At 66.6% G+C, this 115,343-nt stretch carries 101 protein-coding genes, 5 tRNA genes and 2 pseudogenes (1 of these 108 running past the window's edge); 76 read left to right on the top strand and 32 right to left on the bottom strand.

Annotated features, from left to right (window positions below; translation table 11 throughout):
* The 3 genes from IEW22_RS09400 to msrA all read left to right on the top strand — a co-directional run.
* Positions 1-778, top strand: the 3' portion of a protein-coding gene (locus IEW22_RS09400; RefSeq protein WP_188586345.1) for a D-2-hydroxyacid dehydrogenase. Its footprint begins 236 nt before the window's first position; only the last 778 of its 1,014 coding nucleotides appear in the window; the start codon falls outside the window, past its left edge; its stop codon occupies positions 776-778.
* A 149-nt stretch (positions 779-927) separates the two neighbouring features.
* On the top strand, positions 928-1,440 hold the full coding sequence (gene msrB / locus IEW22_RS09395; RefSeq protein ID WP_188586344.1) for a peptide-methionine (R)-S-oxide reductase MsrB: 513 nt from the start codon (positions 928-930) through the stop codon (positions 1,438-1,440).
* Between the two features lie 66 nt (positions 1,441-1,506).
* A complete protein-coding gene (msrA, locus tag IEW22_RS09390) occupies positions 1,507-2,061 on the top strand; it encodes a peptide-methionine (S)-S-oxide reductase MsrA (protein ID WP_188586343.1) in 555 nt (184 codons plus the stop codon).
* An 81-nt stretch (positions 2,062-2,142) separates the two neighbouring features.
* On the opposite strand, the gene IEW22_RS09385 is transcribed toward msrA, so the two are convergent.
* Positions 2,143-2,215, bottom strand: a tRNA-Lys gene (locus tag IEW22_RS09385).
* A 180-nt stretch (positions 2,216-2,395) separates the two neighbouring features.
* Between IEW22_RS09385 and IEW22_RS09380 the strand changes: the two genes are divergently transcribed.
* Positions 2,396-3,538, top strand: a complete 1,143-nt coding sequence (locus IEW22_RS09380; RefSeq protein ID WP_188586342.1) for an acyl-CoA dehydrogenase family protein — start codon at positions 2,396-2,398, stop codon at positions 3,536-3,538.
* 108 nt (positions 3,539-3,646) lie between these two features.
* Here the strand turns inward: IEW22_RS09380 and IEW22_RS09375 are convergent, their stop codons facing one another.
* The 3 genes from IEW22_RS09375 to orn all read right to left on the bottom strand — a co-directional run bounded on the left by IEW22_RS09375 (position 3,647) and on the right by orn (position 5,323).
* A complete protein-coding gene (locus IEW22_RS09375) occupies positions 3,647-3,940 on the bottom strand; it encodes a hypothetical protein (RefSeq protein WP_188586341.1) in 294 nt (97 codons plus the stop codon).
* 592 nt (positions 3,941-4,532) lie between these two features.
* Positions 4,533-4,605 (bottom strand) — tRNA-His (locus tag IEW22_RS09370).
* A 118-nt stretch (positions 4,606-4,723) separates the two neighbouring features.
* A complete protein-coding gene (orn, locus tag IEW22_RS09365) occupies positions 4,724-5,323 on the bottom strand; it encodes an oligoribonuclease (RefSeq protein ID WP_188586340.1) in 600 nt (199 codons plus the stop codon).
* 132 nt (positions 5,324-5,455) lie between these two features.
* Between orn and IEW22_RS09360 the strand changes: the two genes are divergently transcribed.
* Positions 5,456-7,036 carry a helicase HerA-like domain-containing protein gene (locus IEW22_RS09360; RefSeq protein ID WP_229742346.1) on the top strand — a complete coding sequence of 527 codons (1,581 nt, stop codon included), beginning with the start codon at positions 5,456-5,458 and terminating at the stop codon, positions 7,034-7,036.
* 36 nt (positions 7,037-7,072) lie between these two features.
* Here the strand turns inward: IEW22_RS09360 and cmrA are convergent, their stop codons facing one another.
* From cmrA to IEW22_RS09320, 8 genes are all read right to left on the bottom strand, one after another.
* Positions 7,073-7,879 (bottom strand): mycolate reductase, encoded by an 807-nt coding sequence (gene cmrA / locus IEW22_RS09355; protein ID WP_188586338.1) that lies wholly within the window; start codon positions 7,877-7,879, stop codon positions 7,073-7,075.
* A 44-nt stretch (positions 7,880-7,923) separates the two neighbouring features.
* Positions 7,924-9,954 (bottom strand): NADPH-dependent 2,4-dienoyl-CoA reductase, encoded by a 2,031-nt coding sequence (locus IEW22_RS09350; protein WP_188586337.1) that lies wholly within the window; start codon positions 9,952-9,954, stop codon positions 7,924-7,926.
* Complete coding sequence (locus IEW22_RS09345) at positions 9,954-10,589, bottom strand: PadR family transcriptional regulator (protein ID WP_188586336.1); 636 nt, start codon at positions 10,587-10,589, stop codon at positions 9,954-9,956. The genes IEW22_RS09350 and IEW22_RS09345 overlap by 1 nt, the downstream gene beginning before the upstream one ends.
* A 190-nt stretch (positions 10,590-10,779) precedes the next feature.
* Positions 10,780-11,529, bottom strand: a complete 750-nt coding sequence (locus tag IEW22_RS09340; protein ID WP_188586335.1) for a DUF1684 domain-containing protein — start codon at positions 11,527-11,529, stop codon at positions 10,780-10,782.
* A 69-nt stretch (positions 11,530-11,598) separates the two neighbouring features.
* On the bottom strand, positions 11,599-12,675 hold the full coding sequence (locus tag IEW22_RS09335) for an LLM class flavin-dependent oxidoreductase (RefSeq protein ID WP_188586334.1): 1,077 nt from the start codon (positions 12,673-12,675) through the stop codon (positions 11,599-11,601).
* Positions 12,672-13,862, bottom strand: a complete 1,191-nt coding sequence (locus tag IEW22_RS09330; protein WP_188586333.1) for an acyl-CoA dehydrogenase family protein — start codon at positions 13,860-13,862, stop codon at positions 12,672-12,674. Before IEW22_RS09330 ends, IEW22_RS09335 begins: the two co-directional genes overlap by 4 nt.
* A complete protein-coding gene (locus tag IEW22_RS09325) occupies positions 13,859-15,100 on the bottom strand; it encodes an LLM class flavin-dependent oxidoreductase (protein ID WP_188586332.1) in 1,242 nt (413 codons plus the stop codon). The genes IEW22_RS09330 and IEW22_RS09325 overlap by 4 nt, the downstream gene beginning before the upstream one ends.
* 114 nt (positions 15,101-15,214) lie before the next feature.
* Complete coding sequence (locus tag IEW22_RS09320) at positions 15,215-15,823, bottom strand: CGNR zinc finger domain-containing protein (RefSeq protein WP_188586331.1); 609 nt, start codon at positions 15,821-15,823, stop codon at positions 15,215-15,217.
* A gap of 301 nt (positions 15,824-16,124) precedes the next feature.
* Between IEW22_RS09320 and IEW22_RS09315 the strand changes: the two genes are divergently transcribed.
* The 6 genes from IEW22_RS09315 (at position 16,125) to IEW22_RS09295 (ending at position 22,367) form a co-directional block, all read left to right on the top strand.
* A complete protein-coding gene (locus IEW22_RS09315) occupies positions 16,125-17,009 on the top strand; it encodes an ABC transporter permease (RefSeq protein ID WP_188586330.1) in 885 nt (294 codons plus the stop codon).
* Positions 17,010-17,011: 2 nt separating this feature from the next.
* Positions 17,012-17,779 carry an ABC transporter ATP-binding protein gene (locus IEW22_RS09310; protein WP_188586329.1) on the top strand — a complete coding sequence of 256 codons (768 nt, stop codon included), beginning with the start codon at positions 17,012-17,014 and terminating at the stop codon, positions 17,777-17,779.
* An 81-nt stretch (positions 17,780-17,860) separates the two neighbouring features.
* Entirely contained in the window at positions 17,861-18,976 is a 1,116-nt protein-coding gene (locus IEW22_RS09305; protein WP_229742345.1) for an ABC transporter substrate-binding protein, read from the top strand.
* A gap of 24 nt (positions 18,977-19,000) precedes the next feature.
* Positions 19,001-20,077: a ketopantoate reductase family protein gene (locus IEW22_RS20050; protein ID WP_229742343.1), complete on the top strand. Its 1,077-nt coding sequence runs from the start codon at positions 19,001-19,003 to the stop codon at positions 20,075-20,077.
* Positions 20,078-20,128: 51 nt separating this feature from the next.
* Positions 20,129-20,980 carry a sulfurtransferase gene (locus IEW22_RS20045; RefSeq protein WP_229742341.1) on the top strand — a complete coding sequence of 284 codons (852 nt, stop codon included), beginning with the start codon at positions 20,129-20,131 and terminating at the stop codon, positions 20,978-20,980.
* Between the two features lie 118 nt (positions 20,981-21,098).
* The gene (locus IEW22_RS09295) at positions 21,099-22,367 is read left to right on the top strand and encodes a uracil-xanthine permease family protein (RefSeq protein ID WP_188586328.1); all 1,269 of its coding nucleotides are present in this window, start codon (positions 21,099-21,101) and stop codon (positions 22,365-22,367) included.
* Positions 22,368-22,542: 175 nt separating this feature from the next.
* Here the strand turns inward: IEW22_RS09295 and IEW22_RS09290 are convergent.
* Positions 22,543-22,616: transfer RNA gene (locus IEW22_RS09290), tRNA-Arg, on the bottom strand.
* 256 nt (positions 22,617-22,872) lie between these two features.
* Here IEW22_RS09290 and ssb point away from each other — a divergent pair.
* The 5 genes from ssb (at position 22,873) to IEW22_RS09265 (ending at position 31,601) form a co-directional block, all read left to right on the top strand.
* Entirely contained in the window at positions 22,873-23,331 is a 459-nt protein-coding gene (ssb, locus tag IEW22_RS09285) for a single-stranded DNA-binding protein (protein WP_188586327.1), read from the top strand.
* A gap of 177 nt (positions 23,332-23,508) precedes the next feature.
* Positions 23,509-25,182, top strand: coding sequence for an energy-dependent translational throttle protein EttA (gene ettA / locus IEW22_RS09280; RefSeq protein ID WP_188586326.1), 1,674 nt, complete (start codon positions 23,509-23,511; stop codon positions 25,180-25,182).
* 92 nt (positions 25,183-25,274) lie between these two features.
* The gene (locus tag IEW22_RS09275) at positions 25,275-30,206 is read left to right on the top strand and encodes an NAD-glutamate dehydrogenase (RefSeq protein WP_188586325.1); all 4,932 of its coding nucleotides are present in this window, start codon (positions 25,275-25,277) and stop codon (positions 30,204-30,206) included.
* Between the two features lie 188 nt (positions 30,207-30,394).
* Positions 30,395-30,847 carry an acyl-CoA thioesterase gene (locus IEW22_RS09270; protein ID WP_229742364.1) on the top strand — a complete coding sequence of 151 codons (453 nt, stop codon included), beginning with the start codon at positions 30,395-30,397 and terminating at the stop codon, positions 30,845-30,847.
* A gap of 34 nt (positions 30,848-30,881) precedes the next feature.
* Complete coding sequence (locus IEW22_RS09265) at positions 30,882-31,601, top strand: hypothetical protein (protein WP_229742339.1); 720 nt, start codon at positions 30,882-30,884, stop codon at positions 31,599-31,601.
* A 78-nt stretch (positions 31,602-31,679) separates the two neighbouring features.
* On the opposite strand, the gene IEW22_RS09260 is transcribed toward IEW22_RS09265, so the two are convergent.
* The 3 genes from IEW22_RS09260 to IEW22_RS09250 form a co-directional block, all read right to left on the bottom strand.
* Complete coding sequence (locus IEW22_RS09260) at positions 31,680-33,464, bottom strand: glycoside hydrolase family 13 protein (RefSeq protein ID WP_373284159.1); 1,785 nt, start codon at positions 33,462-33,464, stop codon at positions 31,680-31,682.
* A complete protein-coding gene (locus tag IEW22_RS09255; RefSeq protein ID WP_188586375.1) occupies positions 33,427-34,458 on the bottom strand; it encodes a zinc-binding alcohol dehydrogenase family protein in 1,032 nt (343 codons plus the stop codon). Before IEW22_RS09255 ends, IEW22_RS09260 begins: the two co-directional genes overlap by 38 nt.
* A 138-nt stretch (positions 34,459-34,596) precedes the next feature.
* Entirely contained in the window at positions 34,597-35,040 is a 444-nt protein-coding gene (locus tag IEW22_RS09250; protein ID WP_188586322.1) for a globin, read from the bottom strand.
* Between the two features lie 283 nt (positions 35,041-35,323).
* Here IEW22_RS09250 and IEW22_RS09245 point away from each other — a divergent pair, with 283 nt between their 5' ends.
* From IEW22_RS09245 to IEW22_RS09235, 3 genes are all read left to right on the top strand, one after another.
* The gene (locus IEW22_RS09245) at positions 35,324-35,947 is read left to right on the top strand and encodes an HNH endonuclease (RefSeq protein ID WP_188586374.1); all 624 of its coding nucleotides are present in this window, start codon (positions 35,324-35,326) and stop codon (positions 35,945-35,947) included.
* Positions 35,948-36,043: 96 nt separating this feature from the next.
* Complete coding sequence (ctaJ, locus tag IEW22_RS09240) at positions 36,044-36,289, top strand: aa3-type cytochrome oxidase subunit CtaJ (protein WP_188586321.1); 246 nt, start codon at positions 36,044-36,046, stop codon at positions 36,287-36,289.
* Entirely contained in the window at positions 36,276-36,749 is a 474-nt protein-coding gene (locus IEW22_RS09235; RefSeq protein WP_229742338.1) for a DUF5130 family protein, read from the top strand. The genes ctaJ and IEW22_RS09235 overlap by 14 nt, the downstream gene beginning before the upstream one ends.
* 93 nt (positions 36,750-36,842) lie before the next feature.
* On the opposite strand, the gene pepN is transcribed toward IEW22_RS09235, so the two are convergent.
* The gene (pepN, locus tag IEW22_RS09230) at positions 36,843-39,428 is read right to left on the bottom strand and encodes an aminopeptidase N (protein ID WP_188586319.1); all 2,586 of its coding nucleotides are present in this window, start codon (positions 39,426-39,428) and stop codon (positions 36,843-36,845) included.
* A 225-nt stretch (positions 39,429-39,653) separates the two neighbouring features.
* Between pepN and IEW22_RS09225 the strand changes: the two genes are divergently transcribed.
* The gene (locus IEW22_RS09225) at positions 39,654-40,301 is read left to right on the top strand and encodes a mycothiol-dependent nitroreductase Rv2466c family protein (protein ID WP_229742336.1); all 648 of its coding nucleotides are present in this window, start codon (positions 39,654-39,656) and stop codon (positions 40,299-40,301) included.
* A gap of 67 nt (positions 40,302-40,368) precedes the next feature.
* On the opposite strand, the gene IEW22_RS09220 is transcribed toward IEW22_RS09225, so the two are convergent.
* Complete coding sequence (locus tag IEW22_RS09220; RefSeq protein ID WP_188586372.1) at positions 40,369-41,313, bottom strand: M48 family metallopeptidase; 945 nt, start codon at positions 41,311-41,313, stop codon at positions 40,369-40,371.
* A gap of 118 nt (positions 41,314-41,431) precedes the next feature.
* Here IEW22_RS09220 and IEW22_RS09215 point away from each other — a divergent pair, with 118 nt between their 5' ends.
* Positions 41,432-41,905, top strand: a complete 474-nt coding sequence (locus IEW22_RS09215; RefSeq protein WP_188586318.1) for a ribose-5-phosphate isomerase — start codon at positions 41,432-41,434, stop codon at positions 41,903-41,905.
* A gap of 80 nt (positions 41,906-41,985) precedes the next feature.
* On the opposite strand, the gene mftR is transcribed toward IEW22_RS09215, so the two are convergent.
* On the bottom strand, positions 41,986-42,594 hold the full coding sequence (gene mftR, locus IEW22_RS09210) for a mycofactocin system transcriptional regulator (protein ID WP_188586317.1): 609 nt from the start codon (positions 42,592-42,594) through the stop codon (positions 41,986-41,988).
* Positions 42,595-42,754: 160 nt separating this feature from the next.
* Here mftR and IEW22_RS09205 point away from each other — a divergent pair, with 160 nt between their 5' ends.
* Positions 42,755-43,648, top strand: a complete 894-nt coding sequence (locus IEW22_RS09205; protein WP_188586316.1) for a PE-PPE domain-containing protein — start codon at positions 42,755-42,757, stop codon at positions 43,646-43,648.
* A gap of 217 nt (positions 43,649-43,865) precedes the next feature.
* Positions 43,866-45,303 (top strand): annotated as a pseudogene (sthA, locus tag IEW22_RS09200) (Si-specific NAD(P)(+) transhydrogenase).
* Positions 45,304-45,473: 170 nt separating this feature from the next.
* On the opposite strand, the gene IEW22_RS09195 reads toward sthA, so the two are convergent.
* The 4 genes from IEW22_RS09195 to IEW22_RS09180 form a co-directional block, all read right to left on the bottom strand.
* Positions 45,474-46,205 carry a L,D-transpeptidase gene (locus IEW22_RS09195; RefSeq protein ID WP_188586315.1) on the bottom strand — a complete coding sequence of 244 codons (732 nt, stop codon included), beginning with the start codon at positions 46,203-46,205 and terminating at the stop codon, positions 45,474-45,476.
* Between the two features lie 243 nt (positions 46,206-46,448).
* Positions 46,449-47,114 (bottom strand): LutC/YkgG family protein, encoded by a 666-nt coding sequence (locus IEW22_RS09190; protein ID WP_188586314.1) that lies wholly within the window; start codon positions 47,112-47,114, stop codon positions 46,449-46,451.
* Positions 47,107-48,603, bottom strand: coding sequence for a LutB/LldF family L-lactate oxidation iron-sulfur protein (locus IEW22_RS09185; RefSeq protein WP_188586313.1), 1,497 nt, complete (start codon positions 48,601-48,603; stop codon positions 47,107-47,109). Before IEW22_RS09185 ends, IEW22_RS09190 begins: the two co-directional genes overlap by 8 nt.
* Positions 48,600-49,478 carry a (Fe-S)-binding protein gene (locus IEW22_RS09180; protein WP_188586312.1) on the bottom strand — a complete coding sequence of 293 codons (879 nt, stop codon included), beginning with the start codon at positions 49,476-49,478 and terminating at the stop codon, positions 48,600-48,602. The genes IEW22_RS09185 and IEW22_RS09180 overlap by 4 nt, the downstream gene beginning before the upstream one ends.
* Before the next feature lie 401 nt (positions 49,479-49,879).
* Between IEW22_RS09180 and IEW22_RS09175 the strand changes: the two genes are divergently transcribed.
* Positions 49,880-50,518 (top strand): cutinase family protein, encoded by a 639-nt coding sequence (locus IEW22_RS09175; RefSeq protein ID WP_188586311.1) that lies wholly within the window; start codon positions 49,880-49,882, stop codon positions 50,516-50,518.
* Positions 50,519-50,601: 83 nt separating this feature from the next.
* Here the strand turns inward: IEW22_RS09175 and IEW22_RS09170 are convergent.
* Positions 50,602-50,675, bottom strand: a tRNA-Gly gene (locus IEW22_RS09170).
* Positions 50,676-50,886: 211 nt separating this feature from the next.
* Between IEW22_RS09170 and IEW22_RS09165 the strand changes: the two genes are divergently transcribed.
* From IEW22_RS09165 to IEW22_RS09140, 6 genes are all read left to right on the top strand, one after another.
* A tRNA-Pro gene (locus IEW22_RS09165) sits at positions 50,887-50,960 on the top strand.
* 134 nt (positions 50,961-51,094) lie between these two features.
* Positions 51,095-52,480, top strand: a complete 1,386-nt coding sequence (gene tig / locus IEW22_RS09160) for a trigger factor (protein ID WP_188586310.1) — start codon at positions 51,095-51,097, stop codon at positions 52,478-52,480.
* Between the two features lie 192 nt (positions 52,481-52,672).
* Positions 52,673-53,215, top strand: a complete 543-nt coding sequence (locus tag IEW22_RS09155; protein ID WP_188586371.1) for an ATP-dependent Clp protease proteolytic subunit — start codon at positions 52,673-52,675, stop codon at positions 53,213-53,215.
* Positions 53,216-53,307: 92 nt separating this feature from the next.
* Positions 53,308-53,973 carry an ATP-dependent Clp protease proteolytic subunit gene (locus tag IEW22_RS09150; protein ID WP_229742358.1) on the top strand — a complete coding sequence of 222 codons (666 nt, stop codon included), beginning with the start codon at positions 53,308-53,310 and terminating at the stop codon, positions 53,971-53,973.
* A gap of 377 nt (positions 53,974-54,350) precedes the next feature.
* Complete coding sequence (gene clpX, locus IEW22_RS09145) at positions 54,351-55,631, top strand: ATP-dependent Clp protease ATP-binding subunit ClpX (protein WP_188586309.1); 1,281 nt, start codon at positions 54,351-54,353, stop codon at positions 55,629-55,631.
* Entirely contained in the window at positions 55,632-56,429 is a 798-nt protein-coding gene (locus IEW22_RS09140; RefSeq protein ID WP_188586308.1) for an Fpg/Nei family DNA glycosylase, read from the top strand. It begins immediately after the preceding gene.
* A gap of 12 nt (positions 56,430-56,441) precedes the next feature.
* Here the strand turns inward: IEW22_RS09140 and fdhD are convergent, their stop codons facing one another.
* Positions 56,442-57,290: a formate dehydrogenase accessory sulfurtransferase FdhD gene (gene fdhD, locus IEW22_RS09135; protein WP_188586307.1), complete on the bottom strand. Its 849-nt coding sequence runs from the start codon at positions 57,288-57,290 to the stop codon at positions 56,442-56,444.
* 205 nt (positions 57,291-57,495) lie between these two features.
* Between fdhD and mobA the strand changes: the two genes are divergently transcribed.
* The 11 genes from mobA to IEW22_RS09080 all read left to right on the top strand — a co-directional run bounded on the left by mobA (position 57,496) and on the right by IEW22_RS09080 (position 72,747).
* Positions 57,496-58,107, top strand: a complete 612-nt coding sequence (gene mobA / locus IEW22_RS09130) for a molybdenum cofactor guanylyltransferase (RefSeq protein WP_188586306.1) — start codon at positions 57,496-57,498, stop codon at positions 58,105-58,107.
* A 56-nt stretch (positions 58,108-58,163) separates the two neighbouring features.
* Positions 58,164-60,818, top strand: coding sequence for a valine--tRNA ligase (locus tag IEW22_RS09125; protein WP_373284158.1), 2,655 nt, complete (start codon positions 58,164-58,166; stop codon positions 60,816-60,818).
* Positions 60,815-62,251, top strand: a complete 1,437-nt coding sequence (gene folC / locus IEW22_RS09120) for a bifunctional tetrahydrofolate synthase/dihydrofolate synthase (protein ID WP_188586304.1) — start codon at positions 60,815-60,817, stop codon at positions 62,249-62,251. The genes IEW22_RS09125 and folC overlap by 4 nt, the downstream gene beginning before the upstream one ends.
* Before the next feature lie 176 nt (positions 62,252-62,427).
* On the top strand, positions 62,428-62,766 hold the full coding sequence (locus IEW22_RS09115) for a DUF4233 domain-containing protein (RefSeq protein WP_229742356.1): 339 nt from the start codon (positions 62,428-62,430) through the stop codon (positions 62,764-62,766).
* 27 nt (positions 62,767-62,793) lie between these two features.
* Positions 62,794-63,210, top strand: a complete 417-nt coding sequence (ndk, locus tag IEW22_RS09110; protein ID WP_188586303.1) for a nucleoside-diphosphate kinase — start codon at positions 62,794-62,796, stop codon at positions 63,208-63,210.
* Between the two features lie 562 nt (positions 63,211-63,772).
* Positions 63,773-67,615: a translation initiation factor IF-2 N-terminal domain-containing protein gene (locus IEW22_RS09105; protein ID WP_407066592.1), complete on the top strand. Its 3,843-nt coding sequence runs from the start codon at positions 63,773-63,775 to the stop codon at positions 67,613-67,615.
* A gap of 241 nt (positions 67,616-67,856) precedes the next feature.
* Entirely contained in the window at positions 67,857-68,168 is a 312-nt protein-coding gene (gene rplU, locus IEW22_RS09100) for a 50S ribosomal protein L21 (protein ID WP_188586302.1), read from the top strand.
* 28 nt (positions 68,169-68,196) lie between these two features.
* Positions 68,197-68,460 carry a 50S ribosomal protein L27 gene (gene rpmA, locus IEW22_RS09095; RefSeq protein WP_188586301.1) on the top strand — a complete coding sequence of 88 codons (264 nt, stop codon included), beginning with the start codon at positions 68,197-68,199 and terminating at the stop codon, positions 68,458-68,460.
* Positions 68,461-68,657: 197 nt separating this feature from the next.
* A complete protein-coding gene (obgE, locus tag IEW22_RS09090; protein WP_188586300.1) occupies positions 68,658-70,130 on the top strand; it encodes a GTPase ObgE in 1,473 nt (490 codons plus the stop codon).
* Positions 70,123-71,223: a glutamate 5-kinase gene (gene proB / locus IEW22_RS09085; RefSeq protein WP_188586299.1), complete on the top strand. Its 1,101-nt coding sequence runs from the start codon at positions 70,123-70,125 to the stop codon at positions 71,221-71,223. Before obgE ends, proB begins: the two co-directional genes overlap by 8 nt.
* A 147-nt stretch (positions 71,224-71,370) precedes the next feature.
* Positions 71,371-72,747 carry an amidohydrolase family protein gene (locus tag IEW22_RS09080; protein ID WP_188586298.1) on the top strand — a complete coding sequence of 459 codons (1,377 nt, stop codon included), beginning with the start codon at positions 71,371-71,373 and terminating at the stop codon, positions 72,745-72,747.
* On the opposite strand, the gene IEW22_RS09075 is transcribed toward IEW22_RS09080, so the two are convergent.
* The 5 genes from IEW22_RS09075 to ectA form a co-directional block, all read right to left on the bottom strand.
* Positions 72,699-73,628 carry a Sir2 family NAD-dependent protein deacetylase gene (locus IEW22_RS09075; RefSeq protein ID WP_188586297.1) on the bottom strand — a complete coding sequence of 310 codons (930 nt, stop codon included), beginning with the start codon at positions 73,626-73,628 and terminating at the stop codon, positions 72,699-72,701. The genes IEW22_RS09080 and IEW22_RS09075 overlap by 49 nt on opposite strands.
* Before the next feature lie 14 nt (positions 73,629-73,642).
* Positions 73,643-74,551 (bottom strand): D-isomer specific 2-hydroxyacid dehydrogenase family protein, encoded by a 909-nt coding sequence (locus IEW22_RS09070; protein WP_188586296.1) that lies wholly within the window; start codon positions 74,549-74,551, stop codon positions 73,643-73,645.
* 135 nt (positions 74,552-74,686) lie between these two features.
* Positions 74,687-75,082, bottom strand: coding sequence for an ectoine synthase (locus IEW22_RS09065; protein ID WP_188586295.1), 396 nt, complete (start codon positions 75,080-75,082; stop codon positions 74,687-74,689).
* 109 nt (positions 75,083-75,191) lie between these two features.
* The gene (gene ectB, locus IEW22_RS09060; RefSeq protein WP_188586294.1) at positions 75,192-76,562 is read right to left on the bottom strand and encodes a diaminobutyrate--2-oxoglutarate transaminase; all 1,371 of its coding nucleotides are present in this window, start codon (positions 76,560-76,562) and stop codon (positions 75,192-75,194) included.
* A gap of 214 nt (positions 76,563-76,776) precedes the next feature.
* Positions 76,777-77,379, bottom strand: coding sequence for a diaminobutyrate acetyltransferase (ectA, locus tag IEW22_RS09055; RefSeq protein ID WP_188586293.1), 603 nt, complete (start codon positions 77,377-77,379; stop codon positions 76,777-76,779).
* 167 nt (positions 77,380-77,546) lie between these two features.
* Between ectA and IEW22_RS09050 the strand changes: the two genes are divergently transcribed.
* The 29 genes and pseudogenes from IEW22_RS09050 to IEW22_RS08910 all read left to right on the top strand — a co-directional run bounded on the left by IEW22_RS09050 (position 77,547) and on the right by IEW22_RS08910 (position 107,928).
* On the top strand, positions 77,547-78,269 hold the full coding sequence (locus tag IEW22_RS09050) for an RsmD family RNA methyltransferase (RefSeq protein WP_188586292.1): 723 nt from the start codon (positions 77,547-77,549) through the stop codon (positions 78,267-78,269).
* Positions 78,270-78,284: 15 nt separating this feature from the next.
* On the top strand, positions 78,285-78,773 hold the full coding sequence (gene coaD, locus IEW22_RS09045; RefSeq protein WP_188586291.1) for a pantetheine-phosphate adenylyltransferase: 489 nt from the start codon (positions 78,285-78,287) through the stop codon (positions 78,771-78,773).
* Positions 78,774-78,885: 112 nt separating this feature from the next.
* Positions 78,886-79,683 (top strand): DivIVA domain-containing protein, encoded by a 798-nt coding sequence (locus IEW22_RS09040; RefSeq protein WP_188586290.1) that lies wholly within the window; start codon positions 78,886-78,888, stop codon positions 79,681-79,683.
* Between the two features lie 71 nt (positions 79,684-79,754).
* On the top strand, positions 79,755-80,438 hold the full coding sequence (locus tag IEW22_RS09035) for a YceD family protein (protein ID WP_229742334.1): 684 nt from the start codon (positions 79,755-79,757) through the stop codon (positions 80,436-80,438).
* Positions 80,435-81,232, top strand: coding sequence for a ribonuclease III (gene rnc, locus IEW22_RS09030; protein WP_188586289.1), 798 nt, complete (start codon positions 80,435-80,437; stop codon positions 81,230-81,232). Before IEW22_RS09035 ends, rnc begins: the two co-directional genes overlap by 4 nt.
* 111 nt (positions 81,233-81,343) lie before the next feature.
* Positions 81,344-82,339, top strand: coding sequence for a bifunctional DNA-formamidopyrimidine glycosylase/DNA-(apurinic or apyrimidinic site) lyase (mutM, locus tag IEW22_RS09025; protein ID WP_188586288.1), 996 nt, complete (start codon positions 81,344-81,346; stop codon positions 82,337-82,339).
* 79 nt (positions 82,340-82,418) lie between these two features.
* Positions 82,419-82,865: an OsmC family protein gene (locus tag IEW22_RS09020; protein WP_188586287.1), complete on the top strand. Its 447-nt coding sequence runs from the start codon at positions 82,419-82,421 to the stop codon at positions 82,863-82,865.
* The gene (locus IEW22_RS09015; protein WP_188586286.1) at positions 82,862-83,185 is read left to right on the top strand and encodes an acylphosphatase; all 324 of its coding nucleotides are present in this window, start codon (positions 82,862-82,864) and stop codon (positions 83,183-83,185) included. Before IEW22_RS09020 ends, IEW22_RS09015 begins: the two co-directional genes overlap by 4 nt.
* A 40-nt stretch (positions 83,186-83,225) precedes the next feature.
* Positions 83,226-86,924, top strand: coding sequence for a chromosome segregation protein SMC (gene smc / locus IEW22_RS09010; protein ID WP_188586285.1), 3,699 nt, complete (start codon positions 83,226-83,228; stop codon positions 86,922-86,924).
* Between the two features lie 50 nt (positions 86,925-86,974).
* Positions 86,975-88,747 (top strand): signal recognition particle-docking protein FtsY, encoded by a 1,773-nt coding sequence (gene ftsY, locus IEW22_RS09005; protein ID WP_188586284.1) that lies wholly within the window; start codon positions 86,975-86,977, stop codon positions 88,745-88,747.
* 319 nt (positions 88,748-89,066) lie between these two features.
* Positions 89,067-90,452 carry an ammonium transporter gene (locus IEW22_RS09000; protein ID WP_188586366.1) on the top strand — a complete coding sequence of 462 codons (1,386 nt, stop codon included), beginning with the start codon at positions 89,067-89,069 and terminating at the stop codon, positions 90,450-90,452.
* Positions 90,453-90,457: 5 nt separating this feature from the next.
* Positions 90,458-90,796: a P-II family nitrogen regulator gene (locus IEW22_RS08995; protein ID WP_188586283.1), complete on the top strand. Its 339-nt coding sequence runs from the start codon at positions 90,458-90,460 to the stop codon at positions 90,794-90,796.
* Positions 90,797-90,809: 13 nt separating this feature from the next.
* On the top strand, positions 90,810-93,377 hold the full coding sequence (locus IEW22_RS08990; protein WP_188586282.1) for a [protein-PII] uridylyltransferase: 2,568 nt from the start codon (positions 90,810-90,812) through the stop codon (positions 93,375-93,377).
* 4 nt (positions 93,378-93,381) lie between these two features.
* Positions 93,382-94,932 carry a signal recognition particle protein gene (ffh, locus tag IEW22_RS08985; protein WP_188586281.1) on the top strand — a complete coding sequence of 517 codons (1,551 nt, stop codon included), beginning with the start codon at positions 93,382-93,384 and terminating at the stop codon, positions 94,930-94,932.
* A 47-nt stretch (positions 94,933-94,979) separates the two neighbouring features.
* Positions 94,980-96,054 (top strand): annotated as a pseudogene (locus IEW22_RS08980) (amidohydrolase family protein).
* Between the two features lie 754 nt (positions 96,055-96,808).
* On the top strand, positions 96,809-97,264 hold the full coding sequence (gene rpsP / locus IEW22_RS08975; protein ID WP_188586280.1) for a 30S ribosomal protein S16: 456 nt from the start codon (positions 96,809-96,811) through the stop codon (positions 97,262-97,264).
* On the top strand, positions 97,261-97,503 hold the full coding sequence (locus tag IEW22_RS08970) for an RNA-binding protein (RefSeq protein WP_188586279.1): 243 nt from the start codon (positions 97,261-97,263) through the stop codon (positions 97,501-97,503). The genes rpsP and IEW22_RS08970 overlap by 4 nt, the downstream gene beginning before the upstream one ends.
* A gap of 17 nt (positions 97,504-97,520) precedes the next feature.
* Positions 97,521-98,030: a ribosome maturation factor RimM gene (rimM, locus tag IEW22_RS08965; RefSeq protein WP_188586278.1), complete on the top strand. Its 510-nt coding sequence runs from the start codon at positions 97,521-97,523 to the stop codon at positions 98,028-98,030.
* Between the two features lie 37 nt (positions 98,031-98,067).
* The gene (trmD, locus tag IEW22_RS08960; RefSeq protein WP_188586365.1) at positions 98,068-98,814 is read left to right on the top strand and encodes a tRNA (guanosine(37)-N1)-methyltransferase TrmD; all 747 of its coding nucleotides are present in this window, start codon (positions 98,068-98,070) and stop codon (positions 98,812-98,814) included.
* 238 nt (positions 98,815-99,052) lie between these two features.
* A complete protein-coding gene (gene rplS / locus IEW22_RS08955; protein WP_188586277.1) occupies positions 99,053-99,394 on the top strand; it encodes a 50S ribosomal protein L19 in 342 nt (113 codons plus the stop codon).
* A gap of 159 nt (positions 99,395-99,553) precedes the next feature.
* Positions 99,554-100,516 carry a signal peptidase I gene (lepB, locus tag IEW22_RS08950; protein WP_188586276.1) on the top strand — a complete coding sequence of 321 codons (963 nt, stop codon included), beginning with the start codon at positions 99,554-99,556 and terminating at the stop codon, positions 100,514-100,516.
* Between the two features lies 1 nt (position 100,517).
* Complete coding sequence (locus IEW22_RS08945; RefSeq protein WP_229742332.1) at positions 100,518-101,243, top strand: ribonuclease HII; 726 nt, start codon at positions 100,518-100,520, stop codon at positions 101,241-101,243.
* Positions 101,240-101,551 carry a DUF2469 domain-containing protein gene (locus tag IEW22_RS08940; protein ID WP_188586275.1) on the top strand — a complete coding sequence of 104 codons (312 nt, stop codon included), beginning with the start codon at positions 101,240-101,242 and terminating at the stop codon, positions 101,549-101,551. The genes IEW22_RS08945 and IEW22_RS08940 overlap by 4 nt, the downstream gene beginning before the upstream one ends.
* Positions 101,552-101,602: 51 nt before the next feature.
* On the top strand, positions 101,603-102,610 hold the full coding sequence (locus IEW22_RS08935) for an alpha/beta hydrolase (protein WP_188586363.1): 1,008 nt from the start codon (positions 101,603-101,605) through the stop codon (positions 102,608-102,610).
* A gap of 239 nt (positions 102,611-102,849) precedes the next feature.
* Positions 102,850-103,221, top strand: a complete 372-nt coding sequence (locus IEW22_RS08930; protein ID WP_188586362.1) for a YraN family protein — start codon at positions 102,850-102,852, stop codon at positions 103,219-103,221.
* Positions 103,221-104,735, top strand: a complete 1,515-nt coding sequence (locus tag IEW22_RS08925; protein WP_188586274.1) for a YifB family Mg chelatase-like AAA ATPase — start codon at positions 103,221-103,223, stop codon at positions 104,733-104,735. The genes IEW22_RS08930 and IEW22_RS08925 overlap by 1 nt, the downstream gene beginning before the upstream one ends.
* Entirely contained in the window at positions 104,736-105,896 is a 1,161-nt protein-coding gene (gene dprA, locus IEW22_RS08920; RefSeq protein ID WP_188586273.1) for a DNA-processing protein DprA, read from the top strand.
* 83 nt (positions 105,897-105,979) lie between these two features.
* Positions 105,980-106,828 carry a siderophore-interacting protein gene (locus tag IEW22_RS08915; RefSeq protein ID WP_188586272.1) on the top strand — a complete coding sequence of 283 codons (849 nt, stop codon included), beginning with the start codon at positions 105,980-105,982 and terminating at the stop codon, positions 106,826-106,828.
* 113 nt (positions 106,829-106,941) lie between these two features.
* Positions 106,942-107,928 (top strand): tyrosine recombinase XerC, encoded by a 987-nt coding sequence (locus tag IEW22_RS08910; protein WP_188586271.1) that lies wholly within the window; start codon positions 106,942-106,944, stop codon positions 107,926-107,928.
* 71 nt (positions 107,929-107,999) lie between these two features.
* Here IEW22_RS08910 and IEW22_RS08905 read toward each other — a convergent pair whose 3' ends face one another.
* Positions 108,000-108,575, bottom strand: coding sequence for a M23 family metallopeptidase (locus IEW22_RS08905; protein WP_373284160.1), 576 nt, complete (start codon positions 108,573-108,575; stop codon positions 108,000-108,002).
* Between the two features lie 383 nt (positions 108,576-108,958).
* On the opposite strand from IEW22_RS08905, the gene rpsB reads away from it, so the two are divergent.
* The 5 genes from rpsB to IEW22_RS08880 all read left to right on the top strand — a co-directional run bounded on the left by rpsB (position 108,959) and on the right by IEW22_RS08880 (position 113,470).
* Positions 108,959-109,798 (top strand): 30S ribosomal protein S2, encoded by an 840-nt coding sequence (gene rpsB / locus IEW22_RS08900; RefSeq protein ID WP_188586270.1) that lies wholly within the window; start codon positions 108,959-108,961, stop codon positions 109,796-109,798.
* A 97-nt stretch (positions 109,799-109,895) separates the two neighbouring features.
* Entirely contained in the window at positions 109,896-110,720 is an 825-nt protein-coding gene (gene tsf, locus IEW22_RS08895; protein ID WP_188586269.1) for a translation elongation factor Ts, read from the top strand.
* Positions 110,721-110,942: 222 nt separating this feature from the next.
* A complete protein-coding gene (gene pyrH / locus IEW22_RS08890) occupies positions 110,943-111,767 on the top strand; it encodes a UMP kinase (RefSeq protein WP_188586268.1) in 825 nt (274 codons plus the stop codon).
* A gap of 138 nt (positions 111,768-111,905) precedes the next feature.
* On the top strand, positions 111,906-112,463 hold the full coding sequence (gene frr / locus IEW22_RS08885; RefSeq protein ID WP_188586267.1) for a ribosome recycling factor: 558 nt from the start codon (positions 111,906-111,908) through the stop codon (positions 112,461-112,463).
* Positions 112,464-112,618: 155 nt separating this feature from the next.
* Positions 112,619-113,470: a phosphatidate cytidylyltransferase gene (locus IEW22_RS08880; protein ID WP_229742330.1), complete on the top strand. Its 852-nt coding sequence runs from the start codon at positions 112,619-112,621 to the stop codon at positions 113,468-113,470.
* 72 nt (positions 113,471-113,542) lie between these two features.
* On the opposite strand, the gene IEW22_RS08875 is transcribed toward IEW22_RS08880, so the two are convergent.
* Positions 113,543-113,998 carry a lipopolysaccharide assembly protein LapA domain-containing protein gene (locus tag IEW22_RS08875; RefSeq protein ID WP_188586265.1) on the bottom strand — a complete coding sequence of 152 codons (456 nt, stop codon included), beginning with the start codon at positions 113,996-113,998 and terminating at the stop codon, positions 113,543-113,545.
* Between the two features lie 111 nt (positions 113,999-114,109).
* On the opposite strand from IEW22_RS08875, the gene rlmN reads away from it, so the two are divergent.
* A complete protein-coding gene (gene rlmN, locus IEW22_RS08870; RefSeq protein ID WP_188586264.1) occupies positions 114,110-115,243 on the top strand; it encodes a 23S rRNA (adenine(2503)-C(2))-methyltransferase RlmN in 1,134 nt (377 codons plus the stop codon).
* Positions 115,244-115,343: the final 100 nt, after the last annotated feature.

The raw sequence follows: 115,343 nt of genomic DNA, 5'->3' as shown, positions 1-115,343 counted from the left end.
GGTGGACTCGTTGCTGTTCGACGGTCTGCGGCAGTCGCGTGTGGTGCTGACCAATGCTGCGGGTGTCTTCGACCGGCCCATCGCCGAATTCGTCCTCGCCTCGATCCTGGCCCACGACAAACGGATTCACGAGTCCAAGAGTTTCCAGCGTGAACACCTGTGGCGCCATCGGGAGACGCTGCGCACCTGCGACAACAACGTGCTCGTGATCGGTACCGGCGGGATCGGGCGCGCGATAGCCCGGCTGCTCTCGGCAGTGGGAATGGCGGTGTCGGGAGCCGGACGCACGGCGCGTACCGAGGACCCCGACTTCGGCGTGGTGTATCCCAGCGACGATCTGGCGGCCTACGTGGGGGATGCCGATGTGGTGATCGCCGTGGCACCGCTGACGCCGCAGACCGAGCAGATGATCGACGCCGAGGTGTTGGCCGCGATGCGGCCGTCGGCACACTTCATCAACGTGGGACGCGGACAACTCGTCGACGAGCAGGCGCTGGTCGATGCGCTGTCCTCGAGCAGCATCGGGGCGGCGTCACTGGATGTCTTCGCCACCGAGCCGCTGCCTGTCGATCATCCGCTCTGGGAGATGTCCAATGTCTGCATCTCGCCCCATATGAGCGGTGATGCGGTGGGGTGGCGTGAGGAGCTGGCCGACCGATTCCTCGAGAATCTGCGGAGATATGTCGCCGCCGGAGGTGCCGATGCCACACCCGCTGAGCTCACAGGGGCGCTGGTCACCGTGGTCGACAAGCTCAAGGGATACTCCGCGCGCTCCTGAACATGCCAGAAAGTCCATGCCAGAAAATCCATGCCAGAAAATCCATGCCAGAGAATCTCAGGCGACTCACAGATGCGCGGGACCAAATCACGGGCGTGCGCTGTTGAACCCGTCGACACCGCAGCCAGCGGTGGACACGAGGAGGAGAAATGGGCAACGAGTACCGCAAGACGTCCGAGTACCGCAAGACGCCCGAGGGGCTGAGCAAGCTCACCGCTGACCAGTATCGTGTGACTCAGAAGGGCGGCACCGAACCCGCCTTTGGCAACGCCTACTGGGACAACCACCGGCCGGGTATCTACGTGGATGTGGTGAGTGGCGAACCGCTGTTCGCCTCGACGGACAAATTCGACAGTGGGACGGGGTGGCCGAGTTTCACCAGGCCCATCGCCGCAGACGCGGTGTCCACGAGGACGGATCGCTCGCTGTGGATGTCGCGCACGGAGGTGAGGTCCGCCCACGCCGACAGTCACCTGGGACATGTGTTCGCCGACGGGCCCCGCGCCCAGGGAGGCCTGCGCTACTGCATGAACTCCGCAGCGTTGCGCTTCGTCCCCGTCGAGGAGCTCGAGGAGCAGGGCTACGGCGAATTCCGGAATCTGTTCGACGACGCCGATGCGACCAGCGACGACGACAACAAGGCCATCAACGACAACGCATGAACGACAGCGCCATCAACGACAACGCATGAACAACAACGCCATCAACGACAACGAGGAGAAGGCGTCATGACCAGTGGACCAGCAGACGACGGGCACATCACCCAGCGATCGGGCACCGAGACGGCGGTGCTTGCCGGCGGATGTTTCTGGGGTGTCGAGGATCTCATCCGCCGCCAGCCGGGGGTTCTGCAGACCCGGGTCGGGTACACCGGCGGAAGTAACGACCATCCCAGCTATCGCAACCATCCCGGTCATGCCGAGGCCGTGGAGATCGTGTTCGATCCGTCGGTGACGAGTTACCGGGACATCCTTGCGTTCTTCTACCAGATTCACGATCCGTCGACGAAGGACCGTCAGGGCAATGACATCGGCAGCAGCTACCGGTCGGCGATCTTTCCGCTCGACGAAGAGCAGGAGCGCGTGGCGCGCGACACGATCGCCGACGTCGATGCGTCGGGATTGTGGCCGGGAAAGGTGGTCACCACGATCGAACCCGCGGGCCCGTTCTGGGAGGCCGAACCCGAGCATCAGGACTATCTGGTCCGCTATCCGAACGGCTACACCTGCCACTTCCCGCGACCGGGGTGGGTACTGCCGCGCCGCACAGAGACCGCCAACTGATCCGGATCGGCTCCACCTGCAGCTCGCGGAGTGCTGAATGACAACGAGCCCGTCACCGCTATCGGTGACGGGCTCTGTCTGTGCGCCATCAGGGACTCGAACCCCGAACCCGCTGATTAAGAGTCAGCTGCTCTGCCAATTGAGCTAATGGCGCTTGCTGCGCGCCGAATGACTTTAACAGCCCGATGCCGCAGACAAGAAATCGGCTGGTCAGGGGGTCCTGGCCGATGCTGCCCAGGAATCGAGTCGCTGTGATGCAGTGCGGATTCTCGCCAACAGTGACAACGGTCACTGTTACGATTCAGCCATACCGAACTCAGGAGGAGAATTCCGCATGCCCAGTACTTCGCCGTGGGACGGCCCCGACCTCGACCCGGTGCGCGACCTCGCACGCTCCTTCTTCGCCAAGGAGGTCGAGCCCAATGTCGGGAAGTACATCGACGCCCATCACGTGGACCGCGATCTGTGGAACAAGGCTGGTGACGTGGGGCTGCTGTGCATGTCGATCCCCGAGGAGTACGAGGGTGGGGGAGGGACCTTCGCCCATGAGGCGGTGCTCATCGAGGAGCAGGCGCGCATCGGTGACACGTCGTGGGGTGTGAGCCTGCACAACGGCATCATCGCGCCCTACATCACGGTGTACGGGACCGAAGAACAGAAGCGGAAGTGGTTGCCCGCCATGGCCTCTGGCGAGATGGTCGGCGCGATCGCGATGACCGAACCAGGAACGGGATCCGATCTGCAGGCGGTTGCCACTCGCGCTGTACGTGAGGGCGACGAGTACGTGATCAACGGATCCAAGACCTTCATCACCAACGGCGGGCAGGCCGATCTGATCATCGTCGTGGCCAAGACCGACCCGGCGCAGGGCGCCAAGGGCATCTCGCTGATCGTCGTGGAGGCCGACCGTGAGGGCTTCCGGCGCGGGCGGTTGCTCGACAAGGTGGGCCAGCGAGGACAGGACACATCCGAACTGTTCTTCGACAACGTCCGCGTTCCGGTGTCGAACCTGCTCGGTGAGTCCGAGGGGATGGGGTTCATCCAGCTGATGCAGCAGTTGCCACAGGAACGGCTGATCATCGCGGTCGCTGCCGTCGCGGGAATGGAGGTCGCACTCGAGCGCACCATCAGCTACACCAAGGAACGCGAGGCCTTCGGGCGACCGGTCTTCGGCTTCCAGAACACCAAATTCTCACTCGCCGAGGCGGCGACCACGGCGCGGATCGCCCGGGTGTTCGTCGACGACTGCATCAGCAAACACCTGCGGGGCGAACTCGACATTCCCACGGTCGCGATGGCGAAGTGGTGGACCACCGAACAGTCCATGGACGTGCTCGACACCTGCATGCAACTGCACGGCGGCTACGGCTACATGAACGAGTACGTGGTGGGCCGGATGTGGGCCGACGCGCGAGTGCAGAAAGTGTACGGCGGCACCAACGAGATCATGAAGGACATCATCTCGCGGACATTGTGAGTCGCGAACGGGTGAATCCCGGACCTCACGTTCGCGGATCAGGAGAGCATTGCGGCTCGGCGCCTGGTGAGCGCCGAGCCGCGGATCGTGGTCTGGACAGACGTCGTGTCAGCCGGCCGCGCGGACCGTGGCATCACGGTGTGCGGCGAGCATGACGCAGAGCGCGCCGGACTCGACCAGCGCCTGGAGAGCGGGAAGCGACTCGACGGCGAGTTCGCTGGAATCGCCAGCGGCGCCCGGACCGGTGACACGGATGACCGAACAGGGGCTCGCTCCGGTCTCCGACGCGGTCGATAGTTCGATCGTGGTGCCGTCGAGCGCCACGATCCGTGTGTCGAAGCCGTGTTGACGACGCTCTCTGAACGCAGCGACCTCGTCGATCGGCAAATCTGTGGACGGCATATCCGCCGAAGAATCCAGGCGCATGGTGTTGCCCTCTCGTGCAAACCGGTACCGGTGGTCTCGTCGAAACCGACGCGGTCACTGTCACCCCCCACACGGATCCGACCTGTCGCTGAGTGCCAGCCCGTGTACCGACAACCAAACCACAATTTCGAGCGGTTTGGGGCATCTATGTCGGACTTTTCGGTTCGGCAGTGCTGGTGAGTTGCGAAAATCACGTGATCGTACGACCCGTTTTGGTCTGGTTACCTGTCGGTAACCTCGCGGATCGTTCAGGTGGCCGATAAGACGGCACGTCGATGCTGGTCATGTGATTGTGGCTGCGGGTAATTGGATTGGGGTAATTGGATTGGTCCGTGAGGTTTCGGTGGTGGCTTCGCGACGCGCACACACGATCGGTCCGCTGCCGCAACGCCGATAATGGTCTGCGTACGGTCTGCTCACTGGGCGGTCGGTGTTCACTACGCGGTTGGTGTTGGCCGTGTGGCTGGTGCCGGAGAGCAGTTGGGCGGGCCGGAGAGGGTCGACGGGGGAGTCTGGAATCGCAAAAAACGCCGCCCCTTCCGCGTTGCGGACGGGGCGGCGTCAACGGGGTGAGTGACGGGACTCGAACCCGCGACAGCCAGGATCACAACCTGGTGCTCTACCAACTGAACTACACTCACCATCGACCGGAAAACCGGCCGGGACATACTCTAGCGAATACCGACACGATAAGACCAATCGCATCGCTGACCTGCGTGTTCCGGACAGCTCGACAGGCGGGTGGCCGAGGGCTGACTCTCAGGCCTCGCCGAGGTCGGTGACCACCTTCTCGATGGTCTCGACCTCCGGGCCGGGCTCGGGCACGAACGCAGTGGCCCGGTAGTAGCGCAGTTCCCTGATGGACTCACGGATGTCGGCCAGCGCGCGATGCGCGAGCCCCTTCGGCGGCTGATTGAAATAGATCCTGGGGTACCACCGGCGGCAGAGTTCCTTGATCGAGCTGACGTCGATCATCCGATAATGCAGAAAGGTGTCGAGTTCGGGCATATCGCGTGCGATGAACCCGCGATCGGTGGAGATGGAATTACCCGCGAGCGGCGCGGTACCCGCAGTCGGGATGTACTCGCGCAGGTATGCCAGGACCTGTGCCTGTGCCTCCTCGATGGTCACCGTCGATTTCCGTACCTCCTCGGTGAGGCCTGAGGTGGCATGCATCTTCTTCACCACGTCGGGCATCGAGTCCAGGTCGGCGTCGTCGGCGTGGATCACGAGGTCGACCCCGTCACCGAGGATGTTCAGTTCACTGTCGGTCACCAGTGCCGCTATCTCGATCAACTTGTCCGATTCCAAGCGAAGCCCGGTCATCTCACAGTCGATCCATACGAGTTTGTCCTCCACGGCTCAACCTTAACCAGACGCCTCACCGGCGCCGACGGCAATCGGGGCGGAGCGTGCGGGTGTGTGGCAACCTGCTCGCAAGGACTGTGTACTGCGACCGAGGTGCCGGTGGCACCGGAAAGAGCAGCAATCGTGAGTGACGGACAGCCCGCCGACGTCTCGCCGGCGCAACAGATCGCGGCCGGATACGCGACCTCGGGAGCCGCGATCGAGTTGGGTGCGGTGTCGGTGGACGGCGTGGTCGACGCGTCGGCCACGGTACGGATCGCATTGTCGATGATGAATCGGCATGGCCTGATCGCAGGTGCCACCGGAACGGGTAAGACCAAGACACTACAGGTGATCGCCGAGCAACTCTCGGCCAACGGCGTGCCGGTGGTGATGGCCGACGTCAAAGGTGACCTGTCGGGATTGGCCGTGCCGGGTGAACCGAGCGAGCGGACCACCGCCCGCGCCAAGGACACCGGCGTCGACTGGGTGGGTACCGGCTATCCGTGTGAGTTCGTCTCGGTGGGCACCGAGGGCGTGGGTGTCCCGGTCCGTGCCACGGTGACCTCCTTCGGCCCGATCCTGCTCAGTAAAGTGCTGGGCCTCAACGCCACTCAGGAGTCCACGCTGGGCCTGATCTTCCACTGGGCCGACGCCCAGGGACTGGCGCTGCTCGACCTCAAGGATCTGCGCTCGGTGATCGCCCACCTCACCAGCGACGAGGGCAAGACCGACCTGAAGTCGATCGGCGGCGTTTCCAGCGCCACCGCGGGTGTCATCCTGCGTGCGTTGACCAATCTGGAAGCCGACGGCGGCGACACGTTCTTCGGTGAACCCGAGATCGAGCCGGCCGACCTGATCCGTTCCGCCGACGATGGACGCGGGATCATCACACTGTTCGAACTCGGTGATCAGGCGACGCGTCCGGCGTTGTTCTCCACCTTCCTGATGTGGATTCTGGCCGACCTCTTCGAGTACCTGCCGGAGATCGGCGACGCCGACAAGCCGAAGTTGGTGTTCATCTTCGACGAGGCGCATCTGTTGTTCGCCGACGCGTCGAAGGCGTTCAAGGAGCAGGTGGTCCAGACGGTGAAGCTGATCCGCTCCAAGGGGGTCGGTGTCTACTTCTGCTCCCAGCTGCCCACCGACATCCCCAACGACGTGCTGTCACAACTCGGTGCGCGGATCCAGCACGCATTGCGCGCATTCACCCCCGACGACCAGAAGGCGCTGACCAAGACGGTGAAGACCTATCCGACATCGGCGGTCTATGACATCGAGAAGGCGCTGACCTCGCTGGGCACCGGCGAGGCGATCGTGACGGTCCTGTCCGAGAATGGCGCGCCCACGCCGGTCGCCTGGACCGTCATGCATCCCCCGCGCTCGCTGATGGCTTCCATCGGCAACGACGCGATCACGGCGCAGGCCACCGCCAGTGCACTGCAGGACAAGTACGGTCAGACAATCGACCGGGAGTCGGCCTACGAGATCCTCGCCGCGAAAGTGGCTGCCGCACACGACGACGAGTCGGCGCCCGACGCCGCGGCACCGACCACGCCGCCCACCGAGGCTCCGCACAGGGCTACCAGGGCGGAGCCGAAGGAGAAGAGCCTCGCCGAGGAGATCCTCGGCAACGCCGCGGTGAAGAGCTTCATGCGCTCGGCCGGCAACTCGCTCGGCCGCGAGATCAGCCGGTCCCTGTTCGGTACCGGTCGTCGCCGATGACCGATGACCGATGACCGATGGCCGCGCGCCGAGCGCTCAGCCGTCACCGAGCTTCTTGTAGAACGTGCCGACGATCGGCGCGCTGACCATGCGCGGACTGTAGGTACCCGCCAACGACATCGCCTTCGACAGTGCGCCGGGCACCACGCGCATCTTGTTGCGCTCGAGTGCGTCGAGGCTCAGACGTGCGACGTATTCGCTGGAGTTCCAGAGGAAATCGGGAACGAGCCGATCGACGATGCTCGCGTCCTCGGCGGCCGGGGTGTCGGTGCGGACCGGTCCCGGCGCGAGCAGGGTCACGTGGACGCCTGCCGAACCGACCTCGCCACGAAGGGATTCGGAAAAGGTGTTGACGAACGCCTTGGTCGCCGCATACGTCGCGTTGTTGGGGATCGCCATGTTCCCCGCCGCCGAACCCACCATGAGGATGCCGCCGCTCGCGCGTTCGACCATGCCGGGCAGGACGGCCAATGTGAGGTCGTGCACGGCGTTGACGTTCAGACGTACCTGGGCGCGTTCGTATTCCGGGTCGAGTTCGGCGACAGGGCCGAATGTGGCGATACCTGCGTTGTTACACAGGATCGATATCTCACGCTCGGACAGTTCACCGGCGAGGATCTCCACCGCGCGGGGGTCGGACAGATCGGTGGGACGGACCTCTGCTTCGACCCCGTGCGTCTGGGTCAGCATCGCCGCGTTGCGTTCCAGGATCTCCCCGCGCCGCGCGACCAGTATCAGCGAATGACCCCGCGCGGCGAGTTCGGCGGCCAGCGCGGCGCCGATCCCCGAGGAGGCTCCGGTGACGACGGCACGTGCAGACGGATTGGGCTGCGGGATCGGCATGGCTGCCAATCGTAGCGGGCTGTGCCACCGCGGCGTCGCCGCGTTCAGGCGATCGCAGCAGCGGTCTCGGTGCCCTGGCGGATGGCTCGCTTCGCGTCGAGTTCGGCCGCCACGTCCGCGCCACCGATGACATGTGTCCTCACCCCGGCGGAGTCCAGCGGATCGATGAGGTCCCGTACCGATTCCTGGCCGGCGCAGACGACGATGGTCTCCACCGCGAGGATGCGGTCGGGGCGCTCATCGGTGAAGCTCAGATGCAGGCCGGCGTCGTCGATCTTGTCGTACTGGGCGCCCGAGATCTGTTCCACTCCCTTCATCCGGACGGAGGCGCGATGAATCCAGCCGGTGGTGAGTCCGAGGCGCTTGCCCTGGTGGCCCGGTGTGCGTTGCACGAGATAGACCTTGCGTGCGGCGGGTGCGGGATCGGGTCGGGTGAGGAAGCCACGCACCGACAGGTCGTCGGTGACACCCCACTCCTGCTCCCATTCCTTGAGATTGAGTGTGGGCGACTCGTCGACGGTCAGGAACTCGGTGAGATCGAAACCGATTCCGCCCGCCCCGATCACGGCGGCGGTCGAGCCGATCTCGCGGTGGCCGAGGACCGCCTCGGCATAGGTCATCACCGACGGATGGTCGATCCCGGGGATGTCAGGGATACGCGGGGTGACTCCGGTCGCGAGAATCACGTCGTCGAAGTTCTCGGCGATGAGTGACCCGGCGTCGACGCGGGTGTCCAGACGGACGTCGACTCCCTGTACGTCGAGCGCTCTGGTGTAGTACCGCAGCGTCTCGGAGAACTCCTCCTTACCGGGAATCCTTGCGGCGATGGAGAATTGACCGCCGATAGTCGACGATGCCTCGAACAGCGTCACGTGATGTCCGCGCTCGGCTGCCGAGACCGCTGCGGCGAGACCGGCCGGCCCCGCGCCGACCACGGCCACCCGACGGGCGCGACGGGTGGGACTCAACACGAGCGTGGTCTCGCGGCCGGCACGCGGGTTGAGCAGACAGGACACCTTCTTGCCCACGAATGCATGGTCCAGACACGCCTGGTTGCAGGCGATGCAGGTGTTGATCTCGTCGGCGCGACCCTCGCGCGCCTTGGTCGGCAGATACGGGTCGGCGAGCAGCGGACGCGCCATCGACACGGCGTCGACACGTCCGCGATCCAGGATCTCCTCGGCGACCTCGGGGGTGTTGATGCGGTTGGACGCGATCAGCACGATGTCGACCTCGTCTCGAAGCCGCTCGGTGAACTTCACGAATGCGGCGCGCGGCACCGACGTCGCGATGGTCGGCACCTTGGCCTCATGCCATCCGATGTCGGTGTTGATGGCGTCGACACCCTCGGCCTGCAAAGTGCGTGCCAGCAGCGCGATCTCGTCCCAGGTCTGACCGCCCTCCACGAAGTCGGCGATCGACTGGCGCATGATGACCATGAAGTCGCGAGGTACCCGCTGACGGATCGCGCGGATGATCTCGACGACCAGCCGTTGTCGGTTCTCGGTCGACCCGCCCCACCGGTCGGTGCGCTGATTGGTTCGAGGGCAGAGGAATTCGTTGATGAGATAGCCTTCTCCGCCCATCACCTCGATGCCGTCGTAGCCGGCGGCCCGGGCACGGGCAGCCGCGCGCCCGTAGGACCTGATGACGTGGCGGATCACGGTCTCGTTCATCACGAACGGCCGGAAGGGATGCACGGGTGACTTCTCGGGTCCGGGTGCGAACTTCAGCGGCGTGTAGCCGTAGCGCCCCGCATGCATCAGTTGCAGTGCGATCGCGCCGCCCGCCTCGTGGACGGCGCGCGTGAGACGACGATGTTTGGCGACCTCCAGACGGTTGGTCAGCTTGGACCCGAACGGCAGGAGGAGCCCGGTTCGCGAGGTGCTCACGCCGCCGGTGATGATCAGGCCGGCTCCGCCGCGTGCGCGTTCGGCGTAGTACGCGGCGAGTTTGTCGGTATCCCAGATGCGGTCTTCGAGACCGGTGTGCATGGAGCCCATGATGATCCGGTTCGACAGCGTGGTCGTGTTGATCGTCAGCGGCTCGAAAAGACGGGGGTAGGGGCCGGTCATCATGCGTCCTTCGGGTCGACGGAATCCGGCGGCGCCGCACGGAGGCGAGGCGCCGATTCCGGTGGGTGGGCTGAGTCATCGGAGGATCCGTGCCCGGGAACCGATTCCCGGCTGAGTGCGTCGAGGACCTCGTCGCACCAGTCGACGAAGCCCTCCTCCATGCGGATGCCACCGCGTAACACCAGGTATTGGTGCAGTCGGCGACCGTGCAGATCGGCTGGGTCGCCGAAATCGGTTGCGAAGCGGTGGAACAGGTCTCGCCGCTGGGCGTGCATGGCGCGTTGACGCCGCATCTCGGCGAGCAGGGCCGGGAGATCGGCGTGCTCGGCCGCCCGGATCTTCACGCCGAGGTCATCGCGCAGAGCGAACAGCGGGGTGGGATCGGAGATCCACTCGCGCAGCGCCTTTCGTCCGAGATCACTGAGCGTGTAGACCTTCTTGTCCGGACGCCCCTCCTGAGCGACGGTCTCGACCGTGACGAGTCCGTCGTCGAGCAGCCGTTTGAGGGTGCGGTAGATCTGCTGGTGGGTGGCCGACCAGAAGTAGCCGATCGACCGGTCGAACTGTTGGCCGATCTCGTATCCGGTTCCGGGGCGTTCACCGAGGGACACCAGGATGGCGTGCTCGAGAGCCATGCCGACACTCTAGGCGGGAGTGCGGTCATATGCAATCACGCACTGTGCACACAGTTGCATAGGGTGCTGCGGCGATGCAGCCCGACGGCACCGGCCTGGCACGGTGTCGACGACCAGCTGTCGACGACCAGCTGTCGCCGACCAGCTGTCGCCGACCAGCTGTCGACGATCAGCTCTGGCCGGACACGTGTCAGTCGCGCAGGATCGGTCGCTTCTCTCCGGCGGCGATCGGTTCCTCGACGATGTTGCCCTCGGGCGGCAGCGGGCACAGGTAGTGGTCGGTGAAGGTGCTCGGCGGCAGATAAGTCCGGTTCAGATCGACCGTCACCGCACCCGACGTGCCGGGTGCGTCGAGGCTGAGGAAGCGGAAATCGGCTGTCTGCTGTCCGCTGGTCGCGTCGGCGAAGGTGATCTGCAGACTCCCGTCGGGACGCTCGAACGCTCCCAACGACACGGTGTGGTCGCCGAGCGCGAACGTGACCTGCCCGACGACTTCCTCCTCGGTCACCGATCCGTCGGCATGGGTGATGGTGGTCGCGACGGGCGTCTCGTATCGGGTGAAGTGCCCGGCGCGGACCCACTGCGGACTCGGCGGGTAGGCGTCGATGCCCCGCAGCCGGGTGCGTGCGGGTGCGGCAGGGTCGAAGGTGCGGACGGCAATCCCGCGCGGTCCGCTCTGCACCCTGATGAGCAGACCATCGACCTCGATCTCGTCGCCGGGCGACAACTGCACGTGCTCCGCTCCGGTGATCTGTCCGACTGCGACACCGTCTTCAGCCCGCCAGCTCCCGGGTGTACCGGGAAAGCTCGCGGGCTCGGACGTGAGCCAGTGTGTCCCGGTGACCGAGGCCAGGCCGTGCTTCGCGGCCGCTGCGGCTTCGCGATCGATGTGCCACTGCTCCCAGTCGGCGGTGAACGAGGTGGTGTCGGTGATCGTCATGGGAGGACTCTCCTGCGTGTGAGTCGGATGCGTGTGAATCGGATCTGTCGTGTTGGGGATTCCGGGCGGTCAGGCCGGACGGGTACTCGGTACCGGGGTTCGCGCCTCGGTGAGTGCGGGAAGCACCGTCTCGACGATGTCGGTGAGCAGCCGGATGTTGTCTCCCACCGTGAACTCCGGTGGGAGGAAGACCACCAGCTCGTCGGTGGTCGCCACCGCCGGGTCGGCGAGCAGTGCGTCGACCACCTGCTCGGGAGCGCCGTGATACACCGGGCTCATCACGAATCCGGCAGGCATACTCCCACCCGAGGGCGTGAGTGCGCCCGCCGGGCGCGAGGCGGCCGGACCGTGGGCCCGGCGTTGCTCGTCGTATTCACGGTAGCGCCGCAGGAGGTCGGGCGACGTGGCCGGGAGTACCGATCGCGACACCCCGGTCCGTGCGGGTGTGGCGCCGGAGTACTCGGAGAGATAGCGATCGATGATCGCAGCGTGGTAGTCGGCGAATCCCAGTCCGTTGGACTCACTGATGATCGTTCCGAGGAGCAGTTTGAGGCCCTGGCGCGCGGTGCGGACGCCTGCGGCGATGGTCGTGGACCCGTAGTAGACACGCTCGGCGAGGGTGTGGCTGTGCGGCCGCACCCGCAGTTCCGTCCCGATCGCGACACCCGAGCGCTCGCTGTCGACGTGGCCGACCACCTCGCCGCGGATGGCTGCCAGGAACCGCTGCAGGTGTGTCTGAGCGAGTGCTCTACCGTCGGTGACCTCGTTGCCGAAGACGCGATCGAAGTCGCCCGTGCCGGTCGACACGGCGAGTTTGAGTCGGCGTCCGGTCAGCAGATCGGCCGTGGCCGCGGCCTCGGCCAGCAGGATCGGATCCTCGTATCGCATCGCGATCACCGCGGTGCCCAGACCGATGCGCTCCGTGTGCTGACCGACAGCAGACAGGAATGTCAGCGGGTTGGCCAGGTAGTTGTCGAAGTGACGCTGGTAAACCCAGCCCGTGTCGATGCCCAGGCGCTCTGCCTCCCGGAACAGCGTGATGCCGTCGCGGAGACCCTGCTCGTCATGACCGGAGGGAAACGAGATCCGCGCGTTGAAGCTGAGGCTGATCCCGGTGTGGTCGCCGGCGGCACGCGTTGCGCTCATGGGATGTCCAGGATGCGTCGACCGGCGGCGATCAGCGCCGAATCCTCTTGCGGTGGATGAACTCGTACACACAGCACGTCGCGGAGATGGCGCTCCAGCGGGTGATGTCGCGTCAGCGCGGCATTGCCGAGTGCCGCGACCGCGGTCTGCACCGCGGTGATCACCGCGCGGGCGATGGCGACCTTGATCAGCGACAGCTGCGCACCGAAAGCGGGTTCGTCGGCTTGGGCGCGAGCCAGTGCGCCGAACAGCAGTGTCTCCGCCGTGGCGATCTGCGTGTCGATCTCCCCGGCGACGGCCTGGATGCGTTCGGTCGTGGAGATCGGTCGCCCGAGGGAAATGGGAACCCGGGTGGTCGCGAAGTCGACGAATGCCTGCCGTGCGGCCCGCGCGACACCGATGTAGAGCGCCGGATGGCCGAAACTCCAGAGTCCCGCGACCGCGGCCGGATCGCGGTACACGCCGCCGACGCGGGGGATCTCGTGGAAGTTCTCGATCGGCACCCGCACATCGGCATAGTCGACATCGTGGGTGTTGGAGGCGCGAAGACCCAGGTGATCCCAGGTGCGGGTGATGCGCACTCCCACCGCGTCGCCGGGAACGATCAGATGGCCCACTCGGCCGTCGTCGGCGAGCACCCACACCACGTGGTAGGCGAGCGCCTCACCACCGGTTGCGAAAGTCTTGTGCCCGTTCAGAATCCAGTGATCGCCGTCGGCCACCGCGGTGGTGGTGGGCAGACCGCCGCGAGCAGGTGCCCCGAGCTCGGGTTCGGCGCGTACCGCGTTGACCGGCGCCGGACCGGCCTGCGACCGGGTCAGCAGGTCCTCGTACACAGCGAGGGGCCAGTGCGCGCCGACGGCCTGGCCGTGATGTACGGCCAGCGAGTTGGCGGTGATCAGCGCAACCGAGGGATCACCCTCGCCCAGGGCGATGAGGATCCGGGCGACCTCGGCGGGCCCGAGATCGGGACCGCCGTATTCCTGACCCACCGTCGCGGTGAGCAGTCCGGCGCGGTGCGCGATCGCCAGCCCCTCCCAGGGTATGTCGCCTGAGCGGTCGTTGGCCTCGGCGGTCGCGGCGACCTGTGCGGTGACCTCGGCGAGCGCCGATGCCCTCAGATCCGGAGTGGGAAATCGTTGCGGGGCTTCACTCGAGCTCTCGACCGGTGTGTCGGTGATACTCATGCCTGTGCTCCCGCGAGTGCGCCCAGATGCGTCGCCTGCAGGTCTCCGCGACCCCCGGTTGCCTTGCGGTGCGCCAGTTCCTGACGAACCAGCGGAAGTACGTAGCGGCCATAGTCGATGACGTCGTTGAGGGTGTCGTAGCCACGGATGGAGACCAGGTCGGCGCCGAGGTCGATGTAGTCGACGATCGCAGCGGCGACGGTTTCCGGTGTGCCGACCAGTGCCGTGGAAGCCCCGGCGGCGTTGGTCGCCGCAGCTGTCCGGGTCCACAGCGCACGATCGTAGACATCTTGTCGGGCGGCGAAGTCCAGTGCGCGTTGGGATCCCACATTCTGCGGTTGTCCGGCGAAACGCTTGTTCGCAGCGGTGTACGTCGCATAGGTCTTGGCGATGCGGTCCACGTAGGCCTCTGCCTTGGCCCATGCGAGGTCTTCGGTGCGGTCGATGATCGGGCGGAAGGTGACCCAGATGCGGGGGCGGTCGGTGCGTCCGGCGGCCTCGGCGATGGCATTCACCCGGTCGATCTGCGCCTTGATGTCGGCGAGCGGCTCGCCCCAGAAACTGAAGATGTCGGCCTTGGCGCCGCCGACAGCGAACGCCTCGTCTGACGATCCTCCGATGGAGATCGGGATCGAGGGTCCGTGCGGGGCGAAGCCGGGCCCGAAGTCGTCGAAACGATAGAACGAGCCGCCGTGGCTGAACGGTGCGGGTTCCGTCCATGCCCGGCGGAGGACGTCGATGTACTCCGAGGAGCGTTCATAGCGCGCTGATTTGGCCAGATAGTCTCCCTGGCGGGCCTGTTCGGCATCCGAGCCGCCCGAGATGATGTGCACCACCGCGCGACCCTCGGTGAGTTGATCGAGGGTGGCCAGTTTCTGTGCTGCCACAAGTGGATGCGTGGTGTTGGGGCGCAGCGCGACGATCGGTGTGACCGTGGAGGTCAGCTGGCCGACGGTCGCGGCGAGGGTGAACGGATCGGCACTGTTGGAGGCGTAGGGGAGCAGCGTGTAGTCGTATCCGCCGTCCTCGAGGGCGCGGACGTATCGCTTGAAGTAGGGCAGATCGATTCCGCGGGTGGGACGCGGATCGAGTTCGGTCGACGGGTTGAGGTGTGTCAGGCTGATGAATTCGACCGTCTGGGCGGCAGTTTCGGGTATCGACTGATATCCGGTCGCCGGGATGTTCGATGTGGTCGCCCGGATATTTGATGTGGTCGCCCGGATATTTGATGTGGTCATCGGGGTCTCTCTGCTTCTCGAGGTTGTCGTGGGGTTGCTGGTGGTGAGGGCGTGGCGCGGTCGCCCCGGATCGGGCGGGGGATCGGCTGCGGAGTGTCTGACTGGTCGTCGGGGTCATACGGGACTGCGACGGCGACTGCGGTATCGCGCGGAGCTGTTCTTGACACCGCACACCGCCATCGAGCACCACATCCGGTTGCCCAGCCGGGAGCGATCCACGAAGTAGAGCGAACAGTCGTGTCCGGCACACAGGCGGATCCGGTCGTGCGTCTTCCCGCCGAACAGCTCGACCGCCTCGATCGCGATGACCGCCAGGATCGCGGCTGCATCCACCGGTGCGCCGTCGACGGTGGCGTCGCCGGCGCTGGTCAGCTCACGGTGGGCCGGGAGGGAGCGCGCGTGGTGATTGACCGTGTTCACGTCGACGGGTTGTGGACTGCTGTCGCGGATGCGACATCGTGTGAGGCGGTTGAGCGCTTCGCGCAGATCGTGGGCTGCCCGCAGATCGTTTGCAGTGACCGGTTCGGTGATCGCCGGCAAGCCCGCGACGTAGGTCCACTCGACCAATGCTGCTGGGCTGGTGAGTAGTTCGCGATCGGCGATGTCACGTTTGGCCACTGTTGCGACGAAGTCGAGGACCACGCTGCCCGAACGGAACGGGTATCCCCGCCGACGTTGATCAGGGGACTCCACGACGTCGGTGGGGATTGTCGGCTCGACCATGGCAGCAGACGCTACGCCCGACCTGTCGGGCGCGGCGAGCGTTGAAATCACGGTGAGTCAGGGGTTTGACCCCTGACCCGACGGAGGCGACTGTGTTCATGGCCGGATACGGATGCGTTCATGGCCGGATACGGATGCGTGGTATCGGCTGCCGCTGACACGGCACGTATCGCTGAGTCCGGTCGGCGCTCCGATGCGTCACTGACGGCCGCCAACTGTTATTTCGTTTGGCGTCCAGCACTATTCGTCCCGTCACTACTCGTTCCGGCACAATTCGCGCCGACATCCCCGAGGAGAAACCGTGACTGCTGCAGCTCCTGCGTCAGGTCTCGAGACCGAACGCGCGACACGGCCACCGGCCGAGACATCCGGTGCCCATGACGATCTCGTGACCATCCGACCGTCGACGCGTCGACGTCACATCACGGTTCCGCGTGCGGTGCGTCGCGCGATCGGGCCTCTCGTCGTGCTGGCGGCATGGTGGATCGGCTCGGCCACCGGTGTGCTGCACCCCGATGTGCTGGCCTCACCGCAGGCGGTGTGGTCACGCGCGGTGTCGTTGTGGAGTAACGGCGATCTTCCCGACGCGATCGGGACGTCGACTCTTCGGGTGCTGATCGGATTCGGCATCGGCGCGGCGGTCGCTCTGGTTCTGGCGTTGGCGGCCGGACTGTTCCGTATCGGTGAGGACCTCCTCGACTCGACGCTGGGGATGCTGCGGATGGTTCCGTGGGTCGGTCTGATCCCGTTGTTCATCATCTGGTTCGGCATCGACGAGACACCGAAGATCGCGCTGGTGGCACTCGGCGTGTGCTTTCCCCTGTACTTCAACACCTACGGCGCGATCCGCGGTGCCGATTCGTCGCTCGTCGAGGCGGGCGAGACGCTGGGATTGTCGCGGCTGGGCATCGTCTGGCACGTCATCCTGCCGGCCGCGCTGCCGGGGTCGCTGGTCGGTCTGCGATACGGGCTGGGAACAGCGTGGCTGGCCCTGGTCTTCGCGGAGCAGATCAACGCCACCAGCGGGATCGGGTATCTGATGGACACCGGGCGTCAGTTCTTCCAGACCGACGTGATCGTGGTCTGTCTGGTGGCGTACGCACTGCTGGGCCTCATCGGCGACCAGCTCGTTCGCCTGCTCTCGCGCGTGCTGCTGTCCTGGCAGTCGACCTTCGAAGGAAAATGACCATGACCACACACGTCGCCACCGGCGAGGGACGCGCTGACACTGCCGCGGCGGGAGCTGCCGAACCGTCCGTCGCGGTGCGAATCCGTCACCTCAGCAAGCACTTCGACGACAAGTCGGTGATCTCCGATCTCGATCTCACCATCGCCGACGGAGAATTCGTGGTGCTGTTGGGCAAGAGCGGGTGCGGCAAGAGCACGCTCCTGCGCATCCTCGCCGGTCTCGACGACGCCATCGACGGAGAGGTGACGGTTCCACGCCGTCGGGCGGTCGGATTCCAGGCACCGAGGCTGATGCCCTGGAAGAAGGTGTGGCGCAACGTCGTTCTGGGGCTTCCGGGACGCGCAGATCGCGCACTCGCGCAGCGGTACCTCGCCGAGGTGGGGCTGGCCGATTCGGCGGATGTCTGGCCCAAGACTCTCTCTGGGGGGCAGGCGCAGCGAGTGTCGTTGGCACGCGCGCTGGTTCGCGAACCCGATCTGCTGCTGCTCGACGAGCCCTTCGGTGCTCTCGACGCACTCACCCGCGTCACCGCGCAGCGGCTGGTCGCCGATCTGTGGCGCTCACACGGATGTGCGGTGCTCCTGGTGACCCACGATGTGGAGGAGGCGCTGGTGTTGGCTGACCGCATCCTCGTGATGGATTCCGGACGGATCGCCCACGAGGTCGAGCTGAATCTGCCACGCCCGCGCGACATCTCGACACCGGAGTTCCTCGCGGTCCGCCGAGACATCCTCGCTTCGTTGGGCGCTCTCGAATCCACCCACTGAGCGCACGGCCCTCGACTCGTCACCACTGCTCACCTTTCGCACGTCCTTTCTCACACGCTCATCACGAAACGGAGTACCACCATGTCGTCATCAGTTCGTCCCGGTGCCCGACGGCGCGCCCTGAGCACCCGGGTGGCGGCACTCGCCGTCGCGACGAGTGCAGTCCTGGTCGCTGCCGGCTGCTCGTCGTCGGGGGATTCGTCGTCCGGCGGTGGCGCAACGGACGCGTCGGCCGACATCTCGTCGGTGTCGCTCAAGGTGGGTCAGACCGGCTGGGCGCAGACGAAGGCCGCGCTGGAGGTCGCGGGACTCGACAACACCCCGTACACACTGGAATGGCCGGTGTTCTCCGGTGGTGACCAGCAGTTGCAGGCTCTGCAGTCGAGCGCGCTCGACGTCGCGCAGTCCTCGGAGATACCCCCGGTGTTCGCCGCTGCCGGTGGAACGGTGAAATTCAAGCAGGTCGCCGTGCAAACCGGGTCGACTCTGTTCCAGGAAGTGGTGGTCACAAAGAACTCGCCGATCACCTCGATCGCCGGGCTGAAGGGCAAGAAGGTCGGCTACGTCAAGAACACCACCGCCGCGTACTTTCTCAACGAGTTGCTCAAGGAAAGCGGGTTGTCGTGGAAGGACATTCAGCCCCGCCCACTGCTCCCCAATGACGGCCTCGCCGCACTCAACGGAGGTTCGATCGACGCGTTCGCCAGCTACGGCAACACGATCATCCAAGCCCATCAGAACGGTGCGCGGACCATCGGCTCGGGGGAGAAGATCCTCTCCGGCAACTTCCCGTGGTCGGTGACCACGTCACTGCTGTCGAATGCGAGCAAGAAGGCGGCAGTGGTCGACCTGCTCGCGCGGATCGACAAGGCGTGGCGCTACGTGCGCGCCGGACACGAGCAGGCGTACGCCGACAAGTTCGCCGCTGCCACCAAACAACCGGTCGCCAGCGCGCTCAAGCAGGTCCAGCTGCAGGAAGCGCAGCGACCGACCGGAATCGAGCCACCGACGCAGACGGTGATCGACAGTCAGCAGAAGGTCGCCGACTCCTTCCTGGAGATCAAGGCATTACCGTCGAAGGTGGACGTGGCAGATCTGTGGTCGGATGAACTGGCCGCGCCGCTCACGACAGCGTTGGCGGGCACGTCGGCGTCGGTGAGCAGTACGCCGGTACCGAGTGCATCCGCAGTGGGATGAGGGTGCAGTGAAAGGGCAGAACCGATGACGAGATATGTGGTGATCGGCGCCGGTGCGGTGGGAACTGCGCTGGCCGCGGAATTCACGTTGGCCGGGATCGACTCGGTCCTCGTGGCCAGGGGAGCGCAACTGCGTGCACTGACCACCCGACCACTGCGCTACCTGCGTCCCGGTGACGCCAGGGATGTCAGGGTCGCGGTGGCTTCTGGACCAGAAGACATCGAACTGCATGCCGACGACGTGCTGATGCTGACGGTGAAGGCACACCAGGCCGAGGCGACGCTGGCGGACTGGTCGCGGATCGTTGTGGACTCGGGTGAGTCGGTGACCACCACGCTTCCACTGGTCACGCTGCAGAACGGTCTGGACACCGAACGTGGCGCCTCGCGGTACTTCACGCAGGTGGTCGGTGCGTCCATCTGGACGCCGGCGCGTTATCAGGACCCGGGCGTCACCACGGTTCACGGTGTCGACCAGGCCGGACTGGTCTGGATCGGTCGGTATCCGGGTGGCACGGATGACACGGTGCGCGCGATCGCCGCGGATCTCGCCTCGGCCCGGTTCCCTTCGCAGGTGGTCGACGACATCGGGCGCTGGAAGCGCTCGAAGTTGTTGTCGAATCTGGGAAATGCGGTGGACGTATTCGCCGCTGACGCCGCGACCAGACAACTCGTCGAGGAGGCGCTGCGGCGCGAGGCGAGACAGGTGTTCGCCGCGGCCGGTCTCTCGGTAGCCGACAATGCCGCGGAATCACAGCTGGACACAACGCAATTCGCGGTGGGCGACATACCCGGGCATGCCCGCGCCCGCTCGACCTGGCAGAGCCTTCAGCGGGGCGCCGGGAGTGTGGAGACCGACTATCTGAACGGCGAGATCGTGCTGCTGGGTAAGCAGGTTGGTGTCGATACGCCGGTGAACCGGACGATACAGAATGCCGTGCGGCGTTTGGTTGTCGAGGGGTCAGCGCCCGGTGAGGTGCAGTTGTCGTCGGTGGTCGACCTGTCCACGCTCGATGCCGCGGCGATAGATGTTCGTACCGACGATCCAGACGCGCCAGCCTTGTCGTCGTCGTCGTCGTCGTCGGTCGCGAGCCGATCGTGATCCCGGCCCCTGTTGTTGCATGAAGTGCATTGGTAGAGAAGGGAACACGATATGAGTACCGTCATCGTCGACGCTGCCGCTGTGAAGGCGGAACTGGATCAGGGGAATGTGCCGACGCTTCTGGACGTGCGCTGGAAGCTGGGCGACGACAACGGGCTCGAGCACTATCGCGCCGCGCACATCCCCGGCGCGATCTACGTCGACCTCGACACAGAGCTGGCGGCGCCGGCGACCGAGGAGCGCGGACGTCATCCGCTGCCCGAAATCGGGGCGCTGCAGGATTCTGTTCGGCGGTGGGGGATCGATGCCGACACACCGGTGGTGGTCTACGACGACAATGCCTCGCAGTCGGCGGCGCGCGCATGGTGGCTGCTGCGCTGGGCGGGGCTGGATGACGTGAGAATCCTCGACGGTGGGCTGAATGCGTGGACACAGGCCGGCTATCCGGTGGCCACCGGCGATGAGGCGGCCGCGACCGACGGGACCGCCCAGCTCAGTCCAGGACATCTTCCCGTCGCAGACATCGACGCCACCGCCCGCGCCGCGGCGGGATCTGACACGGTGGTGCTCGACGCGCGAGCACCCGAGCGCTACCGAGGCGAGATCGAGCCGGTGGATCGCAGGGCCGGCCACATCCCGGGTGCGGTGAGCGCGCCGACAGCGGCGAATGTGGACGACACAGGCAGATTCCGAAGCGCCGACCAGTTGCGCCGACGCTTCGCCGACATCGGTGTCACCCCCGGCTCCACGGTCGTCGTCTACTGCGGGTCGGGTGTGACCGCCGCACATGAGGTCGCCGCGCTGACGCAGGCCGGCACCTCGGCGGCACTGTTTCCCGGCTCGTGGTCGCAGTGGTCGGCCGACGACCATCGACCCGTCGCTGTGGGAGATACGCCGAGCTGACGGGCATTCGCGTCACCGCTGCACGGGCGTGTCGCGGTGATTGTCCGGGTACGTTCGATGCGGCGGACCCCGGTGTCGCACACTGTGTCACGTGGCAGACGAGCCGAGGGAATCAGATGTGAAGACATCGACCCGGACGTGGGGGTGGTCGCGCGTCGACGACGGCGAGGTGATCGCCCCCGACCAACGGCTGTCGTGGCCCAAGACCATCACCATCGGTCTGCAGCATGTGGTCGCGATGTTCGGGTCGACCTTTCTCGTCCCCGTGCTCACCGGCTTCCCGCCGGCGACCACGCTGTTCTTCTCGGGAATCGGAACGGCGCTGTTCCTCGTCATCACCGGAAACCGTCTGCCGAGCTACCTCGGTTCGAGTTTCGCGATCATCGCGCCGGTCATCGCCGCGACAGCCTCCCACGGTCGCTCGTCAGCGCTCGGCGGGATCGTGGTGGTGGGTGCACTTCTGGCGATCATCGGTGTGATCGTGCACTTCTCGGGTATCCGATGGATCGACGTGGTGATGCCGCCGATCGTCACCGGGACGATCGTGGCGCTGATCGGTCTGAATCTCGCGCCTGCGGCCAAGAACAATTTCGAGAAGCAGCCGGTCACCGCGGCCATCGTGCTGGTGTTGCTGATCGCCTCGATCGCCTTGTTCCGAGGACTGCTCGGCCGGCTGGCGATCTTCGTCTCGGTGGTGGTGGGCTATCTGATCGCGCTGGCCCGAGGCGAGGTCGACACGGATCAGATCGGCTCGGCCGCGTGGTTCGGACTACCTGACTTCGAGTCGCCGTCGTTTCACTGGGGTGTGATCCCCACCTTTTTGCCGGTGGTGCTCGTACTGCTGGTCGAGAACATCGGACACGTGAAATCCGTGGCGATGATGACCGGGCGTGACTACGACGCCCGGGTGGGCAGAGCGCTGTTCGCCGATGGCCTTTCGACGATGATCGCCGGTTCCGGTGGCGGGTCGGCGACCACCACCTACGCCGAGAACGTCGGTGTGATGGCGGCGACCAAGGTGTACTCGACAGCCGCGTACTGGGTGGCGGCAGCATGTGCGGTGCTGCTGGGGCTGTGTCCGAAGGTCGGCGCGGTGATCGCATCGGTGCCCTCGGGGGTTCTGGGCGGCATCACGACTGCGCTGTACGGACTTGTCGCGATCATCGGCGTGCACATCTGGGTGACCAATCGGGTGGATTTCTCCAAACCGATCAATCAGTTCACCGCCGCGATTCCGCTGATCATCGCCATCGCCGACTTCACCTGGGCCATCGGTGATGTCAGCTTCGGCGGCATCGCACTCGGCGCGATCGCCGCGCTGCTGATCTACCACGTCCTGCGGCTGCTCGGCCGCTGGCGCGGAACGGCCGGTGCCAGGGACGTCTGAGGCTGGTCAACCGCAGTTGTCGCGGCGACCCGCTCGGATGTACCTGGACATCCGGAACGACTGGTCCGACCTACTCGGCTACCCACCGGCCGGAGGCCGGCAGGATGTCGCAACAACCGGCCGGAGGCCGGGAGAGATGTCAACAACCGGCCGGAGGCCGGCAGGGATGTCACAGTGCCCCCGGCAGGATTCGAACCTGCGACCTAGGGATTAGAAGGCCCTTGCTCTATCCACCTGAGCTACGGAGGCGTGCCCGGGCCGTGACTCGGGCGCGAGTGAGTATATCCGCCCGCCGGGTCGATGATCGCGGCCGTGTGGCGATGGACCGGCTTGTCCACGATCTGCGATCCATCCACAGCGAGTGCTCCAGTGCCGTTTCGGCATCGGTGGCGTCGGTGAGTCTGGGTGCGGGACCCGATCGTGACCGAGCTGCGCAACACAGCGCGTTCGCGGATCCCGGCCATCGAATCGGCCCGCACCGGGCCTCACCACGGGGAGTTGAGCCATGTTCGAGACGTATGTGACGGTGATCGGCAATGTCGTGTCCGACCCGCGCAGGCGGGTCACCAGTGCGGGCGGGGAGGTCATCTCCTTCCGTGTCGGGGTCACCTCCCGCCGTCGCGACCGCGCCAGTGGGGAGTGGCAGGCGGGCGAGGCGCTGTATCTGACCGTGAGTTGCTGGGGACGATTGGTGACCGGCGTCGGCGAGGCCGTGCAGCGCGGCCGCCCGGTCATCGTGCACGGGCACATCAAGACCAGGGAGTACGTCGGATCCGACGGTCAGGCACGGTCAGATCTGGAGATGACCGCAACAGCAGTCGGGCTGGATCTGAGCAGATGTGTCGTCGGTCAGGTGATCTCCACGCGTGACTACGAGGCGCGCACGACAGGTGCGATCGACGCCGATGCGGTGACCGACGGGCACGAGGCACCGGACTCCGATTCGCACGGGCGAGCCGCCTGAGGATCGGTAGCCCGGCCCGGGGCCATCGCCGGCACGCCGACCCGCGTGCCGGCCACCCAGGGCTTGCTGACCGGGAGGGTGCGAGCTGACTACTGTGGACACAGTGGTTGCGCACCCGTCGCGGGACGGTGTGCCGACCGGAAACGAACCGTCAGACGTCCACGCGAGAGGCAAGACGTGAGCGAATTCATCTACACGATGAAAAAGGTCCGCAAGGCACACGGCGACAAGGTCATCCTCGATGACGTCACCATGTCGTTCTACCCGGGCGCCAAGATCGGCGTCGTGGGTCCCAACGGCGCAGGTAAGTCGTCGATCCTCAAGATCATGGCCGGACTCGACCAGCCGTCCAACGGCGAGGCCTTCCTCGACCCCGATGCGACCGTCGGCATCCTCCTGCAGGAGCCACCGCTCAACGAGGAGAAGACGGTTCGTCAGAACGTCGAAGAGGGCATGGGCGAGATCAAGGAGAAGCTCGACCGCTTCAACGAGATCGCCGAACTGCTCGCCACCGACTACTCCGACGAACTCATGGAGGAGATGGGCAAACTCCAAGAGGAGCTCGACCACGCCGACGCGTGGGACCTCGACTCGCAGCTCGAGCAGGCGATGGACGCCCTGCGCTGTCCGCCGCCCGAGTCGCCGGTGACCACACTGTCCGGCGGTGAGCGTCGTCGCGTGGCGTTGTGCAAGCTGCTGCTGTCCAAGCCGGACCTGCTGCTCCTCGACGAGCCGACCAACCACCTCGACGCCGAGAGCGTGCTTTGGCTCGAACAGTTCCTCTCGACCTATCCCGGCGCTGTGCTCGCCGTGACACACGACAGGTACTTCCTCGATCACGTCGCGGGCTGGATCTGTGAGGTCGACCGCGGCAAGCTGCACCCCTACGAGGGCAACTACTCCACCTATCTGGAGAAGAAGGCCGAGCGTCTCGAGGTCGCCGGCAAGAAGGACCAGAAGCTGCAGAAGCGACTCAAGGAAGAACTCGCGTGGGTCCGGTCGGGGGCCAAGGCCCGCCAGACCAAGAACAAGGCCCGCCTGCAGCGCTACGAGGAGATGGCGTCGGAGGCAGAGAAGACGCGCAAGCTCGACTTCGAGGAGATCCAGATCCCCACGCCGCCGCGTCTGGGTGATGTGGTGGTGGAGGTCAAGAATCTCGACAAGGGGTTCGACGGCCGCGTCCTCATCAAGGATCTGTCCTTCACGCTGCCGCGCAACGGCATCGTCGGTGTGATCGGCCCCAACGGTGTGGGCAAGACGACGCTGTTCAAGACGATCGTCGGCCTGGAAGAGCCCGATTCGGGGACGGTCAAGGTGGGTGAGACGGTCAAGCTGAGCTACGTCGACCAGAACCGCGCCAACATCGACCCCAAGAAGAACGTCTGGGAGGTGGTCTCCGACGGCAACGACTACATCGAGGTCGGCCAGAACGAGATGCCCTCGCGCGCTTACGTCAGCGCATTTGGCTTCAAGGGGCCCGACCAGCAGAAGCGCGCCGAGGTGCTCTCCGGTGGTGAGCGCAACCGACTCAACCTCGCGCTGACGCTCAAAGAGGGCGGAAACCTGATCCTGCTCGACGAGCCGACCAACGACCTCGACGTCGAGACCCTCGGATCGCTGGAGAACGCGCTGGAGAAGTTCCCCGGCTGCGCCGTGGTGATCTCGCACGACCGCTGGTTCCTCGACCGCACCTGTACCCACATCCTCGCGTGGGAGGGCAACGTCGCCGAGGGACAGTGGTTCTGGTTCGAGGGCAACTTCGAGGCATACGAGGCCAACAAGGTCGAGCGACTCGGGGCCGACGCGGCGCGCCCGCATTCGGTGACACACCGCAAGCTCACGCGCGACTGACCGATCCGGGGCCCGGCGCGATGCCTGGCCGGGCCCCGGATCGGCGGTGCCACAACAGGTTTGCTCATCATGCCCGAAGGGGTGTTCAGCAGGTGACACGCTCGACGAGTGATCGCGACTCCGCTGCCGACGCGCGCGGCGGCAGGGACAACGGCGAGTCCGTGAGCGCGGGCGCGCTGTCGGGGCCCGACGCTGTGCTCGCCCGCGTGGCCGCGGTTTTCGATGGTGCGCCGACCAGTTCGGAATCCGTCGATCCCGCAGCCGGTCAGGGCGCGCCGATGCAGAGCACCCTCGCCAGACGGCGCATCGAGCGGTTCGCCGAGGTGGTGGCCGTGCGGTCGCCCGGCGACGTGGTCGTCGACGTCGACGCCGTCGGTTACGGCCGCGTCGTGGTCGCCGTCGCCACGGCGGATATGCCTCAGCTGGTGGAGGGCGTCACGGGCGCGGTGCGCCGCGCCGGGATCGCCGTGCGCGTCGTCCAGCACCCGGTGGTGATGGTATGTCGCGACTCCGCAGGAACGATCGTCGACGTCGGCGGCGACGTCGAGCCGTCCGCCGACTCCGCATGCGCCGCTGAATCGTGGATCAGCATCGAGGGCCAGGCGGGTGTCGATGCGCCGTCGGAGGCCGACCTCGCCGACGCCATCCGTGGTGTGGTCTCGACGATCGATGACATCCATGACGACGCACCGAGACTGGTCGACCGGCTGCGCACCGTCACCGACCGGCTGGTGCGGACGAATACCCCGGACTCCCCGGCGATCGATCACCAGCAGGGGATCGACGAGGACTGGGTCGAGTTCCTGACCTGGCTGCGCGACGCACACTTCCTGTTCCTGGGTGCGGTGCGTCGCGAGGTTGGCGGGAGCCTGTCGGAGGGCTTGGACGTATCGGAGGGCTTGGGCCTGTCGGAGGGATTGGGACTGTGGCGGCACCCCGACACCGCCCGCGCCTTCGATGCCGTGCCCGATGGTCATGAGGCCAGCCGAATCCCGACATTTCGTCGGATACACCTGCCCACACTGATCCTGCGGACCCGCTATCCCGTGCTCATCTGTGTTCCCGAATTCGGTTCTGACGGTGTGCTGGTCGCCGAGCAGCTGTTCCTGGGCACCATGACGTCCACCGCGCTGCACGAGAACGTCCTGGGCATTCCGATCCTCGGTGCGCGGGTGCGCGAGGCTCTGCACGTGGCGGGCGTGTCGCCGGACTCCTACACCGGGCACGCGATGATCGAACTCGCCCAAGGGTATCCGCGCACCGAGACGATTCACGCGTCGCCGGCGGTGCTGGCGGGTCGTCTGATGTCGGTGATCGAGGCGGCGCCGACCCGCGACCTGAGACTGTTCCTCGGAGCCGACGCGGCGGCAGAGGTGGTCACGGCACTGGTGTATCTGCCCGGTGATCGATACACCACCGCGTTGCGCACCCGGATGCAGGATCTGCTGCTCGACGAGCTCGGCGGCCACGATCTGGAGTACACCGCTCGGGTGAGCGATGCCGCGCATGCCCTGCTGTACGTGACGATGTCGGTCCCGAAGGAGCGTATCGGAGAGCTGGGCTCATTCGCCGACGGCGGTGACCTCGCACGTCGGCTGCAGAGCAGGCTCGCTGCGGCATCGCGGTCGTGGGGAGATCTGCTCTATGAGGCGGCTGCGGCCGCCCCGAATCCGCCGTCGGCCGACGCGGTGGCGTATCTGGTCGCGACCGCCTCCGACGAGTACCGCGACGTGCGCCACCCCGAGCAGGCGCTGTCGGATCTCGCGACGCTCGACTCGCTGGCGCCGGGTGGCCTGTCTGTCGGGCATCCACATCCCGATTCCACCGACACCGCCCAGTGGCGGCTGGACCTGTATCTCTGCGATCGCACCGCGAGTCTCACCGATGTGCTGCCCGTCCTGCAGAGTCTCGGCGTCGAGGTCCTCGACGAGCGACCGTTCGCACTGACCCGATCGGACGGAAAGCCGTGTTGGATCTACGAATTCGGCATCCGAGTGGCACCGGGAGTCGAAAGCTACCCGGCGGCTGCGGACTCGCTGAGCGAGCGGTTCACCGAGGCGTTCACCCGAATCTGGGACGGTGACAGCGAGGTCGACAGGTTCAACGAGCTGGTGGTCAAGGCCGGGCTGGGATGGCGAGAGGTCGTCATGCTGCGCGGCTACGCCCGCTATTTGCGACTATGCGGATTCGCCTACAGCACACAGCATGTCGCGACCGTGCTGGGTGCGCACGTCGAGGTCACCCGCGCGCTCGTCGAGGTGTTCGCGGCGTCATTCGACCCAGCCCGTGCCGATGCCGATCGGCGCGCGAAGGCGATGGAGGATCTGCGCGGCCTGATCGGTGAGATCCTGAGCCTCGACGCCGACCGGGTGGTGTCGGCCTTCGCCGCGGCGATCGAAGCCACCTCGCGGACCAACTTCTACACCCACGAGATGAGTGAGGGCCGCGCGTGGGCCGACGACCCCACGGCGCCGCCGAGCGCACTGGCATTCAAGCTGCGTCCCCGTGAGATCGCGCTGGTGCCCGAGCCGCGGCCGCTACACGAGATCTTCGTGTACTCCCCGCGGGTCGAAGGCGTCCACCTGCGCTTCGGCGCGGTGGCCCGCGGCGGCCTGCGTTGGTCGGATCGGCGCGACGACTACCGCACCGAGGTCCTCGGATTGGTGAAAGCCCAGGCGGTCAAGAACGCGGTGATCGTCCCGATGGGTGCCAAGGGCGGTTTCGTGGTGAAAGAGCCTCCACGCGCCGACGCTGACCCGTCTGCCGTGCGCGCCTCCGGTGTCGCCTGTTATCGCGAGTTCATCGCCGCACTGCTCGCACTCACCGACAACCTCGACACCACCACCGGTGAGGTTCTCCCGGCGCGGGGCATCGTCCGTCGCGACGAGGACGACACCTACCTCGTGGTTGCCGCGGACAAGGGGACCGCGAGCTTCCCCGACATCGCCAACGATGTGGCGCAACACCATTCGTTCTGGCTGCATGACGCATTCGCATCCGGCGGTTCGGCCGGCTACGACCACAAGGCCATGGGTATCACCGCCCGCGGTGCATGGGAGTCGGTGAAACGCCACTTCCGCGAACTCGGCATCGACATCGGCACCACCGATTTCACGGTGGCCGGGATCGGGGACATGAGCGGCGATGTGTTCGGCAACGGCATGCTGTGCTCGCCGCACATCAGGCTGATCGCCGCATTCGACCATCGCCACGTGTTCGTCGATCCCACTCCGGATGCGGCGACCTCGTATACCGAGCGGCGCAGACTCTTCGAGCTGCCCCGGTCGTCGTGGGCGGACTACTCGACCGAGTTGATCAGCGACGGCGGTGGTGTCTGGTCGCGCGAGCGCAAGTCGATCCCGGTGAGCCCGCAGATGCGTGCAGCGCTCGGAATCGCCGAGGAGACCGCCGAGCTGTCGCCGCCGGAGCTGATCCGCGCGATTCTCACCGCGCCGGTGGATCTGCTGTGGAACGGTGGAATCGGCACCTACATCAAAGCCTCGGATGAATCCGATGAGCACGTCGGCGACAAGGCCAATGACTCGATCCGCGTGAACGCATCCACGGTGCGCGCCAGGGTGATCGGGGAGGGTGGCAATCTCGGTGTCACCGAGGTTGGGCGGGTCGAGTTCGACCTGAGCGGTGGTCGCATCAACACCGATGCACTCGACAACTCGGCCGGGGTGGACTGCTCCGACCACGAGGTGAACATCAAGATCTTGCTCGACGGACAGGTGTCCGCGGGCAACCTCGCCCTCGAGTCGAGGGTGCCGCTGCTGGAATCGATGACCGATGAGGTCGGCGAGCTGGTCTTGGCCGACAACGTCTCGCAGAACACCGAACTCGGAGTCGCGCGGGAGTCGGCCGCCGCCACCGAACTCGTCTATCAGCGTCTGCTCGACGAATTGTCAGCGCGTGGAGTCGATCTGGAGCTCGAAGCACTCCCGTCCGCGTCTGGACTGGCACGGCGGGGTCAGCAGACCGGACGGGTCGGGCTCACCTCACCCGAACTGGCCACCGTCATGGCGCATGTGAAGCTGTTGCTGAAATCGGATCTGCTGGCCGGTGACCTACCCGACAGCGATGTGTTCGTGCCGCGATTGGTCGACTACTTCCCGCCCCAACTGCGCGAGCGATTCGCCGACGGCATCGCCGCACACCCGCTGCGCAGGCAGATCGTGGCGACCGGACTGGTCAACGACGTGGTCGACCGCGCCGGGATCACCCACGTCTTCCGCCTCTCCGAGGCGACCGGCACCACCGGTGCCGACGCAGCCCGCGCATTCGTCGTGGTCAGCGAGGTGTTCGGGCTGGCCGAGGTGATGGGTCGCGTCGATGCGCTCATCGACGACCCGACGGTGGGTATCGACGCGATCGACGAAATGACCACATTCGTGCGGCGGCTGCTGTTCCGCGCCTCCAGATGGGTGCTGGCCAATCGTCCTCAACCGATCGCGATCGCCGCCGAGATCACGCGCTACGGTGCGAGCATCGCGCGGATGTCGGCGTCGTTGCCCGACTGGTTGGGGCCGTCCTCGGCAGCCGAGGTGACCCGGCTCACCGACAGCTACGTCGACGGCGGCGTACCGGTGACCGTCGCGGCCACTGTCGCGATGTCGCTCAACAGATTCTGTCTGCTCGACATCGTCGACGTCGCCGAGATCTCCGACCGTCCCGAGGACGAGGTCGCCGCACTGTATTTCGCCATCCTCGACGATTTCGGTATCGAGCGGCTGTTGTTGGCGATCTCGGACCTGCCGCGCGGGGATCGGTGGCATTCGCTCGCTCGGCTCGCCCTCCGAGACGATCTGCAGGGGCTCACCCGCAGCCTGTGCCTGGAGGTGATCGAGAACTCCGAACTCGGTGAACCTGCAGCGGACAAGATCTCGGAGTGGAAGGCACATCAGGCCGCCCGGCTCACCCGTGCGGAGTCGATGCTCGCCGCCATCGAGGAGGCCGGAACCTACGACCTCGCGACGCTGTCGGTGGCGGTGCGACAGCTGCGGAGCATGGTGCGGTTATAGCGCATCGGGGCGTCCCCGGCCTGAGGTCGCCGGAGTCGGGACCGGCCCTCGGACGTCGATATCGGGCGACACCGCGGATGCGGTGTCGCGTCATGGAACAGGAGAGTGCGACTGTGTCGAACGGCGTGGCATCACACGATGGGAAATCCAAGGGGGCCGGTGCGGCACATGCCGACGAGTCACTCCAGGTGATCTCCGAAAGCGGCGAGGTCACCGATGCCGGATTCGTGGTGCGGGTTCCGGTCCGGTGGTCGGATATGGATGTGTTCGCCCACATCAACCACGCACGCATGGTCACCCTTCTGGAGGAGGCGCGTATCCCGTGGCTGTTCTACGACGAGCGGCCCACCGTCGGACTGCGCAACGGATGTGTGGTGGCCGACCTGCATGTGAAGTACCAGGGCCAGATCCGCCACGACGAAGGGCCGATCGTGGTCACGATGTTCGTCCAGCGGATCCGCGCGGTGGACTTCACCGTGGGTTACGAGGTTCGCCCGCGCGGCGGCGATCCGGCCGCCAAACCCGCGGTCGTGGCCTCGACGCAGCTGGTGGCCTTCGACATCGACAGCCAGCGTCTGCGCCGGCTCACCGATGCCGAGAAGGACTACCTTCGGCTGTTCCTACGGACCGACGCGTCGTGAGTGATTCCCGGGCGGATCCGGACGGGCGACGCCGGTGATCGGCGCGGCGGGGTTCGTGATCCCCGACGCCCGCGACCGCGCGGATGCGCTGGCCTTTGTCTCCCGCACCCTGCGGATCGCCGACAATGCGGTGACGCGGTTGCGTCGACGTGACGTCGATCACGTAGAACTCTGGGGGACAACAGGTTTCGATGTCCTCGTCTCGCGGGTGATCGCCGCGCGCCTCGACGTCGACGATCTCGTATGTGACTCGGCGACGCTCGCCGACGCGGTGCGGTCGGCTCAGCAACTGCACTCCGCACAGGTCGACCCGGGCTTCCCGTTCGACAGCGCCTGGCCGGGCGCGCTGCCGCCGCGCGGTGGGACGGGTACGGGCACCTTCACCCATGTCGATGATCTGCCGGCGCGCACGGTGCTGCGATTGGCGCGCGAGGGTGCGGTGCTGGCACGTGAGGAGAACAGCGGGCACGGTCCTGCCGCGGCACTGCTCGACCAGCCTGTGCTCTCGGTGCATGACGAGGCCTCCGCCGGCGAGGTCGTGGAGATACCGATGCGTGCGTTGTTCGCGCTCGCGGCAATGGGATTCGTCCGCGACACCGGTGGCGGTGAGGTGACCGAGGTCAGTGACCTGCAGCTGGTCGGCGAGGACGAGCCGGTGCGGGTGCGGGTTGCCGGAAGCTGGGGCCGTATCGACGCGCGGTACGGCTCGGTGTTCTTCCGACGGACCGCGGGCCTGAGCCTCGACGTCGTCTGACCGCGCTGCGCGAGGAGCTCACCCAGATCCCGATCGGACTCATTCGACGACCGGCAGTCACGAAGCCCGGCAGCGGAGTCAGACCAGCCAGGCAGCACTGTTGGCGGGTAGCTGACCGTCCTCGGTGAGCGGTGTGCTGGACAAGATCACCTCACCCGGTGGCAGCGGTACCGGTGCGTCGGTGGTGTTGAGTGCGCAGACCAGCTTGCCCACGTCGCGTCGAAAGGCCAGACATCCTTCGGGCGCGCCGTACCATTCCACTTTGTCGCCGGCGAATTCGGTTCGCGTCTTACGCATCTCGATGGCCGCCCGATACAGCGAGAAGGTCGAGTCGAGATCTTCGAGCTGCTTCTCTGCGGTGATGGATTCCCACACGGCCGGGATCGGGAGCCAGGTGTGCGGGTTGGTACTGAACTCGAACGGCGGTGCCTCGCCCTCCCAGGGCAGCGGCACGCGGCATCCGTCGCGGCCGCGTTCGGTGTGACCGGACCGTTCCCAGGTGGGATCCTGAAGTGCCTCGTCGGGAAGGTCGACGTTGGGCAGACCGAGTTCGGCACCGTTGTAGATGAACGCGACGCCCGGCAACGCCAGTTCCACCAAGATCATCGCGCGAGCACGGGCCAGCCCCAGTCGGTTCGCCGCAGTCGTCGGGTCGGCATCGCCGGGCTCCTCGGAGTAGCGGGTGACCTCGCGGTCGACATCGTGGTTGGACAGCGTCCACGTGGGTGTGCCGCCGACGTTCGCCACCGCGGCCAGCGATTCGGTGATGGCGGTCTCGATGGCCTCGGCATCGAAGGCAGTCTTCACCAGGCGGAAGTTGAAGCCCAGATGCAACTCGTCGGGACGGATGTACTCGGCGAACCGGTCGTTGTCGTCGACCCAGAGCTCGCCGACGGTCATCGCATCGGGGTAATCGTCCATCACCGCGCGGATCTTGCGGTGGATCTCGTGAACGCCGGGATTGTTGAACCGGGGGTCGTCATCGGAATTCTCCAGCAGCGTGACCCCGGAGATGTCCATGTCGGGGAGGTCTGCGGGCTTTTCCATCCCGTGTGCCACGTCGATGCGGAAGCCGTCCACGCCGCGTTCGAGCCAGAAGCGCAGGGTCTTCTCCAGGTCGTCGAACACCTCGGGGTTGTCCCAGTTCAGGTCGGGCTGTTCGGGTGCGAAGATGTGCAGATACCACTGGCCGGGACTGCCGTCGGCCTCGGTGACGCGCTTCCACGCAGGTCCGCCGAAGATGCTCGGCCAGTTGTTCGGCGGTTCGTCGCCATCGGGTCCCTTGCCATCGCGGAAGATGTAGCGCTCGCGGGCGGGGCTCCCCGGCGCCGACGCCAGCGCTTCGACGAACCAGGGGTGCTGGTCGCTGGTGTGGTTGGGGACGAGGTCCATCGTGACCTTGATCCCGCGTGAATGCGTCTGGCCGATGAGACGGTCGAGTGCGTCGATGCCGCCGAACAGCGGGTCGACATCGCGGGGATCGGACACGTCATAACCGTGATCGGCCATCGGTGACCGCATCACCGGTGACAGCCAGAGAGCATCGATCCCGAGGAGTTCGAGATACCCCAGGCGGTCGATGATCCCGTCGATGTCGCCGACCCCGTCACCCGAGGCATCGGAGAACGATCGTGGGTAGATCTGGTAGAAGACGGCGTCCTTCCACCACTGGTCCGGTGCCACCGAGGCGGGAGACTCCGCGGATGCCGATTCGGTGACGGTGCGGTCTTCGTAGGACTCACTCACCACCGACATTGTGCCGGATGGCGGGTGGGGAGTCATACCCGCGGGCCAGGGCGCGCCAGGGTCGGGGTGCGTTCGCCGGTCAGGTGTAGAGAACCGCGGCACCGTCGAAGACCCCATCGGACAGATCGCGCAACGCCGCATCGGCACGTGCCAGTGGGTAGTGGTGGGAGGTCACCGAGATCCTCTCCCGCACGGCAAGCTCCAGGAATTCGCGTCCGTCGGCGCGGGTGTTGGCGGTGACGCTGCGGATCTGGCGTTCCTGGAACAGGTGGTCCTGATAGTTCAGCGACGGGATGTCGCTGAGGTGGATGCCCGCGATGGCCAACGTCCCGCCCCGATCCAGCGCGGTCATGCACACCGGTACGAGATCGCCTGCCGGTGCGAAGAGAATCGCCGAGTCCAACGGCACCGGGGAGGGGTCGTAGGCGCCGTTCACCGAGGCGGCGCCGAGATCGCGGGCGAGCCGGCGCGCGTCGTCGCCACGGGTGAACACGTGAACCTCGGCGCCGGCGGCCAGCGCGACCTGGGCGCACAGGTGGGCGCTGCCGCCGAAACCGTACAGACCGAGCCGGCCCTGCGGCGGGAGTTCGGCGCGCTTGAGCGAGCGGTAGCCGATGATGCCTGCGCACAGCAGCGGTGCCATGTCGTCGGTGAAGCCCTCGGGAAGGACGTAGACGTAGACGTAGTCGGCGGGCGCCACCGTGTACTCGGCGTAGCCGCCGTCGGCATCCCAGCCGGTGTAGCGCGACGACGGGCAGAGGTTCTCGTCGCCGCGCAGGCAGTAGCGGCAGACTCCGCAGGTGTGGCGCAGCCACGCGACACCCACCCGCGTCCCCAGCGCGATGTCGACGCCCTCACCGCAGGCGACCACCGCCCCGACCACCTCATGGCCGGGTGTGACGTGGGCCCGGTGGACGGGTAGATCGCCTTCGCAGACGTGCAGGTCGGTACGGCACACCCCGCATGCGGAAACCTCGATGAGCACCTCGCCGGCGCCGGGTGAGGGGACCGGCTTGTCGACACGCGCCAGCGGCGAATCGCCGTTCGGGCCGCTGCCGTGGATCGGGCCGGGTGTGGTGACCGTCCACGCGGTCATCTGAGTTGCGGTCATCGGGGTTGTCGTCATCGTGATTGTCATCCGTCCTCGGTGGAGGTCGACTCCTCACGAGGGTGAGGAACGTGTCGGGCCCCAGCCATCAGTGGTCAGAAGCCATCAGTGGTCAGGAGCCATCAGTAACCGGATCGGTGCTCAGAAGGGTGCGTTGACCAGCGAATCGGCCGCCATCTCGACGTAACGGGTCAGCATCTCGCGGTGTTCGTCGTCGAGCCGAGTCGCATCGATCGACGCGATCGCGGTGTGCATGCACCGCAGCCACGCATCGCGTTCGATCGGACCGATGTGGAACTGGTGATGGCGCATCCGCAACCGGGGGTGGCCTCGCTCCTCGGAGTAGGTGCGGGGCCCGCCCCAGTACTGCTCCAGGAACATGCGCAGGCGGCGTTCGGCCGGACCCAGATCCTCCTCGGGGTACATCGGGCGCAGGATCTCGTCGGCGGCCACCTCCTGATAGAAGCGGTGGACGAGATCGACGAACGTCTGCTCACCGCCGACGGAGTCGTAGAACGTCTGGGGCGTCGTGCCGGCGGACTCCGGTCGCGGAGAACCGGTCGCGGTGTCGTGTGTGTCGCTCACGTCTCCTATTGTCCTCCGGCGGGCGCGGGTGTCGCTGTCGCGGCGTGTCCGAGGGGCCGAAGGGCTGACGAGTGTTCACACAATCGACTTGTCGGTTCGGCATTTTCCGAGTGCATTCGACACGTTTCCGTGGTCAACTGGTGTCCGTCTGCATCGGGAGGAATCGATGACGCGATCCAGGACGCAGCGGGCCCGTGACGTGCAACGATCGTCGGCCGCACCGAAGATCCGGCCCACCGGGGCCGCCGTGATCACGCATGCCGACGGGCACAGACAGTCCGGACTGTCCGATTCGGGTCCTGGCGCATTCGGTCACGCCGCGGCCGATCACCCGGTCGCCGCGGCGACACTCGCCGCCGCGCCGGTGCCCGCGACATCGGGCTCGTCGCTGTGGGGCAAACATCGGGTGCTGCTGCTCAATGCCACCTACGAGCCCCTCACCGCGATCTCCATCCGGCGTGCCATCGTGCTGGTGCTGCGCGACCGGGCTGATGTGGTCCATGCCGACCCGTCGGCGGCCGCTGTGCACTCGGCGGGGGTGGCCATCCCCATCCCGTCGGTGATCCGACTGCGCCACTACGTCCGGGTGCCCTACCGTGCGGTGATCCCGATGACCCGCGCGGCCCTGATGCATCGTGACCGATTCCGGTGCGGCTACTGCGGCAGCCGCGCCAACACCATCGATCACGTCATCCCGCGCAGCCGAGGTGGCACCCACAGCTGGGACAACTGCGTCGCATGCTGTGGCAGTTGTAACCACAAGAAGGCAGATCGCCTGCTCAGTGAACTCGGCTGGACGTTGCGGACGCCGTTGACACCGCCGAAGGGGCGGCACTGGCGACTGCTCGCAACGATCAAGGAGATCGACCCGGCGTGGTCGAGGTATATCGATGTGGATGCGGCGTGAGCATCGACACGCGCACAATGAGTGGGGTGGATGGGCTCGGTGGGATCACGTGGGCTAGATTTTTCTCCACGACAACGTGTAGTTGAAGGGTGAGCAATGGACGATGCAATTACCGTTCTTGGGCTCGTGGTGGTGATCGGAACGCTCGTGGTGGTGGCGATGGTCGTCGTCTCGATGCTGTTCACCTCCGGCACGAAGTGCGGGAAGGTCGAGCCGTACACGCTGGACAAGGAGTGGAAGCACAATCCACAGCTGTTCAGCGCAACGGATATCGAGCCCGTCGCCGGACCGGAGCACGAGCATGACGACGCGATCGGAGGGTCCGCAAGTGGCAAGTGGTGAGGTCGAACACGCGTCCATCAGCTCTGACGATCTGCCTGTGGGTGCGGTTGTCACCTCCTCGGGGCGGATCTCGGCAGCTCGTTTTCCCGGCTCGACCCCGACGACGCCGCCGTTCACCCGCGACGAGCTGGTGGCTCTCGACGACGCCTTGACCGACGGCACCGAGCGCGCGCTCGTGCGGTTCTCGGTCTACATCGGCGAACTGGGCGACGATGCCGTGGCCGGCGCCGGGGCGATTTTGCCTTCGGTTCCCGAACACGAGCATGCGGTGCTCATCGCGGTCTCGCCGAACACCCGCGAGGTGGCCGTGGTCTCCGGCGCACATGTCGCCGACCGGGTGAACGATCGCGTCTGCGGCCTGGGCATCACCGCGGCGATCGCGAGCTTCAAGGCAAATCAGCTCATCGACGGCGTCATCGCCGCGATCCGCGTCATCACCTCGGCGGTCGCACCTATCTGAGTGTGCTGATCGCTCGATGCCGATGAGCGACTGACGACGAACAAACCCCCACCAGCCTGTGCTGGTGGGGGTTTGCGCGTCTCGGGGCCGTATTCAGCGTGCGTCGAATTCGCGTGCCCTCAGTGAACGGGCCACGCCGTCGCGACCCTCGGCGATCAGTCGGCGCAAGGCCGGGGGACGCTCACCGGCGAGGAATTCGTCGGCCTTGGCCAGCGTGTCGGCGTCGATCGCCCAACTCGGGTAGAGCCCGACCACCACGGTCTGTGCGACCTCACTGCTGCGCCGCGCCCACACATCGGGCACCGCATCGAAGTAGCGGTCCACATACGGGGCCAGCAGCTCGTCCTGACCCGGCTGAACGAATCCGCTGATGATCGCGCGAGCGGTGATGTTGGGCACCGAGTCGTCGACCACCGCGAGCTGCCACGCGTCCTCCTTGGCCGATGCCAAGGGCCGTGCGGCGCGGGCCGCACCGGCCTGACGGGCGCCCGCTGCGGTGTTGTCGCGGGCGGCCTCGGCATCGATGACCGGTGTCGTATCGCTCTCGGTGTCGATCGCGCCGGCGGCGGCCAGAGCGTTCACGATGCGCCACCGCAGGTCGGTGTCGATCACCAGACCGGCGAGATCATGGTCGGCCGGATCGGTGCCGTCGAGCAGATCGGAGAAGATCTGCGTCTGATCGTCGAGCAGGAATCCCGCCAGCAATGCGTTGACGAATGCGAGCTGATGGTCGGAACCGTCGGGAGCCTGCCGGGCGAGCTCGAGCAGACGCCGCGAATGCTGCGGGCGCCCGGTGCTCGCAGCCCACTCGGGATCGGCGTAGGAGTCCAGCGCGGTGGCGGCCTGCAACAGAACTCGCTGCACCACACCGATTTCGGTCTCCGCAGCGATGCCCTGTCCGACCAGCGTGACGAAGTCGCGGGCACGCATCTCGGCCTGACGCGTCATCTCCCAGGTCGCCGACCACACGAGCGTGCGCGGCATCGAATCGGTGATGTCGCCGATTCGGCTCGTCGCGGTGGCCAGCGAGTCGGGATCGAGCCGGGCCGAGCAGTAGGTCAGGTCGTCGTCGTTGAGCAGGATCAGTTTGCCGCGCGGGCTGCCGATGAGTTCGTCGACCGAGGTGCGCTCACCCTCGACATCGAGCTCGACCCGCTTGACCCGGGTGAGCTTCCCGTTGTCGTCGTCATAGACGCCGACTGCGAGACGGTGTACGCGCGTTTCGCCCTTGCCGGGCTTGGCGCCTTCCTGGACGATCTCGAATCGGGTGATCACGCCATCGGCGTCGACGTCGAAATCCGGTCGCATCACATTGATGCCGGTGGTCTTGAGCCACTGCGCACCCCAGTCCGACAGATCGCGGCCCGACGACTTCTCCAGTGCGGCAAGAAGATCGGAGAACTCGGCATTGTCGAACTTGTGCGCCTGGAAATAGTCGCGCAACCCGGCCAGGAACTCGTCGCGCCCCACATAGGCGACCAGTTGCTTGAGTACCGAGGCGCCCTTGGCGTAGGTGATGCCGTCGAAGTTGACCTCCACCGCCGCGATGTCGGGAATCTCGGCGGCCACCGGATGGGTGGTGGGCAACTGGTCCTGACGGTAGGCCCAGGACTTCTCGACGTTGGCGAATGTGGTCCACGCATTCGTGTACTCGGTCGCCTCGGTCTGGCAGAGCACCGAGGCGAAGGTCGCGAAGGATTCGTTGAGCCACAGGTCATCCCACCAGCGCATCGTCACCAGATCGCCGAACCACATGTGCGCCATCTCGTGGAGGATCGTCTCGGCGCGGCGTTCGTAGAGGTATTTCGTGACCCGCGAGCGGAACACGTAGTCCTCGAGGAAGGTCACCGCGCCGGCGTTCTCCATAGCACCGGCGTTGAACTCGGGTACGAAGAGCTGATCGTATTTGCCGAAAGCGTAAGGGATACCGAACTTCTCGTGGTAGAAACCGAAGCCCTGCTTGGTCTCGGTGAACAGCCGCTCGGGATCCATGAACTCCGACAACGACGCGCGGCAGTAGATGCCCAGGTCGATGCTGCCGTAGGAGTCGGTGTAGACGTCGGTCCACTTGGCGTAGGGGCCGGCGATCAGTGCGACGAGGTAGGTGCTCAGCAGCGGTGTAGTGGCGAAATGATGTGTGCGAGCACCGTTGTCGGCGTCGGTCACCGATTCCGCGGCGCCGTTGGAGATCACTTCCCAGCCGGCGGGCGCGGTCACGGTGATGTCGAACGTCGACTTGAGATCGGGTTGGTCGAAGCAGGCGAACATGCGTTTGGCGTCGGCTGTCTCGAACTGCGAGTACAGGTACACCTGCGAGTCGCTGGGATCGACGAAGCGGTGCAGTCCCTCGCCGGTGTGTGAGTAGACGCAGTCGGCGACCACCGTGAGCTCGTTGGTCTCGGCCAGATCGGGCAGTTCGATACCCGTGGATTCGTCATAGTCGGAGACATCGAGTGCGGTCCCGTTGAGTACGGCCGAGCGCACGCCCGCCGCGACGATGTCGATGAACGTCGACGAGCCGGGCGTGGCGGTGAAGGTCACGGTGGTGGTCGAGGCGAAGGTCTTCTCCCCGGGGCCGCCGGAGCCGTCGGTCAGGTCCAGATCGATGTCATAGGACGAGACCGTGACCGTCGCTGCGCGGTCACGAGCCTGGTCCTGGGTCAGATTGGGTGCGCTCACGTGTGCCTCTCGAGGTTCGTTGGAATCGCGGCTTCAGGGGTTTTCTCGACCTTCAACTTCTACCTCATCGGCGGGATGCGCCCAGAGCGTGTCGGTGGTGCGTCACGCGGTGGCGGTGGGTGTCGCCCGATTGTGCAAGGCTGGACGTGAGCGACACCGACAGCGCGGTCGAGACTCCCGACCGACGCACCTCGGACAACCGGATACTCCAGAAGGGCGACTTCCGTGACCACACAGGCACAATCCGTCGACAACACCGCCGCCGCGTCGGACAAAGATCGGGTGGATTTCTGGTTCGACCCGCTGTGCCCGTGGTGCTGGATCACCTCGCGATGGATCTTGGAAGTGGAGAAGGTGCGCGACATCGACGTGAACTTCCACATCATGAGTCTCGCGGTGCTCAACGAGGGCAAGGACGTCCCCGACGACTACCGCAAGGGGCTCGCACGTGCCTGGGAGCCGGTGCGCGTGATCGCCGCAGCCGCAGACAGCCAGGGCGACGCGGTGGTGCCCGACCTGTACACCGCGATGGGCACGCAACTGCACAACAATGGCAACAAGGACCTCGACTCGGTGATCAGCACAGCTCTCGCCGAGGCCGGCTTGCCAGCAGAACTCGCCGAGGCCGCCCACTCCACCGACTACGACGCGGCGATCCGCGCCTCGCACCACGAGGGCATGGACAAGGTCGGTGACGATGTGGGCACCCCGACGATCCACATCAACGGTGTGGCGTTCTTCGGGCCGGTGCTGTCGCGGATCCCGCGCGGCGAGACCGCCGGGGTGGTCTGGGACGGTGCGGTGAAACTGGCGAGCTACCCGCACTTCTTCGAGCTCAAGCGCTCCCGCCACGAGGATCCGGCCTTCGACTGAGAGTGACGCTCCCGCGCCGACGCCCCCAACTCGACGCTCCCGCTGATCCGCCCGCGTCGGCGCGTGTTCACCGATACTGGCGATCGGGTGTCGGCGAGGCGTGCGGTGGACCGGGCGGTGTCGGAACGGGCACGGTGTTGCCGCTGCCGGTTCCCCGCTTGACGGTGGCCGGTCGCCAGAACATGCGGCCGGCGCGGCTACGGTCGCGCAGCGCCGCCGCCCGCCAGGTGAGTACCGGGTGGGTCGACAGCGCGTTGGTCATCCAGACGAAGAAGCCCTTCTCCTGCGAGGCGCGGTCGCAGAACTGGTCGAAGTCGACGTTGCGCAGCATGTACTTGCCGGCCGACAGGACGCCGATGGCGCCGGGGCATCCGGACGGCTGGTTGTAGTACCCGTGGTTGTCTGCGCTGTATTCCTGGGCGCGCGACAACGCGTGGCCTAGTATCGGGATGGTGGTGCCCACCGAAGTGGTCAGCTGACGCCAGTAGGAGACGTGTCCGGCGGCGATATGTCCCACCTCATGTCCGATGATGAACCGCAGCGCCTCGGGATCGCGTGCCGCACCGCCGATCTCGAATAGATCAGAATTGATCACCACGTAGCGACGGAATCCGTGACCGGAGGCGAAGGCGTTGATCACGCCGTTGCCCAGCACCACATATCCGTCGGGGACGTACTCCAGCCCATAGCGCGCAGCCGCGTCCACCACGATCTGATACCCCTCGGGGAACTGCGTGGGCGACATCTGCACCCCGTTGACGCGCGGGGAGGCGTAGTTCATCCCGCGCAGCAGGTACACCAGAACCGGTGCGGCCAGCAGCAACAAGAAATAGGAGTTCCATTCTCCCAGCGCCACCAGTGCGATCACGCCTCCGTAGACCACCACGCCGATGAGGATGGTCAGCACCAGAAGCGGGATCTCCCACGGGTGCAGGCGGGGGCGAGCGGCCCAGGGTGCCGGCGGCTGCCAGGCCGGTGCCGGATATGGCGGTTGTGGGGCGTTGCCGGACATCCCGGAGTCATCGTGGTGGGGGTGCACAGGGCAAATCTAGTGCCAGGTATCGCCGATACGTGGACTTCGGGTCACCCTGGTCGTCGACCTACGGGCGATGACCTGCAAGACTTGTGCCATGCGTGTGTATCTGGGTGGCGACCATGCCGGTTTCGAATTGAAGAACACCATCGCCGAGCATCTGCGCGAGGCCGGTCACGACGTGATCGACTGCGGTGCGCATACCTACGACCCTGCCGACGACTATCCCGCCTTCTGCATCGACGCGGCGATCAAGACCGTCGGTGATCCGGGAAGCCTCGGGATCGTCCTGGGCGGGAGCGGCAACGGTGAGCAGATCGCCGCGAACAAGGTCAAGGGCGCACGCTGCGCGCTTGCCTGGAGCGTGGAGACAGCGCAACTGGCGCGTCAGCACAACAACGCTCAGCTGATGGGCATCGGTGGGCGTATGCACACCACCGAGGAAGCGATCAAGATCGTCGACGCCTTCATCGAGACGCCGTGGTCGGGTGAAGAGCGCCATCAGCGTCGCATCAACATCCTCGACGAGTTCGAGCGCACCGGTGTGGCCCCGGCGGTTCCGCAGAACTGAGCACCGCGCCGCCCGAGTCCGGGCGGCGTCACCGACACCCTTTCCGGCGCGTCCACCTCAGGTGGGCGCGCCGGCGTCGTTCACGGCTGCAGGTAGGCGCGTAGCTGGGCCATCGACTCGTCGAGCAGGTTCTCCAACGAATCGGTGGGGCCGTCCAGCCACGTCTCGTATGCGGCCAACGACAGCGCGAGGGTGACCTGTCCGATCAGGCGAGGCACGAAGTCGGTGGGGGATTCACTCCGCCGCTCGGCCACATAGTCGGCGATGACCTCACGCCAGGCGACGTAGCGCAGAGCCGAATGCGCCTGGAGCGCCGGGGTGGTGAGGATCAGCGCCATCCGCTGGCTGTGAGGTGGATCGGCGTCGTCGGGTGCCCGGTTGAACCGGACCACCGCGGCCTGGATCACCTCCGCCAGCGGCAGGGCGGGGTCGGAGTCGCGCAACAGCTGCCGCAACCACTGGAGACTGTCGTCGAATCGGCCCCAGGCGATGTCGTTCTTCGACTCGAAATAGCGGAAGAAGGTTCGCCTGCCTATTCCCACGGCGGCGGCGATGTCGTCGACGGTCGTCTCGGCGAAGCCTCGTTCGCCGAACAGGCGGAAGGCCGCACGCTCGATGTCGTCGCGTGAGGTGACATCCGGTCGTCCGCCACCTCGCGCGGGCCGTGTCGAGTCGGAGGTGGTGACCATGTGGGCAAACTATCAAAAGCCCGATCGCGGCTGCCCGAAGGTGCGCGGGCGGCGTGGGCTCAGGCTGGTGGGCTTGTCGTGCGTGCTCCTCCCACGTTTTTCATGCTCTTCTCAGATTCGTCGGCGATCAACTCTCAGGCGGCTCGGGCACGATGGAGTCATGTCCGTGGTCACCGTTCTCGTGGTCGGCGGCACGGGTGAGGCCCGTGCCGACGACGATGCGGGCACAGTGCGTGGCATGCTCGCCCATGTGGTCGGCGAGCTCGATCATCGTTTCCGCGGCGTCTGGGTGCCCTATCCGGCCAGCTACGGCCCGGTGCCCGAACGGGACGGGGTCAGCTACCGTACGAGCGTGCACGCCGGTGTCACCGCCTTGCATGCATCGATGGCCGCCGCCCGAGGACCCGTCATCCTGCTGGGGTACTCCCAGGGTGCGGTGGTGGTTCGCGAATTCCTCGGCACACTCTCGGCGACGCGGTCGCCGGACGGACCGGTGTCGTGGGGGCAGTCGCACCTCATCGGTGCCGGATTCGTCGCCGATCCGCATCAGCCCGTCGGTGTCGTCTCGGGTTGTGACGGTGCGGGTATCGCGGGCCCCGGTCCCGAGGTGCCGGTCGGACTGCCCACCCTGTGGATCGCGCACCGCGACGACATGATCTGCAACGCCAGCCGCGACTCGCTGCTGCGTGATGTCGCCGACCTCACCGGATGGTTGAGCCTCGCCGACCTCGGCGGCTGGCTGTGTGAGATGTGGAATACGTTGCGGCGTAACTCATTCCAGAACGCCGCGCGAACCTCGGTGACTCCTGCGCAGTGGTGGCGAGATCTGCGGCGTGTGCGTATCGCGGTATGCGAGGTGCTCGGCTACCTACCGGCCTTCCTGATGTGGGCGGGACTGCACATCCGCAACCCTCGCGGCGGGCGGCACACCTCGTATGCCACCGAACCGATCGATCCCGGTTCCGGGCTGACCGGATGTCAGGTCCTCGCACAGTGGATGCAGGTGCAGGCCACGTTCGCGGTGGGTCCCGCCGGAGCCGGTCACGCCGCGTGACCCGCGGCGCCTGAGGAGATGGCGCATCGACGTCTGGGTGTCGGGGGTCGGGGGTCGGGGGCAGCACCGTCGAGTTGGTGAATGTCAGGTTCTGGATTTCACGCAGCCGCAACATCTCCGGTGTATTTCTGGGTGACGTCAGGTTGGTCAGGCCGCCGCACCCAGACCCGGGCGCCGACCAGTTTCCCGCGCGGGGCGAGGCGAAGCGGAGTGTGCGATGGAGACCTACGATCTCGTGGTGATCGGTTCCGGGCCGGCTGGTCAGAAGGCCGCGATCGCTGCCGCCAAACTGGGCAAGCGCGCTGCGGTGGTCGAACGGCGGAACATGGTCGGCGGTGTGTGTATCAACACCGGCACCGTCCCGTCCAAGACGCTGCGCGAGGCGGTGCTCTACCTCACGGGCCTGAGCCAGCGCGAACTCTACGGGCAGTCATACCAAGGTGAAGAGCGACATCACCGTCGCCGATCTGTCCGCGCGCACGATGCACGTGATCGGCAAGGAGATCGACGTCATCCAGAGTCAGCTCGCGCGTAATCATGTCGCGCTGTACCTGGGCAGTGGCCGTTTCGCCGGTGAGCACGAGATCGCCGTCGACGGCATCGACGGGGAGTTGATGACCATCGGCGCCGAGAAGGTGGTGGTCGCGGTGGGGACGCGCCCGGCGCGTCCGTCGACGGTGGAGTTCGACGGGGAGACCATCGTGGACTCCGACCAGATCCTGAGCCTCGACCGGGTGCCGCGCTCGATGGTGCTGGTCGGCGCCGGCGTCATCGGCATCGAGTACGCCTCGATGTTCGCGGCGCTGGGTACCAAGGTGACCGTGGTCGAACAGCGTCCCCGACTGCTGGACTTCTGCGACCGCGAGATCGTGGAATCCCTGCAGTACCAACTGCGTGATCGCGGCGTGACGTTCCGTTTCGGCGAGGTGGTCAAGACGGTCGAGCGCCATCCGGCCGGAACGTTGACGATTCTGGAGTCGGGCAAGAAGATCCCCGCCGACACCGTGCTGTACTCGGCGGGCAGGCAGGGCGTCACCGACAAGCTCGACATCGAGGCGGCCGGGCTGGTCGCCGACAAGCGCGGGCGACTCGAGGTCAACGAGAACTTCCAGACGTCGGTTCCCCACATCTACGCCGTCGGCGACGTGATCGGCTTCCCTGCGCTGGCGGCCACGTCGATGGAGCAAGGCAGGCGTGCGGCCTATCACGCGTTCGGCGAGCCGGCCGGGGCCACCGACATGCGCAACCAGCCGATCGGCATCTATTCGATCCCCGAGATCAGCTACGTGGGCAAGACCGAGGAGGAGCTGACCGCGGAGAACCAGCCATTCGAGGTGGGTGTCTCACGCTATCGGGAGCTCGCCCGCGGAGCGATCATGGGTGACTCCTACGGCATGCTCAAGCTGCTCATCCACGCCGAGACACGTGAACTGCTCGGCGTTCACGTATTCGGTTCCAACGCCGCAGAACTCGTGCACATCGGGCAGACGGTGATGGGTCTGGGCGGGACCGTGGACTATCTCGTGGAGGCGGTGTTCAACTACCCGACCCTGGCTGAGGGGTACAAGGTGGCAGCGCTCGACGCGGTGAACAAGATGCGTGCGATCGCGCGGGTGACCGGGTCGGGGGAGTACCACGAGCTCGGAACGGAGTAGACCGCTGCAACCGTGAGCCGGCGCCACCGAGGTTGTACGCCGGAGACGACGAAGGCAGGGGTTTCGGGTCCTGTGCGGACCGAAAGCACCTGCCTCACATCGATCGTCAGCCGACCATGCCCCTGTGGCGCAGTGCTCGCACCCTAGTCGGCTGATGGGTCATGACGGCCTCAGCTGCCCTGGACGTACTGTCCGCCCACGGTTCCGCGGACCACGATCGGAGTTCCCTCGGGGAAGTTCTCGTAGGCCCATTTGCCGTTCTCGGTCGAGACGTTGATGCACCCGTGGCTGACATCGGTGTGACCCTGCTGAGCGACCGACCAGGGTGCGGCATGCAGGAAGATGCCGTCCCAGCTCATCCGGATGGCGTACTCCACGTAGGTCCGGTATCCCTCAGGTGAATCCACCGGAACCCCGTAGGTGGACGAGTCCATGTACATGTCCCGGTACTTCTCTTTGGTGTAGTACACGCCGTTGGGTGTGGGGTGCTCGTTGGAGCCCATCGAGATCGGGATGTCCTTGCGCACGATCTTGCCGTTGTGCCACACGGTCATCGTGTGGGTGGCGTCGTCTGCGAGCGCCTCCCAGCCGGTCTTGGTGGGAACCGGGGGTGCGGGCTCGGCCGGCGGCTTGGGCGCCTCGGTCGTCGACGGCGCCTGGGGCGCGGTCGGGGTGCTCGGCGTCGTGGTGGCGCTCACGTACGGCAGATGCGGGAGTGCGGGCACCTGCGAGGGCAGCGTGACCGGCGGCAACCCGGGAACGGTGACCACCTGGTCGGCCGAGGCGACGGCAGGCAGTGCGAGCGCGACGACGACCGACCCGGTGGTGACCGCTGCCAGCCGCTTGCCGAGTGCATGCGAACGATTCGACCGGCGTCCCCGGTCCGACTTGCGAGAAAACACGATGATGAAGCCCCTACGTCCTTACGCGATCGCGAATGCCACGACCGGAAAACTGCTGTACCTCATCGGAGGCGACGTCATCGTTACACGATCGTTGCCCGGCGTCCAAAGGACGAAACGCCGACGAGTTGAGTCATATGACCGGTATCGGGTCCGAAATGCACGATCTGCGTGACGTGAGTGACACATGATGTGTCAGGTGGGAATCACGGTGCGTGTGAGGTGGTCCGCCGACAAGCGAATTCAGCCGGAAATGATCACGTCGAGGACACGGGGGCCGTGGACACCTTCCACCCGGACCAGTTCGATGTCGACCGTGGCCGACGGACCGGAGATGAAGGTGAGCGGGTGACGCGGGTCCAGGCGTGCGATCGCGGCGGGGAGGTTGGCGACGATCTGGTCGAGGTCGAGGATCACCAGCATCGCGTCAGGCAGCAGCGACAGGGTTCTGCGGCCCTGTCCGGCGCTCCCGTCGAGCACGATCGTCCCGGTGTCGGCGGCGGCCACCGTCGCCGCGGTGATCACGGCATCGGCGTCGCCGATCGTCGCACGGTCCAACGGCGATTCGGTGGAGTCGTGCAGCCACTCGATGTCATCGCCGGAGGGCAACCACTGCGGATCGAGTCCCGGCGGGACCACGATCGAGGAGAATCCACGCTCGCCGAAGAGCCGGGCGACCGTGGCAGACACCGAATCCGGGTCGACTCGCGCGACGTGCGCGTCGTAGTGACTGAGGCGTTCGCTCAACGCCGAGACGTTGTCGTCGTCGTTCCCCGGGTCGGCGGGGAGATAGTCACGGTCGATCCGGGCATGTGGGCGTGGTGTGTCACCCAACGCCGAACGCACTCGCTCGAGGATGACCGACCGGCCGTCGGTTGCGCCGGTGGCGGTACCGGGGGCCTCACTCATCGTCGGCACCTCCTGTTCGTGCCCACCACGAAGAGAAGCTTTCGGCCGGTGGCGTGGCGATGTCGCGCGTGCTGAACCATCCGCTGAACCCGGGCACCGAGGTGATCCCGCGCTCGTTGCGGATCAGTCGGTGTGCGAAGCCGGCGGCCTTCTCGCCGATGTCGAACAGCGTGCGGTGACTGAAGCCGGCCGCGGCCACCGACATCGCCGCTCGCTCGGCCGACGGTTTGAGCGCCGGCTCCTCGTCGATCACGTCGGCGCGCAATTGCACCAGCACCCGCGGGATGTTGATCTCCATCGGGCACGCCTCGAAGCACGCACCACACAGTGAAGATGCGTAGGGCAGTTCGCGGTCGACGTCGTCGTGCAGTCCGCGCAGCTGTGGACTGAGGATGGCCCCGATCGGCCCCGGATACACCGAGCCGTAAGAATGCCCACCCGCGCGCTCGTACACCGGGCAGACGTTGAGGCATGCGGCGCAGCGGATGCAGCGCAGCGTCTGTCTGCCGACCTCGTCGGCGAGGATGTCGGTGCGGTTGTTGTCGAGCAGGACGATGTGGACGTCGGTGGGTCCGTCGTCGGCGTGGGCACCTGTCCACACCGACGTGTACGGATTCATCGGCTCACCGGTTGCCGAGCGCGCCAGCAGTTGCAGGTACACCTCGACGTCTCGCCACGTGGGTACGAGTTTCTCGATACCGACCACGCTCACCAGTGTCTTAGGCATCGTCACGCACATCCGGCCGTTGCCCTCGGATTCCACCAGCAGCAGTGAACCTGATTCGGCGACAGCGAAATTGGCTCCGGTCACCGCCATCTCCGCGGCGAGGAACTTCTGCCGGAGGTGATGACGCGCGGCGGCGGCGAGGTGTGTGGGATCGTCGTCGAGGTCTGCGGGCGCAGGCTCACCGAAAGTACCCATGTTGGTGGCGAAGATCTCGCGGATCTCGGCACGGTTTCGGTGGATCGCCGGCACCACGATGTGGGACGGGACGTCGGCGGACAACTGGACGATCAGTGCGGCGAGGTCGGTCTCGTAGGCGTTGACGTCGGCGGCGGCCAGCGCTTCGACGAGCCCGATCTCCTCGGTGGCCATCGACTTGGCCTTCACCACATCCGACACCCCGGCCTCGACGGCGATCTCGCCGACGATGCGATTGGCTGCTGATGCGTCCGGCGCCCAGTGCACCGTCGCCCCGGCCGCGGTGGCGGCCTCTTCGAACTGCAGGAGGTATTCGTCGAGGTGGGTCAGTACCTCGTCCTTGATGGCCGCACCGGCACTGCGCAGTTGTTCCCAGTCGTCCTTGTCGGCGACCAGCGCGTTGCGTTTGCCTCGGATCGTGCGGGTGGCGTGGGTGAGATTGCTGCGCTGCTGCGAATTACGCAGCTGATGTTTGGCGGCGGTGGGGAACGGTGGCATACCGAGATAGGTGTCTTGCGGAGGTACCACTGATCCCGCCGCGTCGACCCGCGAGGTTCGGCTGCTCATGAGCGCCGTCCCTGATGCTGTGCCGGGTGCATGGGGGAACGGAGCTCGGGCTTCCGCGACCCGTGGTCGTGCTGCGCCTGTTCGGATCTCCACGCGTCGACGGGACGCTCGACCGCGGGGATCGCCTCGCCGGTGTCGAGGGGATGTTCCCGCGTGGAGGCCAGGATCTCCGCGTAATGCAGCGGGCGCATCGACGATCGCGCTCGCGAGAGAATGCCACCGAGGTGCATGAGGCAGGAATTGTCGGCGGCGGTGAGGATCTCGGCGTGGGTCGACATGGCGCTGGCGACCTTGTCGGTGCCCATCGCCGCCGACGTGTCGCCGTTTCGGACCGAGAACGTACCGCCGAAACCGCAGCATTCCTCGGGTTCGGGGAGGTCGACGATGTCGATCGAGTCGACATTGCGCAGCAGGGTGAGCGGTCTCTCGCCGATCTTGAGCATGCGCAACGTGTGGCAGGTGGGGTGATAGGTCACGCTGTGCGGGAAGTACGAACCGGTGTCGGTGACACCGAGGACGTCGATCAGTAACTCTGACAATTCGTACAGCCGGGACGAGACCGACTCCGAACGTGCTTTCAGTGCAGGTGATTTCGCCCGATCGGCGACCACCGGGTAGTACTCCTTGACCATCGAGGCGCACGATCCCGATGCTGCGAGCACCACGTCGTAGGGGTCGAAGGTGGAGCAGAAGCGTTCGGCCAGGGGGATGCAGTCGTCCTGATAGCCGGTGTTGAAATGCATTTGGCCGCAGCATGTCTGATCTGCCGGAAACACCACCTCGTGGCCGAGGCGGCGCAGCAGGGAGACCATTGCCTTGCCGGTCTGCGGGTACATCACGTCGTTGAAACACGCTATGAACAAAGCGATGCGCATGTGCGCTCCTCTGCCGGGGCTGTGGTGGCAGTGAGTGGGGGTCGGATCGAACTCCCTCACTCACTGTGCCACTCTCGGCGTCAGCGGGCACCACAACGCGCCAACATGTCGGATTCGCGAAGTCACCTCGCTCATACTGCGGTGATCGGTGGAGCTACCGGCGCTGTTCGGTTGCGTCGCTGGTACTTACGTGCCTGATGGGGGTTACCCTGGCCGCACCGCGCAGGTCGGCGGTGGCGGGCGTCTGGACGGACAGCGCAACCAGGAGGCGGAACGTGGAGCTGACGGAATCGACACGATCGCGCAGGGCCACGCAGACAGCGGCTGCGCATATAGGCGCCGGGCACACGGGGGCCGGGCACTAAGGGGTCACGCGGCGGGTTCTGCGGACGGTGTTCGCGGTGTCCGCAGTCCTTGCGAGTGTGCTCGCCGGGGCGGTCTTCGCCCATCCGGATGCCGGTGCTGCGACGGGCTGCCCGACGGTGCACTACTTCGGGGTGGGTGGTTCGCAGGATCCGAACGCGCTCAACATCGCCCGGTTCTACCCCGACGATGTCGCCGACACCACGTCCATCACCTACTCCGCCGAGATCTCCGGCGCCTCGGTGGCGGCGGGTAAGCAGGCGCTCACCAACGCGGTGAACGCTCTGCTGGCGACCTGTCCGCAGACGACGCCCGTTCTGCGGGGCTACTCGCTCGGGGCGCTCATCGCCGGGGACGTGTGCGACCAGATCACCGCGACGCGATGTCAGCTGATCGCCGATCCGCGTCGTCCCACGGTCAACGGATCCGGTGGGATCCTGGGCGCGGGCAACCCCGGACTGATCGGCAGCGTGGCTCCCACGATCGGCGAGCTCTCGGATCGTTCGCCCAGCAGTCGGCGCACCGAGATCTGCCTGCGGGGTGACGGTGTGTGCAACGCGCCACGCCTGGACAACGTGCTGGGGATCGTGGCCGCGGGGGTGGGGATCTTCTTCAACCATGTCGGCTACACGCCGGCCATGGCGGTCTACGACGACGGAGGCGACCATCTGATCTGAACTGGCCCGCACGGGAACCGGATGACCGACCGATCCGGGCGACCGCATCGTCGGATGGATCGTGACCCCGGGGGGCGACACTGTGGAGCGGGTGACGGGAATCGAACCCGCGTAGCTAGTTTGGAAGACTAGGGCTCTACCATTGAGCTACACCCGCGTGCCTCGGCGCTTCGGTTCGACCCGGAGCGGCGGTGCGTGGATGACTGTACAGCGCGGTGTGGCAACCCACCAAAACACCTCGCGCCGCGGGTCGTGCGTCTCGGATCCGTGGCCCTCGGCCGACCCGGTGGCAGGGCCGGTATTGGGCAGGCACGTCCTGGCCACGTAGTATTTGCTGTCGGCTCGAGGCGCGCCCGCGCACCGGCCACCGGGATGTGGCGCAGCTTGGTAGCGCATCCGCTTTGGGAGCGGAGGGTCGCAGGTTCGAATCCTGTCATCCCGACATCCGACGTCTGAGCGGAGCGGTTGTCAGCAGTTTGCGACCGCCGCAGGCGGGGATCGCCACACCAACCAGCGCCGACCAGACCTCCAGCGCCCAGATCGCTGGAACCAGACGAGAGTACTAAGGAGCATGTCGTGAAGAGCACCGTCGAGCAGCTGAGCCCGACGCGAGTGAAACTCAACGTCGAGGTTCCGTTCGAGGAACTCAAGGACGATTTCGCCCGCACCTACAAGCAGCTGGCACAGCAGGTCCGCATCCCGGGCTTCCGTCCGGGTAAGGCGCCGGCCAAGCTGATCGAGGCCCGCGTTGGCCGCGATGCCGTGCTGGCGCAGGTCGTCAACGACGCCCTGCCCGGCAAGTACAGCGAGGCGATCGCCGAGACCGAGACCAACCCGATCGGTCAGCCCGACATCGATCTGTCGGAGCTGGAGTACGGCCAGGCGATCTCGTTCACCGCCGAGGTCGACGTCCGCCCTGAGATCGAGACTCCCGACTTCGCATCGTTGTCGGTGGAGGTCGAGCCGATCAGCATCGACGATGCCGAGGTCGACGAGCAGCTGCAGAAGCTGCGCGAGCGTTTCGGCACCCTCAAGGGTGTCGAGCGTGCCGCCCAGGACGGCGACTTCGTCAACATCGACCTCTCCGGCGAGATCGACGGCGAGGAGATCGAGGAAGCCGCCACCGAGGGGCTGTCGCATGAGATCGGTTCGGGTGAGCTCATCGACGGTCTCGACGAGGCGCTGATCGGACTCACCGAAGGTGACTCGAAGACCTTCACCGCTGATCTCGTGGCCGGTGACCACGCGGGTCAGCCCGCACAGGTGACCGTGAAGGTGAACTCGATCAAGGAACGTGAGCTTCCCGAGGTCGACGACGAGTTCGCCCAGATGGCAAGCGAATTCGACACTGTCGACGAGCTCAAGGATGACCTGCGCACGCGTGTGGAGCAGTCCAAGAAGCTCGAGCAGGCGAACGCGATCAGCTCGGCGGTCCTCGACAAGCTCCTCGATTCCGTCGAGGTCCCGTTGCCCGAGTCGGTCGTCGACGCCGAGGTGGAGAACCAGCAGCACCAGATCATCCACGCGCTGGGTCATGACGATGAGCAGCTCGCCAAGTTCCTCGAGGCGCAGGGCACCACTCGTGAGGAGTGGGACGCCGAGTCCAAGGAGTCGGCGGAGAAGTCGGTCAAGACCCAGCTGCTGCTCGACGCGCTCGCCGACGAGTTCGAGACCGAGGTGAGCCAGGACGAACTCACCCAGCAGATCATCTTCCAGGCGCAGCGTTACGGCATGGCACCCCAGCAGTTCATCCAGGAACTCCAGCGCGCCGACCAGGTCGGTGCGGTCTACGCCGACCTGCGCCGCAACAAGGCACTGGCATCGGTGGTCAGCAAGGTCACCGTCACCGACGCCGACGGCAACACCGTCGACACCGCCGAGTTCTTCCCGGCCGACGATGTCGACGACGAGTCGACCGAGTCTGCTTCGACCGAGACCGCCACCGAGGACGAGGCCAAGTAGTCCGTACTCGATCGGCCCTGGCGGGCATTCGATTTCTTCTGCTCTCAGCGAATAGGGGCGGCACACCGACGGTGTTGCCGCCCTTATTCGTTAGGCTCGATTGAGCAATACGGCAGCACGAGAGTAGGAGACAGCGTGACAGGGCAGAAGATCCCACCGTTCCAGGCCACGGCATCGGCGGCTGTGGGCGGCATGAACCTCACCGACTCGGTTTTCGAGCGGTTGCTGCGCGAGCGGATCATCTTCCTCGGCACTCAGGTCGACGACGACATCGCCAATCGGCTGTGCGCCCAGATCCTGTTGCTGTCGGCGGAAGACCCGACCAAGGACATCCACCTCTACATCAACTCGCCCGGTGGTTCGGTGACCGCGGGTATGGCGATCTACGACACGATGGAACTCGCCGAATGCGACGTCGCCACCTACGCGATGGGTATGGCGGCATCGATGGGCCAGTTCCTGCTCACCGCCGGCGCCAAGGGCAAGCGGCACGCGCTCAAACACGCGCGGATCATGATGCACCAGCCGTCGGCGGGCATCGGCGGCACCGCGGCCGACATCGCGATTCAGGCCGAGCAGTTCGCCACCACCAAGAAGCAGATGAACCAGCTCAACGCCGAGCACACCGGTCAGCCGCTGGAGAAGATCGAGGCCGACGCCGACCGCGACAAGTGGTTCACCGCCGACGACGCCAAGGACTACGGCCTCGTCGACCATGTGATCACCCGCGGCTAGTCCGCATCCGGGCCGACAGACCCGGGGACTCGGACTCCCCACATCAGACTTCTCCCGAAGACTTCTTTGGAGGCACACCACTCATGACCAACATGTTCGGTTCACAGCCGTCCATCTCCGCAGGCGCCGCGGCGGTCGCCGGCATGCAGAGCCGCTACATCCTGCCGTCGTTCATCGAGCACACCCCCAATGGCATGCGCGAGTACAACCCGTACGCGAAGCTGTTCGAGGAACGCATCGTGTTCCTGGGCACCCCGATCGACGAGACGGTCGCCAACGACATCATGGCGCAGCTGCTCGTGCTGGAGTCCCAGGATCCCGATCGCGACATCATCATGTACATCAACTCGCCCGGCGGCAGTGTCACCGCGATGCTGGCCATCTACGACACGATGCAGTACGTGCATTGCGACATCGTGACGGTGTGCCTCGGTGAGGCCGCGTCGGCGGCGGCGATCCTGCTGGCCGGCGGTACCGCGGGCAAACGTGCCGCGCTGCCGAACGCGACCGTGCTCATCCACCAGCCACGCACCGGTGGTGCGTACCAGGGGCAGGTGTCCGACCTGGAGATCCAGGCCGCCGAGATCGAGCGCATCCGTCGTCGTCTCGACGACATCCTGGCCGGCCACACCGGGCAGCCGGCGGAGAAGATCCGCAAGGACACCGACCGCGACAACATCCTCACCGCTGAGGCCGCCAAGGAATACGGCATCGTCGACGAGGTGTTCGCCTACCGGAAGAAGTCGGCGAAAGCGTGACAGCGCGGGTGTGAGCGCGCGTCGGGCCTGCGGAGACGGGCCGGGTGCGGCGACACGCCGACGGGAACAATGCAGCACGGCATCGCCGCCGCGGGTGATGCTGACATCCGAGATGTGACGGATGTTTCGACGATCCACCCGCCCGCACCGGGATCGGCCACTTCGGTCGAACTTCCTGTGCAGGCCGGGTACGGTCGGGGGATATCGGGTCGCGGGGTGGTGGACCGTGAGTCGCCGGTGTCGGGGTGGATGCCTCGCACCGGGCCATCGATCCACACCCTCGAACCCGGTGTGGTGCTCACACCAGTGGTTGTCACACACGGTCTCGGATGATTGATCACGACGCGGCAGCACAAGGGAAGTAGGTACAGCGCGCGATGGCTCGAATCGGTGACGGTGGCGATCTGTTGAAGTGCTCCTTCTGCGGCAAGAGCCAGAAGCAGGTCAAGAAGCTCATCGCCGGACCAGGTGTGTACATCTGCGATGAGTGCATCGATCTGTGCAACGAGATCATCGAAGAGGAACTCGCCGAGTCGAGCGACGTGAAGCTCGACGAGCTGCCCAAGCCGTCGGAGATCCGCGACTTCCTCGAGAACTACGTGATCGGGCAGGACACCGCCAAGCGGACCCTGGCCGTGGCGGTCTACAACCACTACAAGCGCATCCAGGCCGGCGAGCGCAAAGACGCCCGCACCGGTGAGCAGGTGGAGATCGCCAAGTCGAACATCCTGATGCTCGGACCCACCGGCTGCGGCAAGACCTACCTGGCCCAGACGTTGGCGAAGATGCTCAACGTGCCTTTCGCGATCGCCGACGCCACCGCGCTCACCGAGGCGGGCTATGTGGGGGAGGATGTGGAGAACATCCTGCTCAAGCTGATCCAGGCCGCCGACTACGACGTGAAGCGCGCCGAGACGGGCATCATCTACATCGACGAGGTCGACAAGATCGCGCGGAAGAGCGAGAACCCGTCGATCACGCGCGACGTGTCCGGTGAGGGTGTGCAGCAGGCATTGCTGAAGATCCTGGAGGGCACCCAGGCGTCGGTACCCCCGCAGGGTGGACGTAAACACCCGCACCAGGAGTTCATCCAGATCGACACGACCAATGTGCTGTTCATCGTGGCCGGCGCCTTCGCCGGTCTGGAGAAGATCGTCTCCGATCGCGTCGGCAAGCGCGGCATCGGATTCGGCACCGAGGTCGCACGTAAGGAAGAGGTCGACACCACCGACCACTTCGCCGAGGTGCTGCCCGAGGATCTGATCAAGTTCGGCCTGATCCCCGAGTTCATCGGCCGTCTGCCGATCGTCGCGTCGGTGACCAACCTGGACAAGGAATCGCTGGTCTCGATCCTGTCGCAGCCGAAGAATGCGTTGGTCAAGCAGTACACCAAGCTCTTCGAGATGGACGGTGTCGAACTCGAGTTCGCTGACGACGCGCTCGAGGCGATCGCCGATCAGGCGATCCATCGCGGCACCGGTGCTCGCGGGCTGCGCGCCATCATGGAGGAAGTGCTTCTGCCGGTGATGTACGACATCCCCAGTCGCGATGACGTCGCCAAGGTGGTGGTGACCGGGGAGACGGTGCGCGACAACGTTCTCCCGACCGTCGTGCCGCGCAAGGCCCGTCGAGACGAGCGTCGCGACAAGTCCGCATAGGTGCCCGAAGGGCACACCGTCCACCGGCTGGCGCGACGGCATCAGCGGCTGTTCCGTGGGCATGCTGTGCACGTCAGCAGCCCGCAAGGGCGTTTCGCCGAGTCGGCACAACTGGTCGACGGACAGGTGTTCGCCGGCGCCGACGCGTGGGGTAAACATCTGGTCCACCGGTACCGCAACGGACTGATGGTGCATGTGCATCTCGGGTTGTACGGGCGGTTCGATGAACAGTCCCAACCGATGGACCCTCCGGTCGGCGCAGTGCGTATGCGGCTGGAATCGGAGACCGTCGGGGTCGACCTGCGCGGACCGACGGCGTGTGAGATCTACTCGCCGGCACAACTCGAGGCGCTCGTCGCCCGGCTGGGACCCGACCCGTTGCGGGTGGACGCTGATCCCGAGAAGGCGTGGGCGGCGGTCGGTCGCTCGGCACGTCCGATCGGTGCGCTGATGATGGACCAGAAGGTGATGGCCGGCGTCGGCAACGTCTACCGCGCCGAGGTGTTGTTCCGGGCGCGGATCAATCCATTCCGTTCCGGTACCAAGATCACTCGTGAGGAGTTCGACGAGATCTGGGCCGACCTCGTGATGCTCATGCCGATTGGTGTGCGGCGCAACGCGATTCACGTGATCCGCGACGAAGATGACCATGGTGCACCGAGCTATCGGACCGGACGGCCACGCACCTACGTCTACCGGCGGGCCGGTGAACCCTGCCGAATCTGCGGAACCGAGATCGCGATCGCCGAACTGGAGGCCCGCAAGGTCTACTGGTGTCCGCAGTGCCAGGCGGTGTGAGGGGCCGGAACCTCAGGCCGGTGGGTCATCGTCGACGGTGATCACCCGATGCTCGGCGCTGTAGACGTTCATCGAGTCGCCGCGCAGGAAGCCGACCAGCGTCAGTCCGTACTCGCGAGCGACCTCGACCGCCAGCGACGATGGTGCGGAGACGGCCGCGAGGATCGGGATGCCGGCGACGATGGCCTTCTGCGCCAGCTCGAAGGAGGCGCGGCTGGACACCAGGAGTGTGTGGCCCGACAACGGCAGGAGTCCCTCGCGCATGGCCGCGCCGATCACCTTGTCGACCGCGTTGTGACGACCGATGTCCTCGCGAGCGAACACCAACCGCCCCGCCGAGTCGAACAGCGCAGCCCCGTGGGCGCCGCCGGTCGTGGCGAAGGTGCTCTGGGATTCGCGCAGCCGCTGCGACATCGCACTCAACGACTGCGGGGTCACCGTGTGGGCGTCGTCGGCGAGTGGCCAGCGGGCTTTGGTGGCCAGGGCGTCGATTGAGGCCTTACCGCAGACGCCACACGCCGATGTGGTGGGCGATGACCTCGCCACCAGTGACAGGTCGACGATGTGCGAGTTGCGTCGACTCGCCACGTCGATGACGTTGTAGGTGTTGCGCCCCTCATCGTCGGTGCCCGCGCAGTAGCGGACCGTCTCGATCTCGTCGGGGTCGGCGATCACGTTCTCCGACAGCAGGATTCCGTGCACCAGATCGATGTCGTGACCCGGTGTGCGCATGGTGACCATCAGTGAGGTGCCATCCAGACGCAGTTCCAGCGGCTCCTCCACAACCAGGGTGTCCGCCCGATGGTCGCTGTGATCGCCGCGGATCCGTACGACCCTGGCACGTGCGGTCACGCGGCCCATCGTCGCTCCGTGGGTCCCGGCCCCGTGATCTGCGCGTCGGTCATGGGTCCATACTGCCGTGTCCGTCCGACGGTGTCGGCGGGGTCGGGAGTGAACGGCGTTGACTTCCGGGAGCCGGGAGTGAAAGACGGGGAGCCGAATACTGGGGGTGAAAGAATACGGCGAACAGCCACGACGACGGGTGCTCGACGGCGATACTGGGGCCATGAGCACAAGTGCTGAGTCGAGGCCACCGGCCGGGATCGTTCTCGCCGGCGGCGCGTCACGACGGATGGGCCGCGACAAGGCGGCGATGGAATGGGACGGCGAGTCGATGCTCGCGACGGTGGTGAAGGTCCTCGCGACCCGATGCGCACCGGTCTTCGTGGTCGCACCGGCATCCTCGACCGCCTTCGGTGAGCTCCACGATGCCCTTGCGGTGCAGTGGGTCACCGACGAACCTGCGAAGTACGGACCGCTGGGTGCGCTCGCCACGGGACTACGGCACGCCGCCGCGGCGGGATGTGATCGGGCGTTCGTCACCGCGACCGACATGCCGCTGATCTCCGGTGAACTGATCGACGAGGTCGATCGCGGGCTGGTCGAGGGCGCCGCGGTCGCAGTGGCCGCCGACTCCGAACGGCTGCACCCGTTCGCCGGCGTCTACCGCACGTCGTGTGCCGGGGCATTCGCAGACCTGGCCGTCACCGGTGAGCGCCGCATGTTGGGCGCACTCGACGAGGTGGGCGCCAACCGGGTGAGCATCAGTCGCTCGGAGTGGCTCACCAACGTGAACTCGCCTGAGGACGTACACCGGCTGCGCCGACTGGTGGGATGAACCGAGCCGGTCGGTGGGGTGAATTCGGACAGTCGGCCCACGACTAGAATCGTGTGGTGACCGTTGACGCCACTGCTGACCGTGCCGATCGTCTCCCCAAGACGTGGGAGCCTTCCGAGCATGAGGCCGACCTGTACCAGAGCTGGCTGGACGGCGGGTACTTCACCGCCGACGCCGCGAGCGACAAGCCCGCCTATTCGGTGGTCATCCCACCCCCCAACGTCAACGGCCATCTGCACATGGGCCATGCCTACAACCATGTCCTGATCGACGCGCTGTGCCGCCGCCGCCGTATGCAGGGTTACGAGGTGCTGTGGCTTCCCGGCACCGATCACGCGGCGATCGCCATGCAGGTTCTAGTGGAACGCAAACTCGCGACCGAAGGTCTCAGTCGTGATGACATCGGTCGCGAGGCGTTCATCGACAAGGTGTGGGAGGCCAAGGCAGAGTACGGCGACCAGATCGCCTCGCAGATGCGTAAGCTCGGCGACTCCGTCGACTGGTCGCGCGAACGCTTCACGATGGATGACGGACTGTCGCGCGCCGTGCAGACCGTGTTCAAACAGATGTACGACGACGGATTGATCTACCGGGCGGAACGGCTGGTGAACTGGTCGCCGGTGCTCAAGACCGCGATCAGTGACATCGAGGTCAACTACGAAGAGGTCGAGGGCGAACTCGTCAGCTTCCGCTACGGCAGTCTCGACGATGCGCAGCCGCACGTGGTGGTGGCCACCACCCGTCTGGAGACGATGCTCGGTGACACCGCGATCGCCGTGCATCCCGACGACGAGCGCTACCGCGACCTGGTGGGAACCGAACTCGATCACCCGTTCCTCGATCACACGATCCCGGTGATCGCCGACGAGTACGTCGACCCCGAATTCGGTACGGGCGCTGTGAAGATCACCCCGGCCCACGACCCCAACGACTTCGCGGTGGGGCAGCGACACGATCTCGCGATGCCGACGATCATGGACGAGACCGCCCACATCGCCAACACCGGAACGCAATTCGACGGACTCGACCGCTATGAGGCCCGTGCCGCGATCCGCGACGCCCTCGCCGAGCAGGGGCGGATCGTCAAGGAGGTCCGGCCGTATCTGCACAGCGTCGGTCATTCCGAGCGATCCGGCGAGGCCATCGAGCCACGGCTGTCGATGCAGTGGTGGGTTCGGGTGGAGAGCCTCGCGCGCAGCGCCGGTGATGCGGTGCACGACGGCGAGACCACCATCTACCCCAAGTCCATGGAACCACGCTGGTTCGGCTGGATCGACGACATGCACGACTGGTGCATCTCCCGGCAGCTGTGGTGGGGTCACCGGATCCCGATCTGGTACGGCCCCGAGGGCGAGATCGTCTGCGTGGGCCCCGATGAGCAGGCGCCTGAGGGCTACACGCAGGAGACCGACGTGCTCGACACGTGGTTCTCCTCGGGGCTCTGGCCGTTCTCGACGATGGGCTGGCCGGACAAGACCCCCGACCTGGACAAGTTCTATCCGACCTCGGTGATGGTCACCGGCTACGACATCCTGTTCTTCTGGGTCGCCCGCATGATGATGTTCGGCACCTACGTGGGGCGCGACATGGGTCCCGACAAGAACGTCCCGTTCCGAGATGTGTTGCTGCACGGACTTGTTCGCGATCAATTCGGTCGCAAGATGTCGAAGTCCAAGGGCAACGGCATCGATCCGCTCGACTGGGTCGAGCGCTTCGGCGCCGACGCACTGCGGTTCACCCTGGCGCGCGGATCCAACCCCGGTGCCGACCTGGCGGTGGGTGACGACCACGCCCAGTCCTCACGCAACTTCGCCACCAAGCTCTTCAACGCGACCCGGTTCGCGCTGATGAACGGCGCCGAGGTGGGTGAGCTGAAGGCCGACGACGATCTCACCGTGGCCGACCGGTGGATCCTGCACCGGCTCGAAGAAGTCACCGAGACCGCAGACAAGGGCTTCGAGAGCTACGAGTTCTCGCGTGTGTGTGAGGCGCTCTACCACTTCGCATGGGATGAGTTCTGCGACTGGTATCTCGAACTCGCCAAGGTTCAGTTCGCCGAGGGTGACGATTCGCGCACGCGCACAACACAACTCGTTCTCGGCCGAGTCCTCGATTCACTGATGCGCCTGCTGCACCCGGTGATGCCGTTCGTCACCGAGACCCTCTGGCGTGCGCTCACCGGCGGTGAGACCGTGACGGTGGCCCAATGGCCCACCGTCAACGGCGAATTCAGTGCACCCGAGGCCGTGGCGCGTGTGGAGGACATGCAGACTCTCGTCACCGAGGTCCGCCGATTCCGTGGCGACCAGGGCCTCAAGCCGCGTCAGCGGGTCGCGGCAGATCTGCCCGGCCTCGCGGCGGCGGGCCTGGGCGCTGACCGCGACTACATCGATTCGCTGGCGGCACTGAACCGTCCCGACGACGGATTCTCGCCGACCGCGACGCTCGAGGTCCGTCTGAGTGCAGGCACCGTGGACGTGGCGATCGATACCTCGGGCACCGTCGATGTGGAGGCCGAGAAGCGTCGGCTCGCCAAGGATCTGGCGGTGGCCGAGAAGGAGCTGGCGCAGACGTCGGCGAAACTCGGCAACGACCAGTTCCTGGCCAAGGCGCCCGACACCGTGGTGGCCAAGATCCGCGACCGCAATCGCATCGCCACCGAGGAGGTCGAGCGCATCAGCGCGAAGCTGGCCGACCTGGGTGGCGCGTGAGCGAGCAGACGTCGCCCCGCGACACCCCCGAGGACCTCGCCGAACTCGCCGAGGTGGAGGTCGAGCTCGACTCGCGGTGGGGTGAGACCAAGATCGAGCCGTCGTTGTCGAGGATCTCGGCGCTGATGGATATCCTGGGGTCGCCGCAGCACGGATACCCGTCGATCCACATCGCCGGGACCAACGGCAAGACCTCGGTGACGCGGATGATCGACTCGCTGCTCATCGCGCTGCACCGGCGGACCGGGCGATACACCAGCCCGCATCTGCAGCTGGTGACCGAACGCATCTCGCTCGACGGACGGCCGATCTCGGCGCGGCGCTACATCGACACCTATCGCGACATCGAACCGTACGTGACGATGGTCGACGACTCGTCGGTCGCCGCCGGTGGCCCCCGGATGAGCAAGTTCGAGGTGCTCACCGCGATGGCCTACGCCGCGTTCGCCGAAGCACCCGTCGACGTCGCGGTCGTCGAGACCGGCATGGGCGGTCGGTGGGATGCCACCAACGTCATCGACTCGACGGTCGCGGTGGTGACGCCGATCGCGATGGATCACGCCGACTACCTCGGGGACACGCTCACCCAGATCGCCGGGGAGAAGGCCGGGATCATCAAGAGGGCCGGTTCGGTGCGCGCGGATCCGGATCCGGTCGTCGCGCCGGCGGATCCGGTGACGATTCTCGCCCGGCAGGAACCCGAGGTCACCGAGGTGCTGCTGCGCGCCGCAGTGGACGCCGACACGATCGTCGCCCGCGCCGGTTCGGAGTTCATGGTGCTCGAGCGCAAGACGGCCATCGGTGGTCAGATGATCGCACTGCAGGGGCTCGGAGGCCGCTACGACGAGATCTTCCTGCCGCTGCACGGCGAACACCAGGCCGACAACGCCGCGCTCGCGCTCGCTGCTGTCGAGGCGTTCTTCGGCGCCGGACCAGACCGCCAGCTCGACACCGACGCCATCCGCGCCGGCTTCGCCGCAGTGACCACGCCCGGTCGCATGGAACGGGTGCGCAACGCGCCGTCGGTGTTCATCGACGCGGCTCACAACCCGCACGGTGCCACCGCGCTCGCACGAACACTCAACGCGGAGTTCGATTTCCGTCGCCTGGTCGGGGTGATCGGGGTGATGGCCGACAAGGACGTCCGGGGGTTGCTGACCGCCCTCGAACCCGTGCTCGACGCGGTGGTGCTCACCAACAACGGGTCACCGCGGGCGATGGACACCGACGCACTCGCCGATCTCGCCACCGAGATCTACGGCGACGAGCGGGTGGTGGCGCAGCCCTTCCTGCCCGATGCGGTGGAGGCGGCGATCGCACTGGCCGAGGAGGACGACGAGGCCGGGCAGGTGTCGGGTGCCGGCGTGGTCATCACCGGCTCGGTGGTGACCGCCGGCGCCGCACGCACGCTGTTCGGCAAGGAGCCGGCATGAGCGAGGGCGGGCACGACACAGGCGGGCACGAGATGGGTAACAGTGCTGACAGTGAGCGCAGTGGGGGACAGGGCGTGAACGTGCCGGGCGCGGCGAACGCCGGACAGGCAGGGAACGCGGGACAGACAGGGTTCACCCCGCCCCTGAACGACCCGTGGAAGGGTCTGCGCGGCGTCATGGCCGGCACCCTGATCCTCGAATTGATCGTGCTGGTGCTGGCGTTCCCGATCGTGGCGAAGGTGGCCGGCGGCATCGGCTGGGGGTCGGGGATCTACCTGGGCGTGCTGTGCGTGGTGTTCATCCTGGCCTCGGGAATGCAGAAGCGCCGACACGCGCTCGAGGTGGACCTCGTGTTGCAGCTGGCGGTGATCGCGGGTTTCGCAATCCACTGGTCGATCGGCGTCGTGGGGATCATCTTCTTGATGGTGTGGCTCTACATCGCTTATGTGAAACGCGACGTGGAGAAACGGATGGCCACCGGACGCCTTCCCGGGCAGCGTCCGGTGGGCAGCTGAACCCAGCAGTCGGCTACGGTGTGACCCGTGACTGAACGGACTCTGGTTTTGATCAAGCCCGACGGTGTCCGTCGTGGCCTCGTGGGTGACATCATCAGCCGCATCGAGCGCAAGGGTCTGACCCTGGCAGCCCTCGAGCTCCGGCAGATCGACGAGGATATGGCCGGCCGCCACTACGCCGAACACCAGGGGAAGCCCTTCTTCCCGTCCCTGGTCGAATTCATCACCTCGGGCCCGCTGGTCGCGGGAGTTCTCGAGGGACCTCGTGCGGTGGCTGCCTTCCGGCAGATCGCCGGTGGCACCGACCCGGTGGAGAAGGCCGCACCGGGAACCATCCGGGCCGATTTCGCATTGGAAACCCAGGAGAACCTGGTGCACGGATCGGACTCGCCGGAGTCCGCAGAGCGCGAGATCGCCCTGTGGTTCCCGAACTTGTCTGACTGATCTGGCGGCGGCGCGCCACCGCAGCGTCGCCCCCTACGCCTATACCCCTGACACCCGTGCCCCCCGACATCAGTGCCCTGTCCGGGCCGGTGACACCGACTTCTCGCCCGGTTCTCGACACCCCCGATATCGCCCGAAACGGGCGCCGATCGTGGCGTGTGGGAGCCGGGCGAGACTTATGTGGGATACTGGCGAGGTCGTCAGTTGTCCAACGGTCCTCAGTTGTCCGACGGTCATCAGGTGACACCTTGATGGCACAGTGTTGTCGGCGGATCGGTTCGCTGGTCCGGCGCACGATGCACGGTCGTATTGCACGTCCCCGTCATCGGTCTCGATCGCATCCGCGAGGCAGGGCCGGTACGGAGTGGACGTCGCACACTGCAACCGGGCCATCACGTAAGGCATCGCCCGGCGGTGCGCATGAATCGACACGATCGAGACATGTGCCGGCCGAGGCGGAGCGAGACCACCACAGGACCCAGGGTCGTCAAGAGCCTGGTACAGACAACACAAGCCCTCGCGTGGCCGCGTATCACGCGCCCGGGGGCTCATAGGAGAATACGTGACCACCGACAACGGGTCGCCGGACGAGCAGTCCGGGTCGAACGAATTGAATGCGCCCACCGAGCCGACCACCTCGGATGCGCCCGCCTCGGCCGGAGCATCGGCGCCGCAGGACGACCAGTCCGCCATCGAGTTCCCGCACAAACTGCGTGTTCACGCACTGGCGCGGTTGTTGGGGGTCACCAGCCGTCAGGTGCTCGGGCATCTCGCCGACCTCGGCGTCACCGCCCGCAGTGCCCAGTCGAGTATCGATCGCAATGCCGCTGTCCGCGTGCGCGACATCTTGACCGGGCAGGCCGAGGCTCCCGCAGCAGATTCGCCTGCCGACACGACAGAGTCCCAGGCGACGGGAACCCCCTCGACAAAATCCGAGCCGACAGAACCCGAGTCGACAGAACCCGAGTCGACAGGGCCTGAGACCGCTGAGCCGGTGTCGGCACAACCATCGACCGGCCTGTTCTCAGCCGTCGTCGTGGAGGAGCCGGTCGCTCCGACCGCGGCCGGCGAGGTCGGTCAGTCGCCACTGTTCCTGCCGCCGTCGGCGGAGGCTGTTCGCGCCGAACGCGAGGCGCGTGCACGTCGTCGCGCCGAGTCCGGCACGACGTCGGAGAAGACGCCACCCGCTGGTGCCGGGGAGCCCGTTGCCGGAAGCGATCGTGACGGGCGCGACGAGGATGACGAGCGCGACGAGCGGCAGTCGTCCGGCGACCAGGGAGCTGACGATCACGGCACCGAAGAGTCCAACGGCTCGTCGCGTCGCCGTCGCCGCGGTCGTCGTGGCCGCGGCCGCGGTCGTGGCGACCAGAACGGCCCGGCCGGGGATGACTCGGCTGGCGACCACTCGGCCGAAGAAGGCAGGGAACCGCAGGACCGGCGCGACACGGTTGACCACGACTCCGCCGGGGCTTCCGGCCATGACGCGGACGACGACACGACCACCGACGATGCCGACGGCGATCTGACGACAGCAGAGTCGACCGGGGCGCAGTCGCGCGGTGGCCGTCATCGCTCGCGCAGCCGTAACCGCCACGCGCGGTCGGGAGATGACAGCGCGTCTGATGCAGACGACTCAGGCGAGTCGACTGTCGGCGGGAGCGCCGCCTCGCACACGTCGGACGTTTCCGACGATGCGGCATCCGACGAGAAGAACTCCGGCGACACGAACGCGAACGCCAAGAACTCGAGTGACAAGAACTCGAGTGACAAGAACTTGAGCGACAAGAACACCGGCGACGACGAGGACGAGGACGGCGGCAGCGCGAGCTCGCGCCGCCGGCGGCGTCGTCGGCGTCGCAAGGGTGGCGAGGACGGCGACGAGCAGTCGTCGACGAACGACGATCCGCCCAACACGGTGGTCCACGAACGCGAGCCGCGGAACAAGGCGCGCGCCCGTGACCGCGACGAGGTGCAGGGCATCTCCGGATCCACGCGACTCGAGGCCAAGCGTCAGCGGCGGCGTGACGGTCGCGACGCGGGCAGGCGGCGTCCGCCGATCCTGAGCGAGTCGGAGTTCCTGGCTCGTCGTGAGGCCGTCGACCGCGTCATGGTGGTGCGTGAACGAGCCGCCAACGGACGTCTGGCGACCACACACGCCCACGAACACGACAACGGAACGGGCGCACCCGAGACCTCCAGGCCGATCGAGGACTACACGCAGATCGCCGTGCTCGAGGACGGTGTGCTCGTGGAACACTTCGTGACCACGTCGACATCGCAGTCCATGGTGGGCAACATCTACCTCGGTCGGGTACAGAACGTGCTCCCGGGCATGGAAGCCGCATTCGTCGACATCGGCCGAGGACGTAACGGCGTCCTCTACGCCGGCGAGGTGAACTGGGATGCGGCCGGACTCGACGGCGGCTCCCGCAAGATCGAACAGGCACTCAAGCCCGGTGACGAGGTTCTCGTCCAGGTGTCCAAGGATCCGGTCGGACACAAGGGAGCCCGACTGACCACGCAGATCTCGCTGGCCGGTCGCTACCTCGTGTACGTACCCGGCGGCAGCTCCACCGGCATCAGCCGCAAACTGCCCGATGTGGAGCGCAAGCGGCTCAAGCAGATTCTCGGCCACATCGTCCCCGACAATGCCGGGGTCATCATCCGCACGGCCTCGGAGGGTGTGAGCGAAGAGGAGCTCACCGCCGACATCGAACGCCTCCGCAAGCAGTGGGAATCGATCGAGGCCGCGGTCCGCCCCGACGCGTCCGCGCAGAAGAGCTCCGGTGGGAAGTCAGGGTCGGGCAAGTCCGGTTCGGGCAAGTCGAGCTCACTGAAGACCGGGACCGCGCCGAAGACGATGTACGAGGAGCCGAATCTCCTGGTCAAGGTCGTGCGCGATCTGTTCAACGAGGACTTCAAGAAGCTCGTCGTCGAGGGTGACGGCTCCTGGGATCTCGTCGAGGGCTACGTGTCGGCGGTGGCACCCGACCTCCTCGACAGGGTCGAGCGGTTCGAGAACCCACACGCCGACTCGCCGGATGTGTTCAGCGCCTACCGCATCGACGAGCAGCTCGCCAAGGCACTCGATCGCAAGGTCTGGCTGCCCTCGGGCGGCACCCTGGTCATCGACCACACCGAGGCCATGACGGTCATCGACGTCAACACCGGCAAGTTCACCGGGTCGGGCGGCAACCTCGAGGAGACGGTCACCCGCAACAACCTCGAGGCCGCCGAGGAGATCGTTCGCCAGATGCGCCTACGCGACATCGGCGGCATGATCATCGTCGACTTCATCGACATGGTGCTCGAATCCAACCGCGATCTCGTTCTGCGGCGCCTGACCGAGGCGCTGTCCCGCGACCGAACCCGGCATCAGGTGTCGGAAGTGACGTCGCTGGGACTCGTGCAGATGACCCGTAAGCGGCTCGGCACCGGCTTGTTGGAGGCCTTCTCCACCACCTGTGCCTGCTGCGGCGGCAGGGGACTGATCGTGCACGACAACCCCGTCGAGGTGGCCTCGACCGACGACAGGCATGAGGGGTCCGGCAAGAAGTCGCGACGCTCGCGGAAGGCCAAGTCGGAGCCGGCTGCCGAGACCGCTGACAGCGCCGACAACGTCGCCAAGGGCAAGTCGCACCACAGTCCGGCCGAACACCCCATGTTCCGTGCCATGGCACACCGCGACGAGGACGGTGAACTGACCGATACCGAGCGCGATGCCGGAGACGTGCAGGACAGCGGCGCTACGGCGAGCACCGAGGCATCTGAGCCGGTGACGAGTGAGGCCTCCCCCTCGGTGACCAATGAGGCCTCCGCCTCGGTGACGAGCGGCGATGACGCCGACGAGAGCGGCGCACCCGGCTCGTCAGCCGGTGCGCCGCAGACGGGCGATGACGGACAGGCTCGCGGCCGCAGGCGTAGCCGAGGCGGACGAGGCCGCGGTGACCGCGATACCAACGGTTCGGCGCATGATGCCGCTGCCGGTGAGGCCAGTGAACCGGTGGCAGCGGCCGAGGAGCCGAGTGCGCCCGATACGGGCACCGACGGTTCCGCTGAAGCGATCCGCTCTGCCGGCCCCGACACGGCCGCGCCGACGGAAGCAGTCGTGACTGAGTCTGCCTCGACTGAGTCAACGACTACAGGGGCAGCGTCGACAGGGCCAGCGCCGACAGAGGCAGTGGTGACACGCAAGCGTCGCCGCGCGAGTCGGCGCACTGCCGCGCCGAGCGTGACCTCCTCGACCGGAGCCACCGCCGTGATCGACACCCCGGCTGCCCCGGTGACCACCTTCGGTCCCGTCGGCTCCGACGGTGCTGGGGCCGCAGAGCCGGCCGTGGCGGTGCGCAGGACTCCGCGGCGCAGGGCCGCTGGTCGTCCGGCGGGGCCTCCGCAAGACGCCTGATACCACCTCGACACGGGCTGCGGGGCTGGTTTGACCTCATGGTCTGCCGTCCCGTAACCTGGATCAGTCGCCTGACGACGCTCGGGTTGTGCTGTGCGTAAAGCGCGCCGATTCCGAGCGATCGAACTGGCAAGAGGATATGTCGAGGTGCGTCCGTGAGAGTCGCCGCCGCGACTCCGACCACCCGCAGGCGCGCACCCGCGCGCCTCAACGAGACACGACAGTAAGAGGTAGCTCTCCGATGGCAACGTACGCGATCGTCAAGACCGGCGGCAAGCAGTACAAGGTCGCTGAAGGCGACTTGGTGAAGGTCGAGAAGATCGACGGCGAGATCGGTTCCACCGTGCAGCTGCCCGTCGCCCTCGTCGTCGACGGCGCGGATCTGACCACCGACGCCGACAAGCTCGCGAAGATCTCGGTCACCGGCGAGGTCGTCGACCACGTCAAGGGTCCGAAGATTCGCATCCACAAGTTCAAGAACAAGACCGGCTACCACAAGCGCCAGGGTCATCGTCAGAAGCTGACGGTCCTCAAGGTCACCGGCATCAAGTAATTCGACTGTTCTTCAGGAGGACTGACACATGGCACACAAGAAGGGCGCGTCCAGCTCACGCAACGGTCGCGATTCCAATGCTCAGCGGCTCGGCGTCAAGCGCTTCGGCGGCCAGCAGGTCAACGCCGGCGAGATCCTGGTTCGCCAGCGCGGCACCCACTTCCACCCCGGCGTCAACGTCGGTCGTGGTGGCGACGACACCCTGTTCGCCCTTGCTGCCGGTGCTGTCGAGTTCGGCACCAAGCGCGGCCGCAAGACCGTGAACATCGTGCCGGAGCCGGCGGAGGCCTGACCCTCTCGCGGCGACGAGCACATCGATACAGCTCCGAGAAGGGGCGGGCCAGGTCATCACGTACCGGCCCGCCCCTTCTCCTTTTCCCGGGGCCGAACGGTTTTCCGGGATGGGGACAGCGTTCGTAACCATGACGCCCGTACTCATGACGCCCGTACCCATGACGTCCCACCCTCTTTCGGCGAAAGGCACCGCACATGTCCCGATTCATCGACCGGGTGACGATCCACGCCACCGCGGGTAACGGTGGGCATGGCTGCACGTCAGTCCACCGGGAGAAGTTCAAACCGCTCGGCGGCCCCGACGGCGGTAACGGCGGTAACGGGGGCGACGTGATCCTCGTCGTCGACCCCCAGGTACACACACTTCTCGATTTCCACTTCCGCCCGCACGCCAAGGCGACCAACGGCAAGCCCGGTATGGGCGCCAACCGCGACGGCGGCAACGGTGACGACCTGATTCTCAAGGTCCCCGACGGCACGGTGATCCTCGACAGCAAGGGACACCTGCTGGCCGATCTGGTGGGGGACGGCGCCACCTTCGTGGCCGCCCGAGGTGGTCGCGGAGGACTCGGGAACGCCGCGCTGGCGTCCAAGGCACGGCGCGCACCCGGCTTCGCGCTGCTCGGCGAGGAGGGCGACGACAACGAGCTGGTTCTCGAGCTGAAGTCGGTCGCCGATGTCGGGCTGGTGGGGTTCCCGTCGGCAGGTAAATCGTCGCTGGTGTCGGTGTTGTCGGCGGCCAAGCCGAAGATCGCCGACTACCCCTTCACCACACTCGCGCCGAATCTCGGTGTGGTCCAAAGCGGTAACGACGTGTTCACCATCACCGACGTGCCCGGTCTCATCCCCGGCGCGTCGCAGGGCCGCGGACTCGGACTGGAGTTCCTCCGCCATCTCGAGCGGTGTGCGGTGCTGGCGCATGTGGTCGACTGCGCGACGTTGGAACCCGGTCGCGATCCCATCTCCGACATCGACGCGCTCGAGGCCGAATTGGCCGCCTACGAGCCGGTGCTCGAGGCCGACAGCGGTCTCGACGACCTGATGAGCCGGCCCCGCGTCATCATCCTCAACAAGGTCGACATCCCAGAGGCCGCCGAACTCGCCGATCTCGTCGAACCCGAGCTGGCCGAACGTGGCTGGCCGATCTTCCGGGTGTCTGCGGTCGCACACCTGGGTCTGCGGGAGCTGACGTTCGCACTCGACGACATGGTGCGCACCTACCGCACCGAGCACCCCAAGCCGGCAGCGCGGCGTCAGGTGATCCGTCCCAAGGCTGTTGACGAGTCGCAGTTCAGTGTGGTGCCCGATCCCGACGTCGAGGGTGGGTTCATCGTCCGCGGCACTCGGCCGGAACGGTGGATACGCCAGACGCAGTTCGACAACGACGAGGCCGTGGGATACCTCGCCGACCGACTCAACCGGCTCGGCGTGGAAGACGAGTTGGTCAAACTCGGTGCGCGTCCGGGCGCTGCGGTCACGATCGGGGATGTCACCTTCGACTGGGAGCCGCAGACGCCGGTCGGCGACGACGTACCGCTCACCGGGCGTGGAACCGACATCCGACTCGAGCGCACCGACCGTGTCGGCGCAGCCGAGCGCAAGGAGGCCAGGCGGATGCGCCGGGCGCTGCATGAGACCGACTCCTTTGACGACGAGACCGATGAGTGACACTCGCGACCAGGTGGCGCACGCGCGACGTGTCGTGGTCAAGATCGGCTCGTCGGCGCTGACCGACCTGCACGACGGACTCGACACCGCACGTCTGGATAGACTCGTCGACGCGCTGGAGGCGCGGATGCGCGCGGGTTCCGACGTCATCGTGGTGTCCTCGGGTGCTATCGGCGCAGGACTCGCGCCGCTCGGATTGACCTCGCGGCCCAAGGATCTCGCCACCAAACAGGCGGTCGCCAGTGTGGGTCAGCTCAGCCTGGCGCTCGCATGGGGTGAGTCCTTCGCGCGGTATGACCGTGTGGTCGGACAGGTTTTGCTGACCGCGCACGACATCTCGGTCCGTGCGCATCATGCCAACGCACAGCGCACGCTTGACCGGCTGCGCACGCTGCACGCGGTGCCGGTGGTCAACGAGAACGACACGGTCGCCACCAACGAGATCCGGTTCGGTGACAACGATCGGCTGGCCGCACTGGTCGCGCACCTGTCTGGCGCCGACGCGCTGTTCCTGCTGTCGGATGTCGACGGCCTCTACGACGGTGATCCACGCAAGGGCGACGCACGCCTCATCCCCGAGGTCAACGGACCTGCCGATCTCGACGGTGTGATCGCCGGTTCCGGAGGTGCATTGGGCACCGGTGGAATGGCGTCGAAGCTGTCGGCGGCACGCCTTGCCGCCGACGGAGGTGTGCCCGTCTTGCTCGCCGCAGCAGCACAGGCCGATGCGGCACTGGGCGACGCGTCGGTGGGCACGGTGTTCGCCGCCGGCGCCGAGCGGATGTCGGCACGACGCTTCTGGGTGCGCCACGCCGCCGAGTCGCACGGGCGGATCATCCTCGATGATGGTGCCGTACAAGCGATCTCACGTCGTCGACGGTCGCTGCTGCCCGCCGGCGTCGTCGACGTCGGCGGAGAATTCCACTCCGGCGACGTGGTGGAGCTGACCGACATCCACGGTGTGGTGCGGGCACGCGGCGTCGTCGCATACGACATCGACGATGTGCGGCAGATGCTCGGTAAGTCGACATCGGAACTTCCCGCGGACTTCGCCCGCCCCGTGATCCACGCCGACGACCTCGTGGTGATCTGAGCCGACCCCGCGTATCTGTTCTGCGCGTTTGTTCACCGGCTATCCGTCGCACAGTGGAGGTGTCCCGCGGCGCGCGGCACCGCCCGCATCCGACGACAATCGTGTGCGAGCGTCCGATGGCCGGATGCGGACAGGGGACGATACGTGATGGTGCAGCCGACCGACATCGATGTCTGGATCGCCGACCACGTGGTGACGATGAACCCGGGGCACGAGATCCTCAGCCCCGGAGCCGTTGCCGTTGGCGGACAACGCATCCTCGCCGTCGGATCGCCGGAGGAGGTGGTTGCGGGGGCGGGCGGATCGGCGCGGATGAGACGGCTCGACGATCGCGTGCTGATGCCGGGATTGGTCAATGCACTCCACCACTCGGGAATGCTGCGTGGCACGGCCGAGCATCTTCCGGTCTGGGAGTGGTTGCGGTTGCACATCGACCCCATGCACCGTGTGCTGGCGCCCGAGGACGCCGAGGCTGCTGCATGGATGTGCTACGCGGAGGGGCTGCTGTCGGGCACCACAACCGTCGTGGACATGTGGCGGTACATGGACGGTGCCGCCCGCGCCGCCGCGGAACTGGGCAACCGGCTGGTCGCGGTGAATTATGTCGGCACCGCGCCCGGCTATGACTATTTCGATTCGCTCGACGACAACGAGCGCATCCTCACCGAGTGGTCAGGGGCTGCCGGTGGGCGCATCGTCCCGTGGGTCGGTCTGGAGCACCCCTTCTACGCCGACGCTGCGGGCATGCGCCGTGCGGTGGCGATGGCCCGTGACTTCGGCACCGGCTTCTACACGCACTGCTCCGAAGGTCGCGACGAGGTGGCCGAATTCGACGCGCGATACGGGGCCAAGCCGTTGTTCGCACTGGAGAAGCTGGGTGTTCTCGACCTTCCCAGGGTGATGCTCGCCCATGCGGTATGGCTCGACGACGACGAGATCGAGCTCGCCGCCGAACGTGGGGTGTCCGTTTCGCACAACCCGGTCAGCAACATGAAGTTGGCCTCCGGCATGGCGCCGGTCGACGAATTCCTCTCGGCGGGAATGAATGTGGGACTCGGGACGGATGGGGAGAAAGAGAACAACAATCTCGACATGTTCGAGGAGATGAAGGCGGCGTCGCTGCTGGGCAAGTTGCGCACGATGGACGCCGCTGCGATGGATTCGTGGACGGTGCTGGAGATGGCGACGATCGGTGGCGCTCGGGCGCTCGGGCTCGCCGACGAGATCGGCTCACTGGAGGCGGGCAAGCAGGCCGACTTCATCGCGGTCGACACACGCACACCGCTCATCTCCGACGGGCCGTACGCCAACATTCACCACAACCTGGTCCACGCGGTGCGCGGCAGTGACGTGACCACGTCGGTGATCGCCGGACAGGTGGTGGTCGAGAACGGAAGGCTCGTCAACGCCGACCTCGACGAGCTGATCGGCCGTGTCCGTGACCTCGTTCCTGACCTGTTCCGTCGCCGGTCGGACTACCTTGCCGCCGCTGAGACACTTCCCGGCGCAGTTTCGGCGCTCTGAGACGCGTCCGGCCCGGCCAGAGTCGTCAGGACCTGGGACAGGTGGTGGTCGATTTTGAGGTCGGCGATCGCATCGGCTCGGGTGTGACCGCGATTGACCACGGCCAACGCCTTGCCGTTGTCGTGGGCTCGGCGGGCGAAGCGGAACCCCGACATGACCGTCAGTGAGGAACCCAGCACGAGGACCGCGTCGGCGTCGTCGACCATCCGGTAGGCGCGCGCCACGCGGTCGGCGGGCACAGTCTCGCCGAAATAGACGATGTCGGGGCGCAGGATGCCACCGCAGCGCGGGCAGTCGATCATCGTGAAGTCGTCGGTCTCCGAGAGCACCATGTCGGCATCCGGAGCGACCTCGATCGCCCCGTCACCGCGAACCCGTTCCTCGAATCCCACGTTGAGTGGCTCGAGCATCTCGTGCAACCGGTAACGCGACACGTGCCAGCCGCAGTTCGCGCACAGCACCCGTCCGTAGGACCCGTGCAGTTCGATCACCGGGCTGCTGCCGGCCTTGATGTGGAGCATGTCGACGTTCTGGGTGATGACACCGTGCAGTCGCCCCTGGCGTTGCATCGCGGTGAGTGCCAAATGGCCGCTGTTGGGTCGCGCGGCGTCCATGTGGCGCCAGCCGAGGTGATTGCGCGCCCAGTAGTGCCGCCGGAACTCCGGCGCCGACATGTACATCTGGATGGTCATCGGCGTCCGCGGCTTGGCGTGCGGGCTGCGGTAGTCGGGGATACCCGAATCTGTGGACATCCCCGCACCCGTCAGCGCGATGACCCGACGACCGTCGAGCAGGTGCCTGAGCTGCTCGACACGCTGGGTGAAATCGGTGTCGACAGACGTCGCCTCACCGGGCAACCAGGCATCTTGTCGAACACGCACGTGATCGAGGGTAGTCAGTATGCGGAGCCGGGTTCCACCACTGACAGCAGTTGTTCGCGACCGGCGAACCGCCGCAGGTTCTCGGCGATCCACGGCGCGAGGTTCTCGGTGAGCGTCGAGGACGGGTTGGCCACATGCGGGGTGACGATCACGTTGTCGAGGGAGAACAGCGGATCGTCGTCCGCCGGTGGCTCGGGGTCGGTGACGTCGAGGGCCGCACCGGCGATGGTGCCCGCTCGCAGCGCGTCGATCAGCGCCGGTTGGTCGATGAGCGTGCCGCGGGCGATGTTGACGATCCAGGCGTGATCGGGCAGGGCTGCCAGTGCGTCGGCGTCGAGGATGTGGTGGGTCTCCTCGGTGGCCGGTGCGGCGATGACCACATGGTCCACCCGCGCCCATACATCGGCGAGGTCTTTCCACGTGACCGTCTCCTGCGCGCCGTCGACGTGGCGTCCGGAGTGGTTGACCGCCAGCGCGGTGGCTCCGCATGCGCTGAGCCGCGGGATCAGCGCCTTCCCGATCCCGCCCGCACCCAGAACCATCACGGTGGAACCGTGGAGCGACCGCACCGAGGTGTCGATGCGTTTCTTGTCCCATCGGGTGCGCGCAGCCGTGTGGATCTGCCGGAGACCGGCCAGCAGCAGTGCGAGCGCATGCTCAGCGACATTGTCGGCGTAGAAGCCTGATGCGTTGGTCCAGATCCGCTTGTCGTCGATGACGCCGGCCCGCATGAAACCCTCGATCCCCGCGCTCGGCAACGCCACCCACTCCACCGCATCGGGGAGTTCGGGGAAGCCATCCGGCCCGCCGAGCCATGCCAGCACGCGCGCCTGGTCCAGGTCGACGAGTTCGCCGTCGGCGGAGGTGACCGCGTCATCGATGTGGGGATCATTCTGGGGGAGAACGCACACGGGGATGCTCATGACGCCACGGTAGGCGATGAGCATCCCCGGTGCCGTCGCGCTGCGCCGGTGACGAGACGCGACGCGCGCATTCGGTGTCCGGCTCTGGGACGAGCCGAAGTCTCAGGCGACTCGGCCCTCAGACGACTCGACCCCTCAGACGACCTCGACGAGCGGGTAGACGCCGTTCTCGTCATGCGTCTCGTCGCCCACGACCGGCGGGTTGAAGACGCACAGCATCCGCATCTGCGTGTCGGCATGGACGGTGTGGCGCTCATGTCCGTTGAGCAGATACATCGACCCCGGCCCCAGCGGGTAGGTCTTGCCGGTCTCGCGATCGGTCAGCGTGCCGGTGCCCTCGACCAGCCAGACGGCCTCGACGTGGTTGGCGTAGTGGAAGTCGTTGTCGCTCCCGGCTTTGATGGTGGTCTCGTGGAAGGAGAACCCCACCCGGTCACCGCCCAGCACGATGCGCTTGGACCGCCAGTTGCCGTTCTCGGCGACGATGTCGCGGTCGGTGTCGGTGATCTCGTCGGTGGTACGCACGATCATGAGGTGAACCTCCTGTGTTCGTCGGTTGACCGGTCTCTTCCGTTGATCGGTCGGGTGGGTGGTCAGGCGCCCGCGCGGTGCGGTTGACGCCGGTGGAGCAGGCTGCCGATCAGGCTGCGTCGCGCAGCGTCTGTTCGGTGACCTCGGCGAGCAACCGCAGTCCGTCGTCGAGATCCTCATCGGAGATGGTCAGGGCCGGGAGCAGTTTCACGACCTCGTCGGAGGGGCCTGCCGATTCCACGAGCAGTCCGCGCGCGAAGGCCCGCTCGCAGACCTGTGCTGCGTGGGCCGGATCGCCGAAGGCCAATCCTGCGACCATCCCGCGACCGCGGGAAGAGATCGAGCCGTGATCGCGGCAGAGTGCCTCGAGAGCGGCGTGCATGCGCAGGCCCTTGCGGCGTACATCGGCGGCGAAGGTGTCGTCGCCCCAGAACGTCTCCAACGCCTTCGTGGCGGTGACGAATGCGGGATTGTTGCCGCGGAAGGTGCCGTTGTGCTCGCCGGGCTCCCACACATCGAGGTCCGGGCGGAACAAGGTCAGCGCCATCGGGAGTCCGTAGCCGCCGATGGATTTCGAGATCGTCACGATGTCGGGCACGATGCCGGCCGCTTCGAACGAGAAGAAGGTTCCCGTGCGCCCGCAGCCCATCTGGACGTCGTCGACGATCAACAGGATCTCACGCTCGCGGCACAGATTGGCAAGTGCACGAAGCCATTCCGCGCGTGCGACATTCACGCCACCCTCGCCCTGCACCGTCTCCACGATCACCGCGGCCGGTCGGTTGAATCCGCTGCCCGCGTCGTCGAGCACACGCTCGAACCACGAGAAGTCCTCGACGCTGCCATCGAAATAGTTGTCGAAAGGCATCGGTGTGGTGTGCACCAACGGCACACCGGCGCCCGCGCGCTTCATGGAGTTGCCGGTGACCGACAGCGAACCCAGGGTCATCCCGTGAAAGGCGTTGGTGAAGTTGATGATCGCCTCACGTCCGGTGACCTTGCGGGCGAGTTTGAGCGCCGCTTCCACCGCATTGGTCCCGGTGGGGCCGGGGAACATCACCTTGTAGTCGAGTCCGCGCGGAGTCAGGATCGTATCGGTGAACTGCTGCAGAAAGCGACCTTTGGCCACGGTGAACATGTCGAGGCCGTGGGTGATGTTGTCGTCGGCGATGTAGTCGATCAGGGCCGACTTGAGCGCGGGATGATTGTGCCCGTAGTTCAATGCGCCTGCGCCGGCGAAGAAGTCGAGATAGCGTCGGCCGTCTGACGCGGTGAGCCACGACCCACTGGCACGGGTGAACACCGTCGGCCAGCTCCGGGAGTACGAGCGCACCGCCGATTCGCGGACCTCGAAGATGTCGGAGTCGAAGCCGAGTTCGTGTGCGGGGCTCGGATTCTGCGGCAGACCGGTGTCATCGGTTGCGCCGGTGTCATTTGTAGCGACTGTGGTGATGGTGTCGTCGATGGTGGGTGTGGACATGTGTCCTCCTCGAGGGTGGGTGATGAATGCGCGCATCTCACGCGCGTGGTGCTGATCCGGTTGGGGATCGCACGCGGTGTGGAGTACGCCGGACACCGGACATCGCCTCACGGCCCACGAGCCGCGCGGAGATGTCGGGATCAGCGGGTACCCACTGTGCTGATCGGTAAGGCGTGTTGATCGGTAAGGCGTGTTGATCGGTAAGCGTCGATGGTCAGGACGCGGGGCGGAGGATGTAGAGATCCTCGGGCTCGTGATCGCCGGGGAACAGGCCGGCATCGAGGAAATCCCCGCGCGTGATCGTCATCTCGCGGCGTTGTGCCAGCGAGGTGAACAGAGCCACAGATGCGCTGTTGTCGGGACTGATCGTGGTGTGCATCTCGGTTACCGTCGAATTCCCGTATCCGGCAGAGGAATTCGTCAGACCAACGATGCCGATCCCTGAGACGGAGGTCATCAGGTGGTCGAGCATGTTCGCCGCGATGCCCAAGCCGCGAGCCTCGGCGTCGACGGCGATCTGCCAGATCATCAGTGCCTGCGGATGATCGGGACGGATGTAGCCGGTGACGAAGCCCGCGACGCGTCCGTCGACCTCGGCGACGAGACTCGTCCGATGATGATCGGCACACCACAGGACGTAGGCGTAGCTCGAATTGACATCCAGCACATGGGAATCGCGCGCGATCTCCCACATTCGGGCGCCGTCGTCCACCTGTGGACGCCGCAGGACGATCTCCGGAACTCCGGCGCAACTGCGCTGTGCAGCAGTCGAATTGGTGGCTGTCGTGCTTTCGGGTGTTCTCGTCGCAGAAGTCATCGTTACTGAAGTTAACGGGGCGTGACATCGATGTCACCTAGCTGCGGAAATCGGTCACCGAAATGCCGTCATCACCCCTGGTAGGGCATTACATGTGAGGTGTGTCACTCGTTGAGGAGTCGCCTCCGGATTTCCTGAGAGCAGCTGCGGCACCGACACTGGAAGCCATGACCAGGATCATCGCCGGTTCGGCGAAGGGGCGGACGCTGTCGGTGCCGCCCCGCGGCACCCGCCCCACCTCGGACCGAGTGCGCGAGGCCGTGTTCTCGATGGTGGATGCGCGGCGCGATCTCGAAGGGCTGTTCGTGCTCGACCTCTATGCCGGCTCGGGTGCGCTCGGACTCGAGGCACTCTCGCGCGGGGCGACGCATGCGACGCTGGTGGATTCCGATCGTGCGGCGGTCGCCACCATCGCGCGCAATGCCTCGGCGCTGGCCCTCCCGGGTGCCCGGACGCAGCGCAGCGGAGTCCGCGACTTTCTGGCGCAGCGCAGCGGAGTCCGCGACTTTCTGGCGCAGCGCAGCGGAGTCCAGCGCAGCGGAGTCCGCGACTATCCCTCGTTGGGACCTGATGGGTCGGGACCTGGTGGGTTGAGGTCGGGCGGCGAGCCGGGGTCGGCCCCTCGGTTCGATGTCGTGTTCGTCGATCCGCCCTATGCACTCGACACCGACGAGGTCGAGGCGGATCTGGTCGCGCTCGTGACCGGAGGCTGGCTGGCCGACGATGCCTTCGTGATCCTCGAGCGCGCGTCGAGGTCTGATGCGCCGCGGTGGCCGAACGGTTTCGACGTGGCGGTGGACAAGGTCTACGGCGATACGCGCGTGATCCTCGCGCACTGGTCGGGGTCTGCGGCACCGGCCGAGGAGGTGGCCGACCCGCAGTCACTGTGACGGTAGGTTCAGCACATGGCCCGCGCATGTTGTCCCGGATCCTTTGACCCTGTCACCCTCGGTCACCGCTTCGTGTTCGAGCGCGCGGCGGCGCGATTCGACGAGCTCGTGGTGACCGTGGTGGTCAACCCCGCCAAGAAGGGCATGTTCTCCACCGACACGCGCATGGCGCTGATCGAGGACTCCGTTGCCGACCTGCCGAATGTGCGCGTCGACCGGTGGGAGGGCTTGCTGGTGGACTACCTGACCGCCAACGACATCACCACGGTGGTCAAGGGATTGCGCAACGGTACCGACTTCTCCTACGAGGAGCCCATGGCGCAGATGAATCGCGAGCTGGCCGACGTGGAGACCTGGTTCATGCTGACCGACCCGCGCTATGCGCATGTGTCGAGTTCGCTGGTCAAGGAGGTGGCGAAACTCGGTGGGGATATCACGCCGTACGTGACGCCACTGGTCGCCCGCGAGATCGACGCTGCCGTGCACCGGATCCACGAGGTCTGACGACACGCGGCGGTATCGCAATTCCGCGTCTCACTGATCCCTTTGGGCACAATAGTCACACGAACAACACGCCATTCGTGTCGTCGCATATGCGGCGGGGAGTGAGGGAACTGTGTACCGAGTATTCGAAGCGTTGGACGAACTCGGCGCCATCGTCGAAGAGGCTCGCGGGGTGCCGATGACGGCCGGCTGCGTGGTCCCGCGCGGTGACGTGCTGGAACTCCTCGACGAGATCAAGGACTCCATCCCCGGTGAACTCGACGACGCGCAGGACGTGCTCGACCACCGTGAAGAACTGCTCACCGAGGCCCGCGACATCCACGAGAGTGCAGTGGGCAAGGCGACAGCCGAAGCCGATGCGCTGATGCTGCAGGCGCGCTCGGATGCCGACCGGATCCTCTCCGATGCCAAGGCGCAAGCCGACCGCATGGTGGGCGAGGCGCGTGCGCACGCCGACGAGGTGCTGACGTCGGCGCGATCGGAATCCGAGCGGATGGCCACCGCGGCCCAGCGCGAATTCGACTCGGTGACTGGGCGAGCTCGTAACGAGGCGCATCGCGTGATCGAGGCGGGCAATGCCTCCTACGAGAAGTCGGTCGCCGACGGTATCGCCGAACAGCAGCGTCTGGTGTCGCAGACGGAGGTGGTGGCCGCGGCGAAGTCCGAGGCCGACCGCATTGTCGATGCCGCTCATGCCGAGTCCGATCGGCAGCGCGGCGAATGCGATGTCTACGTGGACTCCAAACTCGCCGAGTTCGAGGACATCCTGACCACGACCATGCGTTCGGTGAATCGTGGACGTCAGCAGCTGCGCACCGGCGCCGGCGTGCACGACTACTCTGAGCACGGCGATTACCGGCAGTCGGAGGCGGCCGACGCCCGTGACTTTCCCGGGCCGATAGCGGTCTGAGCGGGCGTCCGCCGCACCCCGAGAGTGGGTTGACGGCTCTCAATACCACATCTGCCGTATCGTTTTTGATTGTGTCCGATAATCGTCATGACAAGCGCGCAACGTCAGCGCGCGGCAGCAGCACCGCCGGCGGACCGTTCGTCGTCGACGTTCGCCCCCTCGGTCGTCGTCCCGGGTCGATGACCGAGATCCATCGGACGGTCACCTCCGACGACCGGGTCGGTCTGGATCTCGTCTCGATCCCGGCAGGCAGCCCGATCGATCTGGATCTGCGTCTGGAAGCGGTGTCCGAGGGAGTGCTCGTGACGGGGACCGTCGCCGCAGAGACTGTGGGTCAGTGCTCACGCTGCCTGGAACCCGTGACGGGTGCGCTCAACGTCTTTCTGACCGAACTGTTCGCCTACCCCGACTCCGAGACGGTGAACACCACCGACGATGACGAGGTCCATCGACTCGAGGACAATGCGGTCGATCTCGAACAGCCGGTGATCGACGCGGTGGGTCTGGATCTGCCGATGGTCCCGTTGTGCCGCGACGACTGCCCGGGCCTGTGCTCGGAGTGTGGCGTCCGTCTGGAGATCGCCGGACCCGACCACCATCACGACATCATCGACCCTCGCTGGGCCGCGCTCGCGGGCATGGTGAGCGCCGACGACGGCGCAGACGCCGGCCCCACTACACCGTCCGGCGACGAGCCGGTGGACGAGGGTGGTGACTCGTCGTCGGAGCGGCGCGAGGACAATCATCTGCGATGAGTGCTGCCACCACCGACCCCGGTGACGAACGCGAAGTGACATCTCCCGATAGGTCCTCGCTGTTGTCGGCCCTGCAGGTCGACGTCTCCGACGAGCTGTTGACGCTGGCGCTCACGCACCGGTCCTTCGCCTACGAGAACGGCGGGCTGCCGACCAACGAACGCCTGGAGTTCCTGGGCGATTCGGTACTCGGCGTGATCGTCACCGAGAAGCTCTACCGCAACTTCCCCGACCGACCCGAGGGCGAGCTGGCGAAGATCCGTGCGAGCGTGGTGAACATGCATGCGCTGGCCGACATCGCCCGTGGGCTCGGCGACGGCGGGCTCGGCGCATTCATCATGCTGGGCAAGGGTGAGGAGCTCACCGGGGGTCGCGACAAGTCGAGCATTCTCGCTGACGGTATGGAATCGATCATCGGCGCGGTGTATCTCGACAACGGACTCGAGGTGTCGCGCGGACTGATCTCGCGACTGTTCGACGAGCCGATCGCCCACGCCGCGGAACTCGGCGCCGGGCTGGACTGGAAGACGTCGCTGCAAGAGCTCACCGCAGAACGCGGACTGGGCGTGCCGGGCTATCAGATCACCTCCACCGGACCCGACCACGACAAGGAATTCACAGCTACGGCCGTTGTCTCGGGTCGTCAGCTGGGTCGTGGTGTCGGACGCACCAAGAAGGAGGCCGAGCAGAAGGCTGCGGCCACCGCGTGGCGCACCATCTCGGAGTCGACCGACGCACAGCTGCGTGACGGAGTCGGGTCGGCGGACGGCGTCGGCCCCGGCTCCTCTGACTAGTGCTGTGCCGCAACCGATCCGGCATCACGAGACGGGCATGTCGATCGACGTGCGATGCGTCATCGGTAGTGCCGGTGACCACAATTGTGGTGCGAGTGCCCGGATACGCTGATGCCTGAACTCCCCGAGGTGGAGGTCGTGCGGCGCGGCCTCGATGCGCATCTGGTGGGGCGACGGATCGAATCGGTCGAGGTCTTGCACCCGCGAGCAGTGCGTCGACACATTCCCGGTGCCGATGATCTCGCCGCCCGGATCGCCGGTCACCGCGTGCACGCCGTGCGGCGCCGGGGAAAGTATCTGTGGCTCGACCTGACCGACGGCCGATCCGGTGACCGGGTGGAGCTGGCGGTGATCGTTCACCTGGGGATGAGTGGGCAGATGCTGTTGCAGCCGCCCGACAAGCCCGACGAGAAGCACCTACGCATCCGTGCCGTCCTCGACGCCGGCGATGCAGCTGACGGTGCCGATGGTGAGGGTGGTGTTCCCGGTGTGTCCGGTGCCCCCGCGGGGCCGCTGGAACTGCGTTTCGTCGATCAGCGCACCTTCGGTGGCTGGATGCTCGACACCTATGCCGAGGCGCAGGCGCCGGAATCGGTGTCAGCGCAGGCGACTTCGGCCTGTGTGCAACCGCTTGGGCCGATTCCGGCGAGCCTGGCTCACATCGCGCCCGACCCCTTCGACCCCACCTACGATCAGCGCGCCGTGGTGGCGACGTTGCGCCGCAAGCACTCCGAGATCAAGCGGCAGTTGCTCGACCAGACGGTGGTGTCGGGGATCGGCAACATCTACGCCGACGAGGGACTGTGGGCGGCGCGGATCAACGGCACCCGCCTCGCCGATTCGATCTCGGTGCGCAAGCTCAACGAGCTGCTCGACGCGGTCACCGCGGTGATGCGCTCAGCACTCGATGTGGGCGGAACCTCCTTCGACTCGCTCTATGTCAACGTCAACGGCGAATCCGGCTACTTCGAGCGGTCACTGAACGCCTACGGCAGGCAGGGTCTGCCGTGCCGCCGGTGTGGGACCGTGATGCGTCGCGAGGCGTTCATGAACCGCAGCTCGTTCTGGTGTCCGAAGTGTCAGCCCAGGCGTTCACCTCGGGGGTGAGGGGACGTTCGGGGTGACGTCGCCGCACACACTCCGACGCCGGGAATCGGACACCGCATGTCTGGTGTTGGATATCCACATGGCAACCGACGTGACCACACATCCCGATCTCTGGGTCGAACGCACCGGCACCCGACGCTATCGGGGGTACAGCTCCAACGGCGCAACCGTCGAGATCGGGTCGGCGGGAACCGAGGGCACGTTCACGCCGGGGGAGTTGCTGAAGATCGCACTCGCCGCGTGCACGGGTATGAGCACCGACGTGCCGCTGGCCCGGCGACTCGGCGACGATTTCGACTCGACCATCCGCGTCAGCGGTGACGCCGATCGCGACAACGAGCGTTACCCACTGCTCGAGGAGGTCCTCGAGGTCGACTTCTCCGAACTCGACGAGGCCGCCGCCCAGCGACTGCTGACCGTGGCAGCGCGCGCGATCGACACCGTGTGCACCGTGGGCCGCACGCTCAAGAGCGGCACACAGGTCGAGCTCACCATCGACACCGGCGTCTCCACGCATTCGGCATGAGCGAGGCCGACAGGGGACACGGGGGAGACTCCGGCGAGACGGCGAGAGATGTCACGCGGCTGACGGCCTGGGTCCACGGGCATGTGCAGGGTGTGGGCTTTCGTTGGTGGACCCGTTCGCGAGCCCTCGAGCTCGGGTTGAGCGGGTATGCAGCCAACCAGGCCGACGGGCGTGTCCTGGTGGTGGCGCAGGGCAACCGCGCCGATGCGCAGAAGCTGCTCGAATTGCTGCGTGGCCCAGACACTCCCGGCCACGTCGACACCGTGGTGGCCGACTTCTCCGATCCCACCGGGGACTACTCGGGATTCGTGGAGCGCTAGGTCCACGGCGTTGTCGTGATGGGTGGTTATCCTCAGGCTCGTGCATCTCAAATCGCTGACCCTCAAGGGCTTCAAGTCCTTCGCGTCTGCGACCACGTTGCGATTCGAACCCGGCATCACCTGTGTGGTCGGACCCAACGGGTCGGGTAAATCCAACGTCGTCGACGCGCTCACCTGGGTGATGGGTGAGCAGGGTGCCAAGGCGTTGCGCGGCGGCAAGATGCAAGATGTCATCTTCGCCGGAACCTCTGGTCGGGCGCCGCTGGGCAGGGCCGAGGTCACCCTCACCATCGACAACTCCGACGGTGAACTGCCCATCGACTACTCCGAGGTCTCGATCACCCGCCGGATGTTCCGCGACGGCGCGGGCGAGTACGAGATCAACGGCAACTCGTGCCGGCTGATGGATGTCCAGGAATTGCTCAGCGACTCCGGCATCGGCCGCGAGATGCATGTGATCGTGGGCCAGGGGCGGCTCTCGGCGATCCTCGAATCGCGACCGGAGGATCGGCGCGCCTTCATCGAGGAGGCCGCCGGCGTCCTCAAACACCGCCGCCGCAAGGAGAAGGCGGTACGCAAACTCGACTCCATGCAGGCCAACCTGGCGCGCCTGACCGATCTCACCACCGAACTCCGACGCCAGCTCAAGCCGCTGGGGCGCCAGGCGGAGATCGCGCGACGAGCCCAGACTGTGCAGGCCGACCTGCGCGATGCGCGTCTGCGGCTGGCTGCCGACGACCTGGTGGCCCGTCGTCGCGAGATGGCCGAGCACACCGACGGAGAGAGCCAGGTCCGCGAGCAACAGCAGCGGGTGGCCGCCGAACTCGACGCGCTGACCGGCGAGATGAACGGTCATGAGGCCGAACTCGAACGCATCGCACCGGCGGCCAAGGACGCCGCGGCGACCTGGTTCCGGCTGTCGGCGCTGGCCGAACGGGTGGACGGCACCTGCCGGGTGGCCGCCGAACGCAGTCGGCATCTCACCGATCCGGTGGAACACAAGAGTGGTCGCGATCCCGAGCAGCTCGAGGCCGATGCCGAGAAGGCCGCCGGCGACGAGCGTGAACTGACCGAGGCCGTGGAGATGGCCACGGAGACCCTCGAGGCGGTTCGCGCCGAACTCGCCGAGGCCGAGGATCGGGCGGCGGCCGCGGAGAAGGCTCATCTTGCCGCTGTCCGCGCGATCGCCGACCGTCGCGAAGGACTGGCGCGCCTCGAGGGGCAGGTGGAGAACCTGCGCACCCGCGCCGAGTCGACGGATGCGGACGCCGCACGCCTCGGTGCGGCGATCGAGGAGGCCGCGCAGCGGTCCGAGGAGGCATCGGCCGAACTCGACGTGCTCACGGCCAGGGTGGCCGAGCTCGAAGCAGCCGAGTCAGGGCTCGACGAGCATCACGAACGCTGCGTCCGGGCGTTCAACCAGGCCAACGAGCGCGTCGCCGAACTGCGCGAGGCCGAACGCGAGGTCGATCACCGCATCGCCGGACTCACCGCCCGCATCGAGGCGCTGTCGGTGACGCTCGAACGTCGCGACGGTCCGGCCTGGCTGCTGGAGAACCACCGGGAGAGGCTGCTCGGGTCGCTGACCGACCTGATGACCGTGCACAACGGCTTCGAGACCGCGATGGCCGCCGCGCTGGGTCCGGCCGCCGAGGCTCTCGCCGCACCCGATGCCGCCGCGGCACGCGACGCGCTCGCGACGTTGCGCGATCAGGACGCAGGTCGGGCCTGGATGCTCCTCGCCGATGTGTCCCGTGCCGACACCCCCTCCGGCGTCGATCTGCCCGCGGGTGCGCGATGGGCGATCGATGTCGTGACCGTCGCCGATCACCTGCGTGGCGCACTGGACGCGGTCCTGGGCGCGACCGTCGTCGCCGACTCGCCACAGATCGCCGAGAAGGCGCTGACCGCATTGGCCGAGGCAGGTGTGGAACCGCGGTCGGCGCGAGCGGTGACCACCGAGGGCGATCTCTTCGGTCCGGGGTGGATGAGCGGCGGGTCCGACCGTCGGCCGTCGACACTGGAGATCGCGTCGGCGATCGACACCGCAGAGACCGATCTGGTCGCTGCCAGACGCGAGGCGGAGTCGGTGGCAGCTGCACTCGAGGGTGCGACCAGCGAGCAGACCGCGCGTCGAGAGGCTGCCGAGGAGTCACTCGCGGCACTGCACGAGTCGGATTCGACCCTCAACGCGACCTACGACCAGCTCGCCCGTGTCGGGGACACCGCGCGTGCGGCGCAGACGCAGAGTCAGCGCTTGGTGAGCCAGCGCGCGGTCGCGGAGACCGGGCACGCCGAAGCCCTCGACGCGCTCGAGCAGGCGCGTGAGCGGCTACGGCTGGCCCGCAGCGAGTCCGGCGACCCGACTGCCGCCGACGCCGGTGACTTCGAGGGTCTCGGCGGAGACCGTGACGCGGCAGCCGCAGTGGTCGCCTCGGCGCGGGCCACCGAGATGGATGCCCGATTGGCGCTGCGGACCGCAGAGGAACGGCTCGCGTCGGTGCGCGGTCGCGCGGAGTCGTTGCGCCGCGCAGCTCGCGCCGAGCGGGAGGCCCGCGAGCGTGCCGAGCGTCAGAACCGGGCGCGTGCGCGCGCCGCAGAGGTCTCGGCAACCGTGTCGCAGGCAGGAGCGCTGGTCGCCGAGCGGATATCGCTGGTGGTCGAGCAGGCCGCTCGCCATCGTGACCAGCTCGAGGCCACCCGCGCCGAGCGTGCGGCTGCGCTCGAGGAGGTCCGTGGCCGTGTGCGTGATCTCGGCGAGACGCTCGCGTCGTTGCGTGACGCGGTCCACCGCGACGAGGTGGCCAAGGCGCAGGCGGCCTTGCGGCTCGAACAGATCGAGGAACGGATCGTGTCAAACTACTCGATCGCACCCGACGATCTGGTCGCCGAGTACGGACCCGACGTGCCGCTACCGCCCACGGCCCTGGAGATCGCCGAGTACGAGCAGGCCCGTGAGCGCGGCGAGCAGGTCAGCGCGCCAGTGCCGATGCCCTTCGACCGCGCCACCCAGGAGGCTCGGGCGAAGAAGGCGCAGAAGGACCTGACCACCCTGGGTAAGGTCAACCCGCTCGCGCTCGAGGAGTTCGCTGCGCTCGAGGAGCGCTACAACTTCCTGTCCACCCAGCTCGAGGATGTCAAGAGCGCCCGCAAGGATCTCCTCGACGTGGTGGAGGAGGTCGACGCGAAGATCCTGCAGGTGTTCACCGAGGCCTATGCCGACGTCGAGCGCGAGTTCGCGCAGGTGTTCACGACACTGTTCCCCGGCGGTGAGGGACGGCTGGTGCTGACCGACCCGAGCGACATGCTCACCACGGGTGTGGAGGTGGAGGCGCGCCCGCCGGGCAAGAAGGTCAAGCGGTTGTCGCTGCTCTCCGGTGGCGAGAAGTCGCTGACCGCGGTCGCGATGCTGGTGGCGATCTTCCGCGCGCGGCCCTCACCCTTCTACGTGATGGATGAGGTGGAGGCCGCCCTCGACGACACCAACCTCCGACGACTGATCACCCTGTTCGAGCAGCTGCGGGAGAAGTCGCAGCTGATCGTGATCACCCATCAGAAGCCGACGATGGAGATCGCCGACGCGCTCTACGGGGTGAGCATGCGCGGTGACGGCATCACCACGGTCATCTCACAACGCTTGCGCGGCATGGACCTGCCAGTCTCATCGGCGAGGGCGGCCGGTTCACCCGCCGTCGAGAGCCCGGCCGACGTGGTCGAATCGGGGGCACCCGCGGGCTGATCCCGGTGCCACCTCCGGGTGGACCGCCCAGGATGCGACACAATGGCGGTGTGGATACCGGAATCATCATCGGCATCGTCGTCGCTGTCGTCGTGGTCGTGCTCGCACTACTCGTGCTGGGCCTTGTACTCGCCCGACGTCGGCGGATCTCGTTGCATCAGACCCCGCCTGCGGGAACGCAGGGACCTGTCACCGGCGAGAAGCCGCAGGTCGACAAACCCGGCACCTACAAGGCGAACACCGGTTTCTCGTTCACCCAGGGCGGTGGTGGCGCCGCGACCGTCGACCGGCCAGCACGTCGTCCCGGAGACCAGGAGGGCCCGTCGGCGCCGCCCGCCGGCCCGACCGGGCCCACCGGGCCGGGTGGGGGACCAGGTGCCGGTCCCACCGCCCCTCCTGTTCCGGGTGCTCCCGGCGCTCCCGCCGGGCCCGCCACGCCGCGCGCTGACGAACGCACCGACACCGACGGGCAGCCGATGGTCGGCGACGACGCGTCGGTCCCGCGCGATTCGCAGACGCGCAGTGTCACCGAGGTCACGCTGCCCGACGAGTTCGAGGTGGCTCCGGAGACAGAGACGCCTGAGACCACCGAGCCCGAGCCCGAGCCGACCACCGAGCCCGAGTCGACCGAGCCCGAGCCGACCACCGAGCCCGAGTCGACCGAGCCCGAGCCGACCACCGAGCCAGGGCAGGGGACCACTGAGACCTCGGCGCCGACCAGCACCATCGAGGCGGAATCTGCCGGAACCGACGTTGCCGGGGCGCCCGCGCAGGACACTGCTCCGTCCGACGAGGTGCTCGCTGACGCCGGTGTGACGGAAGCCGACGCGCCCGTCGAGACCCTGCCCGCCGAAACCCTGCCCGTCGAGACCCCGGCTGTCGAGACTGCTGTCGAGGAGATCGAGCCGGCCGAGGGTCGGTTGCATCGTCTGCGTGGACGCCTCGCCCGGTCACAGAGTGTGTTCGGCAAGAGCGTCCTGGGTCTGCTCGGCGGCGGCGACCTCGACGAGGACTCCTGGGAGGAGATCGAGGACACCCTTCTGATGGCCGATCTCGGGACCGCGACCACCACGGCGGTGGTCGACAAACTGCGTTCCGAGCTGGCGGCGAACCCGGTTCGCAGTGCCGACGAAGCCCGTGCGCTGTTCCGGGCCGTGCTCGTCGAGCATCTGATGCCCGAGCTGGATCGTTCGGTGAAGGCGCTGCCACATTCGGGGCATCCGGCCATCCTGCTCGTCGTCGGGGTCAACGGCACCGGTAAGACCACCACCACCGGCAAGCTGGCCCGAGTGCTCGTCGCCGACGGGCGGCGGATCCTCCTCGGAGCCGCGGACACCTTCCGTGCCGCGGCCGCCGATCAGCTGCAGACCTGGGGTGAACGCGTGGGTGCGCAGACCGTCCGCGGCAAGGAAGCCGCCGACCCCGCATCGGTGGCCTTCGACGCGGTGAGTCAGGGCATCGATTCGGGAGTCGACGCGGTCATCATCGACACCGCCGGGCGTCTGCACACCAAGACCGGGCTGATGGACGAACTCGGCAAGGTCAAGCGCGTGGTGGAGAAGAAGGCGTCGGTCGACGAGGTGCTGCTGGTTCTCGACGCGACGATCGGGCAGAACGGACTCGCCCAGGCCAAGGTGTTCGCCGACGTGGTCGACATCTCCGGGGTGGTGCTGACCAAACTCGACGGCACCGCCAAGGGCGGGATCGTCTTCCAGGTCCAGAACGAGTTGCGCGTGCCGGTGAAGCTCGTGGGGCTCGGGGAGGGCGCCGACGATCTCGCACCCTTCGATCCCGAGGCCTTCGTCGACGCCTTGCTGGGCTGACGCCTCCGCACTGCGTGAGCGTTCGGGCCCGTCCGGACCCACCCGCGGCGCGTCTGTCGTGGGTGGGCCGTGCGGTCCGCGGCGAGTGCTTCGGCGCGACACGCCCGAACTCGTGAAGCAATGTCCGATTGGTGCCGATATGCCCCGCGTCACCACCAGCGGATATACGTCAGCGCAACAATCCATCCCGTTGCGTTAACTCGCTGGAAACATGCAATCGCCATGGATGAAACATCCACAAAGCAACCTTCTCGGCAGGTCTGAACCGCGCTGACTGCGGTGTAACTGAGGAGGGATACGAGTGGCGGATTTCCCCACAATGGGCGTGCCGGATACAGGCGATACCGCCTGGATGCTGGCAAGCTCGGCGCTGGTCCTGTGTATGACCTTGCCGGGCTTGGCGTTCTTCTACGGAGGCATGGTCCGGTCGAAGAACGTGCTCAACACGATGATGATGAGTGCCGTCTCGATGGGCACGGTCACGGTTCTGTGGTGCATCTACGGATTCTCCGAGGCGTTCGGCAACGACATCGCCGGAACCTCCAACGGCGGTGTCCTCGGTGACTTCGGCCAGTACTTCGGCCTGAAGCACCTGTTCAGCGCCAACGGTGCGGCAGAAGTGCCCGCCTCGGGCGGCACCCCGGCCACTGCGGCCACCAACATCCCGCTCTTCGGCACGATCCCGGCACTCGTCTTCGTTGCCTTCCAGCTGATGTTCGCGATCATCACCGTCGCGCTGGTCTCGGGTGCGGTCGTCGACCGGATGAAGTTCAGTGCGTGGGTCGTCTTCACCGTGGTCTGGTCGACGGTCGTGTACTTCCCGGTCGCCCACTGGGTGTTCGCCTTCAACGGGTTCACCGCCGAGAAGGGTGGCTGGATCGCCAACAACGTCAAGGCCATCGACTTCGCCGGTGGTACTGCTGTGCACATCAACGCCGGTGTCGCCGGTCTTGTGCTCGCCTTGTTCCTGGGCAAGCGCAAGGGGTGGCCCACGACGCCGATGCGCCCGCACAACCTTCCTTTCACGATGCTCGGCGCCGGCCTGCTGTGGTTCGGCTGGTACGGCTTCAACGCGGGTTCGGCACTGACCGCCAACGGCACTGCCGCCTCGACCTTCGCCACCACCACGATCGCCACCGGTACCGCGATGCTCACCTGGATGCTCACCGAGAAGCTGCGCGACGGTCACGCCACCAGCCTGGGTGCCGCATCGGGCATCGTCGCCGGCCTCGTGGCGATCACGCCCTCGTGTTCGTCGGTCAACACCTGGGGTGCGCTGATCATCGGTGCACTCGCCGGTATCGTCTGCGCACTCGCTGTGGGCCTCAAGTTCAAGTTCGGCTATGACGACGCTCTCGACGTCGTCGGTGTCCACATGGTCGGTGGTCTGCTCGGCACCATCCTGATCGGTTTCGTCGCCGTCAAGGAGGCCCCGGCCGGTGTCGACGGTCTGTTCTTCGGCGGTGGCGCCGACCAGCTGTGGCGTCAGTGTGTCGGCGCGCTGTCGGTCCTCGCGTACTCGGGCGTCGTGACTGCAATAATTGCGCTGATACTGAAGTACACCACGGGCCTGCGCGCTGACCCGGAGAGTGAGGCCATCGGTCTCGACGAGTCCGAGCACGCTGAGTCCGCATACGATCTCGCACCCATCGGTGGCGGTTCTGCCCTGAGCCAAACCGGTGTCGCGCTCGGCAAGGAGGCATGATCCCAGTGAAACTGGTAACCGCAATCGTCAAGCCGTTCACCCTCGAGGATGTCAAGGCGGGCCTGGAGCAGGCCGGCGTGCTGGGCATGACCGTCAGCGAGGTCCAGGGGTACGGCCGTCAGAAGGGCCACACCGAGGTCTACCGCGGTGCGGAATACTCGGTGGACTTCGTTCCCAAGGTGCGCGTCGAGGTGATCGTCGACGATTCGACGGTGGACAAGGTCGTCGAGGTGATCGTCGAGGCCGCTCGCACCGGCAAGATCGGTGACGGCAAGGTCTGGGTTTCGCCGGTGGACACCGTTGTCCGTGTTCGCACCGGTGAGCGCGGAACCGACGCTCTATAGCGGCAGGTAACACGTGCCGTTCGTCACGAACAACAACGACGGCCCCGCGTCCGACGATTCGTCGAACGCGGGGCCGCGTCCATCACCGGGCAAGTCGGGCTTTTCGCCCCCGGCCGCGGCCACCGACCTCGTGGAGGCGCGCCGCGCCCTGCTCGCGCAGCAGGACGGCCCCAAGCGGCTCGACGCCGCTGGGCTGCGTCAGGTCCTGGTGGATCTGCACGACTTCTGGCTCACCACCAAGGGCGCTGAGATCGGTATCCGCCCCAACAGCGGGTTCGCCATCGTGGCCGTCGGTGGGCTGGGTCGTCAGGAGTTGCTCCCGTACTCCGATCTCGACCTGATCCTGTTGCATGACGACATGAAGCCCGCGGAGGTCTCCGAGGTCGCCGACGCGCTCTGGTATCCGCTGTGGGATGCCCACATCGCCCTCGACCACAGCGTCCGGACCGTTCCGCAGGCACTGCAGGTGGCCTCGTCGGATATGACCGCGGCGCTGGCGATGCTCGACGCCCGTCACATCGCCGGTGACGAGGAGCTGACGAACCTGCTCATCGGGGGCATCCGCAGACAGTGGCGCACCGACATCCGGCACCGTTTCGGCGAACTCGTCGACACTGCTCGGGATCGGTGGAAGCGCTCCGGTGACATCGCGCACCGCGCCGAACCGGACCTGAAGAACGGCCGCGGCGGCCTGCGTGACGTCCAGATGCTCGACAATCTGGCCATCGCGCAGCTCACCGACGGCATGGGGAGCCTGCGTCCCGATTCACCCGGCGGCGGATTGCGTACGGCCTACACGCGGCTGCTCGACATCCGCACCGAACTGCACCGCATCGCCGGGCGCCCGCGTGAATCGCTGCGCGCCCAGGACGCCGACGAGATCGGTGCCGCATTGCGCATCGGCGACCGCTTCGACTTGGCCCGGACGATCAGCGACTGCGCGCGCACCGTCTCCTACTCGGTGGATCTGGGGTTGCGTACTTCGGCGAATGCGTTGCCGCGCAGGGGATTGTCCAAATTGCGTCGCGCCCCGCTCCGTCGTCCACTCGACGAGGGGGTCGTCGAACACGCCGGTGAGGTGGTGCTCGCTCGCAGTGCTATCCCCAGCAAGGATCCCGGGTTGATCCTGCGGGTGGCCAGCGCCGCGGCGCGGACGGGTCTGCCGATCGGCGCCGCCACGCTGAGTCGACTCGCCGACCACGCACCCGAACTGCGTGAACCATGGCCGCCCGAGGCGTTGAGCGATCTGCTCGTCCTCCTCGGCACCGGCAGTCACATGGTCGACCCGATCGAGGCGCTCGACCGGACCGGGCTGTGGGGACGTCTGCTGCCCGAGTGGGGAGCGGTGCGCGATCTGCCGCCACGCGACGCCGTCCACATCTGGACGGTGGATCGGCATCTGGTCGAGACCACGGCGTACGCCAGCACCATGACCACACGGGTGTCACGACCCGATCTGCTGGTCCTGGGTGCGTTGCTGCACGACCTCGGCAAGGGACGCGGCGCCGATCACTCCATCGTGGGGGCCGAGCTGGCCGCTCAGATCGGCAACCGCATCGGGTTGTGGCCGCAGGATGTGGCGCTGCTGTCGGAGATGGTCCGCTATCACCTGTTGCTTCCCTCGACGGCCACACGACGTGACCTCGACGATCCGGAGACCGCCCAGTCGGTGGTCGACGCACTCGGGGGCAGCCGGGTTCTGCTCGAGCTGCTCGCGGCGCTCGCCGAGGCCGATTCGCTGGCCACCGGTCCCGGTGTGTGGGGAGAGTGGAAGGCCTCACTGGTCGGAGAACTTGTGCGGCGATGTCTGCGTCTGATGGACGGTGAGCCGCTTCCGCAGCCGGAACCGTTGTCGGACAAGGAGATCCGCCTCGCCGAGAACGGTGGGGTGACCGTGGAGATCGACACCACCGAAGGTCCGCACACTTTCGAGGTGACGATGATCGCCCCCGACGGCCCCGGAATGCTGTCGAAGATGGCCGGGGTTCTCGCCCTCAACGGACTGCGACTGCGTTCGGCCAACGCGCGCAGTCACGCCGGCAGCGTGGTGAACACCTTCGTGGTGGTGCCGACCTTCGGCGACCCGCCCGAGCCGGGCCTCATCCGCCAGCAGCTGTTACAGGCCATCGACGGTCGACTCGACATCGGCGCCCGCCTCGACGCGCGCGAACGCGACATGCCCACACCGCCACAGGTGGGCGATCGTCAGGTCGCGGTGCCCGCGTTGTTCGCCCAGGCGCCGCCGCGGGTCCTGTGGATCGAACCCGACATCGACGCCGAACGCGAGGACGCCCCGGTGACGCTGGAACTGCGCGCCGGAGACCGCCTCGGTCTGCTCGCCCGGGTGGCCGCGGTCATCGAAGGTGCCGGGGCAAGCGTCGAGTGGGCCAAGGTCACCACTCTTGGCGGAACCGTCGTGGACACCTTCGGGGTCGACCTTCCCGCCGACAGTGCCCAGATGAGGGCGTCGCTGGAGGAGGCGATCCTCGCTGTGGTGCCGCCGCCGGCACCCGCGGAGGATTCCGACGAGCCCGAGGGTGGTGCGGGCGGTTCGCCCGGCGCCGGTGTGCCGATAGGCTAGGGGAATGTTCGAATCGCTCTCCGACCGGTTGACCCGTGCACTCACCGACCTGCGTGGCAAGGGCCGGTTGTCGGATGCCGACATCGACCGCACAGCGCGGGAGATCCGGCTGGCATTGCTCGACGCCGACGTCTCGCTGCCGGTGGTGCGAGGCTTCATCTCGCGCGTCAAGGAGCGCGCCAAGGGTGCCGAGGTCTCCGGTGCGCTCAACCCGGCCCAGCAGATCGTCAAGATCGTCAACGAAGAACTCGTCGACGTCCTCGGCGGTGAGACCCGCCGGATCAGCTATGCGAAGACACCGCCGACGGTGATCATGCTCGCGGGTCTGCAGGGCGCCGGTAAGACGACGCTGGCGGGCAAGCTCGGCGCGTGGCTCAAGAAGCAAGGCCACACACCACTTCTCGTGGCCGCCGACCTCCAGCGACCCGGAGCGGTCTCGCAGCTGCAGATCGTCGGTGAGCGGGCCGGGGTTGCGGTGTATGCGCCACATCCGGGCACCAGTGTCGGCGGTGAGGGGGAGCTGGGTGTCAGCGCCGCCGACCCCATCGACGTCGCCCGCGACGGCGTGGCCATGGCCGAGGACAAGCAGTACGACGTCGTGATCGTCGACACTGCGGGTCGCCTCGGTGTCGACGCCGAGCTGATGGCACAGGCCGCGGGGATCCGCGATGCCGTGTCCCCCGACGAGGTGCTGTTCGTCCTCGACGCGATGATCGGACAGGATGCGGTCGGTACAGCCGAGGCCTTCTCCCAGGGTGTGGGCATCACCGGTGTGGTGCTGACCAAACTCGACGGCGACGCACGTGGTGGCGCGGCACTGTCGGTCCGCGACATCACCGGCGTACCGATCATGTTCGCCTCGTCGGGTGAGAAGCTCGAAGACTTCGACGTCTTCCACCCCGACCGGATGGCCAGCCGCATCCTCGGCATGGGTGATGTGCTCAGCCTCATCGAACAGGCCGAGGAACACTGGGACGCCCAGCAGGCGGAGGCGACCGCAGCCAAGATCACCCAGGGCGATCTCACACTCGAGGACTTCCTCGAACAGATGCTGATGATCCGCAAGATGGGGCCGATCGGGAATCTGCTCGGCATGCTCCCTGGCGCCGGTCAGATGAAGGACGCACTGTCGCAGGTCGACGACAAGCAGCTCGACCGCGTCCAGGCGATCATCCGCGGGATGACCCCCGCCGAGCGGGCCGACCCGAAGATCATCAACGCCTCGCGCCGTCTGCGTATCGCCAACGGTTCGGGCGTCACGGTCACCGAGGTGAACCAGCTCGTCGACCGCTTCTTCGACGCGAAGAAGATGATGTCGCAGATGGCTGGGCGGATGGGGATGCCCGGCTCGCGCCGGAACAATCGTAAGAAGGGCAAGAAGGGGAAGAAGGGCGGCCGCGGTCCGACCCCGCCGAAGGTTCGCGGCGGTATGCCGGGCATGCCGGCCGGCTTCCCCGATCTGTCCGGCATGCCCGCCGGACTCGACCAGTTGCCGCCGGGACTCGAGGGCATCGACGTCTCGCAGTTCCAGAAGCCGACGAAAAAGAAGCGGTGAGCGCCGGGTCGTCGGTGCCGGGACAGGCCGACGCAGGTGGACGGGCGCTGCCGGGGCCGCTGCACATCGCCGGCAGCGACGCTCTGTCCGGCGAGCCGGTGTCACTGTGGACCAACCAGGGTCGGATCAGTCGTGGTCCGGTGCCAGGTGCGCAGACCGTGTGCACCGACGGCTGGATCGTGCCCGGACTGGTCGACGCACACAACCATGTGGGTATCGCCCCCGGTCTCGGGGTCACGATCGAACAGGCGCGAGAGTTCGCCCGCGCCGACGCCAAGGCCGGGGCGCTGCTGATCCGCGAGGTCGGTTCACCGCTGGACACCCATCCACTCGACTCCGACGCACACGGACCGAAGTTCATCAGGTCGGGCCGGGCACATCGCGCGCACCAAACGCTATCTCCGGGGATACGGGGTCGAGCTCGAGAACCCCGCCGATCTGCCCGACGAGGTGCGCAGGCAGGCGCGCGCGGGGGACGGCTGGGTGAAGCTGGTCGGGGACTGGATCGATCGTGCGGTCGGTGATCTCACGCCGCTGTGGGACGACGACCTACTCGTGGCCGCCGTCGCCGCCGCTCATGACGAAGGTGCGCGGGTCACCGCACACGTCTTCGGCACCGATGCGCTGCACGGATTGATCGCCGCCGGCGTCGACTGCATCGAACACGGCACGGGTCTGACTCCCGATCTGATCGACGCCATGGTCGAGAGATCTGTCGCGTTGGTGCCCACTCTCATCCAGGTGGAGAACTTTCCGTCGATCGCTGATTCAGCTGACCGCTTCCCGACATATGCAGCCCACATGCGCGAGCTGTATTCGCATGCGCCGCAGGTGTTCTCGGATGCCCATGAGGCCGGGGTGGCCATGTTCGCAGGTACCGACGCGGGTGGCTTCATCGGCCACGGGCGCATCGTCGACGAGGTGATCGCGATGACGTCGATCGGCTTCACGCCGCGGGAGGCACTCACCGCGGCCTCGGCCGCACCCCGGGCGTGGCTGGGTGCACCGGGACTTGCTCACGGTGCACCCGCCGACCTGGTGGTCCTTGCGTCCGATGTCGCCGAGGATCCGGCTGTGCTGCGCGTCCCCACCGCGGTCGTCGCCGGCGGAGAAGTGCTCTGACGCCGTATATCGAAAGTTGTGCCACTCGCTTTTCACGATAATTGTGAATGGCGGCACAGTAATCGCCCCGGTCCGGCGCTTCTTGAGTAAAAGCCGTGTAATCAAGCGGTTTTCGAATCGGTCGCATGTGCCGTGGTCGCGGTCACCCGTCGCCGGGCGTTGTGACACCGCCCGACAATCGGCGGGGAGGGTTGGGGGGTTCACGGGTGGATCTTTGTGATATCTCCACATTCGTGACGGTAAGGGTGGTTGAACGATGTCATTCTTTGGTAGTTTTCTCGTGTTCGACGGGTGATCCCCCGACCAACCGGTGACATCACCGGTTTGGTGATCGTGCCGATTTGCGGTCTCTCCGCGCGGCATTCACAGGTACGGATGACCGATCGCCCGTGACAGGATCCTTCTGGCGCGTGGCGCCGGTGTACCCCTCGTGGGGTGGGGTGCACTGGCGCCATTGCGCAGGGTCTTCCAGGACAACGCGCCTCCCGGATTCCGGGGGGCGCGTCGTCATCTGTGCTGAGGTCCAGTCATCTGTGCCGGCGTGCATCGGTGTCGGCGGTGCTCGGTGGCGGGCGGATGGACGCCCAGGCGATTTCCGTCGCGCCCGGCGCTTCTGGCAGAATGAAGCGTCGGTTCGCCGGATCCGGTTCCGTACCGCCCGGCGGTCACACCGACGAGATATCCGCAAAACCGGGCACGCCATCCGGGCGTGCCGCTGAATTGCGGCGTGACCACACGAAGGAAGACTTTTCACATGGCTGTCAAGATCAAGCTCACGCGGCTCGGCAAGATCCGCAACCCGCAGTACCGCGTCATCGTCGCCGATTCGCGCACCCGCCGCGACGGACGCGCCATCGAGACCATCGGCAAGTACCACCCGAAGGAAGATCCGAGCCTCATCGAGATCGATTCCGAGCGCGCACAGTACTGGCTCGGCGTCGGCGCACAGCCCACCGAGCCGGTTCTGACCCTGCTGAAGATCACCGGCGACTGGCAGAAGTTCAAGGGTCTGCCGGGCGCTGAGGGCACCCTCAAGGTGAAGGAAGCCAAGCCGAGCAAGCTCGACCTCTTCAACGCTGCACTCGCGGCCGCCGACAGCGAGCCGGTTGCCGAGGCCGTGACGCCCAAGAAGAAGGCCGCCGCCAAGAAGGCCGACGAGACCGAGCAGCTCGCCGAGGCCGCCGCCGACGAGAAGCCCGCCGCAGAGTGAGTGCCGTCGTCGCAGACGCCGTCGAACATCTCGTTCGCGGGATCGTGGCCAACCCCGACGATGTGCGCGTGGAGATGACCACCGGTCGCCGCGGTCGTTTCGTCGAGGTCCACGTCAACCCCGAGGATCTGGGCAAGGTGATCGGCCGCGGAGGTCGTACCGCCACGGCCCTGCGCACCCTGGTCACCGGTATCGGTGGCCGTGGCGTGCGTGTCGATATCGTCGACACGGATCGCTGACGAGGGTCGTCGCTTCGATGGACCTCGTCGTGGGGCGTGTGGTGAAAGCGCACGGCGTGCGCGGTGAACTGGTGGTCGACGTCCGGACAGACGACCCGGCCGACCGGTTCGCCGTCGGTACGTCGCTGCGCACACGCCACCCCCGCAGCGGTGCTCAGACATATGTCACGGTGACAGCCGCCCGGATGCATGCCGGGCGGCTGTTGCTGTCGCTGGAGGGCGTCGACAGTCGCGATCGCGCCGATGAGCTGCGCGGGCAGCTGTTCGTGATCGACAGTGCCGACGTCGATTCCGGCGATGACCCCGACGAGTTCTACGACCATGAGCTCGAGGGGCTGCCGGTCCTCACGCTCGCCGGGGATCGTGTCGGTGTGGTCGCCGAGATTCTGCACCTGCCCGCCAACGACGTCCTGGCGGTGACGGCCGAGGACGGTCGTGAACTCTTGGTGCCGTTCGTGCGGGAGATCGTGCCGGTGATCGCCGCCGACCGGATCGAGATCGATCCCCCCGACGGCCTGTTCGACTAACGGGCGCGGCAGCCAGATGGAGCAGCAGAGCACATCCATGCGCATCGACATCGTCTCGATTTTCCCCGACTATCTCGCCCCGTTGCGGCTGTCGCTGCCGGGTAAAGCGATCGACCGGGGGATCCTCGAACTCGGCGTACACGATCTGCGGAGCTGGACACGCGACGTGCACCGCAGTGTCGACGACACTCCCTACGGCGGTGGTCCGGGGATGGTCATGCGCCCGGACGTGTGGGGCGAGTGCCTCGACGACGTGTGCCCCGACGATGCGCTTCTGGTGGTGCCGACCCCGGCGGGTGTGCCGTTCACGCAGGCAACGGCCGAGGAGTTCTCCACCGAGTCGCACCTCGTCTTCGCCTGCGGGCGATACGAGGGCATCGATCAGCGTGTCTTCGACGATGCCGCCCGGCGCGTACGTGTGCGCGAGGTCTCGATCGGCGATTTCGTACTGATCGGCGGCGAGGTCGCGGTGATGGCGATGATCGAGGCCACCGTCCGTCTCATCCCGGGCGTTCTCGGCAACAACGAATCCCACGAACAGGACTCGTTCTCCGACGGGATCCTCGAGGGTCCGGCTTATACGCGGCCTCAGCAGTGGCGTGGATTATCGGTGCCCCCGGTGTTGCTCAGCGGCGACCATGCCCGGATCGCCGCGTGGCGCCACGAGCAGGGTCTGGCACGCACCGAGGCACTCAGACCAGATCTGCTGGCCGGGCCCACTGTCTCTGCCGGCCCCGACCACACCGCGGACGGCGGGGACGGATCGACGGTCACCCGCCGGTGACCGCGGTGGTCGGCTGATCAGCGATTTCACCCTGAGGGTGTCCTTCTGGCACAATAGAGCGGTTGCCGTTCGACGTCGGTGGTTGCCACCTGCGCTGACTCGGCGCGCCGACTCCGGAGCACGAACCCGTCGAGCCGGTGGTGGGGTCACTCGTCTGCGATGCGGACGCGATACCTCGCCACACCGGACGCGCGGTTCCTCTGTTCGACATGACATATCGATTGGATCGACCTACAAGATGAACACACTGGACTTCCTCGACAAGCAGTCCCTGCGCGACGACATCCCCGAATTCCGCCCCGGCGACACCCTCAACGTTCACGTGAAGGTGATCGAGGGTTCGAAGGAGCGCGTGCAGGTCTTCAAGGGCGTCGTCATCCGCCGTCAGGGCGGCGGCGTGCGTGAGACCTTCACCGTGCGCAAGGTGTCCTTCGGCGTCGGCGTCGAACGTACCTTCCCGGTGCACAGCCCCAACCTGGCGAAGATCGAGGTCCTCACCCGCGGTGACGTCCGTCGCGCCAAACTGTACTACCTGCGCGACCTGCGCGGCAAGGCTGCCAAGATCAAGGAGAAGCGCTGACCGTCAGGGTCACCGACCTCTGATCCACTGCCGGGCACCCGCGACCGATTCCGGTTCGCGTCGTGCCCGGCAGTGTCGTATCCGGGGCGATGCCGAGGGGTGTGACCCGAGCTGTCGAGGGTTGTGTGAGACGTCTGCGCGTTCCACTAGGCTTACGGCGTGGCAGACACTCCGCAGGATGATCGTGCGTCCGGTGACCCCGATGACAACCCCACTCCCGGCGGCTCACATCGAGCCGACGAGCGAGCTCAGCGGTCGTCTGCGCAGAACACACCCGCCTCGACCGGCGCGGAAGCCGACCGCAACTCGGATCCCGAGGACGGATCGGACAAGCGCGCCTGGCACACCACCGACGAGAAGCCTGCCCGCAAACGCGGCGGCATCCTGCGTGAGACGGTCATCATCGTTGTCTGCGTGCTCCTGCTCACCTGGCTCATCCAGACGTTCGTGGGCAGGCAGTACGTCATCCCGTCGGAGTCGATGGAACCGACGTTGCACGGGTGTACCGCCTGCACCAACGACCGCATCGTGATCGACAAGTTCTCCTACCGGTTCGGCAACGACCCGAAACCCGGTGACGTGGTGGTGTTCAAGGCTCCCACGTCGTCATGGGACACCGATTGGCACTCGCCGCGGTCGTCGAACACCTTCGTGCGCGGTCTGCAGGACGCTCTCTCGTGGTTCGGTTTCGCACCGCCCGATGAGAACGACCTCGTCAAGCGCGTCATCGCCGTGGGTGGTCAGACGGTCGCCTGTCGCAACGCCGAGGGCCGCGGTGTGACCGTCAACGGCAAGGTCCTGCATGAGCCCTACATCGACACGACGTTGCAGCAGCGCAACTTCGGCGCACTCGACTCCACGGGCACCGACGGACCGATCTCCTCACCCTGCTACGGACCTGATTTCGGGCCGATCACCATCCCGAAGAACAATGTGTGGGTGATGGGCGACAACCGCGGCAACTCGGCCGACTCGCGCTATCACATGACCGACGAGTACCAGGGCACCGTTCCGGTGAGCGACATCCGCGGCAAGGTGCGTTTCATCATCTATCCGTTCTCCCGGTGGGGGAGTGTGAAGTCGGTGAACCCGCAATCGTCGTCGACGGCATCGCATTCGTGACATGGGTCGCATTCGTGACATGGTCAGCATCCCCGCACCTGGCGAGTCCCGTGCCGGCCGGTGGCCACCACGGTCTCCGGTACGACGCGCCGCGAGTCTTCGGACCCTCGAATTCGCGCTCTACAACCGGGGATTGGGTCCGGTAGCCGGCGTCGACGAGGCCGGGCGGGGTGCATGTGCAGGGCCGCTCGTGGTGGCCGCATGTGTGCTCCGGCCGACCCAACCCGCGTCACTCGCGGACCTCGACGACTCCAAGAAGCTCAGTCCGGCCGTGCGTGAGCGGCTCTACCGCGCCGTCACCAAACATGCCGCGGCCTACTCGGTGGTGGTGATCGAGCCCGACGAGGTCGACAGGATCGGTGTGCACGTAGCCAACATCGAAGGTATGCGCCGCGCGGTCGCCGGGCTCGACCCATCGCCGGGGTACGTGCTGTCCGATGGCTTCGTGGTGCCCGGTCTGACCGTCCCGTCTCTGCCGGTGATCGGCGGTGACGCGACGTCGGCATGTATCGCGGCGGCCAGTGTGCTCGCCAAGGTCACCAGGGATGCCATCATGACCCGTCTCGATGCCGAGTGGTCCGGGTACGGATTCGCCGTTCACAAGGGCTACTCGACCGCCGAGCACATGGCCGCGATCGATCGCCTCGGACCCTGTGACATCCACCGTCACTCCTACCGCAATGTGCGCGAACGTATCCGTCCCGGTGGGGTTAGGCTGATGCAATGAGTGCCGAGGATCTCGAGAAGTACGAAACCGAGATGGAACTCTCGCTCTACCGCGAGTACAAGGACATCGTCGGGCAGTTCACCTACGTCGTGGAGACCGAACGACGGTTCTACCTCGCCAACGCCGTCGAGCTCATGCCTCGCAACGTCGACGGTGAGGTCTACTTCGAGATCCGCATGACCGACGCCTGGGTGTGGGATATGTATCGCCCCGCACGGTTCGTCAAACAGGTACGAGTGATCACGTTCAAGGACGTCAACATCGAGGAACTCGACAAGCCGGACCTGCGGCTACCCGACGTCGACTGATCATGCGCCGGTGACGGACAGACGTTCCCCGGGCGTGTGGAACTGACCCGGATGCGTCGGGGATGGGGAACTCTGTGCGCGGCGCTGGTCGTGCTCGTCGGCGTCGGGCTCCCGGTGCAGCGGTCCGCTGCGGCGGCGCCCGTGGCGGTACTGCACGAGACGGGGCTGCACGAGACGGGGCGCGAGGGCACCGTCGTCGACTATCGACTGCATTCGGCAGCCATGGGTGCCGACATCGTCGTGAAGGTCCTGCCGGCCCGGCGCGCCGGGTCACCGACGATCTACCTGCTCAACGGGGCGGCCGGCGGATACGGCGGAAGCAACTGGTTCGCGCAGACCGATGCGGCCGACTTCCTGGCGGGGCGTGATGTGAACGTGGTGGTACCGATGGGAGGCGCCGCCAGCTACTACGCCGACTGGCGCGCCGACGATCCGATTCTGGGCAGACAGAAGTGGGCGACATTCCTCACCGACGAACTGCCGTCGGCGGTGGACGCGACCCTGGCGGCTGCCGGCCGCAATGCGATCGCTGGGGTGTCCATGGCGGGAACCTCGGTCTTCCAGTTGTCGTTGCGCGCGCCGCACCTGTATGAGGCAATCGGCTCGTTCTCCGGTTGTGCGCAGACCAGCGATCCGGTCGGACAGACTTTCGTGCGGCTGACCGTGGAAGGTCGTGGTGACGGTAACACGGCCAACATGTGGGGGCCGCCGACCGATCCCGCCTGGGCCGCCAACGATCCGCTGGTGCATGCCGATGCGTTTCGGGGCAAGTCGATATATGTCGCGAACGGGGACGGTCTGCCGGGGCGGTTCGACCGTCTCGATGGTCCCGGCATCGACGACAACCCTGAAAAGCTCGGCGAACAGCTCGCGGTCGGTGCGTTGATCGAGAGCGCCACCGACTACTGCGCGCACAATCTGGCCCGCCGGTTCCGTGAACTCCACATCCCTGCCACGGTCGACTTCTACGGCAACGGAACCCATTCGTGGGCGTATTGGCAAGCGGCGCTGCACAATGCGTGGCCGCAGTTCGCCGCGGCGATCGGTGCGCACAGCTGAGTCCCTCCGGTGAGAGGTGAACCCGGATCCGCGTGACCGGAAGTATCGATTCGCGGTTTGTCCACAGTTGCGGATTCATTCACAGTCGGGCCCTGGGCGCGCCTGGATTCCGGTTCGGGTTCGGTGTCGCCGGTGATGATCGGGGCGTGGACGAAACTTCTGTCGGTGAAACCGGGGCGATTGGTCGTGGCGATGCGCGCAGCCGTGTGCGGGCAGCTGGGCACGGGCGCGCGGTGCGGATGTCACGCGCCGAGTTGGGGCGGTGGGGGGAGGATGTGGCCGCCGAGTATCTGGGCTCGCTGGGATGGGTTATCCTGGAACGCAATTGGTGCGCTGTGCGCTCTGTCGCCGGGGTGGCGGGTGAGCTCGACATCATCGCCGTTGACGGTGAGACGCTGGTGGTGGTGGAGGTCAAGACACGCGCGGGTGGCCTGTACGACGATCCTGCCGAGGCCGTGACGCGTGCGAAGCTCGCGAAGATGCGCTCGTTGACCAGGGCGTGGTTGTCGGGCAGTGAGCGGTATTGGCCCACTGTGCGTTTCGATGTGGTGTCGGTACACCGAGATGACATCGACGATCGGCGGATCAGGCATCTGCGGGGCGTGTTCTGATGCCGATCGGGCGGGTGTCGTCGGTGGCGCTCAACGCATTCGAGGCATGTGTGATCGACGTCGAGACGAGCGTCGGTCAGGGGTTGCCGGGGGTCAGTGTGATCGGGAAGGTGGATGCGGCGCTGCGCGAGGCCAAGGACCGTGTCCGAGCGGCCATCACCAACTCGGGGTTCAAGTGGCCCGAGGGGCGGGTCACGGTGGCGTTGTACCCATCCGAAGTACCCAAATCCGGGTCGGGACTCGATCTGGCGTTCGCGCTCAGTGTGCTCGCCTCCGGCGAGCTGGTTTCAGATCTGTTGCGCGGCACGGTCTTTCTCGGTGAACTCGCCCTCGGTGGACGTATCCGGCCGGTGCGTGGTGTGCTCCCCGCAGTTCTGGCCGCCCGTGCGGCGGGAATCAGCCGGGTGGTCGTTCCGGACGGCAACGCCGCCGAGGCCACCATCGTGCCCGGCGTGGAGGTGGGTGTGGCGCACGATCTCGCCGAGGTGGTGGCGTGGCTGACGGGGCAGCGTGTGCTCGACACCGTCGACGCACACTCGGTGGCGGGCTCGCGGTCAGCGACGCCGCAGGTACCCGACATGGCCGACGTGGCCGGTCAGGAGGAGGCGAGGCTGGCACTGGAGGTGGCTGCTGCCGGTGCGCATCACCTGTTCATGACCGGACCGCCGGGAATCGGCAAGACGATGCTGGCACGGCGGATGGTGGGAATCCTGCCTCCCTTGACCGAGGCGGAATCGTTGGAGGTCACGGCGATCCACTCGATCGCGGGCACTCTGTCCGACGACAGCCCACTGGTCACCGACCCGCCGTTCGTCGCACCGCATCACGGCGTCAGCGCGACTGCGCTCACCGGCGGTGGTACCGGGCTGGCACGGCCCGGCGCTGCATCGTGCGCGCATAGGGGCGTGTTGTTCATCGACGAATGTGCCGAAGCCTCGCGATCGGCGCTCGATTCGCTGCGCACACCGTTGGAAGAGGGTGTGGTCCGGGTGACCCGGCGCGATGGGACCGCGGTGTATCCAGCTCGGTTCGGTCTGGTGCTCGCGGCCAATCCCTGTCCGTGCGCTCCGGCGACCGACGCCGACTGTGTGTGTCCGGCGCCGGTGCGCAGACGGTATCTGGCGAAACTCTCCGGACCGCTCATGGACCGCATCGACCTGCGCGTGCGCATGGATCCGCCGGGCAACACGGCGCTGATGAGTGCGCCGGGGGAGACGAGTGCACAGGTACGCGCCCGAGTTCTCGAGGCCCGCGCGGTGGCAGCTGACCGGTGGTCGGCGCACGGCTACCGAACCAACGGTGAAGTGGCCGGTCCGCTTCTGCGCCGGGAATTCCGGCTCTCGCCGGCCGCTCTCGCACCGATCGAGTCCTCGTTGCGCGACGGGCGGATCACTGCGCGCGGAGCCGACCGCGCGCTACGTGTCGCATGGACGCTGGCCGATCTGTCCGGTGTCGTCGCACCCACCGAAGTACATGTGGCACAAGCACTCCTGTTCAGAGATCGGGGTTTCTAGATGTCGTCGACACAGCATGCCTACGCCTACCTGTCGCGCGTGGCCGAGCCGCCGAATCCGGCGGTGGCGCGACTGGTCGCCGAGGTGGGTGCGGTCGAGGCGGCCGCGGCCATTCGGCGGCGTGTGGCGCCGCCCGGGCATCAAGAAGCACTCGATGCCACCGAGACCACCTACGAGATCGACCTCGCCGTACAGGATCTGGCGACCGTTGAGGCCTGCGGCGGACGACTGGTGACCCCCGAGGACGCCGAATGGCCCGCGTGGACGTTGCATGCGCTGAACACCGCCTCCACCTCGGCGCGTGGCGGGGCGCCGCTGGCCCTGTGGGTGCGTGGACCGGCGCGACTCGACGAACTCACCGAACGCTCGATCGCACTGGTCGGCTCGCGGGCGGCGAGTTCCTACGGCTCCCACGTCACCTCTACACTCGCCGGTGAACTGGGGCAGTCGGGTTGGGCAGTGGTGTCCGGCGGTGCCTACGGCATCGACGCGTGCGCCCATCGTGCAGCACTTGCAATGGGTGCCAGCACGGTCGCGGTGCTGGCGTGCGGTATCGACCGTGATTACCCGGTGGCGCACGCGAGGCTGCTGGCGCAGATCGCCGGGACCGGTGCGGTGATCAGCGAATATCCGCCGGGGATATCGGCGGCCAAACACCGCTTTCTCACCCGCAACCGGTTGGTGGCCGCCTTGTCGCGCGCGGTGGTGGTCGTGGAGGCCGGCCGACGCAGCGGGGCGGCCAACACCGCCGCCTGGGCCCGTCGGATCGGTGTCCCGCTCGGTGCGGTGCCAGGCCCGATCACCTCTGCGGTGTCGGTGGGGTGCCATCAGATGATCTCCGAGGGGCAGGCGTGTCTGGTGGCAGATTCCGCTGCCGCGCAACGGCTCGCCGCTCCCGACGGATTGACCCTGTTCGATTCGGTGGACACCGCGGCGACGCGTGCGTCGACAGACGACGGGACGCCGTCGTCGGGCACCGGTGCACACGACGACCCGGTCCTGACATGTCTGCCCGGTCGTGGGGGAGTGAGCGTGAGCGACGTCGCCAACTCGGCGGGACTGCCTGTCGCCGACGTGCGCGCGCGATTGGCGTTGCTCGAGGTCGCCGGGAGTGTGGTCCGCGGCCCCGACGGCTGGCGACGGGCACGTACCGGGGGATGACCGGCAGGCCGGAAACCGGTGGACGAGAACGGCACGACACAGTTGGGTTAGGGTCCCCTATCTTTCGGGGTACGCTGTCCGGTATGGCCAGAAAGCTCAACGAGATGATCGTCACCAGACGCGAACAGCTGACACCGCATATGGTGCGCGTGTACCTCGGCGGGCCGGGCTTCGCGCAGTTCGACGCGACCGAGGACACCGACGCCTACGTGAAGCTGTTGTTCGCCCCGGAGGGCGTGGACTACGGCGAACCCTTCGATCTCGATCGGATCCGGGCGGAATTCCCTCCGGAGGCGCAACCGGTGTTGCGGACGTACACGGTTCGCCGGGTCGACCACGAGAACTCCGAGCTGGCGATCGACTTCGTGGTTCACGGCACCACGGGTATCGCCGGGCCGTGGGCCGCGTCGGTCACGCCGGGCACCGTCGTGCGGTTCATGGGCCCGGGCAGTGGCTATCGGCCCGACGCGGACGCCCCCTGGCATCTCCTGGCCTCCGATGAGGCGGGTCTACCGGCCCTGGCCGCCGCGCTGGAGGCGATGCCTGAGGATGCGGTGGTCAAGGCCTTCATCGAGGTCGCCGGGCCAGAAGACGAGATCGAGCTGACGGCGCCGCAGGGCGCAGAAATCACCTGGGTACACCGCGGTGGCTCCTCCGACGAGGTCGGTGACGATCGAGCCGGCGACAACGCGCCACTCATCGAGGCGGTCCGTTCTGCCGAGTGGCTCGAGGGTGAGCCGCAGGTGTTCATCCACGGTGAGGCACAGGTCGTGATGCACAATCTGCGCCGCTACGTGCGCCGCGAGCGTGGTGTCAGTGCTGCGCGGGCCAACTCGATCTCGGGCTACTGGCGACGCGGTCGCACCGAAGAGGGCTTCCGGCAGTGGAAGGCGGACCTGCGCGCCGCTGAGACGAGTCCGGCGGCCTCCTGAGCGCCGCGACCCTGCGGGCGGGCGGCTCGGTGGCGGCTGCGGCCAGTGCGGTCGACGGCGACACGCCGGGGCCAACGGTTGCCCCGGCGTCGCGCAGAGCGTGAAGTGGTCCCATGGCCGATGTGTTGTCGCCCTACGGCGAATACCTGCGGCTGGAGCGGGCGATGAGTCCGCACAGCGTGCGCGCCTACCTGGGCGATGCGCGATCGCTGGTCGCCTTCGCCGGTGCCCGCGGCGTCGCGATACCCGACATCGACCTCGCGCTGTTGCGTGCCTGGCTCGCCGAACACACCCGTAGCGGAGCCGCTCGCACCACCATCGCCCGCCGGGTGTCCTCGGCGAAGTCTTTCTGCGCCTGGGCCGCCCGACAACAGATCATGAGTGCCGACCCGTCCGTGCGCCTCCAAGCACCCACCGCGCATCGCACCCTGCCGCCGGTGCTCACCGCATCGCAGGCGCGCGAGGTCCTCACGCGCGCGGCCGGTCACAGTGGCTGTGAGGGTCCCAATGAGAGTTCGGGTCCCAGCGGCGGTGAGGACGGTGGGACCAGCGATGCGGGTGGTAACGCGCCCCGCGTTGTCGACCCCGATGATCCGATCGTCCTGCGCGACACCGCGATACTGGAATTGCTGTACGCCACCGGGATTCGCGTGGGGGAGCTGTGCGGTCTGGACATCGGTGACGTCGACCGGGGCCGACGGGTGGTCCGCGTGATCGGCAAGGGCAACAAGCAGCGGTCTGTTCCGTTCGGGGTGCCCGCTGATCGCGCGGTCGCGGCGTGGATCGACCGGGGCCGTCCGGAGCTGGCGACACAGCGGGCGGGATCGGCGCTGTTCGTCGGCGCGAAGGGCGGGCGCCTCGATCAGCGGATGGCGCGCACCGTGGTGCACCGCGCGGTCGACGCGGTGTCGGGGGCGCCCGATATAGGCCCGCACGGGCTGCGGCACTCGGCCGCGACCCACCTCCTCGAAGGCGGCGCCGACCTGCGCGTGGTCCAGGAGATGCTCGGGCACTCGTCGCTGCAGACCACGCAGCTCTACACCCATGTCAGCGTCGAGCGCCTGCGTGCGGCGCACCGACAGGCGCATCCGCGAGCCTGAGGTCGCGTCGGGGACCTGCGGTGACGGTCGTGGCCCGGTGTGCTGGTCGCTGGGTCCATGGCGTGTGCCGGTCAGCTAGCGAGTTCCGCGTCGTGGGGTTGTAGTGGTTTCAAGCGCATGTGTACCGCGCCGAGCAACGAGAGCGGGTCGAGGTAGACGGCCTGGTGGCCGCTGCCACGGCGAGCACCCCAGTGCAGGCAGGCCGCGGCGCGACAGCCGGGGTGGCCTGCCTGCACCACTCCGATCTGATCTCCGCGCGCCACGACCGTCCCGGCGCGCACCGACGCGGTCACCGGTTCGTAGGTGGTGATCGTGCCGTCGGGGTGTGCGATCGACACGGTGGGCCGGCCGGCCACCACACCGGCGAACCGCACCGTGCCGGGACCCGCGCTGAGCACGGGTGAGCCGGGCGCGACGGCGAGATCGACACCGCGGTGGCCGGTCTGCCAGCGCTGGGCGGGCGGATCGAAGGCGGCGACCACGGCCGGGCGTGGGTTCAGCGGCCACCCGTAGGTTCCGGAGCCCGGCGGTGCGGCCCCCGCGGGAGCCCGACTGCAAGCCAGGAGCAGCGCGATCAGAAGGGCGATGACCGTTGGCCCGACCAGTGGCCGTGCGCGGGCCGGATCCCGGCGCACAGGTGGGATCACCGCCACCGGACGTCCAGCGCACACGAGAGGCCCAAGAGCGGGGAGAGGTCGAACAGGAGCGAGGTGACCAGTGGAGAAGGAACCAGCGGAGAAAGAACGTGTGGGGGAATGCACACAACTTGGACGCCGTTACACCTCTCGAGGTTCCGTGCCGGTGCCATCACGGGAGTGATTTCGTTGTTGACGCACCTGGCGCGTAGACTTCACCCGCACCTCATCACGCGGTGAGGTGACTTCGCGCGTCCGCGTTCGAGCCGTGTTCACCACGGTTCGTGAGACCGCCATGAGGGCAGTCCCGTTCACACCGGGTTCCTCCTGGCGCGGACGCCAGGGCCGACCACCATCCGGTGTCGGCATGAACTGCACACAAAGGATTGATACTCATGGCTGTCGTGACCATGAAGCAGCTGCTGGACAGCGGCACACACTTCGGGCATCAGACCCGCCGTTGGAACCCGAAGATGAAGCGATTCATCTTCACCGACCGCAACGGCATCTACATCATCGACCTTCAGCAGACGCTGACCTACATCGACAAGGCGTACGAGTTCGTCAAGGAGACCGTCGCCCACGGTGGCACGATCCTCTTCGTCGGCACCAAGAAGCAGGCGCAGGAGTCGATCGCTGCCGAGGCGACCCGCGTCGGCATGCCGTACGTCAACCAGCGCTGGCTCGGTGGCATGCTCACCAACTTCTCGACCGTCCACAAGCGCCTGCAGCGCCTGAAGGAACTCGAGGCGATGGAGCAGACCGGCGGCTTCGAGGGACGCACCAAGAAGGAAATCCTCATGCTCACGCGTGAGAAGAACAAGCTCGAGCGCACCCTCGGTGGTATCCGCGACATGGCCAAGGTCCCCTCGGCCATCTGGGTCGTGGACACCAACAAGGAGCACATCGCCGTCGGCGAGGCCCGCAAGCTGAACATCCCGGTGATCGCGATCCTCGACACCAACTGCGACCCCGATCTCGTCGACTACCCGATCCCGGGCAACGACGACGCGATCCGCAGCGCCGCGCTGCTCACCCATGTCGTCGCCTCGGCCGTGGCCGAGGGTGTTCAGGCCCGTGCCGGCCAGAACGCCGACGCCGATGCAAAGCCGGAGGCCGGCGCAGGTGAGCCGCTCGCCGAGTGGGAGCAGGAACTGCTGACCCAGGCCGCCGCACCGGCCGCTGAGGTCGCCGCCGAGGCTCCGGCCGCGACCGAGCCGCCCGCCACCGCCTGAGCGAGTAATCGACAGACACCACAGCGGGTGCCCCGAGACCCGTGAGGGCTCGGGGCACCTGTGTTATTTCCGAAACCACTAAGGAGGCTCGCCCGAGATGGCGAACTACACCGCAGCTGATGTGAAGCGTCTGCGCGAACTGACCGGCGCAGGCATGCTCGACTGCAAGAAGGCCCTGGAGAACAACGACGGCGACTTCGAGAAGGCCGTCGAGGAGCTTCGTATCAAGGGAGCCAAGGACGTCGGCAAGCGCGCCGAGCGGTCCACGGCCGAGGGCCTCGTCGCCGCCAAGGACGGCGTGCTCATCGAGCTGAACTCCGAGACCGACTTCGTCGCCAAGAACGCCGAGTTCCAGCAGCTCGCCGACCAGATCCTGGATGCGGCCGCCGCGGCCAAGACCAGCGATCTCGACGAGCTCAAGGCTGCCGCTCTCGGTGACGGCACCGTCGCCGACGCCGTGCAGGCGCTCTCCGCCAAGATCGGCGAGAAGCTCGAGCTGCGTCGCGTGGTCTACTACGACGGTCCCGTCGCGGTCTACCTGCACAAGCGTGCCTCGGACCTGCCGCCGGCCGTGGGCGTGCTGGTGTCCTACACCGGTGAGGGTGACGCCGCCGCGGAGGCCGCTCGCGCCGCCGCGATGCAGGTCGCCGCGCTGAAGGCCAAGTACACCACTCGCGATGAGGTGCCCGCCGACATCGTCGAGAAGGAGCGCAGCATCGCCGAGCAGACCGCAAAGGAAGAGGGCAAGCCCGAGCAGGCGCTGCCGAAGATCGTCGAGGGCCGGCTCAACGGCTTCTTCAAGGACGTCGTGCTGGTGGAGCAGCCGTCGGTCCAGGATTCGAAGAAGACCGTCAAGGCACTGCTCGACGACGCCGGCGTGACCGTCAAGGGTTTCACCCGCTTCGAGGTCGGCCAGGCCTGATTTCTCCGAACGGACCCCGGGTGGCGATATGCCACCACGGGGTCCGTTTCGTGTGTGGTGCATAGGATGATGGCAGCAGGTGATCGGATCGCCCGGCGATCCGCATGCGCCCGCACCGCCGGCAGTCCGCTGCCATCCAGCTCCACAACCGTCTAGTTCGCGCCGTCGCACAGCTGATTCCCGAGAGCCGTGCGCGGTCACGTTTACCGCCGCAGCGCGGCTATGCCGACCCGGGCAGACAGGAGTGCGACCGTGAGTGCCGACGTCGCGTCGACCGACAACCAACCGACAGATTCCGATGATTCCACCGGCGAGGGCGGCTCGTCGGCCGTCGGGCGCCCGGCGTTCCGGCGGGTGCTGCTCAAGCTCGGGGGCGAGATGTTCGGCGGGGGATCGGTGGGTCTGGATCCCGACGTGGTGTCCACGGTCGCCGACCAGATCGCCGAGGTGGTCGAATCCGGCGTCCAGGTGGCGGTGGTGATCGGCGGCGGCAATTTCTTCCGCGGCGCCGAACTGCAGCAGCGCGGACTCGAGCGCTCGCGCTCGGACTACATGGGGATGCTGGGGACCGTCATGAATTCCCTTGCGCTGCAGGACTTCCTGGAGAAGCGCGGGATCACCACACGCGTGCAGACCGCCATCACGATGGGGCAGGTCGCCGAGCCGTACATCCCGCTTCGGGCCCAGCGCCATCTCGAGAAGGGGCGAGTGGTGATCTTCGGGGCCGGTATGGGACTGCCGTACTTCTCCACCGACACCACGGCTGCTCAACGTGCCCTGGAGATCAAGGCCGAGGTGGTGCTGATGGCCAAGGCGGTCGACGGTGTCTACTCGGACGACCCGCGTACCAACCCCGACGCCACGCTGTACCGCGAGATCAGCCACCGCGAAGTACTCGAGAAGAACCTCAAGGTCGCCGACGCGACGGCGTTCAGTCTGTGTATGGACAACAAGATGCCCATGTTGGTGTTCAATCTGCTCGAGCGCGGCAACATCGCCCGGGCGGTGGCCGGTGAGAACATCGGGACGCTGGTCTCCACCTCGTGACGGCTGTTCCGGCGGTCACCGGCGAGGTGACAGGATGAAGACGGACCGCTACCGGGGTCCAGACATGACGCGATGTCCGCACACCAGGCGCGAACATCGGAGAACGGCTCGGACGAGAACAGATCAGGAGGTGCGTCCATGATCGACGAAGCGCTGTTGGATGCCGAAGAGAAGATGGACAAGGCGGTCAGCGTCGCCAAGGACGACATGGGCTCCATCCGGACCGGTCGGGCCAATCCGGCGATGTTCAACCGCATCGTCATCGACTACTACGGGTCCATGACCCCGGTGACCCAGGTCGCCTCGATCACCACACCCGAGCCGCGGCTGGTGGTCATCAAGCCATATGAGGCCTCCACCCTGGGCGCGATCGAGACCGCGATCCGTAACTCCGACCTGGGCGTCAACCCGACCAATGACGGAAACCTGATCCGGGTGTCGGTACCGCAGCTCACCGAGGACCGTCGTCGCGAACTGGTGAAGCAGGCCAAGGCCAAGGGTGAGGACGCCAAGGTCGCCATCCGTAACGTGCGTCGCAAGGCGGTCGACGAGCTCAAGCGGATCCAGAAGGACGGCGAGGCCGGCGAAGACGAGGTGACTCGCGCGGAGAAGGACCTCGACAAGACGACCGCCGGCTATGTCAGCCAGGTCGACGAGTTGGTCAAGCACAAGGAATCCGAACTGCTGGAGGTCTGAGTTCCTCGCCCGGTCACGGGCGAGGGTCCACGGATGTGTGAGCGCATGGACGGCAGCCACGTCGATGCGCCGTCTGCGGGGCCAGACGAGTGGGCGGCAGACGAGCGGGCTGCAAGCGAAATGGCCGGCAGGTGGAGTGGGGAGTGGGAAACACGGTGACTGACGGTGCTGCCGTCGAACCGAAGAAGTCGCGGGCGGGGAGGAACCTGCCCGCGGCGATCGCGGTCGGCGCGACACTCGGTGTCGCACTCATCCTCATCCTCATCTACGTCCCGATGGTGTGGATCGGCGTGGTCGCGGTGGCGATCGCCGTGGCGAGCTGGGAGGTCTCCCACCGTCTGCGAGACGCCGGTTACGCCATCGCCACGGTCCCGCTGATCGTCGGCGGACAAGCCATGATCTGGGGATCGTGGCCGTGGGGGACCACCGGGGTGCTGGTGGCGTTCACCGCCACCGTGCTGGTGACCATGGTGTGGCGGCTGTTCATGCACGTCACCGACGAACACGGCCACAAGAACTATCTGCGTGACTGTTCTGCCACGGTGTTCGTCACCGCATGGCTGCCGCTGCTGGCCTCGTTCGGGGCCATGATGGTCACCCAGGCTCACGGTTCCGGTCGCGTGTTCACGCTGATGATCGTGGTGGTGTGCTCGGACGTCGGTGGCTACGTCGCCGGCGTTCTATTCGGCAAACACCCGATGGTGCCGGCGATCAGTCCGAAGAAGTCCTGGGAGGGGTTCGTCGGCTCGCTGGTGTTCGGCACCGCCGGGGCGATCCTCACGGTCGAGTTCCTCCTCGACACCCACTGGTGGGTGGGGCTGATCCTCGGGCCGGTGCTGGTCATCTGCGCGACGCTGGGAGACCTGGTCGAGTCCCAGGTCAAGCGCGACCTCGGTATCAAGGACATGGGCACGATCCTGCCCGGTCACGGGGGCATCATGGATCGACTCGACTCGCTGCTGCCCTCGGCGTTCATCGTGTGGGCGGTGCTCACCGCACTGCTGTGACGCCCCTCTGGCGATCGCCGGCGCCCGGCACCACGGTGTGTGCCCCACCGCAGGCCGGACGGCCGGCCCGGGTCAGGAACGCAGGCTCTTGAGCGCTTTGCGGAGCTGGAAGATCCGGACCGCTCCGATGATCCCGATGATGAGACCGCCGGCGATCGCCGCGATCAGCAGGCTCACGCCCAGTGGCAGATCAACCGTCCAGAACCAGAGGTGCACGCGCGTCTGGTCGAGGTTCTGCACGATGAACACCAGCAGCAGGATCAGGATGATCGCGACGACGAAGACCCCGGCCCAGATGGTGCGGGAGCGATTGTGATCGACCTTGGCCAGTGCCTGCTCGGCCGCCGAGGTGGACTTCTTCGTCGATTTCTTGGAGGACTTCGAGGACGTGTCGACTCCCTGTGTGCCCGCGCTTCCCGCCGGGGAGGCACTCGGGGCAGGAGTCGGAGTGGGGGTCGACCCGGCGGTCCCCTGGGGAGTGGCGGCGGGATCGCTGCTCGACGACGGGGTGGGTTCGTTGCTGGCCATACCTTCATGATCACCCGTCGCCGGCCGTCTCCGGGGGTATTCCCGTCCGACACGCGCGAGCCGACCCGGTCGCAATTGGCATTCCAGGCCCAAATGCGGGACCGTTGATGTATGGCCGGACCTGCACTTCCCCTCGTTTTCGACGCACCGAAGCGGGGTAAACCCCCGACACACTTCGCTGACCTGTCGTCGGAACAGCGGCGTGAGGTGGTCGGCGAGCTCGGTCTGCCCGCGTTCCGCGCCGATCAGCTCGCTCGCCAGTACTACGCGCGACTGGTCGGTGACCCGGCCGAGATGACCGACGTTCCCGCCGGGATCCGCGACGACCTGCGCGAACGGCTGTTCCCGACGCTGATGACGCCGGTGCGCCACATCGAGTGCGACGGCGGCGACACCCGTAAGACGCTGTGGCGGCTGCACGACGGCACGCTGCTGGAGTCGGTGCTCATGCGCTATGAGAACTCCGAGGGCGGCACCCGAAACACCCTGTGCGTGTCGAGCCAGGCCGGCTGCGGTATGGCCTGCCCGTTCTGCGCGACCGGGCAGGGCGGACTCGACCGCAACCTGTCGACCGCCGAGATCGTCGACCAGGTGCGCGCGGCCGCACGCGCCCTGCGCGACGGCGAGCTCGGCGAGCCGGGACGCCTGTCGAACGTGGTGTTCATGGGCATGGGTGAACCGCTGGCCAACTACAAGCGGGTGGTCGACGCCGTCCGCAAGATCACCTCGCCGGCGCCCGACGGCTTCGGTATCTCGGCGCGTTCGGTCACCGTGTCGACCGTCGGGCTGGCCCCGGCGATCCGCCGTCTGGCAGACGAGGGACTGTCGGTGACGCTCGCGGTGTCGCTGCACACTCCCGACGACGAGTTGCGCGACACGCTGGTGCCGGTGAACAACCGCTGGTCGGTGTCCGAGGTGCTCGACGCGGCGCGGTACTACGCCGACACCAGCGGCCGGCGTGTGTCGATCGAATACGCCCTCATCCGTGACATCAACGACCAGCCGTGGCGCGCGGACATGCTCGGCAAGAAGCTGCACTCGGCGCTGGGGTCGCGGGCGCATGTGAACCTCATCCCGCTCAACCCGACCCCGGGTTCGCAGTGGGATGCCAGCCCCAAGGATGTCGAGCGTGAGTTCGTCCGTCGGGTCCGCGCCCAAGGCGTGTCGTGCACCGTGCGCGACACCCGCGGTCAGGAGATCGCGGCCGCCTGCGGCCAGCTCGCTGCCGAGGAGCTCGCCGTCTAGTGTCCTGAGTCATTAATTCGTGTGCAGTAGTGGGCGATGGAGTCGAGGATCTGGTCAGCGGTCTTGACCCACACGTAGGGGCGGGGGTTGTCGTTCCAGG

Origin of the sequence: Gordonia jinhuaensis, from assembly GCF_014639795.1 — a bacterium.
Taxonomy (GTDB): Bacteria; Actinomycetota; Actinomycetes; order Mycobacteriales; family Mycobacteriaceae; genus Gordonia_B; species Gordonia_B jinhuaensis.
Note: the sequence above shows the minus strand (reverse complement) of the source record. Positions and strands in the feature narration are given on the sequence as shown.

Coding starts and splice junctions, on each gene's coding strand:
- msrB (WP_188586344.1), top strand. CDS start 928: ATGGGCAACGAGTACCGCAAGACGTCCGAGTACCGCAAGACGCCCGAG.
- msrA (WP_188586343.1), top strand. CDS start 1,507: ATGACCAGTGGACCAGCAGACGACGGGCACATCACCCAGCGATCGGGC.
- IEW22_RS09380 (WP_188586342.1), top strand. CDS start 2,396: ATGCCCAGTACTTCGCCGTGGGACGGCCCCGACCTCGACCCGGTGCGC.
- IEW22_RS09375 (WP_188586341.1), bottom strand. CDS start 3,940: ATGCCGTCCACAGATTTGCCGATCGACGAGGTCGCTGCGTTCAGAGAG.
- cmrA (WP_188586338.1), bottom strand. CDS start 7,879: ATGCCGATCCCGCAGCCCAATCCGTCTGCACGTGCCGTCGTCACCGGA.
- IEW22_RS09350 (WP_188586337.1), bottom strand. CDS start 9,954: ATGACCGGCCCCTACCCCCGTCTTTTCGAGCCGCTGACGATCAACACG.
- IEW22_RS09345 (WP_188586336.1), bottom strand. CDS start 10,589: ATGGCTCTCGAGCACGCCATCCTGGTGTCCCTCGGTGAACGCCCCGGA.
- IEW22_RS09340 (WP_188586335.1), bottom strand. CDS start 11,529: ATGACGATCACCGACACCACCTCGTTCACCGCCGACTGGGAGCAGTGG.
- IEW22_RS09335 (WP_188586334.1), bottom strand. CDS start 12,675: ATGAGCGCAACGCGTGCCGCCGGCGACCACACCGGGATCAGCCTCAGC.
- IEW22_RS09330 (WP_188586333.1), bottom strand. CDS start 13,862: ATGAGTATCACCGACACACCGGTCGAGAGCTCGAGTGAAGCCCCGCAA.
- IEW22_RS09325 (WP_188586332.1), bottom strand. CDS start 15,100: ATGACCACATCAAATATCCGGGCGACCACATCAAATATCCGGGCGACC.
- IEW22_RS09320 (WP_188586331.1), bottom strand. CDS start 15,823: ATGGTCGAGCCGACAATCCCCACCGACGTCGTGGAGTCCCCTGATCAA.
- IEW22_RS09310 (WP_188586329.1), top strand. CDS start 17,012: ATGACCACACACGTCGCCACCGGCGAGGGACGCGCTGACACTGCCGCG.
- IEW22_RS09305 (WP_229742345.1), top strand. CDS start 17,861: ATGTCGTCATCAGTTCGTCCCGGTGCCCGACGGCGCGCCCTGAGCACC.
- IEW22_RS20050 (WP_229742343.1), top strand. CDS start 19,001: ATGACGAGATATGTGGTGATCGGCGCCGGTGCGGTGGGAACTGCGCTG.
- IEW22_RS20045 (WP_229742341.1), top strand. CDS start 20,129: ATGAGTACCGTCATCGTCGACGCTGCCGCTGTGAAGGCGGAACTGGAT.
- ssb (WP_188586327.1), top strand. CDS start 22,873: ATGTTCGAGACGTATGTGACGGTGATCGGCAATGTCGTGTCCGACCCG.
- IEW22_RS09260 (WP_373284159.1), bottom strand. CDS start 33,464: ATGGGGTCTTCGACGGTGCCGCGGTTCTCTACACCTGACCGGCGAACG.
- IEW22_RS09255 (WP_188586375.1), bottom strand. CDS start 34,458: ATGACCGCAACTCAGATGACCGCGTGGACGGTCACCACACCCGGCCCG.
- ctaJ (WP_188586321.1), top strand. CDS start 36,044: ATGGACGATGCAATTACCGTTCTTGGGCTCGTGGTGGTGATCGGAACG.
- IEW22_RS09220 (WP_188586372.1), bottom strand. CDS start 41,313: ATGTCCGGCAACGCCCCACAACCGCCATATCCGGCACCGGCCTGGCAG.
- IEW22_RS09215 (WP_188586318.1), top strand. CDS start 41,432: ATGCGTGTGTATCTGGGTGGCGACCATGCCGGTTTCGAATTGAAGAAC.
- mftR (WP_188586317.1), bottom strand. CDS start 42,594: ATGGTCACCACCTCCGACTCGACACGGCCCGCGCGAGGTGGCGGACGA.
- IEW22_RS09205 (WP_188586316.1), top strand. CDS start 42,755: ATGTCCGTGGTCACCGTTCTCGTGGTCGGCGGCACGGGTGAGGCCCGT.
- IEW22_RS09190 (WP_188586314.1), bottom strand. CDS start 47,114: ATGAGTGAGGCCCCCGGTACCGCCACCGGCGCAACCGACGGCCGGTCG.
- IEW22_RS09185 (WP_188586313.1), bottom strand. CDS start 48,603: ATGAGCAGCCGAACCTCGCGGGTCGACGCGGCGGGATCAGTGGTACCT.
- IEW22_RS09180 (WP_188586312.1), bottom strand. CDS start 49,478: ATGCGCATCGCTTTGTTCATAGCGTGTTTCAACGACGTGATGTACCCG.
- IEW22_RS09155 (WP_188586371.1), top strand. CDS start 52,673: ATGAACCTCACCGACTCGGTTTTCGAGCGGTTGCTGCGCGAGCGGATC.
- IEW22_RS09150 (WP_229742358.1), top strand. CDS start 53,308: ATGTTCGGTTCACAGCCGTCCATCTCCGCAGGCGCCGCGGCGGTCGCC.
- clpX (WP_188586309.1), top strand. CDS start 54,351: ATGGCTCGAATCGGTGACGGTGGCGATCTGTTGAAGTGCTCCTTCTGC.
- fdhD (WP_188586307.1), bottom strand. CDS start 57,290: ATGGGCCGCGTGACCGCACGTGCCAGGGTCGTACGGATCCGCGGCGAT.
- mobA (WP_188586306.1), top strand. CDS start 57,496: ATGAGCACAAGTGCTGAGTCGAGGCCACCGGCCGGGATCGTTCTCGCC.
- IEW22_RS09115 (WP_229742356.1), top strand. CDS start 62,428: ATGGCCGGCACCCTGATCCTCGAATTGATCGTGCTGGTGCTGGCGTTC.
- rplU (WP_188586302.1), top strand. CDS start 67,857: ATGGCAACGTACGCGATCGTCAAGACCGGCGGCAAGCAGTACAAGGTC.
- rpmA (WP_188586301.1), top strand. CDS start 68,197: ATGGCACACAAGAAGGGCGCGTCCAGCTCACGCAACGGTCGCGATTCC.
- obgE (WP_188586300.1), top strand. CDS start 68,658: ATGTCCCGATTCATCGACCGGGTGACGATCCACGCCACCGCGGGTAAC.
- proB (WP_188586299.1), top strand. CDS start 70,123: ATGAGTGACACTCGCGACCAGGTGGCGCACGCGCGACGTGTCGTGGTC.
- IEW22_RS09080 (WP_188586298.1), top strand. CDS start 71,371: ATGGTGCAGCCGACCGACATCGATGTCTGGATCGCCGACCACGTGGTG.
- IEW22_RS09070 (WP_188586296.1), bottom strand. CDS start 74,551: ATGAGCATCCCCGTGTGCGTTCTCCCCCAGAATGATCCCCACATCGAT.
- IEW22_RS09065 (WP_188586295.1), bottom strand. CDS start 75,082: ATGATCGTGCGTACCACCGACGAGATCACCGACACCGACCGCGACATC.
- ectB (WP_188586294.1), bottom strand. CDS start 76,562: ATGTCCACACCCACCATCGACGACACCATCACCACAGTCGCTACAAAT.
- ectA (WP_188586293.1), bottom strand. CDS start 77,379: ATGACTTCTGCGACGAGAACACCCGAAAGCACGACAGCCACCAATTCG.
- IEW22_RS09050 (WP_188586292.1), top strand. CDS start 77,547: ATGACCAGGATCATCGCCGGTTCGGCGAAGGGGCGGACGCTGTCGGTG.
- coaD (WP_188586291.1), top strand. CDS start 78,285: ATGGCCCGCGCATGTTGTCCCGGATCCTTTGACCCTGTCACCCTCGGT.
- rnc (WP_188586289.1), top strand. CDS start 80,435: ATGAGTGCTGCCACCACCGACCCCGGTGACGAACGCGAAGTGACATCT.
- mutM (WP_188586288.1), top strand. CDS start 81,344: ATGCCTGAACTCCCCGAGGTGGAGGTCGTGCGGCGCGGCCTCGATGCG.
- IEW22_RS09020 (WP_188586287.1), top strand. CDS start 82,419: ATGGCAACCGACGTGACCACACATCCCGATCTCTGGGTCGAACGCACC.
- IEW22_RS09015 (WP_188586286.1), top strand. CDS start 82,862: ATGAGCGAGGCCGACAGGGGACACGGGGGAGACTCCGGCGAGACGGCG.
- IEW22_RS09000 (WP_188586366.1), top strand. CDS start 89,067: ATGGGCGTGCCGGATACAGGCGATACCGCCTGGATGCTGGCAAGCTCG.
- ffh (WP_188586281.1), top strand. CDS start 93,382: ATGTTCGAATCGCTCTCCGACCGGTTGACCCGTGCACTCACCGACCTG.
- rpsP (WP_188586280.1), top strand. CDS start 96,809: ATGGCTGTCAAGATCAAGCTCACGCGGCTCGGCAAGATCCGCAACCCG.
- rimM (WP_188586278.1), top strand. CDS start 97,521: ATGGACCTCGTCGTGGGGCGTGTGGTGAAAGCGCACGGCGTGCGCGGT.
- trmD (WP_188586365.1), top strand. CDS start 98,068: ATGCGCATCGACATCGTCTCGATTTTCCCCGACTATCTCGCCCCGTTG.
- rplS (WP_188586277.1), top strand. CDS start 99,053: ATGAACACACTGGACTTCCTCGACAAGCAGTCCCTGCGCGACGACATC.
- IEW22_RS08945 (WP_229742332.1), top strand. CDS start 100,518: ATGGGTCGCATTCGTGACATGGTCAGCATCCCCGCACCTGGCGAGTCC.
- IEW22_RS08940 (WP_188586275.1), top strand. CDS start 101,240: ATGAGTGCCGAGGATCTCGAGAAGTACGAAACCGAGATGGAACTCTCG.
- IEW22_RS08935 (WP_188586363.1), top strand. CDS start 101,603: ATGCGTCGGGGATGGGGAACTCTGTGCGCGGCGCTGGTCGTGCTCGTC.
- IEW22_RS08930 (WP_188586362.1), top strand. CDS start 102,850: ATGTCACGCGCCGAGTTGGGGCGGTGGGGGGAGGATGTGGCCGCCGAG.
- IEW22_RS08925 (WP_188586274.1), top strand. CDS start 103,221: ATGCCGATCGGGCGGGTGTCGTCGGTGGCGCTCAACGCATTCGAGGCA.
- dprA (WP_188586273.1), top strand. CDS start 104,736: ATGTCGTCGACACAGCATGCCTACGCCTACCTGTCGCGCGTGGCCGAG.
- IEW22_RS08915 (WP_188586272.1), top strand. CDS start 105,980: ATGGCCAGAAAGCTCAACGAGATGATCGTCACCAGACGCGAACAGCTG.
- IEW22_RS08910 (WP_188586271.1), top strand. CDS start 106,942: ATGGCCGATGTGTTGTCGCCCTACGGCGAATACCTGCGGCTGGAGCGG.
- rpsB (WP_188586270.1), top strand. CDS start 108,959: ATGGCTGTCGTGACCATGAAGCAGCTGCTGGACAGCGGCACACACTTC.
- tsf (WP_188586269.1), top strand. CDS start 109,896: ATGGCGAACTACACCGCAGCTGATGTGAAGCGTCTGCGCGAACTGACC.
- pyrH (WP_188586268.1), top strand. CDS start 110,943: ATGCCGACCCGGGCAGACAGGAGTGCGACCGTGAGTGCCGACGTCGCG.
- frr (WP_188586267.1), top strand. CDS start 111,906: ATGATCGACGAAGCGCTGTTGGATGCCGAAGAGAAGATGGACAAGGCG.
- IEW22_RS08875 (WP_188586265.1), bottom strand. CDS start 113,998: ATGGCCAGCAACGAACCCACCCCGTCGTCGAGCAGCGATCCCGCCGCC.
- rlmN (WP_188586264.1), top strand. CDS start 114,110: ATGGCCGGACCTGCACTTCCCCTCGTTTTCGACGCACCGAAGCGGGGT.